89 protein-coding genes, 2 tRNA genes, 2 pseudogenes and 1 other annotated feature (1 of these 94 cut by a window edge) are annotated in these 97,953 nt (G+C 55.3%); of the genes and pseudogenes, 39 read left to right on the plus strand and 54 right to left on the minus strand.

Annotated features, from left to right (window positions below; translation table 11 throughout):
* Window positions 1-69, plus strand: the 3' end of a protein-coding gene (gene osmB, locus ACNQ0W_RS03870) for an osmotically-inducible lipoprotein OsmB (protein WP_003856823.1). The gene continues 150 nt to the left of window position 1, outside the view; 69 of the gene's 219 nt are visible here — the last part of the coding sequence; its start codon lies off the left edge, out of view; it ends in the stop codon at window positions 67-69.
* A gap of 104 nt (window positions 70-173) precedes the next feature.
* Here the strand turns inward: osmB and yciH are convergent, their stop codons facing one another.
* The 5 genes from yciH to pgpB all read right to left on the minus strand — a co-directional run bounded on the left by yciH (window position 174) and on the right by pgpB (window position 3,822).
* Complete coding sequence (yciH, locus tag ACNQ0W_RS03875; RefSeq protein ID WP_062932944.1) at window positions 174-500, minus strand: stress response translation initiation inhibitor YciH; 327 nt, start codon at window positions 498-500, stop codon at window positions 174-176.
* Window positions 500-1,237, minus strand: a complete 738-nt coding sequence (pyrF, locus tag ACNQ0W_RS03880) for an orotidine-5'-phosphate decarboxylase (RefSeq protein ID WP_062932943.1) — start codon at window positions 1,235-1,237, stop codon at window positions 500-502. The genes yciH and pyrF overlap by 1 nt, the downstream gene beginning before the upstream one ends.
* A gap of 184 nt (window positions 1,238-1,421) precedes the next feature.
* Window positions 1,422-2,591 carry a lipopolysaccharide assembly protein LapB gene (gene lapB, locus ACNQ0W_RS03885; protein WP_003856819.1) on the minus strand — a complete coding sequence of 390 codons (1,170 nt, stop codon included), beginning with the start codon at window positions 2,589-2,591 and terminating at the stop codon, window positions 1,422-1,424.
* 6 nt (window positions 2,592-2,597) lie between these two features.
* On the minus strand, window positions 2,598-2,906 hold the full coding sequence (locus ACNQ0W_RS03890; RefSeq protein ID WP_003856817.1) for a LapA family protein: 309 nt from the start codon (window positions 2,904-2,906) through the stop codon (window positions 2,598-2,600).
* 148 nt (window positions 2,907-3,054) lie between these two features.
* Complete coding sequence (gene pgpB / locus ACNQ0W_RS03895; RefSeq protein ID WP_003856815.1) at window positions 3,055-3,822, minus strand: phosphatidylglycerophosphatase B; 768 nt, start codon at window positions 3,820-3,822, stop codon at window positions 3,055-3,057.
* A gap of 197 nt (window positions 3,823-4,019) precedes the next feature.
* Between pgpB and ribA the strand changes: the two genes are divergently transcribed.
* Complete coding sequence (ribA, locus tag ACNQ0W_RS03900; protein WP_003856813.1) at window positions 4,020-4,610, plus strand: GTP cyclohydrolase II; 591 nt, start codon at window positions 4,020-4,022, stop codon at window positions 4,608-4,610.
* Window positions 4,611-4,645: 35 nt separating this feature from the next.
* Here the strand turns inward: ribA and acnA are convergent, their stop codons facing one another.
* The 6 genes from acnA to topA all read right to left on the minus strand — a co-directional run bounded on the left by acnA (window position 4,646) and on the right by topA (window position 12,131).
* Window positions 4,646-7,321 carry an aconitate hydratase AcnA gene (gene acnA, locus ACNQ0W_RS03905; RefSeq protein WP_045911818.1) on the minus strand — a complete coding sequence of 892 codons (2,676 nt, stop codon included), beginning with the start codon at window positions 7,319-7,321 and terminating at the stop codon, window positions 4,646-4,648.
* 165 nt (window positions 7,322-7,486) lie between these two features.
* Window positions 7,487-7,585 (minus strand): small membrane protein YmiC, encoded by a 99-nt coding sequence (gene ymiC / locus ACNQ0W_RS03910; protein WP_032103392.1) that lies wholly within the window; start codon window positions 7,583-7,585, stop codon window positions 7,487-7,489.
* 137 nt (window positions 7,586-7,722) lie between these two features.
* Window positions 7,723-7,893 carry a hypothetical protein gene (locus ACNQ0W_RS03915; RefSeq protein WP_006810843.1) on the minus strand — a complete coding sequence of 57 codons (171 nt, stop codon included), beginning with the start codon at window positions 7,891-7,893 and terminating at the stop codon, window positions 7,723-7,725.
* A gap of 2 nt (window positions 7,894-7,895) precedes the next feature.
* Complete coding sequence (locus ACNQ0W_RS03920; RefSeq protein ID WP_213083754.1) at window positions 7,896-8,036, minus strand: YmiA family putative membrane protein; 141 nt, start codon at window positions 8,034-8,036, stop codon at window positions 7,896-7,898.
* A gap of 336 nt (window positions 8,037-8,372) precedes the next feature.
* On the minus strand, window positions 8,373-9,347 hold the full coding sequence (cysB, locus tag ACNQ0W_RS03925) for an HTH-type transcriptional regulator CysB (RefSeq protein ID WP_006810844.1): 975 nt from the start codon (window positions 9,345-9,347) through the stop codon (window positions 8,373-8,375).
* 186 nt (window positions 9,348-9,533) lie between these two features.
* Window positions 9,534-12,131 (minus strand): type I DNA topoisomerase, encoded by a 2,598-nt coding sequence (gene topA / locus ACNQ0W_RS03930; RefSeq protein WP_003856806.1) that lies wholly within the window; start codon window positions 12,129-12,131, stop codon window positions 9,534-9,536.
* Window positions 12,132-12,529: 398 nt separating this feature from the next.
* Here topA and ACNQ0W_RS03935 point away from each other — a divergent pair, with 398 nt between their 5' ends.
* Complete coding sequence (locus ACNQ0W_RS03935) at window positions 12,530-12,781, plus strand: YciN family protein (RefSeq protein WP_003856804.1); 252 nt, start codon at window positions 12,530-12,532, stop codon at window positions 12,779-12,781.
* Window positions 12,782-12,816: 35 nt separating this feature from the next.
* Here ACNQ0W_RS03935 and sohB read toward each other — a convergent pair whose 3' ends face one another.
* A complete protein-coding gene (sohB, locus tag ACNQ0W_RS03940; protein WP_062932942.1) occupies window positions 12,817-13,863 on the minus strand; it encodes a protease SohB in 1,047 nt (348 codons plus the stop codon).
* A gap of 252 nt (window positions 13,864-14,115) precedes the next feature.
* On the opposite strand from sohB, the gene ACNQ0W_RS03945 reads away from it, so the two are divergent.
* On the plus strand, window positions 14,116-14,877 hold the full coding sequence (locus ACNQ0W_RS03945) for a YciK family oxidoreductase (RefSeq protein ID WP_017384219.1): 762 nt from the start codon (window positions 14,116-14,118) through the stop codon (window positions 14,875-14,877).
* Window positions 14,874-15,464, plus strand: a complete 591-nt coding sequence (cobO, locus tag ACNQ0W_RS03950) for a cob(I)yrinic acid a,c-diamide adenosyltransferase (RefSeq protein ID WP_062932941.1) — start codon at window positions 14,874-14,876, stop codon at window positions 15,462-15,464. The genes ACNQ0W_RS03945 and cobO overlap by 4 nt, the downstream gene beginning before the upstream one ends.
* Before the next feature lie 35 nt (window positions 15,465-15,499).
* Here cobO and rluB read toward each other — a convergent pair whose 3' ends face one another.
* The 3 genes from rluB to rnm form a co-directional block, all read right to left on the minus strand.
* Window positions 15,500-16,375 carry a 23S rRNA pseudouridine(2605) synthase RluB gene (rluB, locus tag ACNQ0W_RS03955; protein WP_003856794.1) on the minus strand — a complete coding sequence of 292 codons (876 nt, stop codon included), beginning with the start codon at window positions 16,373-16,375 and terminating at the stop codon, window positions 15,500-15,502.
* 97 nt (window positions 16,376-16,472) lie between these two features.
* Complete coding sequence (locus tag ACNQ0W_RS03960; RefSeq protein WP_003856793.1) at window positions 16,473-17,093, minus strand: L-threonylcarbamoyladenylate synthase; 621 nt, start codon at window positions 17,091-17,093, stop codon at window positions 16,473-16,475.
* Window positions 17,090-17,983, minus strand: coding sequence for an RNase RNM (gene rnm, locus ACNQ0W_RS03965; RefSeq protein ID WP_169802591.1), 894 nt, complete (start codon window positions 17,981-17,983; stop codon window positions 17,090-17,092). The genes ACNQ0W_RS03960 and rnm overlap by 4 nt, the downstream gene beginning before the upstream one ends.
* A 127-nt stretch (window positions 17,984-18,110) precedes the next feature.
* Here rnm and trpL point away from each other — a divergent pair, with 127 nt between their 5' ends.
* The 8 genes from trpL (at window position 18,111) to yedF (ending at window position 26,398) form a co-directional block, all read left to right on the plus strand.
* Entirely contained in the window at window positions 18,111-18,155 is a 45-nt protein-coding gene (gene trpL, locus ACNQ0W_RS03970) for a trp operon leader peptide (protein ID WP_071524153.1), read from the plus strand.
* Window positions 18,132-18,226: a sequence feature (Trp leader region), on the plus strand. (Overlaps the previous gene by 24 nt.)
* 23 nt (window positions 18,227-18,249) lie before the next feature.
* Window positions 18,250-19,812 carry an anthranilate synthase component 1 gene (locus ACNQ0W_RS03975; RefSeq protein ID WP_062932939.1) on the plus strand — a complete coding sequence of 521 codons (1,563 nt, stop codon included), beginning with the start codon at window positions 18,250-18,252 and terminating at the stop codon, window positions 19,810-19,812.
* Window positions 19,812-21,407: a bifunctional anthranilate synthase glutamate amidotransferase component TrpG/anthranilate phosphoribosyltransferase TrpD gene (gene trpD / locus ACNQ0W_RS03980; RefSeq protein ID WP_062932938.1), complete on the plus strand. Its 1,596-nt coding sequence runs from the start codon at window positions 19,812-19,814 to the stop codon at window positions 21,405-21,407. The genes ACNQ0W_RS03975 and trpD overlap by 1 nt, the downstream gene beginning before the upstream one ends.
* Window positions 21,408-21,410: 3 nt before the next feature.
* Window positions 21,411-22,769 carry a bifunctional indole-3-glycerol-phosphate synthase TrpC/phosphoribosylanthranilate isomerase TrpF gene (trpCF, locus tag ACNQ0W_RS03985; protein WP_062932937.1) on the plus strand — a complete coding sequence of 453 codons (1,359 nt, stop codon included), beginning with the start codon at window positions 21,411-21,413 and terminating at the stop codon, window positions 22,767-22,769.
* 10 nt (window positions 22,770-22,779) lie between these two features.
* Window positions 22,780-23,973: a tryptophan synthase subunit beta gene (gene trpB, locus ACNQ0W_RS03990; protein ID WP_003856780.1), complete on the plus strand. Its 1,194-nt coding sequence runs from the start codon at window positions 22,780-22,782 to the stop codon at window positions 23,971-23,973.
* Window positions 23,973-24,782, plus strand: a complete 810-nt coding sequence (trpA, locus tag ACNQ0W_RS03995; protein ID WP_062932936.1) for a tryptophan synthase subunit alpha — start codon at window positions 23,973-23,975, stop codon at window positions 24,780-24,782. Before trpB ends, trpA begins: the two co-directional genes overlap by 1 nt.
* Before the next feature lie 174 nt (window positions 24,783-24,956).
* Window positions 24,957-26,168, plus strand: a complete 1,212-nt coding sequence (gene yedE, locus ACNQ0W_RS04000; protein ID WP_062932935.1) for a selenium metabolism membrane protein YedE/FdhT — start codon at window positions 24,957-24,959, stop codon at window positions 26,166-26,168.
* Complete coding sequence (gene yedF, locus ACNQ0W_RS04005; protein ID WP_003856774.1) at window positions 26,165-26,398, plus strand: sulfurtransferase-like selenium metabolism protein YedF; 234 nt, start codon at window positions 26,165-26,167, stop codon at window positions 26,396-26,398. The genes yedE and yedF overlap by 4 nt, the downstream gene beginning before the upstream one ends.
* Before the next feature lie 286 nt (window positions 26,399-26,684).
* Here the strand turns inward: yedF and ompW are convergent, their stop codons facing one another.
* Window positions 26,685-27,317: an outer membrane protein OmpW gene (gene ompW / locus ACNQ0W_RS04010; RefSeq protein ID WP_003856769.1), complete on the minus strand. Its 633-nt coding sequence runs from the start codon at window positions 27,315-27,317 to the stop codon at window positions 26,685-26,687.
* A 282-nt stretch (window positions 27,318-27,599) separates the two neighbouring features.
* On the opposite strand from ompW, the gene ACNQ0W_RS04015 reads away from it, so the two are divergent.
* The 5 genes from ACNQ0W_RS04015 (at window position 27,600) to yciA (ending at window position 32,187) form a co-directional block, all read left to right on the plus strand.
* On the plus strand, window positions 27,600-28,004 hold the full coding sequence (locus ACNQ0W_RS04015) for a YkgJ family cysteine cluster protein (RefSeq protein WP_003856766.1): 405 nt from the start codon (window positions 27,600-27,602) through the stop codon (window positions 28,002-28,004).
* A 25-nt stretch (window positions 28,005-28,029) separates the two neighbouring features.
* Window positions 28,030-28,773, plus strand: coding sequence for a YciC family protein (locus ACNQ0W_RS04020; protein ID WP_003856765.1), 744 nt, complete (start codon window positions 28,030-28,032; stop codon window positions 28,771-28,773).
* Window positions 28,774-28,786: 13 nt separating this feature from the next.
* Entirely contained in the window at window positions 28,787-29,326 is a 540-nt protein-coding gene (locus ACNQ0W_RS04025; RefSeq protein WP_062932934.1) for a septation protein A, read from the plus strand.
* Window positions 29,327-29,506: 180 nt separating this feature from the next.
* Window positions 29,507-31,693 carry a TonB-dependent siderophore receptor gene (locus ACNQ0W_RS04030; protein ID WP_062932933.1) on the plus strand — a complete coding sequence of 729 codons (2,187 nt, stop codon included), beginning with the start codon at window positions 29,507-29,509 and terminating at the stop codon, window positions 31,691-31,693.
* Between the two features lie 98 nt (window positions 31,694-31,791).
* Complete coding sequence (yciA, locus tag ACNQ0W_RS04035; protein ID WP_003856759.1) at window positions 31,792-32,187, plus strand: acyl-CoA thioester hydrolase YciA; 396 nt, start codon at window positions 31,792-31,794, stop codon at window positions 32,185-32,187.
* 38 nt (window positions 32,188-32,225) lie between these two features.
* Here the strand turns inward: yciA and tonB are convergent, their stop codons facing one another.
* Window positions 32,226-32,954, minus strand: a complete 729-nt coding sequence (gene tonB / locus ACNQ0W_RS04040; RefSeq protein ID WP_047747161.1) for a TonB system transport protein TonB — start codon at window positions 32,952-32,954, stop codon at window positions 32,226-32,228.
* Window positions 32,955-33,175: 221 nt separating this feature from the next.
* On the opposite strand from tonB, the gene ACNQ0W_RS04045 reads away from it, so the two are divergent.
* On the plus strand, window positions 33,176-33,472 hold the full coding sequence (locus ACNQ0W_RS04045) for a YciI family protein (protein ID WP_003856755.1): 297 nt from the start codon (window positions 33,176-33,178) through the stop codon (window positions 33,470-33,472).
* A 33-nt stretch (window positions 33,473-33,505) separates the two neighbouring features.
* On the opposite strand, the gene leuE is transcribed toward ACNQ0W_RS04045, so the two are convergent.
* The 4 genes from leuE to ACNQ0W_RS04065 form a co-directional block, all read right to left on the minus strand.
* Window positions 33,506-34,141: a leucine efflux protein LeuE gene (gene leuE, locus ACNQ0W_RS04050; RefSeq protein ID WP_045349658.1), complete on the minus strand. Its 636-nt coding sequence runs from the start codon at window positions 34,139-34,141 to the stop codon at window positions 33,506-33,508.
* Window positions 34,142-34,208: 67 nt separating this feature from the next.
* The gene (locus tag ACNQ0W_RS04055) at window positions 34,209-34,619 is read right to left on the minus strand and encodes an Exc2 family lipoprotein (protein ID WP_032609416.1); all 411 of its coding nucleotides are present in this window, start codon (window positions 34,617-34,619) and stop codon (window positions 34,209-34,211) included.
* A gap of 11 nt (window positions 34,620-34,630) precedes the next feature.
* Complete coding sequence (locus tag ACNQ0W_RS04060; protein WP_208985927.1) at window positions 34,631-34,759, minus strand: KPN_01571 family protein; 129 nt, start codon at window positions 34,757-34,759, stop codon at window positions 34,631-34,633.
* A 118-nt stretch (window positions 34,760-34,877) separates the two neighbouring features.
* Window positions 34,878-35,051 carry a YciY family protein gene (locus ACNQ0W_RS04065; protein ID WP_017384232.1) on the minus strand — a complete coding sequence of 58 codons (174 nt, stop codon included), beginning with the start codon at window positions 35,049-35,051 and terminating at the stop codon, window positions 34,878-34,880.
* A 143-nt stretch (window positions 35,052-35,194) separates the two neighbouring features.
* Here ACNQ0W_RS04065 and cls point away from each other — a divergent pair, with 143 nt between their 5' ends.
* Complete coding sequence (gene cls, locus ACNQ0W_RS04070; RefSeq protein ID WP_003856750.1) at window positions 35,195-36,655, plus strand: cardiolipin synthase; 1,461 nt, start codon at window positions 35,195-35,197, stop codon at window positions 36,653-36,655.
* 33 nt (window positions 36,656-36,688) lie between these two features.
* Window positions 36,689-37,018: an HI1450 family dsDNA-mimic protein gene (locus ACNQ0W_RS04075; protein WP_006810881.1), complete on the plus strand. Its 330-nt coding sequence runs from the start codon at window positions 36,689-36,691 to the stop codon at window positions 37,016-37,018.
* 31 nt (window positions 37,019-37,049) lie between these two features.
* Here the strand turns inward: ACNQ0W_RS04075 and ACNQ0W_RS04080 are convergent.
* The 7 genes and pseudogenes from ACNQ0W_RS04080 to ACNQ0W_RS04110 form a co-directional block, all read right to left on the minus strand.
* Window positions 37,050-37,917: pseudogene (locus ACNQ0W_RS04080) on the minus strand (ion transporter).
* 14 nt (window positions 37,918-37,931) lie between these two features.
* Complete coding sequence (oppF, locus tag ACNQ0W_RS04085; protein ID WP_059288163.1) at window positions 37,932-38,936, minus strand: murein tripeptide/oligopeptide ABC transporter ATP binding protein OppF; 1,005 nt, start codon at window positions 38,934-38,936, stop codon at window positions 37,932-37,934.
* Window positions 38,933-39,946 carry an ABC transporter ATP-binding protein gene (locus ACNQ0W_RS04090; RefSeq protein ID WP_017384234.1) on the minus strand — a complete coding sequence of 338 codons (1,014 nt, stop codon included), beginning with the start codon at window positions 39,944-39,946 and terminating at the stop codon, window positions 38,933-38,935. The genes oppF and ACNQ0W_RS04090 overlap by 4 nt, the downstream gene beginning before the upstream one ends.
* A gap of 11 nt (window positions 39,947-39,957) precedes the next feature.
* Complete coding sequence (oppC, locus tag ACNQ0W_RS04095; RefSeq protein WP_015570372.1) at window positions 39,958-40,866, minus strand: oligopeptide ABC transporter permease OppC; 909 nt, start codon at window positions 40,864-40,866, stop codon at window positions 39,958-39,960.
* Between the two features lie 12 nt (window positions 40,867-40,878).
* Complete coding sequence (gene oppB, locus ACNQ0W_RS04100) at window positions 40,879-41,799, minus strand: oligopeptide ABC transporter permease OppB (RefSeq protein ID WP_003856738.1); 921 nt, start codon at window positions 41,797-41,799, stop codon at window positions 40,879-40,881.
* An 82-nt stretch (window positions 41,800-41,881) separates the two neighbouring features.
* Complete coding sequence (gene oppA, locus ACNQ0W_RS04105; protein WP_003856736.1) at window positions 41,882-43,513, minus strand: oligopeptide ABC transporter substrate-binding protein OppA; 1,632 nt, start codon at window positions 43,511-43,513, stop codon at window positions 41,882-41,884.
* Window positions 43,514-44,281: 768 nt separating this feature from the next.
* Window positions 44,282-44,929, minus strand: coding sequence for a YchE family NAAT transporter (locus tag ACNQ0W_RS04110; protein ID WP_017384236.1), 648 nt, complete (start codon window positions 44,927-44,929; stop codon window positions 44,282-44,284).
* A 480-nt stretch (window positions 44,930-45,409) separates the two neighbouring features.
* Here ACNQ0W_RS04110 and adhE point away from each other — a divergent pair, with 480 nt between their 5' ends.
* Complete coding sequence (adhE, locus tag ACNQ0W_RS04115) at window positions 45,410-48,091, plus strand: bifunctional acetaldehyde-CoA/alcohol dehydrogenase (protein ID WP_003856730.1); 2,682 nt, start codon at window positions 45,410-45,412, stop codon at window positions 48,089-48,091.
* Between the two features lie 70 nt (window positions 48,092-48,161).
* Here the strand turns inward: adhE and tdk are convergent, their stop codons facing one another.
* The gene (gene tdk / locus ACNQ0W_RS04120) at window positions 48,162-48,776 is read right to left on the minus strand and encodes a thymidine kinase (RefSeq protein ID WP_003856726.1); all 615 of its coding nucleotides are present in this window, start codon (window positions 48,774-48,776) and stop codon (window positions 48,162-48,164) included.
* A 550-nt stretch (window positions 48,777-49,326) separates the two neighbouring features.
* Here tdk and hns point away from each other — a divergent pair.
* Entirely contained in the window at window positions 49,327-49,740 is a 414-nt protein-coding gene (gene hns, locus ACNQ0W_RS04125) for a histone-like nucleoid-structuring protein H-NS (protein WP_003856724.1), read from the plus strand.
* A 202-nt stretch (window positions 49,741-49,942) separates the two neighbouring features.
* Here the strand turns inward: hns and galU are convergent, their stop codons facing one another.
* From galU to rssA, 3 genes and pseudogenes are all read right to left on the minus strand, one after another.
* A complete protein-coding gene (galU, locus tag ACNQ0W_RS04130) occupies window positions 49,943-50,848 on the minus strand; it encodes a UTP--glucose-1-phosphate uridylyltransferase GalU (RefSeq protein ID WP_039270602.1) in 906 nt (301 codons plus the stop codon).
* Window positions 50,849-51,047: 199 nt separating this feature from the next.
* Window positions 51,048-52,061 (minus strand): two-component system response regulator RssB, encoded by a 1,014-nt coding sequence (gene rssB, locus ACNQ0W_RS04135; RefSeq protein WP_003856721.1) that lies wholly within the window; start codon window positions 52,059-52,061, stop codon window positions 51,048-51,050.
* Window positions 52,062-52,150: 89 nt separating this feature from the next.
* Window positions 52,151-53,053: pseudogene (gene rssA / locus ACNQ0W_RS04140) on the minus strand (patatin-like phospholipase RssA).
* Window positions 53,054-53,166: 113 nt separating this feature from the next.
* On the opposite strand from rssA, the gene ACNQ0W_RS04145 reads away from it, so the two are divergent.
* From ACNQ0W_RS04145 to ACNQ0W_RS04160, 4 genes are all read left to right on the plus strand, one after another.
* Entirely contained in the window at window positions 53,167-53,631 is a 465-nt protein-coding gene (locus ACNQ0W_RS04145; RefSeq protein ID WP_032673872.1) for a YchJ family protein, read from the plus strand.
* 41 nt (window positions 53,632-53,672) lie between these two features.
* A complete protein-coding gene (gene purU / locus ACNQ0W_RS04150) occupies window positions 53,673-54,515 on the plus strand; it encodes a formyltetrahydrofolate deformylase (RefSeq protein WP_032653833.1) in 843 nt (280 codons plus the stop codon).
* A gap of 157 nt (window positions 54,516-54,672) precedes the next feature.
* Window positions 54,673-54,757: transfer RNA gene (locus ACNQ0W_RS04155), tRNA-Tyr, on the plus strand.
* A 34-nt stretch (window positions 54,758-54,791) separates the two neighbouring features.
* Window positions 54,792-54,876: transfer RNA gene (locus ACNQ0W_RS04160), tRNA-Tyr, on the plus strand.
* Window positions 54,877-55,086: 210 nt separating this feature from the next.
* Here the strand turns inward: ACNQ0W_RS04160 and narI are convergent.
* From narI to ACNQ0W_RS04185, 5 genes are all read right to left on the minus strand, one after another.
* Window positions 55,087-55,764 carry a respiratory nitrate reductase subunit gamma gene (narI, locus tag ACNQ0W_RS04165; protein ID WP_047051574.1) on the minus strand — a complete coding sequence of 226 codons (678 nt, stop codon included), beginning with the start codon at window positions 55,762-55,764 and terminating at the stop codon, window positions 55,087-55,089.
* Window positions 55,764-56,474: a nitrate reductase molybdenum cofactor assembly chaperone gene (gene narJ / locus ACNQ0W_RS04170; protein ID WP_022651366.1), complete on the minus strand. Its 711-nt coding sequence runs from the start codon at window positions 56,472-56,474 to the stop codon at window positions 55,764-55,766. The genes narI and narJ overlap by 1 nt, the downstream gene beginning before the upstream one ends.
* On the minus strand, window positions 56,471-58,006 hold the full coding sequence (gene narH, locus ACNQ0W_RS04175) for a nitrate reductase subunit beta (RefSeq protein WP_047051577.1): 1,536 nt from the start codon (window positions 58,004-58,006) through the stop codon (window positions 56,471-56,473). Before narH ends, narJ begins: the two co-directional genes overlap by 4 nt.
* On the minus strand, window positions 58,003-61,746 hold the full coding sequence (locus ACNQ0W_RS04180; protein WP_032653838.1) for a nitrate reductase subunit alpha: 3,744 nt from the start codon (window positions 61,744-61,746) through the stop codon (window positions 58,003-58,005). Before ACNQ0W_RS04180 ends, narH begins: the two co-directional genes overlap by 4 nt.
* A 381-nt stretch (window positions 61,747-62,127) precedes the next feature.
* Window positions 62,128-63,525 (minus strand): NarK family nitrate/nitrite MFS transporter, encoded by a 1,398-nt coding sequence (locus ACNQ0W_RS04185; RefSeq protein WP_017384245.1) that lies wholly within the window; start codon window positions 63,523-63,525, stop codon window positions 62,128-62,130.
* A 309-nt stretch (window positions 63,526-63,834) separates the two neighbouring features.
* Here ACNQ0W_RS04185 and narX point away from each other — a divergent pair, with 309 nt between their 5' ends.
* Together narX and narL are read left to right on the plus strand one after the other, a co-directional pair.
* The gene (narX, locus tag ACNQ0W_RS04190; RefSeq protein ID WP_033486844.1) at window positions 63,835-65,631 is read left to right on the plus strand and encodes a nitrate/nitrite two-component system sensor histidine kinase NarX; all 1,797 of its coding nucleotides are present in this window, start codon (window positions 63,835-63,837) and stop codon (window positions 65,629-65,631) included.
* Complete coding sequence (gene narL, locus ACNQ0W_RS04195; RefSeq protein ID WP_003856701.1) at window positions 65,624-66,274, plus strand: two-component system response regulator NarL; 651 nt, start codon at window positions 65,624-65,626, stop codon at window positions 66,272-66,274. Before narX ends, narL begins: the two co-directional genes overlap by 8 nt.
* Before the next feature lies 1 nt (window position 66,275).
* Here narL and ACNQ0W_RS04200 read toward each other — a convergent pair whose 3' ends face one another.
* The 7 genes from ACNQ0W_RS04200 to nasR form a co-directional block, all read right to left on the minus strand.
* Complete coding sequence (locus tag ACNQ0W_RS04200) at window positions 66,276-67,694, minus strand: YchO/YchP family invasin (RefSeq protein WP_062932930.1); 1,419 nt, start codon at window positions 67,692-67,694, stop codon at window positions 66,276-66,278.
* A 171-nt stretch (window positions 67,695-67,865) separates the two neighbouring features.
* The gene (locus tag ACNQ0W_RS04205) at window positions 67,866-70,343 is read right to left on the minus strand and encodes a nitrate reductase (protein WP_062932929.1); all 2,478 of its coding nucleotides are present in this window, start codon (window positions 70,341-70,343) and stop codon (window positions 67,866-67,868) included.
* Window positions 70,340-74,326, minus strand: a complete 3,987-nt coding sequence (gene nirB / locus ACNQ0W_RS04210) for a nitrite reductase large subunit NirB (protein ID WP_074135704.1) — start codon at window positions 74,324-74,326, stop codon at window positions 70,340-70,342. Before nirB ends, ACNQ0W_RS04205 begins: the two co-directional genes overlap by 4 nt.
* A gap of 12 nt (window positions 74,327-74,338) precedes the next feature.
* The gene (locus tag ACNQ0W_RS04215; protein ID WP_015570359.1) at window positions 74,339-75,127 is read right to left on the minus strand and encodes an ABC transporter ATP-binding protein; all 789 of its coding nucleotides are present in this window, start codon (window positions 75,125-75,127) and stop codon (window positions 74,339-74,341) included.
* Window positions 75,128-75,135: 8 nt separating this feature from the next.
* Entirely contained in the window at window positions 75,136-76,014 is an 879-nt protein-coding gene (gene ntrB, locus ACNQ0W_RS04220) for a nitrate ABC transporter permease (RefSeq protein WP_062932928.1), read from the minus strand.
* A 2-nt stretch (window positions 76,015-76,016) separates the two neighbouring features.
* On the minus strand, window positions 76,017-77,264 hold the full coding sequence (locus ACNQ0W_RS04225; RefSeq protein WP_023296759.1) for a CmpA/NrtA family ABC transporter substrate-binding protein: 1,248 nt from the start codon (window positions 77,262-77,264) through the stop codon (window positions 76,017-76,019).
* 227 nt (window positions 77,265-77,491) lie between these two features.
* Window positions 77,492-78,664, minus strand: a complete 1,173-nt coding sequence (gene nasR, locus ACNQ0W_RS04230; protein ID WP_062932927.1) for a nitrate regulatory protein NasR — start codon at window positions 78,662-78,664, stop codon at window positions 77,492-77,494.
* A 73-nt stretch (window positions 78,665-78,737) separates the two neighbouring features.
* Here nasR and ACNQ0W_RS04235 point away from each other — a divergent pair, with 73 nt between their 5' ends.
* From ACNQ0W_RS04235 to ACNQ0W_RS04245, 3 genes are all read left to right on the plus strand, one after another.
* Window positions 78,738-79,091 carry a DsrE/DsrF/TusD sulfur relay family protein gene (locus ACNQ0W_RS04235; protein ID WP_015570354.1) on the plus strand — a complete coding sequence of 118 codons (354 nt, stop codon included), beginning with the start codon at window positions 78,738-78,740 and terminating at the stop codon, window positions 79,089-79,091.
* A 106-nt stretch (window positions 79,092-79,197) separates the two neighbouring features.
* Window positions 79,198-80,982 carry a methyl-accepting chemotaxis protein gene (locus ACNQ0W_RS04240; RefSeq protein ID WP_062932926.1) on the plus strand — a complete coding sequence of 595 codons (1,785 nt, stop codon included), beginning with the start codon at window positions 79,198-79,200 and terminating at the stop codon, window positions 80,980-80,982.
* A gap of 194 nt (window positions 80,983-81,176) precedes the next feature.
* Complete coding sequence (locus ACNQ0W_RS04245) at window positions 81,177-81,416, plus strand: hypothetical protein (protein WP_015570352.1); 240 nt, start codon at window positions 81,177-81,179, stop codon at window positions 81,414-81,416.
* A gap of 30 nt (window positions 81,417-81,446) precedes the next feature.
* Here the strand turns inward: ACNQ0W_RS04245 and ACNQ0W_RS04250 are convergent, their stop codons facing one another.
* On the minus strand, window positions 81,447-82,142 hold the full coding sequence (locus ACNQ0W_RS04250; protein ID WP_062932925.1) for a gamma-glutamylcyclotransferase: 696 nt from the start codon (window positions 82,140-82,142) through the stop codon (window positions 81,447-81,449).
* A 177-nt stretch (window positions 82,143-82,319) separates the two neighbouring features.
* Window positions 82,320-82,550 (minus strand): putative cation transport regulator ChaB, encoded by a 231-nt coding sequence (gene chaB / locus ACNQ0W_RS04255; protein ID WP_003856674.1) that lies wholly within the window; start codon window positions 82,548-82,550, stop codon window positions 82,320-82,322.
* 268 nt (window positions 82,551-82,818) lie between these two features.
* Here chaB and chaA point away from each other — a divergent pair, with 268 nt between their 5' ends.
* Window positions 82,819-83,919 carry a sodium-potassium/proton antiporter ChaA gene (gene chaA / locus ACNQ0W_RS04260; RefSeq protein ID WP_003856672.1) on the plus strand — a complete coding sequence of 367 codons (1,101 nt, stop codon included), beginning with the start codon at window positions 82,819-82,821 and terminating at the stop codon, window positions 83,917-83,919.
* Window positions 83,920-84,034: 115 nt separating this feature from the next.
* On the opposite strand, the gene kdsA is transcribed toward chaA, so the two are convergent.
* The 6 genes from kdsA to hemA are packed head-to-tail and all read right to left on the minus strand — an operon-like array spanning window position 84,035 to window position 89,338.
* Window positions 84,035-84,889, minus strand: coding sequence for a 3-deoxy-8-phosphooctulonate synthase (gene kdsA / locus ACNQ0W_RS04265; RefSeq protein WP_032653866.1), 855 nt, complete (start codon window positions 84,887-84,889; stop codon window positions 84,035-84,037).
* Window positions 84,890-84,925: 36 nt separating this feature from the next.
* Window positions 84,926-85,735: an invasion regulator SirB1 gene (gene sirB1 / locus ACNQ0W_RS04270; RefSeq protein WP_006810913.1), complete on the minus strand. Its 810-nt coding sequence runs from the start codon at window positions 85,733-85,735 to the stop codon at window positions 84,926-84,928.
* A gap of 3 nt (window positions 85,736-85,738) precedes the next feature.
* Window positions 85,739-86,131, minus strand: a complete 393-nt coding sequence (sirB2, locus tag ACNQ0W_RS04275; RefSeq protein WP_017384257.1) for an invasion regulator SirB2 — start codon at window positions 86,129-86,131, stop codon at window positions 85,739-85,741.
* Window positions 86,128-86,958, minus strand: a complete 831-nt coding sequence (gene prmC, locus ACNQ0W_RS04280; protein WP_062932924.1) for a peptide chain release factor N(5)-glutamine methyltransferase — start codon at window positions 86,956-86,958, stop codon at window positions 86,128-86,130. Before prmC ends, sirB2 begins: the two co-directional genes overlap by 4 nt.
* Window positions 86,958-88,040, minus strand: a complete 1,083-nt coding sequence (prfA, locus tag ACNQ0W_RS04285) for a peptide chain release factor 1 (protein WP_023296764.1) — start codon at window positions 88,038-88,040, stop codon at window positions 86,958-86,960. The genes prmC and prfA overlap by 1 nt, the downstream gene beginning before the upstream one ends.
* A 41-nt stretch (window positions 88,041-88,081) precedes the next feature.
* Window positions 88,082-89,338 carry a glutamyl-tRNA reductase gene (hemA, locus tag ACNQ0W_RS04290; protein ID WP_003856666.1) on the minus strand — a complete coding sequence of 419 codons (1,257 nt, stop codon included), beginning with the start codon at window positions 89,336-89,338 and terminating at the stop codon, window positions 88,082-88,084.
* A gap of 201 nt (window positions 89,339-89,539) precedes the next feature.
* Between hemA and lolB the strand changes: the two genes are divergently transcribed.
* From lolB to dauA, 4 genes are all read left to right on the plus strand, one after another.
* A complete protein-coding gene (gene lolB / locus ACNQ0W_RS04295) occupies window positions 89,540-90,151 on the plus strand; it encodes a lipoprotein insertase outer membrane protein LolB (RefSeq protein ID WP_062932923.1) in 612 nt (203 codons plus the stop codon).
* Entirely contained in the window at window positions 90,148-91,017 is an 870-nt protein-coding gene (ispE, locus tag ACNQ0W_RS04300; protein ID WP_062932922.1) for a 4-(cytidine 5'-diphospho)-2-C-methyl-D-erythritol kinase, read from the plus strand. Before lolB ends, ispE begins: the two co-directional genes overlap by 4 nt.
* A 125-nt stretch (window positions 91,018-91,142) precedes the next feature.
* Window positions 91,143-92,090, plus strand: coding sequence for a ribose-phosphate diphosphokinase (gene prs / locus ACNQ0W_RS04305; protein WP_003856663.1), 948 nt, complete (start codon window positions 91,143-91,145; stop codon window positions 92,088-92,090).
* A 124-nt stretch (window positions 92,091-92,214) separates the two neighbouring features.
* Window positions 92,215-93,894 (plus strand): C4-dicarboxylic acid transporter DauA, encoded by a 1,680-nt coding sequence (gene dauA, locus ACNQ0W_RS04310; RefSeq protein WP_058685770.1) that lies wholly within the window; start codon window positions 92,215-92,217, stop codon window positions 93,892-93,894.
* Here dauA and ACNQ0W_RS04315 read toward each other — a convergent pair.
* Both ACNQ0W_RS04315 and ychH read right to left on the minus strand, forming a co-directional pair.
* Window positions 93,880-94,938, minus strand: coding sequence for a MerR family transcriptional regulator (locus tag ACNQ0W_RS04315; protein WP_062932921.1), 1,059 nt, complete (start codon window positions 94,936-94,938; stop codon window positions 93,880-93,882). The two genes, dauA and ACNQ0W_RS04315, sit on opposite strands and share 15 nt — an antisense overlap.
* 120 nt (window positions 94,939-95,058) lie before the next feature.
* Window positions 95,059-95,334: a stress-induced protein YchH gene (gene ychH, locus ACNQ0W_RS04320; protein WP_003856655.1), complete on the minus strand. Its 276-nt coding sequence runs from the start codon at window positions 95,332-95,334 to the stop codon at window positions 95,059-95,061.
* Window positions 95,335-95,608: 274 nt separating this feature from the next.
* Here ychH and pth point away from each other — a divergent pair, with 274 nt between their 5' ends.
* Together pth and ychF are read left to right on the plus strand one after the other, a co-directional pair.
* Window positions 95,609-96,193, plus strand: a complete 585-nt coding sequence (gene pth, locus ACNQ0W_RS04325) for an aminoacyl-tRNA hydrolase (protein WP_062932920.1) — start codon at window positions 95,609-95,611, stop codon at window positions 96,191-96,193.
* A gap of 126 nt (window positions 96,194-96,319) precedes the next feature.
* The gene (gene ychF, locus ACNQ0W_RS04330; RefSeq protein ID WP_003856650.1) at window positions 96,320-97,414 is read left to right on the plus strand and encodes a redox-regulated ATPase YchF; all 1,095 of its coding nucleotides are present in this window, start codon (window positions 96,320-96,322) and stop codon (window positions 97,412-97,414) included.
* Window positions 97,415-97,953: the final 539 nt, after the last annotated feature.

The following is a 97,953-nucleotide window of genomic DNA, read 5'->3' on the forward strand; positions in this document are numbered from 1 at the left end:
GGTAGTACGCTGGGTACATTAGGTGGTGCTGCCGTAGGTGGTATTATCGGTCACCAGGTGGGCAAATAATCACCATAACGGCTCTCACCGGTATAATAATATATTAAGTATTTTCAGATCTGACTTACGCACGTAAAAAAAAGAGCCACGGCAATGTCCGTGGCTCATTTATTTTAGCCGCCCGCCAGTTTTACTTTCATACCTTTGGCTTCCAGCAGCGTTTTAATTAAATCTCTTTTATCGCCCTGAATCTCAATAATGCCGTCTTTTACTGCCCCACCGCAGCCGCACTTCTTTTTAAGCTCAGCGGCGAGCTTTGCCAGGTCTGCATCATCCAGGTCAATGCCGGTGACAAGGCAAACGCCTTTCCCTTTTCTGCCGCTGGTCTGGCGCTGAATTCGCACGATACCATCGCCTTTTGGACGTTCAGCTTTCTCTTTTGGCTCTTCAATGCGCCCGGTATCCGTTGAATAGACCAGACGACTGTTGGCGTCACGCATTATGCCCCCTTTTTCAGTGATGCATTAATCGCTTTCAGGGTCTCTGCCGGATGAGCGGATTGCGTCACCGGGCGACCAATCACCATATAGTCTACACCCGCGCTCAGCGCCTGCTCTGGCGTCATGATGCGTCGCTGATCCCCAGACTCGCTGCCTGCCGGACGGATACCTGGCGTCACCAGTTTAAAGTCGCGGCCTAGCTCAGATTTGAAGCGAACCGCCTCCTGAGCCGAACAGACCACGCCATCGAGCCCACACTGTTGCGTGAGGCGCGCCAGACGTTCCGCGTGTTCGGCAGGTGACAATGTCACACCCAGGTCGCGCAGGTCGGATTCATCCATACTGGTCAGCACGGTGACGGCGATCAGAAGCGGAGCGTCATTGCCAAACGGCACCAGCGCTTCGCGCGCAGCCGTCATCATGCGTGCCCCGCCCGATGCATGAACGTTAACCATCCACACACCCAGGTCAGCCGCCGCAGCAACGGCGTGCGCAGTGGTATTTGGAATATCGTGGAATTTCAGGTCGAGGAAAACGTCGAAGCCACGCTGGTGCAGATCGCGGACGATTGACGGGCCGAACAGCGTAAACATCTCTTTGCCTACTTTCAGACGGCAATCGCGGGGATCAATGCCATCAACAAAGGCCAGTGCGGCGTCACGGTTATTGTAATCCAGAGCAACAACTACGGGAGAATCGGTAACTACGCGGGAAGTGGAGGATGTAACAGACGTCATGACCAGCCCTTTTCGTCTATGGGCGCGCAGCGGCGCGGAACAGATAAACGGCGTGCATTCTACCTGCCCTCGGGGTAAATGAACAGAATCGAATGCTTTTCCTGCTGGACCCCAGACCGCACGGTGCTGACGAAATTACTGCACTCATTAGTATGTTGTAACTAAAATGCGGCGTTTTAAAAAATCACTGCCCGTCCAGACCTCGGATTGGCTTAATGGTGGACCACGCCCGGCAGGAAGGGCAATGCCAGTAGAGCGAATAGGCGGTGAAGCCGCATTTCTGGCAGCGATAGCGCGGTTTGCTGCGCACCTGTTCACCCACCATGTCTCGCAGCACCATCAGGCTCTCTTTAGCGCGCCCTTCTTCTGCGTCATTAAGGTGGTAATCCATCAGCTTATGGAAGACGCGCATGGTAGGATGACGCTGCAACTGGCGGGTAATGTATACCTGGGCGGTATCACTCCCTTCGTGCTCTTCGACGACATCCGACAGCATCAGCTCGGCTGTGGCACCGGTGTTTTCTTCAACGCAGCGACGCAGAAACGCAACCCACTCGTCCTGCTTACCTAACTGCTGATAGCAGGTTTGCAGCATTTCCAGCGTTTCGCTGACCAGCTCTTTGTCCTGATCGATAACGCGAAGCAGGCTCTCCACGGCTTTGGCGTAATCACCGTTAGCCATAAAGACCCGCCCCATCATGATCGAAATGCGCGCGCTGTTGCGATCGGCCGCGGCGCCTTTCTTTAACAATGCCATGGCTTTATCCATGTCATCGCTACCCATCTGCTGGAGAGCCAGCTCGCAATAGAAGTGGGCAATTTCGACGCGCTGTTTGTCTTTGCCGAGTTTGACCAGCCGTTCAGCGGTATCAATCGCTTTTTGCCAGTCGCTGGTGGCCTGATAGATTTGCAGAAGCTGCTGAAGCGCACCGATACGGAAGTCCGTCTCATCCACCAGCTGAGAGAACATATCCTCGGCGCGATCGTAAAGCCCCGCGGCCATGTAATCCCGCCCAAGCTGCTGCACGGCCAGCAACCGTTGCTCATAGGTCAACGAAGCGCTTTCCATCAGGGTCTGGTGGATACGAATGGCACGGTCAACCTCTCCGCGCGAGCGGAACAGGTTTCCCAGGGTGAGATGCGCCTCTACGGTGCCGGTATCCTCTTTAAGCATGTCGAGGAACAGATCCACCGCTTTATCCTGCTGATTGCTCAGCAGGAAGTTCACCCCCGCAACGTAGTCACGGGAGAGTCGGTTTGCTTCATCCTGTTTTGTTTGTTGCGCGCTTCTGCGGCCCATATACCAGCCATAGGCTGCGGCGACAGGCAAAAGCAGAAACAACAACTCCAGCATATTCGATTATTCCTTGACTACCGGCACACCAGAGCTCGCCGGAATGTCAGACGCAGGCGTAAGTTGATGTTCAAGTCGTTTAATTTTACGTTCAGCGCGAACAAGAGAAACACGAACCTTAAGCCAGAACAGGCCGCATACAAGCCAGCCGATGACAAAACCCGCCGCGAATAACACAGCCAGCAGGCTCGACACCCGGTACTCGCCTTGCGCCAGCAGATAGTTGAAACTTACCTGTTGATCGTTTTGCGCGCCCAATGTGACTGAAATGACAAAAATCGCCAACACCAGTAAGAAAATGAGTAAATATTTCACATGACTTCCCGTTATGTGGTTCGAGCGTATAAAGCGTGTTCAACTCACTGCAATCAGCCTTATAAGCTACCATTTTAGTGGCGGGCGCGAAATGGAAAAAGTAACGCGCCCTACATGGATTTATGGTCAAAATGCGGAATATCAACCTTCAGGTTCCGCCAGACTCCCTTTCGGCTATTTCTTCCTTCTCTTCCGGCGGCGGCGTCAGGGGTCCACAAAAACGTTGTGCAAGCCAGGTCGCCAGCGTCACCAGTACCCACGAGATCAGCGTTGCCACCACCAAATCACGCGGCCAGTGCATCCCCAGCAGCATCCGGCTGCCCATTACGCCTGTCGCCCAGACCAGCAAAATCGCAATCGTGAGGGTACGCCGACGCGGCCACAGCAGTCCCACGCCAAGTAGCGCCCAGCTGGCAGCAAACATCGTATGCCCGGAAGGAAACGCAAAGCCGGTCTCTTTTTGCCAGTGTTTGCGTAAAAAGGTCGGGATATCCTGCTGTTCCGCAAGCTGCTCCTTTACCAGCGCACCGCGATCTTTACGCTTTAAATTGTAGAACTCATCCACCGGAACATGGTGCGTTTTTTCCAGCCAGACGACGAAAGGACGGGGTTCCTGCACGCGATCTTTCACCCACGACTTCACCCCCTGCCCGATAAGTATGGCCCCGCCGAGAATAGCAAACAGTACCAGCGCCGCGCGAAGGCGAAAGCGCAGGCACCACAGGAACCAGCCACAGAGCAGCACGTGCGTAATAATCCCCCACGGCTGGGTGACCGTCTCGGTTATCCAGTATAAGGCTTTCAGCCACGTCTCGTTTTGTCCGGGCTGCCACATCCAGCCGGAGAACCAAACGACCAGGGGGATAACGAGCAATACGGCGGCGCCTGCGGCCGTTCGTCTGGCAATTGAAAGCATGTCCTCTCCTTTTTCACTAAGCACCACAATCATAACTGAATTTCATCATTCAGGTGGATATGTCGGATTGTGCGTTTAACGTTTGTAAAGCGTGGTGGTGATTAGGTGAAGTTGCCGGGCTTGTGGCAAAATAGTCCAATACAGAAAGCATAATGGGGCAAAGGCACGAAACGTGTCAGCCTGGTCTGGAGAATCACATGCAGCTTAAACGTGTGGCAGAAGCCAAACTGCCAACCCCATGGGGCGATTTCCTGATGGTGGGTTTTGAAGAACTGGCAACCGGGCAAGATCACGTCGCCCTGGTATTCGGCGACATTTCGGGGCAAACGCCGGTGCTGTCCCGCGTTCATTCAGAGTGTCTGACCGGTGACGCGCTGTTCAGCCTGCGCTGCGACTGCGGTTTCCAGCTTGAAGCCGCCCTTTCTCATATCGCAGAGGAAGGACGTGGCGTTCTGCTGTATCACCGTCAGGAAGGACGCAATATCGGCCTGCTGAATAAAATCCGCGCCTACGCGTTGCAGGATCAGGGCTACGATACCGTCGAAGCGAACCATCAGCTCGGCTTTGCTGCTGACGAGCGCGATTTCACCCTGTGCGCAGATATGTTCAAGCTGCTGGGCGTGGACGAAGTGCGTCTGTTGACCAATAACCCGAAAAAAGTGGAAATCCTCACTGAAGCGGGCATCAATATCGTGGAACGCGTGCCGCTGATTGTCGGCCGCAACCCGAAAAACGCGCATTACCTCGATACCAAAGCCGCCAAAATGGGGCACCTGCTGAGCGAGTAAACGCAAAACGCCCGGCACATGTGCCGGGCGATTTTTCAGTCCAGCATCTTACGAATCACATAATGTAAAATGCCGTCGTTCTGGTAATAGGTCAGCTCTGTTGCCGTATCAATACGACACCGGCAATCCAGTACTTCTGTCGTTCCATCTGCGCGCGTTAACTTCACCGGAACGGTTTTACCCGGTTGCAGATTTTGCAGACCACTGATATCAATCTGCTCTTCCCCGGTCAGACCCAGCGTTTTACGCGTCACGCCCTGCGGGAACTCCAGCGGCAGGATCCCCATGCCGATCAGGTTTGAGCGGTGGATACGTTCAAAGGATTCGGCAATCACCACGCGAACCCCGAGCAGACGCGGACCTTTTGCCGCCCAGTCGCGACTGGAACCGGAGCCGTACTCTTTCCCGGCAATAACGGCCAGCGGCGTCCCCTCCTGCTGATACTTCATGGCTGCGTCATAAATTGAAATGACTTCTGTATCCGGCAGGTGGCGCGTCATGCCCCCTTCCACGCCCGGGACCATTTCATTGCGAATGCGGATGTTGGCAAAGGTCCCGCGCATCATCACTTCGTGGTTACCGCGGCGCGAACCGTAGGAGTTGAAATCGCGACGTTCCACGCCACGACTTTGCAGATACCGCCCTGCCGGACTGTCCGCCTTGATGCTCCCCGCAGGGGAGATATGGTCGGTGGTGACGGAATCGCCCAGCATCGCCAGGATGCGCGCGCCGTGAATATCTTTCAGCGGTGCAGGCTCCGCCAGCATTTCATCGAAGAATGGCGACAGGCGAATATAGGTGGAATCATCCTGCCAGTCATAGGTATCGGAACCCACCACGTCGATCGCTTTCCACTCCGCTGTGCCTTCGAACACTTCCGCATACTCTTTGCGGAACATCTCGGTGGAAACTTTTTCTACCGCGCGCGCAATTTCGCGCGATGATGGCCAGATGTCTTTCAGATAGACCGGTTCATTTTTGCGGTCGTGACCAATCGGATCGGTCGCCAGGTTAATGTTCATGTTTCCGGCCAGCGCATAGGCTACAACCAGCGGCGGCGAGGCCAGCCAGTTGGTTTTCACCAGCGGATGAATACGCCCTTCAAAGTTTCGGTTACCGGAAAGTACCGCGCCAACGGTCAAATCACCCTGCTTGATCGCCATTTCAATAGGTTCAGGCAGTGGACCAGAGTTACCGATGCAGGTCGTACAGCCATAGCCCACCAGGTTGAAGCCCAGCTCGTCGAGGTAAGGCGTGAGTCTGGCCTGCGCCAGATAATCGGAAACCACTTTCGAACCAGGCGCCAGGGAGGCTTTAACCCACGGCTGTGGCTTGAGCCCCAGCTCTACCGCTTTTTTTGCCAGCAGCCCGGCAGCCATTAACACGCTTGGGTTGGACGTGTTAGTACAGGAGGTGATAGCGGCGATCACCACGGCGCCGTCAGGGAGCTGATACTGATGCCCGTTCAGAACATAGTCCACCGGACGGTGATCTTTTTGCGCGGCGTTAACTTCCAGCTCATTGCTGGCGGCAAAGGCTTTCGGAACGTTGCTCAGGGCGACGCGGTCCTGCGGACGTTTTGGCCCTGCGAGGCTTGCCTCAACGGTGCCCATATCCAGCTCCAGCGTACTGGTAAATACCGGCTCGTCACCCGGGTTACGCCACATGCCCTGCGCTTTGGTGTAGGCCTCAACGAGAGCCACCTGCTCCTCGCTGCGACCACTGAGGCGCATATACTCCAGCGTAACGCTATCAATCGGGAAAAAGCCGCAGGTCGCGCCATATTCCGGCGCCATGTTGGCGATGGTGGCCCGGTCCGCCAGCGGCAGTGAATCCAGACCATCGCCATAAAACTCAACGAATTTGCCCACCACGCCATGCTTACGCAGCATCTGGGTGACCGTCAGAACCAGATCCGTGGCGGTAATGCCTTCGGACAATTTACCGGTCAGCTTAAAGCCCACCACATCGGGAATGAGCATTGATACCGGCTGGCCGAGCATGGCCGCTTCCGCTTCAATACCACCGACGCCCCAGCCCAGAACGCCAAGGCCATTAATCATAGTGGTGTGTGAATCGGTGCCCACCAGCGTATCCGGGTAAGCCACCCACTCTTTATCCTGCAATTCACTCCAGACGGCTTTGCCAAGATATTCCAGGTTGACCTGGTGACAAATGCCGGTGCCCGGTGGAACAACGCTGAAGCGGCTGAACGCCTGCTGACCCCATTTCAGAAATACGTAGCGTTCATGGTTACGTTCCATCTCCAGACGGACGTTTTCGCCGAAAGCATCGTCGTCACCAAAGTGATCGACGGTGACGGAGTGGTCGATGACGAGGTCTACCGGGGACAGGGGATTAACCTTAGCAGTATCGCCCCCGAGACGCTTAACGGCTTCACGCATGGCAGCCAAATCCACAACCGCAGGCACGCCGGTGAAATCCTGCATCAGCACCCTGGCCGGGCGGTAGGCAATTTCTCTGTCTGCATGAGCATTTTTAAGCCACCCTGCCAGAGCCTGGATATCCTCCTCGGTAACCGAGTCGCCATCCTGCCAGCGCAAGAGGTTTTCCAGTAAGACTTTCAACGACTTGGGTAACCGCGAAATGTCCCCAAGCGTTCTGGCAGCCAGCGGTAAGCTGTAGTAGCGCCAGGTTTTATTTTCCGCCTGTAATGTGTCCTTACTGGCTTCGCGTAGGGTTAACGACATAAGCTCCTCCTTAAAAACAGGGATGTCCTGACAATCATCAGGGCTGTAATTAAAGATAACACAAAGATGTCGTAACGTTTTGATAACAACCCAAATTGATAAATTTAGGAATGGTCCAACGCGAGGGATAAAACAAAAAACCCCGCCGTGGCGAGGTTTTACGATTTAGTGCAAGGCCAGCCAGAGGAGCTGACACCAGAAGAGGATCGACGCTGAGAATACGCCGAGCCATGACCAGTATTTTACGGTTGTCATGTTATTCATCATAGGGACACCAGACTTTAATTATTTAAGGTTGCGAGGTCTGCCCTCGTTCTATATTGCTGATGTGTATTTATTAAGGAGTACAAAAGTGCATAGTCTTTATTCAGACTATTTGCATCATTACGCAAAAATCAAAATTATTGTTTTTTGGGTTCGTCTTCCGCGAACACATCAATAAAGGCCTGCTGTTGTGGCGTCAGTTTCCAGGAAGCTGGCACGCTGGTTGCTGGCGCCTTACGGGCTTTGTGAGCATTGTCACGAAGCTGACACATCTCTTTTCTCGCTTCTGTACGCACCGTCATGACCATAATCAACCCCAGTAATTCCAGACAAGAAGAGCAACCACCACCCAGAACAGGGCAGAGCCAAGAAAGACCGCCAGCCAGGCTTTACGCTTAAGCGCGGGATCCCTTTGCGGTTCTTCACTTCCTGACGGCATTGCTAACCTCATACAATCGATATCGCTTATCATTTAGAGACCAAACAATTGGCACAAGTAATCATCTGATGAGATAAATCCTAAAGAAACTTTAGCCGAAAAGCCAGTGAATTTACGTATCTGGGCCTGGGAAAATTCAATCTTTTGACCCGAAATAAATAATTGAAAAGAATAATTTGCACACCTGTAAATTAGTTTCTACTTTTGTCGCAAATTTGCGACAGTAAAACCATAGTCATTAAATGGGTTATGACGATATATGACAGTGGGCGTAGATGATGATAATTCTAATTCAGGTTTAAAGGGGAATGACGGTATCTTTCCGTACCAGAAAGATACCGGGTGTGATTATTTGGCGGGAAGTTTAATGTCTTTAAACATCTCTTCGATGTCTTCATTGGAGCGTAACGCCACAGCTGTATCCACCACGTCGCGCGTTAAATGTGGCGCGAAGCGTTGAATAAAATCATACATATAGCTGCGCAGGAACGTGCTGCGACGAAAACCTATCTTGGTGGTGCTGTGGCTGAAAATATCATGCGCATCCAGACGCACCAGATCCGGGTCTGAGACAGGATCCACCGCCATGCTGGCAATAACCCCAACGCCCAGGCCCAGACGCACATACGTTTTTATGACGTCCGCATCCGTCGCCGTAAAGACAATCCGTGGCGTTAATCCGGCGCGGTTAAACGCGGTGTCCAGTTCAGACCGGCCCGTAAAGCCGAACGTATAGGTCACCAGCGGGTATTGCGCCAGTTCTTCGATTGTCACTTCGCCCTTCCCCGCCAGCGGGTGATCCGGGGTCACAACAATAGAGCGGTTCCAGTGGTAGCACGGGAGCATGACCAGATCATCGTACAGATGGAGCGCTTCCGTCGCGATAGCGAAGTCTGCATTACCTTTAGACACGGCCTCTGCGATTTGCGTCGGTGAGCCCTGATGCATATGCAGGGAAACGCGGGGATAGCGTTCGATAAAACCTTTGATCACCCCGGGAAGCGCATAACGCGCCTGTGTATGCGTGGTGGCAATATACAGAGAACCTTTATCGGGCCAGGTATGTTCCCCGGCGACGGATTTAATGGCGTCAACTTTGGAGAGCACTTCCCGTGCGATGCGTATGATTTCCTGTCCAGCCGGCGTGACCTGCGTCAGGTGCTTACCGCTGCGGGCAAATATCTGAATACCTAACTCATCCTCCAGCATACGCACCTGCTTACTGATGCCGGGCTGAGAGGTATAAAGACCTTCTGCGGTGGAAGAGACATTGAGGTTATGATTGACGACCTCAACGATATAGCGAAGCTGCTGTAATTTCATGCCAGACCATCCGATTTAGCGCATGCGTCAATCGCTTAAGACGATTTGATAATAAGAAACGGGTTAACTATAACCACTATATCATTTATAGCCAGGCTGTATAGTACGGAACAAAAAATAATAACTACGTAATAAAAAAGGGCCGGAAGTCCGGCCCTTTCACAGGTAAGTTACGGTAAGGAAAGATTATTTCTTACCTTCAACCCATTTCCCGTCGACGAAGAAGGCTGACCATCCGGTCGCTTTGCCCTCTTTCTCTGCCGCCACGTACTGCTGCTTCGTTTTACGGCTGAAGCGCACTACGGTTTTGTTGCCTTCCGGATCCTGCTGTGGCGCATCGGCCAGGTAACGCAGTTTCTCCGGCAGACGGTCGCGGAAGCGGTACAGCTCTTCTACCAGCGGCGCGCGGGTTTCGCGCGATTTCGGGAAGGTGTTGGCCGCCAGGAATACCCCGGCAGCGCCGTCACGCAGCACGAAATACGCGTCTGACTTCTCGCACGGCAGCTCAGGAAGCGGAACCGGATCTTCCTTCGGCGGCGCAACTTCACCGTTACGCAGGATCTTACGCGTGTTTTTACAGTCGTCGTTGGTGCATGCCATGTACTTACCGAAGCGTCCCATTTTCAGGTGCATTTCGGAACCACATTTTTCACACTCAACGATTGGACCGTCATAGCCCTTAATGCGGAACTCACCTTCTTCGATCTCATAACCATCGCAGGTCGGGTTATTGCCACAAACGTGCAGTTTGCGTTTTGGATCGATCAGGTAGCTGTCCATCGCCGTGCCGCATTTCTTACAGCGGCGTTTGGCGCGCAGTGCGTTGGTCTCCGCATCGTCACCTTCCAGCACGTTGAGAACTTCGTTCTCCGGCACGAGGTTGATGGTGGTTTTGCAACGCTCTTTCGGCGACAGCGCATAACCAGAGCAACCGAGGAATACGCCCGTGGTCGCGGTACGGATCCCCATTTTACGGCCACAGGTTGGGCAGTCGATGCTGGTCAGTACCATCTGGTTAGGCAGCATGCCGCCCTCTTCAGGATCTTTCTCGGCTTTCTCAAGCTGATTGGTAAAATCGCTGAAGAAGCTGTCGAGAACTTTCTTCCACTCTGCCTTATGGCTGGCAACCTCATCGAGGCTGTCTTCCATCTGAGCGGTGAAGTCATAGTTCATCAGCTCGCGGAAGTTCGCTTCCAGACGGTCGGTGACAATCTCACCCATTTTTTCAGCATAGAAACGACGGTTCTCAACGCGAACGTATCCACGATCCTGAATGGTCGAAATGATTGACGCATAGGTGGACGGGCGACCGATGCCGCGTTTTTCCAGCTCTTTCACCAGCGATGCTTCGCTGAAGCGCGCAGGCGGCTTGGTGAAATGCTGAGCCGGGACCAGATCAACCAGCGACAGCTCGTCACCTTTGTTGACTGAAGGCAGCGTTCTGTCTTCATCACCTTTACGCAGCGCAGGCATCACTTTTGTCCAGCCGTCGAAGCGCAGAATACGGCCGCGCGCTTTCAGGCGGAAATCACCCGCGCCGACGGTCAGCGTGGTGGAGTCGTATTTCGCTGGCGTCATCTGGCAGGCGACGAACTGGCGCCAGATCAGCTGATACAGCTTCTGGGCGTCCGCTTCCATATCTTTCAGCGATTCAGCCAGAACGGAAACGTCAGAAGGACGAATCGCTTCGTGCGCTTCCTGAGAATTCTCTTTGCTGGCGTACTGATTAGGGCTGTCCGGCAGGTATTTCTTACCGAAGTTGTCCTCGATATAGCCGCGCACCATGTTGACAGCGTCCTGGCTCAGGTTGGTGGAGTCAGTACGCATGTAGGTGATGTAACCCGCTTCATACAAACGCTGGGCCATCATCATGGTTTTCTTCACGCCGTAACCCAGACGCGTACTCGCCGCCTGCTGGAGAGTTGACGTGATAAACGGTGCGCCAGGCTTGCTGCTGGTCGGTTTGTCTTCACGATCCAGAACCTGATAACGCGCTTTTTCCAGCAGCGCCACGGCGGCCATGGTTTGATCGCGATTTTCAGGACGGAACGGTTTGTCGTTGTGGTGGCTCACCTGCAACGGCAGCGCATCGCCGCCCGGCGTGGTGACATTCGCATCCACTTCCCAGAACTCTTCCGGGACGAACGCTTTGATCTCGCGTTCACGCTCTACAACAAGACGAACAGCCACAGACTGAACACGCCCCGCAGACAGGCCGCGAGCGACCTTTTTCCACAGCAACGGCGAGACCATGTAGCCTACAACGCGGTCCATAAAGCGACGCGCCTGCTGAGCGTTAACACGGTCGATATTCAGTTCACCCGGCTTTTCAAACGCCTGACGAATCGCATTCTTTGTAATTTCGTTGAACACTACACGGCTGTAGCGTTTGTCATCACCCCCGATCACTTCCCGCAGGTGCCATGCGATGGCCTCCCCTTCGCGGTCAAGGTCGGTTGCGAGATAAATGTGGTCTGCTTTTTCAGCAAGCTGTTTCAGCTCGTTAACGACTTTTTCTTTGCCTGGCAGCACTTCGTAATGTGCATCCCAGTTGTGCCATGGGTTAACACCCATGCGGTTGACAAGCGCGCTACGTTCATCCTTTTTAGGCTTTTTAGCCCCTTTGGTGGAGGTAGAGTCTGCGCTCTTTTTGCTGGCTGAGCCACTGGTCGGCAAATCGCGAATGTGACCAACGCTGGACTTAACCACGTAGTCATTGCCCAGATATTTATTGATCGTTTTGGCTTTTGCCGGGGACTCAACGATGACGAGAGCTTTACCCATATTCACCTTTACCTAATTTAATTCTTCCAGGAATACGCCGCACGTTGATTTCCCTTCCGCTGACGACGAGCCATTGATATTGCGACGTCGTCAGGGGATATCAACCCCTATGTGTTACCGAACGTCAGAATGGCGACATCCAGGTCATTGAGTTTTCGGGTATTTTTCTCACATCAAAGTTCATTCGTGACGAATTCCCGGTCGAATGTCAAGCAATTCTGTTGCCAGAATGACGAAAGCGCACACTGTACCTGATAAAATTCGTTACGCAACTTTATTAGCATGCAAAAGCAAATCCCGCCAGCCAGCCCCTGTTCCTTATCCCCTCGGATAACAGGGAAAATTTGCCCCCGAAGCGACCCAGGCGTAGACTATTGTCACTGTTTAAGGAGTGGAATATGCAGAATACGACTCAACCCATTGACCGAGCTTCACTGCTTATCGAAGCAAACAAACTCATTCGCGACCATGAAGACACCCTGGCGGGGATTGAAGCGACTGGCGTGGAACAGCGTAATGGCGTGCTGGTGTTCAGCGGTGAATACTTCCTTGATGAACAAGGGTTACCCACCCCAAAAAGCACCGCCGTGTTTAACATGTTTAAATACCTGGCGCATACCCTCTCAGAGAAGTACCACCTGGTCGATTAAAACGAAAACGCGAGGCATCTGCCTCGCGTTTGTCTTTACAGCAGCGGCTTTTGTCCGCGCTGCAACCAGCGTAGCAGCAGGCGATCTGCGCTTTCTGCCGCGCTATTAGTAAAACGGTCGAGCAGGCGCTTACGTCGGGTGAAGCGCACCCCCACCAGCTCACGGCCTTCCATCAGGTTGAGCAGGAGGTCGTCGCTGGTACCCACTTCATCCACCAGCCCTTTCTCCTGCGCCTGCGTGCCGTACCAGTGTTCGCCCGTAGCCACCTGCTCAATGTCCAGCGTTGGACGCATGCGGTGCACGAAATCCTTGAACAGATGGTGGGTTTCGTTCAGATCTTCCCGGAACTTCTGCCGTCCCTCTTCGGTATTTTCGCCGAGCAGCGTCAGCGTACGTTTGTACTGACCCGCCGTATGCAGTTCGATGTCGATCTCTTTATTTTTCAGGAAACGATTGAAGTTAGGGATCTGCGCGACCACCCCAATCGAGCCGATAATGGAGAACGGTGCCGCGACGATTTTATCCGCCACGCACGCCATCATATAGCCGCCACTCGCCGCGACCTTATCTACCGCCACGGTGAGCGGGATCTGTTTATCCCGCAGACGTTGTAACTGCGAAGCCGCCAGTCCATACCCATGCACTACGCCGCCCGGGCTTTCAAGGCGTACCACCACCTGATCCTGGGCTGTCGCCACGGCCAGCACCGCCGTCACTTCTTCACGCAGAGAGGAGACCTCATGCGCATCCATGCTACCTTTAAAATCGAGCACATATACGCGCGGTTTTGCGTCAGCCTGTGGCGTGGCGAGCTTAGCTTTCACCTTCGCAGCTTTGGCGTCCTGCTTATGTTTTTTCTTCTGGGCTTTTAGCCACAGCTTCTGTTGATGATCGTCAAGCAGCGCCAGAGACATCTCCTCCTGCATCTCTTTATACTGCTCGCTCAGGCGGGTAATGCGTAACTCACCACGCTGACGCTTACGCTGCGTCAGGTTGACAATCAGGACGGCAATCACCGCGACAGCAATAACCACCGTCGCGATTTTGGCCAAAAACAACCCATACTGAGAAAGTAATTCCACGCGTTCCACCTTGATTTAACCACGAATCTTTCACGCCAGTGTACAACAGCCCTGTGCAGGCGTCTCGCTCTGGACATTACCTCTGCGAGGCGGCTTCAGGAATCCCCCGTTTCTGGTTTAAATCTTTGCAAATTGTTAATTTCCCAGCGATCTGTCCTGTAGACTGATTGAATTCTGACGCTGTTTCGGGCATAAAGCCGAAAAGTCATAAATAAAGGTGCAAGTCACGCCCAATGCGCCTGAGGAGCCACCGTGCATTATCAGCCACAAAAAAACCTTCTACAGAACCGCATCATTCTGGTTACCGGTGCCAGCGACGGGATTGGTCGCGAAGCGGCGCTGACCTATTCTGAATACGGTGCGAGCCTTATTCTGCTGGGACGTAATGAAGAAAAGCTTAAGGCCGTCGCCCGTGAAATCGAAAACGCCGGCGGTACCCCCACACCCTGGTATACGCTCGATCTGCTGACCTGCACGCCCGCGTCATGTCAGGCTCTTGCCCAGCGTATCAGCACGCATTATCCGCGTCTGGACGGCGTACTGCACAATGCGGGGTTACTGGGCGAAGTGCGCCCGATGGATGAACAGGATCCGGAGATTTGGCAGCAGGTGATGCAGGTTAACGTCAACGGGACGTTTTTCCTGACCCAGGCCTTGCTTCCTTTATTACTCAACTCCGATTCCGGCTCGCTGGTCTTTACCTCCTCCAGCGTGGGGCGTCAGGGGCGTGCGAACTGGGGGGCTTACGCCGTCTCAAAATTTGCCACCGAAGGAATGATGCAGGTGCTGGCCGAAGAGTACCAAAGCCGCCACCTGCGGGTTAACTGTATTAACCCGGGCGGTACGCGCACCAAAATGCGCGCCAGCGCCTTCCCGACAGAAGATCCGCAGAAGCTTAAAACCCCGGCCGATATCATGCCCCTTTACCTGTGGCTGATGGGTGACGACAGCCGTCGCAAAACCGGAATGACCTTCGATGCCCAGCCAGGCCGCAAACCGGGGATATCGCAATGAGTGAAAATCGTCATCAGCAGCGCCAGCAGCGTCTAAAAGAACAGGTTAATGCACGCGTGGCGGCCGCTCAGGACGAGCGCGGGATCCTCATCGTGTTCACCGGCAACGGTAAAGGCAAAACCACCGCCGCATTTGGTACCGCCACCCGCGCAGTCGGGCATGGGCAGAAAGTGGGCGTGATCCAGTTTATCAAGGGTGAATGGCCCAACGGCGAGCGTAATCTGCTCGAGCCGCATGGCGTTGAGTTTCAGGTGATGGCGACCGGTTTTACCTGGGATACCCAGAACCGGGAAACCGATACCGCAGCCTGCCTCGCCGTCTGGGAGCACGCCAAAAGAATGCTTTCAGACCCGTCGCTGAACATGGTGTTGCTGGATGAGATCACCTATATGGTCGCCTACGACTATCTGCCTCTGGAGGCCGTGCTGGCTGCCCTGAAAAACCGCCCAGCGCATCAGACGGTTATCGTCACGGGGCGCGGGTGTCATCGGGATATTCTGGAGCTGGCCGATACCGTCAGCGAGCTGCGTCCGGTTAAGCATGCATTCGATGCGGGTATCAAAGCGCAAATGGGGATTGATTACTGAAGAAAAAAGCCCGGTATATTCACCGGGCTTTTCGATTAACCGTTGTTATTACGGCTGCCAGAGCGGCGATTGCTGCTAACCTGGCTGTGACGCTTCACCGCACGGCGGATCTGATTCGCCTTCATGCGACGACGATCTTTCTCTACCGCTACTTTCGACGTGGTTTCTGGCGTCAGGCCAACCAGATCGCGCAGGTAGTTGGTTTGCGTCAGATCCAGTTCGGTATAGCCGCCACGTGGCAGGCCTTTCGGCAGCAGAATGTCGCCATAGCGGACGCGAATCAAACGGCTCACCTGGACACCGACCGCTTCCCACAGACGACGCACCTCGCGGTTACGTCCCTCTGTCAGGGTAACGTTGTACCACTGGTTAATGCCTTCACCACCGGTAAACTTGATGGTTTTGAACGCCGCAGGGCCGTCCTCCAGCTGAACGCCACGCGACAGGTCGCGCAGTTTATTCTCATCAACCTGGCCAAACACACGAACGGCGTATTCACGTTCCACTTCACGACTCGGGTGCATCAGACGGTTTGCCAGTTCACCATCGGTGGTGAACAGCAGCAGGCCGCAGGTGTTCACGTCCAGACGCCCTACGGCAATCCAGCGGGCGCCACGCAATTTTGGCAGGCGGTCAAACACCGTCGGGCGGCCTTCCGGATCGTTGCGGGTACACAGTTCGCCTTCCGGCTTGTAGTAAGCCAGCACGCGGCAGATCTGTTCAGCAGACTCTTTCACGGAGATAAGATGGCCGTCAATGCGGATCTTCAGCCCCGGTACGATTTCAACGCGGTCACCGAGCGTGGCGATTTTACCGTCCACACTCACGCGGCCTGCTTCAATAATGGCTTCGATTTCACGGCGCGAACCGTGGCCGGCGCGCGCCAGCACTTTCTGTAACTTCTCGCTCATTGAGCTTCCTCAGGTGTCGCCTTCACAGGCGTCGAATCAGGTCAAAAACAGGGCAGCGCCCTGCTTTGATGGCCGCGTAGTATATCTGCTTACACCGTTACAAGAAAGGCTTAACATCGCCCACGCCTTCACGAATCACTTCTGGCGCGTCTTCGGTGAGATCCACCACGGTGGTCGGCTGCTGGCCAAGATAGCCGCCATGAATAATCAGCTCCACCACCTTCTCCAGACGATCTTTAATCTCTTCCGGGTCGGACTCGGTAAACTCACTGCCCGGCAGCATCAGCGATGTGGAGAGCATCGGCTCGCCGAGGGTTTCCAGCAGCGCCTGGGCAATCGGGTTCGACGGCACGCGCATGCCGATGGTTTTACGTTTTTCCTGCAACAGACGACGCGGCACCTCTTTTGTCCCTTTCAGAATGAAGGTGTAGTTACCGGGCGTGTTGTTCTTAATCAGGCGAAACGCCACGTTATCAACATAAGCATAGGTCGACAGCTCAGAGAGATCGCGACACATCAGGGTGAAGTTGTGGCCGTCCGGCAGCTGGCGGATGCGACAGATGCGCTCCATCGCCCCTTTGTCCTCGATTTTACAGCCCAGCGCATAGCCAGAATCGGTTGGGTAGACAATAACGCCGCCTTTGCGGACGATCTCCACGGCCTGATTAATCAGACGTGGCTGGGGGTTATCCGGATGGATATAGAAAAACTGACTCATACTTCCCTCTCTTCAATTTGCTGTGGCTGTTCCCAGAGCTGCCAGACAGGCTCAACGCCCGCGGGTAACCAGAGCTTGCGCCCCAGTTCAATCCACGCGCAGGGCTGATGGAAATCTGAACCCTGTGACCCAAGCAGACCAAACTGACGGGCGTAGGTCGCAAGCTGCGAACGCTCATTGGGTGCCTGCTGACACTGGGCAACTTCCATTGCCTCACCGCCGCATTCGGCAAAGTGCGCCAGCAGTCTTTTCAGCCATTTAGCAGAAAGATTATACCGCCCCGGATGGGCCAGCACGGCCTTACCGCCAGAATGATGAATCACATCAATAGCTTGTTTTATTGTACACCACTGTGGGGGAACGTATCCGGTTTTCCCGCGCGCCAGATACTTTTTAAAGACATTCGCCATGGTCGTCGCCTTACCGGCATCCACCAGAAAACGGGCGAAATGGCCGCGCGTCACCGCCCCACCGTTCGCCAGCTTTTGTGCGCCTTCCAGCGCACCGGGAATATGCGCTTTTTCCAGACGTTCGCCAATCATCTCCGCGCGTTGATTGCGGCGTGTTTTTTGTTCCTGCAAAAAAGCACGCATGGCCGGATGTTCCGTATCGATGTTCAGGCCAACGATATGAATTTCGTGGTTTTCCCAGACCGTCGAGATCTCGACCCCGGCCACCAGATCCAGCGCCAGTCCGCTGCGGGCAATCTCGGCGCGCGCGGCGGGAATGCCGTCAGTGGTATCGTGATCGGTTATTGCCAGCGTGCCGACACGCATTTCAACGGCGCGATGGACCAGGGCTTCGGGTGTCAGCAGGCCATCTGAAGCCTGCGTATGGCTGTGTAAATCATAAATTACGGCGTAGGTGGTATCGCTCAAAGCACTTCCCATAACAGGTTGGAGACATCCGAAGCCCCTATGATACCGACTAACCGTGAAATACTGAAATCAGGGGTTGACAACACGCCACCGAACTAGTTAACTAGTACGCAAGTTCACACGAGAAAGGTATCTGAAAATGACAGCACATTTCGCTCTGCACGGTTGGTGGCGTACTTCCTGATCTTCGGGCAGTGTTACGCGTCTGCGATAAGCAAACAGATACCCGGCCCGCTACCCAGCGGGCTTTTTTTTGAACAGAATATGAGAACAACAACATGCAAACAGCCAAACCCCACCTCGAACTGCTGACCTGCGAGGCGGCCTATCGCCATAACCCTACCGCGCTGTTTCATCAGGTGTGCGGCGCACGTCCCGCGACACTGCTGCTGGAATCTGCTGACATTGACAGCAAGGACGATCTTAAAAGCCTGCTGCTGGTTGACAGCGCGCTGCGCATTACCGCGTCGGGTGACACCGTCACCATTAAGGCGCTCTCTGATAATGGCGCATCGCTGCTGCCGCTGCTGGATGCGGCTCTGCCTTCAGGTATTGAAAATGAGCGTCATCCGGACCTGCGAATTCTGCATTTCCCACCGGTAAGCCAGCTGCTGGATGAGGATGCCCGCCTCTGCTCGCTCTCCGTTTTTGACGCCTTCCGTCTGCTGCAAAATCTGGTGGCCATGCCGGAAGATGAGCGCGAAGCGATGTTCTTTGGCGGGCTGTTTGCTTACGACCTGGTTGCTGGCTTTGAAGATTTACCGGAAACCGAGCAGGGTAACCGCTGCCCGGACTACTGCTTCTACCTGGCCGAAACCCTGCTGGTGATCGACCATCAGAAAAAATACACCCGCATCCAGGCCAGCCTGTTCACGCCGTCTGTGTCTGAGAAAAATCGCCTCGCGCAGCGCATAGCCCAACTGCAACAGCAGATGTCGGAAGCACCGCCCGCGCTGCCGGTGCAGCGTGTTGAAAAGATGACCTGCGAGGTGAGTCAGACCGACGATCAGTACGGCGCGGTGGTGCGTCAGATGCAAAAAGCGATTCGTGCCGGGGAGATTTTCCAGGTGGTGCCGTCCCGTCGCTTTTCACTGCCCTGCCCGTCGCCGCTGGCGGCTTACGATGTGCTGAAAAAGAGCAACCCAAGCCCGTACATGTTCTTTATGCAGGACAATGATTTCACTCTGTTTGGCGCGTCGCCGGAAAGCTCCCTCAAGTACGACGCTACCAGCCGCCAGATTGAGATCTACCCGATAGCGGGAACCCGTCCACGTGGCCGTCGTGCCGATGGCTCCCTGGACCGCGATCTCGACAGCCGCATCGAACTGGAAATGCGTACCGACCATAAAGAGCTCTCCGAACACCTGATGCTGGTTGACCTGGCGCGTAACGATCTGGCACGCATTTGCACGCCAGGCAGCCGCTACGTGGCGGACCTGACCAAAGTCGACCGCTACTCCTTCGTCATGCACCTGGTCTCCCGCGTGGTGGGTGAACTGCGCCACGACCTCGACGTTCTGCACGCCTACCGCGCCTGCATGAACATGGGCACCCTGAGCGGCGCGCCGAAAGTCCGCGCCATGCAGCTGATCGCCGAAGCGGAAGGACGCCGTCGCGGCAGCTACGGTGGTGCGGTGGGCTATTTCACCGCTCACGGTGACCTCGATACCTGCATCGTGATCCGCTCCGCCTACGTTGAGGACGGCATTGCTACCGTCCAGGCCGGGGCCGGGATTGTGCTGGATTCTGTTCCGCAGTCGGAAGCCGACGAGACCCGCAGTAAAGCGCGCGCGGTACTGCGCGCCATTGCTACCGCACACCATGCACAGGAGATTTTCTGATGGCTGACATTCTGCTGCTCGATAATATCGACTCCTTTACCTACAACCTGGCAGATCAGCTGCGTGCGAATGGTCACAACGTCGTTATCTATCGCAACCACGTTCCGGCCCAGACGCTGATTGACCGTCTGGCGACCATGCAAAACCCGGTGCTGATGCTCTCCCCGGGACCAGGCGCGCCGAGCGAAGCGGGCTGTATGCCTGAGCTGTTGACCCGTATGCGCGGCAAGCTGCCGATTATCGGCATCTGCCTCGGCCATCAGGCGATTGTCGAAGCCTACGGCGGCTACGTGGGTCAGGCGGGGGAGATCCTGCATGGTAAAGCGTCAAGTATTGAACATGACGGTCAGGCGATGTTTGCCGGGCTGCCGAACCCGCTTCCGGTAGCGCGTTACCACTCGCTGGTCGGCAGCAATATTCCGGCCGGGCTGACCATTAACGCCTCGTTTGAAGGGATGGTGATGGCGGTGCGTCACGATGCGGATCGCGTCTGCGGAATGCAGTTCCACCCGGAATCTATCCTGACGTCCAACGGCGCGCGCCTGCTGGAGCAAACGCTCGACTGGGCGCTGCAAAAGCTGGAGCAGACCAACACCCTGCAACCGATTCTGGAAAAACTGTATCAGGCCCAGACCCTGAGCCAGCAGGAGAGTCACCAGCTGTTCTCCGCCGTCGTGCGCGGCGAGCTGAAGCCTGAGCAGCTGGCCGCTGCGCTGGTGAGCATGAAGGTACGCGGCGAAAGCCCGCAGGAGATCGCCGGCGCGGCAACCGCACTGCTGGAAAATGCCGCCCCGTTCCCGCGCCCGGACTATCCGTTTGCCGATATTGTCGGGACCGGTGGCGACGGCAGTAACAGTATCAATATTTCCACCGCCAGCGCCTTTGTGGCCGCGGCATGCGGTCTGAAAGTGGCGAAACACGGCAACCGCAGCGTGTCCAGCCGTTCCGGATCGTCCGACCTGCTGGCGGCTTTCGGTATCAACCTGGACATGAACGCCGAGCGTTCCCGTGAAGCGCTGGATGATCTGGGCGTCTGTTTCCTGTTCGCGCCGAAGTATCACACCGGTTTCCGCCACGCGATGCCGGTTCGCCAGCAGCTTAAAACCCGCACGCTGTTTAACGTGCTCGGTCCACTCATTAACCCGGCGCACCCGCCGCTGGCGCTGATTGGCGTTTACAGCCCGGAGCTGGTCCTGCCGATTGCGGAGACGCTGCGCGTCCTCGGTTACCAACGCGCCGCCGTGGTACACAGCGGCGGGATGGATGAAGTTTCCCTGCATGCGCCCACGCTGGTGGCGGAACTGAATAACGGCGAAGTGCTGAACTATCAGCTTGAGGCCGCTGACTTCGGGTTGACCCCGTACCATCAGGACGCCCTGGCGGGCGGCACGCCGGAAGAAAACCGTGACATTCTCGCGCGCTTATTACAAGGTAAAGGTGAGGCCGCCCATGAGGCCGCCGTGGCGGCCAACGTAGCCATGCTGATGCGTTTACATGGCGAGGAAGATCTGAAAGCCAACGCCCAAAAAGTTCTGGACGTACTGCGCTCCGGTGCAGCTTACGATCGCGTTACCGCACTTGCGGCAAGAGGGTAAATAATGCAGACCGTTTTAGCGAAAATCGTCGCCGATAAGGCCATCTGGGTGGAAGCCCGTAAGCAACAGCAGCCGCTCGCCAGTTTTCAGAATGACGTCGTTCCGAGCAGCCGTCGTTTTTATGATGCCCTCCAGGGCGCGCGTACCGCGTTTATTCTGGAGTGTAAAAAAGCGTCTCCGTCCAAAGGCGTGATCCGCGACGATTTCGACCCGGCGCGTATTGCCGGTATTTACAAGCATCATGCGTCTGCCATTTCTGTGCTGACGGATGAGAAATATTTCCAGGGCAGCTTCGATTTTCTGCCCGTTGTCAGCGGCATCGCGCCGCAGCCGATTCTGTGCAAAGACTTTATTATCGACCCGTATCAGATCTGGCTGGCGCGCTTTTACCAGGCCGATGCCTGCCTGCTGATGCTCTCCGTGCTGGATGACGAGCAGTATCGCCAGCTCTCCGCCGTCGCGCACAGCCTGAATATGGGCGTGCTGACCGAAGTAAGCAACGAAGAGGAGCTGGAGCGCGCCATCGCGCTGGAAGCCAAAGTGGTCGGCATTAACAACCGCGACCTGCGCGACCTGTCGATTGACCTCAACCGTACGCGCCAGCTTGCGCCGCGTCTGGGCGCGGGCGTCACGGTGATCAGCGAATCCGGGATTAACAGCTACGCTCAGGTGCGCGAACTCAGCCACTTTGCCAACGGTTTCCTGATCGGTTCCGCAATGATGGAACACGAAGACCTTAACGCGGCCGTGCGCCGCGTGCTGTTGGGTGAGAACAAAGTCTGCGGCCTGACCCGTGAACAGGATGCGCAGGCCGCATATGAAGCGGGCGCAATCTATGGTGGTCTGATCTTTGTTGAGTCCTCTCCTCGCGCCGTTAATGAGGAAAAGGCGCACAAGGTGATCGCGGCTGCGCCACTGAGCTACGTGGGCGTGTTCCGCAATGCGGATATTAACGACGTTGCGGCAAAAGCGGACGCGTTATCCCTGAGCGCGGTTCAGCTGCACGGCGATGAAGATCAGGCGTACATCGATGCTCTGCGACATGTTCTGGCGCCTCAGGTTCAGATCTGGAAAGCGCAAAGCGTTGGCGCCACCCTGCCCGCGCGTAACCTGAAGCATGTTGATAAATACGTGCTCGACAACGGCCAGGGCGGCACCGGGCAGCGTTTCGACTGGTCACTGCTGCGTGGCGAAGTGCTGGACAATGTCCTGCTGGCGGGGGGATTAAGCCCCGATAACTGTGTGGAAGCGGCCAAAACCGGCTGCGCCGGCCTCGATTTCAATTCAGGCGTAGAGTCCCAACCGGGCATAAAAGACGCCAGCAAGCTGGCATCGGTATTTAAAACTCTGCGTGCATATTAAGGAAGAGAAGATGACGACATTACTTAACCCGTATTTTGGTGAGTTCGGTGGGATGTATGTCCCACAAATCCTGATGCCCGCGCTGCGCCAGCTGGAAGAAGCGTTTGTGAGCGCACAGAAAGATCCGGCGTTTCAGGCGGAGTTTACTGACCTGCTGAAAAACTACGCCGGTCGTCCGACGGCGCTGACCAAATGCCGCAACCTGACCGAAGGCACCAAAACCACGCTGTATCTTAAGCGTGAAGATCTGCTGCACGGTGGCGCGCATAAAACTAACCAGGTGCTTGGCCAGGCACTGCTCGCGAAGCGGATGGGTAAAACCGAAATCATCGCCGAAACCGGCGCGGGGCAGCACGGTGTGGCCTCAGCGCTCGCCAGCGCCCTGCTCGGTCTGAAATGCCGCATTTACATGGGGGCGAAGGACGTTGAGCGCCAGTCGCCAAACGTGTTCCGTATGCGTCTGATGGGGGCGGAAGTGATCCCTGTGCACAGCGGTTCTGCCACGCTGAAAGATGCCTGTAATGAAGCGCTTCGCGACTGGTCTGGCAGCTACGAAACCGCCCACTACATGCTCGGTACCGCGGCGGGCCCGCACCCGTTCCCGACCATCGTGCGGGAATTCCAGCGCATGATCGGCGAAGAGACTAAAGCGCAAATCCTCGAAAAAGAGGGTCGCCTGCCGGATGCGGTGATTGCCTGCGTTGGCGGCGGATCTAACGCCATCGGCATGTTTGCCGATTTTATCGACGAAACCAGCGTTGGGCTGATTGGCGTTGAGCCTGCCGGCCACGGCATTGAAACGGGCGAGCACGGAGCGCCGCTGAAGCATGGCCGCGTGGGCATCTACTTCGGCATGAAGGCCCCGATGATGCAGACTGATGAAGGGCAGATTGAGGAGTCTTACTCAATCTCTGCCGGGCTGGATTTCCCGTCCGTAGGGCCGCAGCACGCGTTCCTCAACAGCACCGGTCGCGCGGATTATGTCTCCATCACCGATGACGAAGCGCTGGAGGCCTTCAAAACGCTGTGCCGCAATGAAGGGATCATCCCGGCGCTGGAGTCTTCCCACGCGCTGGCGCACGCGCTGAAAATGATGAAGGAAAACCCGGAAAAAGAGCAGCTGCTGGTGGTAAACCTTTCCGGTCGCGGTGACAAAGATATCTTCACCGTTCACGATATTCTGAAAGCACGAGGGGAAATCTGATGGAACGCTACGACAACGCATTTGCACAACTAAAAGCTCGCCAGGAAGGCGCCTTCGTTCCCTTCGTGACGCTGGGCGACCCCGGCCCGGAGCAGTCGCTGAAGATTATCGACACCCTGATTGATGCCGGTGCCGACGCGCTGGAGCTCGGTATTCCGTTCTCCGATCCGCTGGCGGATGGCCCGACCATTCAGAACGCAACGCTACGCGCGTTTGCCGCGGGCGTGACGCCGAGCCAGTGCTTTGAAATGCTGGCGGCGATCCGTCAGAAGCATCCGACCATTCCGATCGGCCTGCTGATGTACGCCAACCTGGTGTTCAGCCGCGGTATTGATGCGTTTTACGCCGATTGCGCCCGCGTGGGCGTTGACTCCGTGCTGGTGGCTGACGTGCCTGTTGAAGAATCCGCGCCGTTCCGTCAGGCGGCGATGCGCCACAACGTCGCGCCGATTTTCATCTGTCCGCCGAATGCCGATGACGATCTGTTGCGCCAGATTGCCTCTTACGGACGAGGTTACACCTACCTGCTCTCCCGTGCGGGCGTCACCGGTGCGGAAAACAAAGCCGCGCTGCCGCTGCATCATCTGGTGGAGAAGCTGGCAGAATACCATGCTGCACCGCCGCTTCAGGGCTTTGGCATTTCCTCACCGGATCAGGTTACTGCGGCGATTGACGCGAAAGCCGCCGGAGCCATTTCGGGTTCGGCTATCGTGAAAATCATCGAGAAGAACGTGGATAAGCCAGAGCAGATGCTGACTGAGTTACACGCATTCGTCACATCCATGAAAGCGGCCACGCGCAAGGCGTAACCGTTAACACCGTCTGGCCCCGGCGTCAGGCGGTTTTCCCTTCTCTCTTCCTGAAAGAAGCAGGTCAAAATTGATCCTGTCGATATTTTCGGTGTGAATGACTTTCCAAACTTTCGCGTAAGCGTATGATCTGGGCTCTTTTTAGCGTTACCCTTCTGAGTTCAGAGGTTATTCATGTCATGGCATTCCTTCAAACAGACTTACCTGGTTAAGTTCTGGTCACCTGTTCCGGCCGTTATCGCGGCAGGCATTCTCTCTACTTATTATTTCGGTATTACCGGCACCTTCTGGGCTGTTACGGGCGAGTTTACCCGCTGGGGTGGGCAGCTATTACAGCTGGCAGGTGTCCATGCCGAAGAGTGGGGATACTTCAAACTGATCCATCTTGAGGGCACACCGCTGACCCGCATCGACGGGATGATGATCATTGGCATGTTCGGCGGCTGTTTTGCGGCCGCGCTGTGGGCCAATAACGTTAAGTTGCGCATGCCGAAAAGCCGCATTCGCATTGTGCAGGCCGTGGCGGGCGGTATCATTGCCGGGTTTGGCGCTCGTCTGGCGATGGGCTGTAACCTTGCCGCGTTCTTCACCGGTATTCCGCAGTTCTCGCTGCATGCCTGGTTCTTTGCCGTCGCCACCGCCATCGGCTCGTACTTCGGTGCTAAATTCACCCTGCTGCCGCTGTTCCGCATTCCGGTGAAAATGACGAAAGTTAGCGCTGCCTCTCCGTTAACGCAAAAACCCGATCAGGCGCGTCGTCGCTTCCGCCTCGGTATGCTGGTCTTTTTTGCCATGGTTGCCTGGGCGATTTGCACCGCAATGAATCAGCCCAAACTCGGTCTGGCCATGCTGTTCGGCGTCGGTTTTGGTCTGCTGATTGAACGCGCGCAGATCTGCTTTACCTCCGCGTTTCGCGATATGTGGATCACCGGACGCACCATGATGGCGAAAGCCATTATTGCCGGCATGGCCGTGAGCGCGATCGGCATCTTCAGCTATGTTCAGCTCGGCGTGGAACCGAAAATCATGTGGGCAGGCCCAAATGCCGTCATTGGCGGGCTGCTGTTTGGTTTTGGCATCGTGCTGGCGGGCGGGTGTGAAACCGGCTGGATGTATCGCGCTGTGGAAGGCCAGGTGCATTACTGGTGGGTGGGTCTGGGTAACGTGATTGGCTCTACCCTTCTGGCCTGCTACTGGGATGACGTCTCTCCGGTACTGGCAACAAACTGGGACAAGGTCAACCTGCTGAATACCTTTGGTCCACTCGGGGGACTCCTGGTGACCTATGCCCTGCTGCTTATCGCCTTCTTACTGGTTGTTGCACAAGAGAAGCGCTTCTTCCGACGCGCCACCGCCAAAACTGAAACTCAGGAGAATGCCGCATGAAAGAGATCGTGCCTGACTATCGTCTCGATATGGTGGGTGAACCTTGCCCTTACCCGGCCGTCGCCACGCTTGAAGCGCTACCGCAGCTAAAGAAAGGTGAAATTCTGGAAGTGGTGAGCGATTGCCCCCAGTCGATCAATAACATTCCGCTTGATGCCAAAAATCACGGCTATACCGTGCTGGATATCCAGCAGGACGGACCAACCATTCGTTATTTAATTCAGAAGTGATTGCACGATCGAAAAAGGCCTCTCAGAGGCCTTTTCTAGTTTACTGGCTTTGGCCACCGTCGTCGTCTGAGCTTCGGCAGGCATGAATGAATGGTGAGACGTGTTCCGCAAACGGAACAGATAGCACCGTGAGGTAGGCTATGTGCTGGGCTGAACGTCGTGAACTGAAACTGTTTACCTGCACAAACCGGACACTCAAATTTGATGTTGGGGATATCCCCTCCAGCCAGGTGTGTGGAACAACCACCATACAGCAATCACCGGCTGACAGGGGATATATCTTCTGTCAGAAACGATAGCCTGCTGAGAACATAAATACCCACGGATCCAGACGAGTATTGATACTTTGCTGCTGGCCGCCCGCTTTAAAGCGCACGTCCGTATCAATGTCCATATACCAGACCGAGGCGTTGATAAGCCAGTCACGGTTAATCAGATAATCCAGACCAACCTGTCCCGCCATGCCCCACGAGTCTTTCAGGCTGAGATCGGAGAGCCCGGCCTCTTTACCGGTATCGTTAAATTTCTCATCAAAAAAGGTGGTGTAGTTAACGCCTGCACCAATATAAGGGCGCACCTTGCTGCTGGAATCGCCGAAGTACCACTGCGCCATCAGCGTGGGTGGTAAATGGTGCACCGTGGCAATGTCCCCGGTCGGTCCTAAACCGACGCGGTGACGGAATGGCGTGGCGGCTAAAAGCTCGACGCCAATGTTATCCGTTGCCATATACGTAAACGTCAGGCCTAACTGGGTGTTATTGCTGACGTTAAACCCGCCCATACCCAGTACATTGTCTGACCCTTCTGTTGGACGCACCGTTGCCGAACCGGCACGAATAAAGAATTCGCCTGCTTCATGCGCGTACGCGCCGCCAGAGAGACTGCTTAAGATAAGGGCTGCCACCGCTAATTTTTTCATATCCGCTCCATCGTTGTGGTTTTAATTGCGGAGGAGAATATACTCACAAATGAGTAATAAGTGATCTACCACAGATCACATTAAAACCAGTAAGTTAACATTCATTGATCTAGGTTAATTTTTGGTGACGCCTCATAAAACAATAAGTTGTTACCGCGTCAATTTTTGGCATTGCATGGTAACAAAATTTTCTGTTTTCCCTCTCTTGCGCTTCCTGTAGCGGCTGGATAATTTATCGCTCTCACAATGTGATTTGATGCGTTCTACTTTTGCAGGTGTGCCATGAGTGATCATAACCCGTGCATGACGTGCGGAGCCTGTTGTGCGTATTTTCGAGTCTCTTTCTACTGGGCTGAAGCCAGCGATGGCGGCGGCACCGTTCCGGTTGATCTCACGGAACCCTTGACCCCTTTTCTGCGCTGTATGCGCGGCACCAACCAAAAACAGAGCCGCTGTGTGGCACTGGAAGGTGAACCTGGGGTATCCACACGCTGCTCCATTTACGCGGATCGCCCCAGCCCGTGTCGCACTTTCGCGATGTCGGGAGAGGATGGGCAGGTCAATGAGGCATGCAATCGCGCCCGCGCCCGCTATGGATTACCGCCGCTTTACAAAGATATGCTTTTCCATACAAGCCTTGATGCTGCCACCAGCGTGTTATCCGGTGTACAATTGCCGGCTAATTAACACCTGCAATACTCAAGGAGAGTGCATGTCTATCACGGCGAAGTCTGTCTACCGTGACACGGGAAATTTTTTCCGCAATCAGTTCATTACCTTTTTACTGATCGCGTTGTTGTGCGCCTTTATTACGGTGGTGCTGGGTCATGCGTTCTCACCCAGTGATGAACAGATTGCCACGCTGAGCCAGGGGGATCATCTTGCAGGCAGCGCAGGGTTGTTTGACCTTGTGCAGAATATGACGCCAGAGCAACAGCAAATCTTGCTGCGCGCATCTGCGGCATCGACCTTCTCGGGCCTGATTGGCAACGCCATTCTGGCGGGTGGCGTGTTGCTGATGATCCAGCTGGTGTCTGCCGGCCAACGCGTCAGCGCGTTACGTGCAATCGGGGCCAGCGCTCCGGTGCTGCCAAAACTGTTCATCCTCATCTTCCTGACCACGCTGCTGGTCCAGATGGGGATCATGTTGGTTGTCGTTCCGGGCGTGCTGCTGGCTATCGTGCTTTCATTCGCGCCAGTAATGGTTGTACAGGACAAACTGGGCATTTTCACCGCCATGCGCAGCAGCATCAGGCTCGCGTGGGCCAATATGCGACTGGTCGCCCCGGCCGTTATCAGCTGGTTGCTGGCCAAGACTCTGCTGCTGCTGTTTGCGCCGAATTTTGCGGTGTTAACGCCAAACGTCGGAGCGGTTGTAGCCAATACGCTGAGCAATCTGATTTCAGCCGTGCTGCTGGTCTATTTGTTCCGCCTGTACATGTTAATTCGTCAGTAACTGGGATCGCAGAATGAAGCAGTTTCTTGATTTTTTACCGCTGATCGTATTTTTCGCTTTTTATAAGCTGTACGACATTTATGCCGGCACGCTGGCGCTGATTGTGGCAACGGCTGTGGTGCTGATTTACAGCTGGGTTCGCTATCGCAAAGTTGAAAAGATGGCGCTCATCACCTTCCTGATGGTGGCGATGTTTGGTGGCCTGACGTTGTTCTTCCACAATGATGAATTTATCAAATGGAAGGTCACGGTGATTTACGGCCTGTTTGCGGGCGCGCTGCTCATCAGCCAGTGGGTGATGAAGAAGCCGCTGATCCAGCGCATGCTGGGGAAAGAACTGACCCTGCCGCAGGCTGTGTGGGGGCGTCTGAATATCGCCTGGGCGCTATTTTTTATTCTGTGTGGTCTGGCGAATATCTATATCGCATTCTGGCTGCCACAGAATATCTGGGTCAACTTCAAGGTGTTTGGCCTGACGGCGCTGACCCTTATCTTCACCCTGCTTAGCGGCGTTTATATTTATCGCCACATGCCGCAGGATGACAAGCACTGATCCTTCTGGCCAGATCGCCGCGCGGTCTGGCCTCTTTTCCCGCCTTCTCTTATCTCTACATCCTTCCTGCGAAAATGTCTGAATCATGAAGATTTTATGGAGATTGCTGTCATTTGATTGTAATGAGAATGACTATCATTAATATTCGTCATCGCATTTTTAACAAATGGAAATGAGTTGATGAATAACATAATAAGATTTGCCCCGGCTACACTTACGCTCGCCATTCTTTCAACGCTATACCAGAGCGCGCACGCAGCGGAAGATCCTCTCGCCGATGGTGAAACAATGGTTGTTCAGGCCACCGCTGAAGAGGCGCTGAAGCAACAGCCGGGGGTTTCCATCATCACGGCAAAGGACATAGAAAAGGATCCACCGGTTAACGATCTTTCAGAAATTATTCGCAAAATGCCCGGGGTTAACCTCACCGGAAACAGCGCGACAGGCAGCCGCGGCAACAACCGCCAGATCGACATCCGCGGTATGGGGCCGGAGAACACGCTGATTCTGATTGACGGTGTGCCGGTGACGTCACGTAACTCGGTGCGCTACAGCTGGCGCGGGGAGCGCGACACCCGCGGGGATACCAACTGGGTTCCGCCAGAGATGGTTGAGCGCATTGAAGTGCTCCGGGGACCTGCTGCCGCCCGCTATGGTTCGGGGGCGGCCGGCGGCGTCGTCAACATCATTACCAAACGCCCGACCAACGACTGGCACGGTTCGCTCTCCCTGTACACTAACCAGCCTGAAAATGATAAAGAGGGAGCGACGAAACGCGCTAATTTTGATCTGAGCGGCCCCCTCGCGGGCGATGCGTTAACGATGCGCCTGTACGGGAATATCAATAAAACCGACGCAGATGCTCAGGACATCAACACCGCGCAAAACGGTTCTTACGCCGCCGGACGTGAAGGCGTGCGCAACAAGGACATCAATGCCCTGCTCTCCTGGAAACTCACACCACAGCAGATTATCGATTTCGACTACAGCTACAGCCGCCAGGGCAATATCTACGCGGGTGATACTCAATACAGCAACAGCAACGTCAGCCCTGACGGTCTGGTGTCGTCCCTGTATGGACACGAAACGAACCGAATGTACCGCCAGTCTTATGGCATTACGCACAACGGCATCTGGGACTGGGGTCAGTCAAAGTTCGGTGTTTATTATGAAAAGACCAACAACACCCGCCTGGAAGAAGGCTCTACGGGCAAAGTTGAAGGGATGATCAATAGCGATAAATACGATACCAGCCGGCTGGAGTCATACCGTTCAACGGGTGAACTGAACATTCCTTTCTTCTGGCTGGTCGAACAGACGCTAACCGTTGGAGCAGAATGGAACCGTGATGAACTGAACGATCCGGCCTCAATGCAGGCGACAAATGTGTCGGGAGAAGTGATTAACGGCGTTCCCGGCACGGCTTCTGAGCGCAACAGCAAAAACAGCGCTGACCTCACTGGCATCTATCTTGAGGACAATATTGAAGCGCGTCAGGGCACCAACCTGATCCCAGGGCTCCGCTTTGATTATCACAATCAGTTTGGCAGCAACTGGAGCCCGAGCCTGAACCTCTCTCAGGATTTGGGTGACATGTTCAAGGTTAAAGCGGGTATCGCTCGGGTATTTAAAGCGCCAAACCTGTATCAATCCAGCGAAGGCTATCTGCTTTCCACCCGCGGCAATGGCTGCCCGAATAACGTTTCCGAAGGAAGCTGTTACCTGTTAGGTAACCCGGATCTGGATCCTGAAATCAGCGTGAACAAAGAGATTGGCCTGGCCTTTGCGCTGGAAGGCTACGAGGCTGGCATAACCTGGTTCCGCAACGATTACAAAAACAAGATCGTTTCAGGAACGGATGTGCTGGGCCAGACAAGCAGCGGCGCAAATATCCTTCAGTGGCAGAACGGAGGAAAGGCTGTTGTTGAGGGGCTGGAAGGCAACCTCACCGTCCCGGTTATCCGCGACACGCTCACCTGGCGTACCAATGCGACGTATATGATTCAGTCTGAAAGTAAGGACACCGGCAACCCTCTGTCGATTATCCCAAAATATACCGTCAACACGATGCTCGACTGGCAGGTAAGCAGCAAACTTTCAGCGAACCTTAGCTGGACAATGTATGGCCGCCAGAAGCCAAGAGAAAATGCTGAAATCCGCAAAGAGCAGAATGCGATGTCAGATAAAGAGATTGGCGCCTATTCCATCGTTGGGATCGGTAGTAACTATCAACTGACAAAAGACCTCCACCTGAATGCCGGGATCAGCAACCTCTTTGATAAGCAGATTTACCGAGAAAATGACGGTGCATCGACCTATAACGAACCAGGCCGTGCGTATTACGCTGGCGTGACCCTGTCCTTCTGACCCTAAGGCGCCTGCTCTGCGGGCGCTAACCCTATTCTCTCCAGCCAGAAATCATAGTAGCATCCCGCCTGAAGTCTTCAGTTACGAGTTTAAAAACAATGACAACAAATGACGCCCCTCAGGGCGAACTGGTTTTACGCACACTGGCAATGCCTGCGGATACGAATGCCAATGGCGATATTTTTGGCGGCTGGTTGATGTCGCAGATGGATATGGGCGGTGCAATCCTGGCAAAAGAGATTGCACACGGGCGCGTGGTAACCGTCCGGGTCGATGGCATGACCTTTCTGCGCCCTGTCGCGGTGGGGGACGTGGTGTGCTGTTATGCACGCTGCGTAAAACGCGGCAATACGTCTGTCTCCATCAACATTGAAGTATGGGTGAAAAAAGTCTCTTCTGAACCGATTGGTCAGCGCTATAAGGCGACGGAGGCATTATTCATCTACGTGGCGGTGGATAGCGACGGTAAGCCCCGCCAGCTCCCACGGAGCTGAACCTCAGGTAAAAAAAAGCCTCCTTGCGGAGGCTTCTTTTATTCCATCTGTGCCCCGCCGTTCAGGCGGAAGACAATGTTCACAATCAACCCATTGCCGGGTTTACCGGCTTCATAGCGCCACCTGCGCATGGCCGATTTAACTTCGCGTTCAAACATATTCGCCGGCTGTGCGGACAGGATTTCCACGTTATCCACACGTCCATCAGCCGTAACGTCGAATTTCACCCGTACACGCCCTTCAATACGTAACGCCTGAGCACGTGCCGGGTACTGCGGCTGGTTACGGCTCAGCGCGCGCGGGCCTGCTGGCGCCGTTACCGTCGGTTTTGTCGCGGTCGTGGTGTTATTCATCAGCGGACGTGACGGGGCGGCATTTTCAACCGGCTGCGTGGCGCGTGGCTCAACCGGACGCACTTCGCGTTTCGGACGCTCTTCCACCTTTTTGACCGGCTTGGGTTTTGGCTTCGGCTTAGGTTTCGGCTCCGGCTTATGGATCACCACCGGCGCTTCTTTCGGCGGTTCAGGAACCGGCTCGGGCTCTGGCTCCGGCTCGGGTTCAGCAACGGGCTGTGGCGGCGGCGGCGCAACCTGCGGCGGCTCAAGATCCGCAGGCGATACCATGGTCACAGAAATTGGCTGCGCAGGCGCTGGCATTTCAATAACCTGATGAACCGAGGTATAGAGCAGACCCGCCACGACAGCACCGTGAATAACGACGGAAAGCAACGTCGGCCATGGAAAGCGGCGAGGTAAATCAAGGGTCATCGAAGTCATAATCATCAACGTTAAAAAACCGAACCTCGATTTTAAATGCAAATAGCAATCATATTCAATAAGACACTTTGTCCTGGCGCAATTTAAGCGTACATGAGGGCAAAAAAGGGGCATCCAGATCAGGGTTTTAACATTGTTATTATCTTTACATTGCAGTCATTTGTGCTTTCACATAACGTAATTGTCACTTTTACCGGTTAAGGAGCTTTGCCGTGCTTTACGTGATTTACGCTGAAGATGTACCTGATTCTCTGGAAAAACGTCTTTCCGTTCGCCCTGCCCATCTGGCGCGTTTACAGTTGCTACAGGATGAAGGTCGGTTGCTGACCGCAGGCCCGATGCCTGCCGTTGACAGCAACGATCCGGGCGCGGCGGGTTTTACCGGCTCAACGGTGATTGCCGAGTTTGAATCTCTGGAAGCCGCACAGGCCTGGGCAGAAGCAGACCCGTACGTCGCAGCCGGCGTTTACGAGAAAGTCACGGTTCGCCCGTATAAAAAAGTGTTCTGAAACGAAAGGCTCCCTCGGGAGCCTTTTCTTCATTCAGTGCAGCGACGCCAGCCTCGCCGCAAATCCGACAAACAGCAGCCCTATCAACCCGTTCCCCAGCTTCGCCAGTTTCTTTTTGGTTTTCAGGTAACGCGTGACAAACGCGCCTGAGAAAATCAGGAAGCTCATGTACATGAAGCTGATCAGCTCAAGCGTTGTGGCGAGGATCAGGAACGACGTGCCGGTATTCTTCGCATTGACATCAATGAACTGCACGAAGAACGACACGTAAAAGAGAATCGCTTTCGGGTTCGTCAGGCTCAGCACCAGCGAACGCTTAAGGATTGCGCTTGCCGGTTCGGCGCTACTTTCGTGCGCATTTTTTTGACGCGTTATAACGGACCAAAGCATTTTCCCGCCCAGCCACAGCAGATAAAACGCGCCCAGATAGCGGACAATATTAAATAATACCGGAGTGGTCTGGATCAACGCGGCGACGCCCGCCCAGGCCAGAAACATCAGCACGGCATCACCAATAAACACACCGGTGGCTGCCAGATAGCCTTTCTTAACGCCGTGGCCAATCCCTGTTTTCAGCACAAACAAGGTGTTCGGTCCCGGAACCAGCACGATAAAAAATGCGCCGACAACATAGGTCCAGAAATTCAGTACACCAAACTCCGCAAACACGTCTTACTCCTTTCGCTCAAAAACAGTGGGGATACCGGTAATTACGGTATCCCCTGAATCAGTTGCGCTATTGTACGCCGTTATAGCCATCAAGATAAGTCGCGGCCAGTTCGTTACCAAATAACAGGGCGTCTTTACTGTCCATGTCCGAAGACCATTTATCCTTCGCGTTGCCTGCGAACAATTCCTGCGACTTCGCATTTTCTTTTAGCTGATCGCGAATGCTTTGCGCGTATTCACTGGCTTCAGCCTGAGTCCGCCCTTCCGCGCGGTCAGCTTTGCCCCGGGCATAAAGCTCGCGGAACTGCGCCACGTTCAGCTGATAATTTTTCTGCACGCTGGAGGTGTAATTGCCGCCAGTAAAGCTGGACTGATGCGACACGAAATAAAACGCGTGCCGCTCGGGTGAGGTTTTGCTGCTGGCACAACCGCTTAATATCGCAATCCCAAAGAGTGCTGCCATTACTTTTCCGTTCATCCTTTTTTCCTTTAATAAAGCCAATGTATTCCCCATGCGAAAACATAATCTGCCAATGAGGAAAATGACGAAAGTCCTAAATCTTCCCTGAGCGCATCCAGCGCCAAAAGTACAATAAAAATCCAGAGATAAGGATTCATCTTTTAATATCATGACGTTATGGGGACTTAGTATATCGCGGAAAGCAGATGGGAAGAGACTGCAAAAATTGATAGCCTGGATGTTTAATGGGCACCTTTACGGTGCCCTTCATGCTTTTCAGATGTCCTGGACCGCGAACAACAGCGCGTTACGGTGTCTGTTCAGGCCACATTTTCTGATGGCGTGGATACGCATATTGCGGCGGGATTGTGCTTCCAGCCAACGAGCCTTACGACGACTCACCTGTCGCAACATGCGCCAGCGCCCAACTTCAGTTCTACTGCGCTTCATGTCTACAACTCTTTCTCTAACAGAAATGCCATTATATGCCTAAGCAGGCGGCAAACCAGCGCTTTTATCTGCCGTTTTTATTTGCCAGATGAATCCTGATGCGTAAACTCATAACAATACGCTTTCAAAAGGATTTTTTATTTATGACAACCTTCTACACCGTGGTGAGTTGGCTGGTCATTTTAGGATACTGGCTGTTAATTGCCGGGGTGACGTTGCGCATTCTGATGAAACGCAGAGCGGTACCTTCCGCCATGGCCTGGCTTCTGATTATCTACATTCTGCCGCTGGTGGGCATCATCGCCTATCTCTCTTTCGGTGAACTTCATCTGGGTAAACGCCGCGCCGAACGCGCCCGCGCCATGTGGCCCTCCACGGCGAAATGGCTTGCCGACCTTAAAGCCTGCAAGCATATCTTCGCTGAAGAGAACAGTAGCGTGGCCGCATCTCTGTTCAAGCTGTGCGAACGCCGCCAGGGGATTGCTGGGGTAAAAGGCAATCAGCTGCAACTGATGACCTCTTCTGATGATGTGATGCAGGCGCTGATCCGTGATATCCAGCTCGCCCGGCATAATATCGAGATGGTGTTTTATATCTGGCAGCCGGGCGGCATGGCGGACCAGGTCGCCGAATCGCTAATGGCCGCTGCACGTCGCGGTATCCACTGCCGCCTGATGCTGGACTCCGCTGGCAGCGTGGCCTTTTTCCGTAGCCCGTGGGCAGGCATGATGCGCAACGCCGGTATCGAGGTGGTCGAGGCGCTAAAAGTGAATCTTTTCCGCGTCTTTCTGCGCCGCATGGATCTCCGCCAGCACCGGAAAATGGTTCTGATCGATAACTACATCGCCTACACCGGCAGCATGAACATGGTTGACCCCCGCTTCTTCAAGCAGGATTCCGGCGTGGGGCAATGGATCGATCTGATGGCGCGGATGGAGGGACCGATCGCGACCTCAATGGGCATCGTCTACTCCTGCGACTGGGAAATTGAAACCGGTAAACGCATTCTTCCCCCGCCGCCGGATGGCAATATCATGCCGTTTGAGGAAGCCAGCGGGCACACTATCCACACTATCGCCTCCGGTCCTGGCTTCCCGGAAGATCTGATCCATCAGGCACTGCTTACCGCCGCGTACTCCGCGCGGGAATATCTGATCATGACCACGCCCTATTTCGTTCCCAGCGACGACCTTCTGCATGCCATCTGTACAGCGGCACAGCGCGGAGTGGATGTGAGCATTATTATGCCGCGCAAGAACGATTCGCTGCTGGTGGGATGGGCAAGCCGCGCGTTCTTTAGTGAGCTGCTGGCCGCAGGCGTTAAAATTTATCAGTTCGAAGGCGGGCTGTTACACACCAAGAGCGTGCTGGTGGACGGAGAGCTGAGCCTGGTGGGTACCGTCAACCTCGATATGCGCAGCCTATGGCTGAATTTTGAAATTACGCTGGTCATTGATGACGCCGGGTTCGGTGGCGATCTGGCGGCGGTTCAGGACGATTATATCTCCCGCTCACGCCTGCTGGACGCCAGACTGTGGGCGAAACGTCCGCTGTGGCAGCGAATTGCCGAACGACTGTTTTACTTCTTTAGTCCGTTGCTGTAAAACGTGCCCAACGATGTTTAACAGGTAGTCATCATGGAAATGGATCTGAACAATCGCCTGACCGAAGACGAAACGCTCGAACAGGCCTACGATATTTTTCTCGAGCTGGCGGTCGATAATCTCGACCCTGCTGACGTCATTCTTTTCAACCTGCAATTTGAAGAGCGTGGCGGTGCTGAGCTGTTCGATCCGTCTGAAGACTGGGCCGAACATGTCGATTTTGATCTCAACCCGGACTTCTTCGCCGAGGTGGTGATTGGCCTGGCAGATGAAGACGGCGGAGAAATTAACGACATCTTTGCCCGCGTCCTGCTGTGCCGCGAGAAAGATCACAAACTGTGCCATATTCTCTGGCGCGAATAATAAAAAAGGCTGCCCACGCAGCCTTTTTTATTTAATCCGGTAAGGCATTTCCACAGCGGTGACAAAACCGCGCGCCGGGTTCATGATTCCCCTGCTGACAATTCGGACATTTGCGTTGCTGCTTGCTGTTCTGGAAGGCGCTGCTCATATGGGTGGTAATTAGGCCCGTCGGAATCGCTATCACCGAATAGCCGATCAGGATAAGAACCGATGCCACAATACGTCCGAGCGGCGTATGCGGGGTAATATCACCATAGCCCACGGTGGTCACCGTGACGATAGCCCAGTAAACAGACGCATTAAGCGTGGTAAACCCGTATTTCGGCCCTTCGATTAAATACATCAGGGAGCCAAAAACGATCATCACGATAGCAATAAACGAATAGAAGAGAATCAGCTGGTGGCGGGCGCTGACAATGGCAACCCAAAAAACCCGCAGCGACGGCATAAAGCGCAGCAGTTTGAGAATCCGTAACACACGAATCGCCCGCATTGCACGCCAGGCAAACACATAATTCAGGCTGATCTCAGGCCACAGCCACATGACATACAGCGGCAGGATGGTGGCTAAATCAATAAATCCCCAGAAGCTGAAAACGTATTTCGCCGGATTCGGCCAGCTAATGACCCTCAGCACATATTCCGCAGTAAACACCAGCGTGACAATCAATTCCAGCCAGACGAAAACGTGCCACTCCTCATACGTCATGTGGTACTGCGTTCCGGCGCCGGATTCGATAAAGATAATAATGACGCTAATCAGCGCAAATAAACCACACAGACCTTCGAAGCGGCGACCGGAAACCGTTTCAGGATCAAATAAAAGGTGATACAGCCGCTGACGGGCCGACGTGAATAATCGCGACACATTAACCTCGAAAAATAAGGGCTGACATCATGTCAGCCCTTGCGATTATAACGGGTCTACTTTCAGGCAGGAAACCGCATGTCGGAAACTGCCCTCCAGAACCGGCCGTGTTTTTGCACATTCCGGCCCGGCTATTGGGCATCGAGTACGGAATACGCAGCCTGAAGGCGGGTTGATTGGCGAAGGCAGTTCACCTTCCAGAAGCTGAATGGTTTTATTTTTTTCCAGATCGGGGTCCGGAACGGGAACCGCAGACATCAGCGCTTTGGTATAAGGGTGCAGCGGATTGTGGTACACCTCATCATACGTGCCCAGCTCCACGGCGTGGCCCAGATACATGACCAGCACACGGTCCGAAATGTGTTTTACCACCGCCAGATCGTGGGCAATGAAGATCAGCGACAGCCCCATTTCCCGTTGCAGTTTCTGTAGCAGGTTAACCACCTGGGCCTGGATGGAGACGTCCAGCGCTGAAACCGGCTCATCACAGATAATCAGCTTTGGTTCAAGGATCAACGCGCGTGCGATACCGATACGCTGGCACTGACCGCCGGAAAACTCATGTGGGTAGCGGTTGATGAGGTTAGGCAGCAGACCCACCTTCAGCATCATCGCTTTCACCCGGTCGCGAACTTCCTGGCGCGGCATCTTCGGATGATAGGTGCGCAGCGACATCCAGATGATTTTCCAGGATCCGCTGGCGTCCCTGAATCCGCGTATGACCATTGGCGAAATCATTGCCGAGCCGCTGCGCACGTCGCGCCATTCATCCGGCTTCATCCCCAGCAGATCTTTGCCAAGCCAGGCCACTTTTCCGTCGGTGGCTTTCACCAGGCCGATGATCGCCCGCGCAAATGTCGATTTGCCGCAGCCGGATTCGCCCACCACGCCCAGGGTCTCCCCTTCGTACAGGCGTAGCGTGACGCCATCCACCGCTTTCAGGGTTTTGGCAGGCTGCCAGAACCACTGTTTACCGTCTTTGATATCGAAATGGACCTTCAGGTCAGCGATTTCAAGCAGCACATTTCTTTTTTCGTCGATTGCGTTCATACCAGCTCCTCCAGCGGCTTAAAGCAGGCGCGCAGACGGCCTGGGGCAAACGCTTCCAGCGGCGGTGCGCTGTTACAGATTTCCATCGCATGCGGACAACGCGGCTGGAACGGGCAGCCTTTTGGCAGACGCAGCAGGTTTGGCGGGTTGCCCGGGATAGTCAGCAGCGACTCCCCTTCCGCATCAAGACGCGGTACGGCATTCAGCAGCCCGATAGAGTACGGATGGGCTGGCTGGTAAAACACATCGCGAGCATTACCGTATTCCATCGTGCGGCCTGCATACATGACTAACACTTTGTCGCAGATCCCGGCAACGACGCCTAAATCGTGGGTGATCATAATGATGGCGGTGTTGAACTCGCGCTTCAGCTCGTTCAGCAACGTCATGATCTGCGCCTGGACGGTTACATCCAGGGCGGTGGTCGGTTCATCAGCGATCAGCAGTTTTGGCCGACAAAGCAATGCCATCGCGATCATGACGCGCTGGCGCATACCGCCGGAGAACTCGTGCGGATACATGCGCATGCGCTTGCGTGCTTCAGGCATTTTCACCGCATCCAGCATTTTGACGGACTCTTCAAACGCTTCGGCTTTACCCAGCCCCTTGTGGAGCATCAGCACTTCCATCAGCTGTTCACCCACCCGCATATAGGGGTTCAGGGACGTCATCGGATCCTGGAAAATCATTGAAATCTGCTCGGCGCGCAGCTTGTTCAGCTCATGTTCCGGCAAATTCAGGATCTCTTTCCCGTTAAACGTCGCCGAACCACCGATCACGCCGTTTGACGCCAGCAGGCCCATCAGCGCGAATGCGGTCTGGGATTTACCGGAACCGGATTCGCCCACAATGCCCAGCGTTTCACCGGCACGCAGGTCGAAGTTGAGATCGTTAACGGCAGTAACATCACCGTCGGGGGTTTTAAACGTCACGCGGAGGTCTTTAACGTCCAGCAGTGCGCTGGTCCGCTGTTGCGCCTGTGGCGCGGTTGCCGTTTCAATAATGGTCATGACGGCGCTCCTTAACGGTCTTTCGGGTCGAGGGCATCACGCAGGCCATCGCCGATAAAGTTGAAACAGAACAGGGTGACGACCAGGAAGCCCGCCGGATACAGCAGTAACCACGGTGACACTTCCATGGAGTTTGCGCCATCACTTAACAGAGCGCCCCAGCTACTCAACGGCTCCTGCGTACCTAATCCCAGGAAGCTCAGGAAAGATTCAAACAGGATCATACTTGGCACCAGCAGGGAGGCGTATACCACCACCACGCCCAGCACGTTAGGAACGATATGACGCACCACAATATTGGCGGTAGAAACGCCCCCAACCTGTGCGGCTTCGATAAACTCCTTACGTTTGAGGCTCAGCGTCTGGCCGCGCACAATACGCGCCATATCCAGCCAGGACACCATCCCGATCGCCACGAAGATCAGCAGGATATTTTGACCAAAGAAGGTCACCAGCAGAATGACGAAGAACATGAACGGGAAGGAGTTCAGGATTTCAAGCATACGCATCATCACGGAGTCCACTTTCCCGCCGAGGTAACCGGAAAGCGAACCGTAAAGCGTGCCGACAATCACCGCCACCAGCGCCGCTGCGATGCCAACCATCAGGGAGATACGGCCGCCAATCGCCACACGCACCAGCAAATCACGCCCGGAAGAGTCGGTACCGAAATAGTGCCCGGATTCCATATCCGGCGCGCTGGACATCATGCCCCAGTCCGTATCGAAATAGGTGAACTGAGAGAGCATTGGCGCCAGGGTTACAAACAGCGCGATAAGCACCAGCACGACCAGGCTGGCAACGGCGGCACGGTTATGCATAAAACGACGGCGGGCGTCCTGCCAAAGGCTACGACCTTCGACCTCCAGCTTTTCACTGAAGTTTTCCAGCGCCTCGCTGTTTTTCTTACTCAACATCATGGCGTGCTCCAGTTAGTAACGGATTTTCGGGTCGATAACGGCATACAGCACATCGACAACGGCATTAAACAGAATGGTCAGCGCGCCCACGAGGATCGTCAGGCTCAGCACCAGCGAATAGTCACGGTTAAGCGCCCCGTTAACAAACAGCTGCCCGATACCTGGCAGGCCATAAATGGTTTCAATCACCATTGAGCCGGTGATAATGCCGACGAAAGCCGGACCCATATAGGAGAGTACCGGTAACAGTGCAGGCTTGAGGGCATGACGGAAAATAATCCGGCGCATCGGCAGCCCTTTCGCACGGGCGGTACGGATGAAGTTCGAGTGCAGGACTTCAATCATTGAACCGCGGGTAATACGGGCGATGCTGGCGATGTAGGCCAGAGATAATGCCACCATCGGCAATATCATGAACTTCAGCGCCCCGCCGTTCCAGCCGCCCCCGGGAAGCCATTTCAGGGTTATGGCGAATATCATGACCAGCAACGGCGCGACAACGAAGCTGGGGATAACCACCCCGGTCATTGCGACCCCCATTACGGCGTAATCCCATCGGGTATTTTGTTTTAGCGCAGCGATAACGCCCGCAGTGACACCGAGAACAACGGCCAGGATAAATGCAGCAGCCCCTAATTTAGCCGATACCGGGAAGCTGGACGCCACCAGGTCGTTAACGGAGTAGTCTTTATATTTAAATGACGGACCAAAATCACCGTGGGCAAGTTGCTTCAGATAGTTGAAGTACTGCGTGGTGATAGGATCGTTTAAATGGTATTTCGCTTCGATGTTGGCCATAACTTCTGGCGGAAGCGTGCGTTCACCGGTAAAAGGACTGCCCGGCGCAAGACGCATCATGAAGAAGGAAATTGTAATTAGAATAAATAACGTTGGAATCGCTTCAAGACAGCGACGCAGGATAAATTTCAACATTGCCCGTACCTTCTGGCGTGTGCCTGATGAATGTTACAAAATAGACACAGTGGGGCAAGCTCGCTCGCCCCACGTATTGCCATTAATGCTTGATAATATAAAGATTCTTAACGGAAATATTATCCAACGGGTCTTTACCGGTATAACCCCCTACCCATGGTTTCACCAGGCGGGCATTAACGTAGTAGTAAACCGGAACGATCGCAGAGTCTTTATCGAGCTGTTGTTCTGATTTGGCGTACAGATCGGCGCGCTGGGCGTCATCTGCCACCTTCAGGGTTTCGCCAATCAGCTTATCAAACGCCGGGCTCTTATAGTGTGCGGTGTTGTTCGAACTGTCGCTCAGCATGGTGTTCAGGAATGAAGTCGGTTCGTTATAGTCCGCACACCATCCTGCACGTGCCACGTCAAAGGTTCCCTGATGGCGCGTATCGAGGAAGGTTTTCCATTCCTGGTTTTCCAGCTTCACGTTCACGCCGAGGTTTTTCTTCCAGATTGACGCGACGGCAATAGCCAGTTTTTTATGCAGATCGGAGGTGTTATACAGCAGGCTAAAGGTCAGCGGCTTGTCGGCGGTATAGCCAGCTTCTGCCAGCAGTTTTTTCGCTTCTTCGTTACGTTTTTCCTGGGACCATTTGAACCATTCAGGTTCAACCAGTTTCATACCGTCGGTGTAAGGCGGGGTGTAGCTGTAAGCCGGCAGGTCGCCCTGATTCTTCACTTTATTCACGATAATGTCGCGATCCAGCGCCAGCTTCAGTGCGGTACGAACACGTACGTCGGTGAACGGTGCTTTCTGGTTGTTAATTTCGTAATAGTAGGTGCACAGATACGGATCGACGTGAACTTCTTTCGGGATCTCTTTTTTCAGTTTCTGGAACAGTTCAATCGGCATGTTGTTATAGGTCATGTCGATTTCACCGCTGCGGTAGCGGTTTACGTCCGTCACTTCAGAAGAGATTGGCAGGTAGGTGACCTGATTGATAACGGTCTTCGCATTATCCCAATACTGCGGGTTACGCTCCAGCACCATACGTTCGTTAACGACCCAGTCCTTCAGCTTATATGCACCGTTGGTCACGATATTCGCAGGCTGCGTCCATTTTTCACCAAATTTTTCTACTGCGGATTTTGGTACCGGGGAGACGGACGGGTGAACCAGCAGCTTATAGAAGTACGGAACAGGTTCGCTCAACGTCACTTCAAAGGTGTTGGCATCGATGGCTTTTACGCCCAGGTCGGTTACGGGCTTTTTACCCGTGATGATGTCATCGATATTGGCAATATGGCCATACTGGAGGTAACTCGCATACGGGGAGGCGGTATTTGGATCCGCCAGACGCTGCCAGCTATAGACGAAATCTTCGGCGGTAACCGGCGTACCGTCGGACCATTTGGCATCTTTACGCAGATGGAAGGTCCAGACTTTAAAATCTTTGTTGTCCCATTTTTCCGCCACGCCCGGAGCCGGGTGGCCGTCTACGTCAGTCACCAGCAGACCTTCAAACAGATCGCGGTTGACGTTAGACTCTGGAACACCTTCAATTTTGTGCGGATCAAGAGACTGCACTTCCGCACCGTTATTACGTACCAGCGTTTGCTTCTCAGCCAGCTGAACACCAGCAGGAACGTCCGCAGCCATTGCAGCGTTGCCCGCGATTAGCGCAGTTAAAATCCCCGCCGCTACCAGACTTTTTTTTGTGATGATGGACATTGTGTTGATACTCCACTCATTATAATGACCAGCCTTCGCCAGTTGTGTAATCCCCTGTTGGGGCCTGTACAGCGCAGGAGTTTTTTTTGCTACTGTCAGGTTCTTTTTTTACTTCTTGCTATCACCGACTTCATTATTACTGACCGCTCGTTCGGCGGTCTTGCGTCGATTCTTTACACCTCTCCCCTGTCAGAGAGATGCGTTGGATATCTTATGTGAGGGCTATATGAAAATAGTTCTCATCAACTTGTTTAATGCTGCAAAATATAAGGCCGGAAAGTACCAAATGGTGCCAACTCTCGCCAATACATTTTGCAAATTTGTTAAGCATTTCTCTTTTACGATGACTGGCATAACTATGGCGCCAACCCTGGCTTACGCCGAAATCAACAAAAAGACATGTAATTCATACAGATAAGAAATTTTGTTGCTCCAAACGCGACGACATAGCTTAGCTGAACGATTTTTCACGATAATTTAACAATTGATTATTATTTAGCACATTCGTCTGAGTCAGCGTCGAAATTACTAATATCATTTCGGTTATCTGTCAGCAAGCCCCAGAGTATCATGTGAGTAAAATAACAGAGGGTTTGAGGAATTTATGCGCGGCAAGGGGAAATGAAAATAAACAACCTCTTGAAAAACAACAAAAGAGAGTTATTAGTAGAACTTATTATGACTGGCGCCTATTTCAACTTTATTTATATGATTTGCAGATAATCACGTAAAAAACGGAGCCGCTGGCTCCGCTCTTTCAAATGAAAGTCAGTGTACTAACCCGGGGAATATACTTTTTATACCGGTAACGATAAATTCGATGCCCAACGCCATTAACAACAGACCCATGATACGGGTAATCACGTTGATGCCCGTTTGTCCCAGCAAGCGAACCAGCCATGGCGCCATACGAAATACGCCCCAGCAGCACAGTGCGAACAGCGCAATAGCGACGGAAAAGCCAATCAGGTGCATCAGGCTGTGGTAGCGCGTTCCCCAGACGATTGTGGAACTGATCGCCCCCGGGCCCGCCATCAGCGGCAGTGCCAGTGGCACGACCCCGATGCTCTCGCGGATAGCTGTCTCTGATTTTTCCTGCTTGTTCTGTTTATCCTCCCCCAGCTTGCCGCTGATCATCGACATGGCAATCGTCACCACCAGGATCCCGCCTGCTATACGGAACGAATCAATCGAGATGCCGAAGACCTGAAGAATGGCGTCCCCGAGATAAAGAGAAGTAAGCAAGATGATGGCCACCGACAGGTTTGCCGTCAGGTTGGTTTTATTTCGTGCCGCAGCCGTCTGATAGCTGGTCATACTGATGAAGACAGGGATGATCCCTACCGGGTTAACCAGAGCAAACAAGCCGATAAAAAACTTGAAATATGTAGGGAAATCAAAGAGCGTTTGAATCACATTAAGCTCCGCAATTGAGCATGGCCAGGGAGAAACTGCGTGTCATGATAAATCCGCGCTGAAGATACGCTTTTTAGCCGCACACTTCACCAGAAATCTGTTCTTAAACGTTATCAATTCATGATGTTAAACATTTGTGTAATCAATGATATCGCCGCTTCCAATAGTTACTTAATTATTTAACAGTAGAATAATTAGCACAAAATAACCCTGCTGAAAGGTATCAGCTTAGGACAAAATTGATCTCGATCATAATTTTCGTACTCAGAAGTGAGTAATCTTGGTTACGCCGCCAGGGAGATCACCTATCAAAAAGGTATGATGCTAAGGTAAGGCTCTTTTAGTAAATTAGTGAGCTGGAGCAGTGAGTAATCCTTTGTTTTACTGTGTGTTACGCAAGTGGGATCGGCTCTGACTATACTGTCAGACGTATCGAGCGCTGGTTTACTAAAAGAGTTTAAACATTATCAGGAGAGCATTATGGCTGTTACCAATATCGCTGAACTGAACGCCCTCGTCGAGCGCGTGAAAAAAGCCCAGCGTGAATATGCCAATTTCACCCAAGAACAGGTTGATAAAATCTTCCGCGCGGCCGCTCTGGCTGCTGCTGATGCTCGAATCCCTCTCGCTAAAATGGCCGTTGCCGAATCCGGCATGGGTATCGTTGAAGATAAAGTGATCAAAAACCACTTTGCTTCAGAGTATATCTACAACGCCTATAAAGATGAGAAAACCTGCGGTGTGCTGTCAGAAGACGATACTTTCGGCACCATCACCATTGCAGAACCGATCGGCATCATTTGCGGTATCGTTCCAACCACTAACCCAACCTCTACCGCCATCTTCAAATCTCTCATCAGCCTGAAGACACGTAACGCAATCATTTTCTCCCCGCATCCACGTGCGAAGGACGCCACCAACAAAGCAGCAGATATCGTGCTTCAGGCTGCAATTGCGGCGGGTGCGCCAAAAGATCTCATCGGCTGGATCGACCAACCTTCCGTTGAACTGTCCAACGCCCTGATGCATCACCCGGACATTAACCTGATTCTGGCGACCGGTGGTCCTGGTATGGTTAAAGCAGCATACAGCTCCGGTAAACCAGCCATCGGCGTAGGCGCAGGTAATACCCCTGTTGTGATCGACGAAACGGCAGATATCAAGCGTGCAGTTGCTTCTGTGCTGATGTCTAAAACCTTCGATAACGGCGTTATCTGCGCATCTGAACAGTCAGTTGTCGTGGTTGATTCGGTATACGACGCCGTTCGTGAACGTTTCGCCAGCCACGGCGGCTACCTGTTGCAAGGTAAAGAACTGAAAGCTGTTCAGGACGTAATTCTGAAAAATGGCGCGTTGAACGCGGCTATCGTAGGTCAGCCAGCGTATAAAATCGCTGAACTCGCTGGCTTTAGCGTCCCTGCTACCACCAAGATTCTGATTGGTGAAGTGAAAGTCGTTGATGAAAGTGAGCCGTTTGCTCACGAGAAACTCTCCCCGACGCTGGCAATGTACCGTGCGAAAGATTTCGATGACGCGGTAGAAAAAGCAGAGAAACTGGTGGCGATGGGCGGTATCGGCCACACCTCTTGCCTGTACACCGACCAGGATAACCAGCCTGAGCGTGTTGCTTACTTCGGTCAGAAGATGAAGACAGCACGTATCCTGATCAACACCCCTGCTTCTCAGGGTGGTATCGGTGACCTGTACAACTTCAAACTCGCACCTTCCCTGACTCTGGGTTGTGGTTCCTGGGGTGGTAACTCCATCTCTGAAAACGTTGGTCCAAAACACCTGATCAACAAGAAAACCGTTGCTAAGCGAGCTGAAAACATGTTGTGGCACAAACTTCCGAAATCTATCTACTTCCGCCGCGGCTCTCTGCCAATCGCGCTGGATGAAGTGATTACTGATGGCCACAAACGTGCGCTCATCGTGACTGACCGTTTCCTGTTCAACAATGGCTATGCAGACCAGATCACCTCTGTTCTGAAAGCGGCTGGCGTCGAAACTGAAGTCTTCTTTGAAGTTGAAGCTGACCCAACCCTGAGCGTTGTACGTAAAGGCGCTGAACTGGCGAACTCCTTCAAACCTGATGTGATCATCGCGCTGGGTGGCGGTTCCCCAATGGACGCCGCGAAAATTATGTGGGTGATGTACGAGCATCCGGAAACTCACTTCGAAGAACTGGCGCTGCGCTTTATGGATATCCGTAAACGTATCTACAAGTTCCCGAAAATGGGCGTGAAAGCGAAAATGATCGCCGTCACCACCACTTCCGGTACTGGTTCAGAAGTGACGCCATTTGCCGTTGTGACTGATGACGCAACCGGTCAGAAATACCCGCTGGCTGACTACGCACTGACGCCAGATATGGCTATCGTTGACGCTAACCTGGTCATGGAAATGCCGAAATCACTGTGTGCGTTCGGTGGTCTGGATGCGGTAACTCACGCTCTGGAAGCTTACGTTTCCGTACTGGCTTCTGAGTTCTCTGACGGTCAGGCTTTGCAGGCACTGAAACTGCTGAAAGAAAACCTGCCAGCTTCTTACAACGAAGGTTCGAAAAACCCTGTAGCGCGTGAACGTGTACACAGTGCGGCAACCATCGCGGGCATCGCGTTTGCTAACGCCTTCCTGGGTGTTTGTCACTCCATGGCGCACAAGCTGGGTTCACAGTTCCACATTCCTCACGGTCTGGCGAACGCCCTGTTGATCAGCAACGTTATCCGCTATAACGCCAACGACAACCCAACCAAGCAGACTGCCTTCAGCCAGTACGACCGTCCACAGGCACGCCGTCGTTATGCTGAAATCGCAGATCACCTGGGTCTGAGCGCACCGGGCGACCGTACTGCCGCGAAGATCGAGAAATTGCTGGCATGGCTGGAAAGTCTGAAGGCTGAACTGGGTATTCCTAAATCTATCCGCGAAGCAGGCGTTCAGGAAGCTGACTTCCTCGCTCACGTAGATAAACTGTCTGAAGATGCATTCGATGACCAGTGTACTGGTGCTAACCCGCGCTACCCACTGATTTCCGAACTGAAACAGATCCTGCTGGATACTTATTACGGTCGTAACTTCACTGAAAGCGATGTCGCAGCCGTAAAAGTTGAAATCCCCGCAGTTGTAAAGGCTGACAAGAAAGCGAAAAAAAACGCTTGATTGACAGTGTGACAAAAAACCCCGCCGTTGGCGGGGTTTTTTATATCTGAGGATACGTGAAACATTCTTATTATTTTCGATTGTCGCCCTGTAACGCCGTCAGCGAGCCTACAGCCAGCGCCTCTTTATAATGCTTGCGGCAGACCGAGACATAACGTTCATTGCCTCCTATCACCACCTGCTCGCCATCAGCATAGGGTTTACCCGACTGGTCCAGGCGAAGAACCATACTTGCCTTGCGGCCACAAAAGCAGATCGTTTTCAGCTCAACCAGCTTATCCGACCAGGCGAGCAGATACTGACTGCCGGCAAATAACTCCCCACGAAAATCGGTACGTAATCCATAGCAAAGAACGGGAATATCCAGCTCATCAACGACCTCTGAAAGCGCATGGACCTGCTCGCGGGTCAGGAACTGGCTTTCATCTACCAGCACGCAATGGACAGGCTTAGAGGCATGCTCGGCACGAATGTCCTCCAGCAGGTCCGTTTCAGGGTTAAACAGCCTTGCAGGCGACGAGAGCCCTATTCTTGAGCTTACCTTCCCTGCCCCAAAGCGATCGTCGATTTCGGCGGTATAAACAACGGTACGCATCCCCCGCTCCTGATAATTGTATGAGGATTGCAGTAACGCCGTCGATTTCCCTGCATTCATTGCCGAATAGTAGAAATAAAGTTGTGCCATTGGCCGAAGAACCCTAATCAATGTGTAATATTCCCGATGGATCATTGTACCATATTTTGTACCGTCATCAGCGGCGCGGTGCACACTCCAGCCTGTCATGCCCCCGTAAACCCTTCGCAAATAGCGCAAAATAATGCGTTAAAACAGGCAGTAATGGCATTAAACACTGACAATAAGGTGAGCCCGCAACCAGAGATAACACTTCTTTTTATAGTGTCTTCTTCGTTCATTAAAATTCACTATTTATTAACTATTCCTGGCTTCGCTGCGCTTACTCGGGGTAATACAAAAGGCTGATATTTATCAACCGCAACTATAATTCCTGAGGTAAAAGTCACAAAACAAACATGCAAATGACGCGTTTTTGCCGTTTGAAACGATATCTCGCAGACCCAACAAACAATGAAATTTAAGTTAGCGTAATTAATAATAGCGTCGTTTATTTTGTATTTTTTGAATTCCTTACATTCCCACCTATTGCACAAGTGAAATTAAGGCTCTATTATTAGGACAACAAACCCACCCCCATTATAAGTTTGAGATTACTACAATGAGCGAAGCACTTAAAATTCTGAACAACATCCGTACTCTTCGTGCGCAGGCAAGAGAATGTACCCTTGAGACGCTTGAAGAAATGCTCGAAAAATTAGAAGTTGTAGTTAACGAACGTCGTGAAGAAGAAAGCGCAGCTGCGGCTGAAATCGAAGAACGTACACGTAAACTGCAACAGTATCGCGAAATGCTGATTGCCGATGGTATCGATCCAAACGAATTGCTGAACAGCATGGCTGCGGCTAAAACCGGTACCAAAGCAAAACGCGCGGCACGTCCTGCTAAATATAGCTACATCGATGAGAACGGCGAAGAGAAAACCTGGACCGGCCAGGGTCGTACTCCTGCTGTAATCAAGAAAGCAATGGACGAACAAGGTAAACAACTGGATGACTTCCTGATCAAGGATTAATCTGGAAAGATTCTGAAAAATCCCGCCCTGTGCGGGATTTTTTATGCCTGTAATATTTGCCCGAACATCTCCTTACATTCTGTCATATTGCGAGGCTTACTATTTAACGTCCTTGACAATCCCCCGCCAATTACAGAGTGACAGGCATAAAAAAACCGGTGGGCAACGCCACACCGGTCTTGTTCACAGGCTGGTGAGTTTATTACTTAATACCCACGCTACCTTTGAGCCAGGTTTTAAATTCTTCACCCAGGCTGTTATGGCGAATACCATATTCGACGAATGCCTGCATATAACCGAGCTTATTCCCGCAGTCATGGCTCTTACCTTTCATATGGTAGGCTTCCACGGTCTCTTTCTCGATCAGCATATCGATAGCATCTGTCAGCTGGATTTCATCGCCCGCACCCGGAGGCGTTTTCGCCAGCAGCGCCCAAATTTCAGCGCTCAGTACGTAACGGCCAACGACAGCAAGGTTAGACGGCGCGACGTCCGCTTTAGGTTTTTCAACCACGCCAACCATCGGTACGCTTTCGCCAGGTTGCAGGTCAACGCCTTTGCAGTCAACCACACCGTAAGCGGTCACGTCGTCGACTGGCTCAACCATAATCTGGCTGCTGCCGGTTTCGTCGAAGCGTTTAATCATTTCCGCCAGGTTTTCCTGGGAAAGATCGGACTCGTACTCATCAAGAATAACGTCAGGCAGAATAACCGCGACCGGCTCATCACCTACTACCGGATGTGCACACAATACTGCGTGTCCCAGGCCTTTCGCCAGGCCCTGACGAACCTGCATAATGGTAACGTGTGGAGGGCAAATAGACTGCACTTCCTCCAGCAGCTGGCGCTTAACGCGTTTTTCCAGCATTGCTTCCAGTTCGAAACTGGTATCGAAATGGTTTTCGATAGAGTTTTTAGATGAATGCGTCACCAGCACAATTTCGGTGATACCTGCTGCAATACATTCATTCACGACATACTGGATTAATGGCTTATCAACCAGAGGCAGCATCTCTTTTGGGATTGCCTTCGTCGCTGGCAACATCCTGGTACCCAATCCCGCCACCGGGATAACGGCCTTTCTGACTTTCGAATTAAGGGCAGCCATTGAAATTCTCCTGAACTGTTCAAGTTTTGAACTTTTATGCATTGAATAACGCGTTGAGTATACCGTCTCAGCCACTAATACGGGTCTGAAAAGAACGCGTTGCCGATCAATTAAGACAAATACGCATGAAACTTGCAGCGATAGTAGCACTGCCAGCAAAAACACAGGTAAAGCAATCTGAAAAATAAAATCTGACTGCTTACTCCGTGGACAACATTAAGCGTAACCGCCCTCCGGCACCCCAAATTTGGCACTGCCAGGAGGTGCAGCGATGGCTAATTTGATTAAGGTAAGTATTTCCCAGCGTACCCAACGGCACGCCATTACTCACCTGAATATGGTGTTCGCCAGTATTCAGTGTGGCATTTAAACCCGCAGATACCAGAATAAGGTTATTCAACCCGCTGTGATAATAGCCAACCAGAAGCGGGAACTGCCCCGGCAAATTGGCCTGGCGAAAAAGTTGGTTGACCTGTTTTAGTAAACTGCCTAACTCAGGAAGTCGTTGCCCCTGATGGGATAATTGTTCCTGTAGCAATCCATTAAACAGCGCCCGGAGTAATAAGGCCGCCAGAACGCCGTTATCTCCCGCTCGGGTAACATCCAGGCAATAAAAAGCGAGGTCGGAATCCGAGAGCGGCGCAATATCCAGCACCAGTCCTGGCTGGTCAGCCGCTACCAGCTGGCGATAATTTACTCTGCAATGAGAGATATTTTGCTGCACCGGCGGCTGAAGTTCCTGAAGCAGCTTCGCGGCCGCGAGCGGATTACTGACTAAAGCATCCCAGTCCTGGAAAAGACGTTCTTCTTCTTCCACCCGGGAATTAAACATATTGGGATACAGGCAGGCCAACACCGTTTCACGCAGTCGGTTCAAATCTTTAACCGGTTTGAGCAGGATATCCTGCACTCCTAAACGCAACGCCTTAGCAATATCCGCCATATTTTCGGTGGCCGAGATCACCAGTATCGGTGTCTGATAACCTTCATTACGCAGGTTTTCCACCAGCATTAATCCGTCCATGCGCGGCATCTCGAGATCGCAGATCATCAGATCCGGCGCCATGCTGGCCATTTTTTCCAGTGCCTCGACGCCATCTTCGGCGAGGGACGTGGTTGCACCCAGTGAGGATAACCACGAATCCAGTAGCGATCGGAAAACGGGCTCGTCTTCTACTATCAAAATATGTTTTCCGGCCAATGGCTGTGTCATGGTTCCTCCCCTGGCTGACAGTTACTCAATAGTGGCATGCTATTGGTACTATCGCCTGTCAGATTTTGCTGAAGTAATCAAAAAAGTGCTCAACGTGCTGTACGCACAAAAGGCAACAGTTCATCTATTTTCTTTTCGACGGCTAACGAGCCCGCTGCTATGGCGGCCTCAGCCCGGTGGAAATCAAGGGTAGAGATTTGTGGACAATAGGGTTGAATAAGAATATCCGGAGGATCGCCAGCCATACGGTTTCGCTTCAGGCGATTCTCAAGAATTTGAATAGAGGTCGTCATGATTTCAATGGCGTTCGGCGCGGTCACCGCGCGACGAGCGGTCAGGCGCCCTATTCTGCCGCGTAAACGCGCATGCCAGGCAAGTTTCTCTTCTTCCGCGTCATCGCTCTGAAGATTAACCGGCATCAAATCTTGCTGCATAAGGTGTGCATCGTGCTGTAAATCCACGGCAATAACGATATCCGCCCCCATGGCGCGCGTCAGAGAGACAGGGACAGGATTCACTACGCCCCCATCAACGAGCCATTAGCCGTTGTGAGGCACAGGCGCCATTAACCCCGGCATGCTACAGGATGCACGAACGGCGAGATGAATATCCCCTTCAGTGAGCCATAACTCCCTGCCCGTACTGAGGTTGGTTGCAACGGCCCCGAAAGGCATTTGGCAGTGGCTGAAGTCAGCGAGGGGCATTATCTTGCGAAACTGATTGAACACGCGTTCGCCGCGCAGCAGGCCGCCACGCTGCCAGGAGAGATCCATCAAGCGCAGCACATCCCAGTAACTGAAGGAGCGCACCCAGCTTTCAAGCTCAGGGAGCTTACCGCAGGCGTACGCGGATCCGACCAGCGACCCGATAGAACATCCTGCGACAATATCAACGTCAATCCCCATCTGGTTTAAGGTATTGATAACGCCAATATGTGACCAACCCCGGGCTGCACCTGAGCCCAACGCCAGTCCAATTTTTACCTTTCTCATTAGCCCTGTTTTACTTCCCCTGGATTCCCGACATAGCGTCAACGCACCTGCTCAGTTAACATATTGCTACCTTAAGCGTTTAACGCCTTATTTTTTGTTCCAGGAAGAGAATCGTGTCTCAACTCTGCCCCTGTGGTAGCGCTCTGGAGTATAGCCTATGTTGCCAGCGATATCTTTCTGGCGAGCAGGTTGCACCAGACCCGTCACACCTTATGCGCTCGCGGTATACTGCTTTTGTGATCAAAAACGCAGACTACCTGATTAAAACCTGGCATCCATCCTGCCATGCTGCCGATTTTCGGCAAGAGATTGAAGCCGGATTTGCCAACACCGTCTGGCTGGGCCTCACCGTCTTTGAAGCCGCTCCCGGCCGCGATGCCAACGAGGGCTATGTCAGTTTTGTCGCCCGCTTTAGCGAACAAAACAAACCCGGTGCCATCATTGAACGCTCACGGTTCTTAAAGGAGAGCGGGCAATGGTATTATATTGACGGCACACGTCCGCAATTCGGTCGTAACGATCCCTGCCCCTGTGGTTCAGGAAAAAAATTTAAAAAGTGTTGCGGCAGTAATGCCTGACAACTCAGACTTCGCAAATACATAAACAGGATTTCCCGGCGATGCAATCATTACAACGTAAAGTTCTGCGCACTATCTGTCCCGATCAAAAAGGGCTGATCGCACGAATTACCAACATTTGCTACAAGCATGAACTGAATATCGTGCAGAACAACGAGTTCGTTGACCACCGTACCGGTCGCTTCTTTATGCGTACCGAACTGGAAGGCATTTTCAACGACACAACCCTGCTTGCCGATCTGGACAGCGCCCTGCCGGAAGGCTCGGTGCGCGAGCTGAACCCGGCGGGCCGTCGCCGCATTGTCATTCTGGTCACCAAAGAGGCACACTGCCTGGGCGATCTGCTGATGAAAGCCAACTACGGTGGCCTGGACGTCGAAATTGCCGCCGTCATTGGCAACCACGAGACGCTGCGTACGCTGGTTGAACGTTTTGACATTCCGTTTGAACTGGTCAGTCACGAAGGCCATACCCGTGAAGAGCACGACAACCTGATGTCTGCTGCGATTGAAGCGCATAACCCGGACTACGTGGTGCTGGCGAAATATATGCGCGTGCTGACGCCATCCTTCGTGGCGCGTTTCCCGAACAAGATTATCAACATCCACCACTCCTTCCTGCCAGCCTTTATTGGCGCGCGTCCGTATCACCAGGCATACGAGCGTGGGGTGAAGATCATTGGCGCAACCGCGCACTACGTGAATGACAATCTGGACGAAGGTCCAATCATCATGCAGGACGTGATTCACGTGGATCACACCTACACGGCAGAAGATATGATGCGTGCTGGTCGTGACGTTGAGAAGAACGTACTGAGCCGTGCGCTGTATCAGGTACTTGCCCAGCGCGTCTTTGTGTACGGCAACAGAACGATTATTCTTTAATCCTTCGGAAAATGAATTGATTAGCTTTACGCCTTTACGGATAAAAAGCAGGCAAACAGCTTCATTTCCCTAAAGGAATGCTTTACAGGGGCGTCTCATTTGATATGATGCGCCCCGCTTCCAACAGGAAGCAGGCCAGTTAAAAGCATTACCCCGTGGTGGGGTTCCCGAGCGGCCAAAGGGAGCAGACTGTAAATCTGCCGTCATCGACTTCGAAGGTTCGAATCCTTCCCCCACCACCATCTCCAGCTTTACCTCAAAATATGAATTACCCCTGGTGGGGTTCCCGAGCGGCCAAAGGGAGCAGACTGTAAATCTGCCGTCATCGACTTCGAAGGTTCGAATCCTTCCCCCACCACCATCACTCCCAGATTCTTTAGCACTCTCCAAAAGCACAATGCCCCATGGTTCTCCCATGCTGGGAAGGATAAGAAGCTTCGACCAAGGTTCGATTCGAGCATAGTGAATTCTGTAGGCCGGGTAAGGCGCAGCCGCCACCCGGCATCCGCACGCCCCCTGGATCGGGGACAAAAAAAACCCCGCAAATGCGGGGTTGTATTAATACAGCGAATCAGCGACGAGCACGCACAATCTGATATTTGCGCGTCAGGTACTCCACCGGCGCACTCCAGATGTGCACCAGGCGAGAGAACGGGAACAGCACAAACAGGGTCATACCCAGCACCAGGTGAACGCGGAAGATGAACGCCACGCCGTCCAGATGCTCAGAAGCGCCTCCGCGGAAGGTCACGACAGACTGCGCCCATCCAACCAGCTTCATCATCTCGCTGCCGTCCATATGCTGCGCAGAGAATGGAATGGTCAGCAGACCAAGCGCACACTGCACCATCAGCAGGGAGAGGATCAGGATGTCCGCTCCGGTCGTGGTAGCCCGCACGCGTGGGCTGAACAGACGGCGTTTCAGCAGCAACAGACCACCCACCAGGGTCATCACGCCACAGGCGCCGCCGGCAATCATCGCCATCTTCTGCTTCACGTCAATCGGCAGCCACGCTTCGTACATCCAGTGCGGGGTCAGCATCCCCAGGAAGTGACCGGCGAAAATCCCCAAAATCCCGATGTGGAACAGGTTTGACGCCAGGTTCATCCCTTTACGATCCAGCATCTGGCTGGAGGCAGCACGCCAGGTGTACTGGCCATAGTCATAACGCAGCCAGCTTCCCACCAGGAACACGGTGCCCGCGATATACGGGTAAATGTCAAAGAAGAACATATTCAGGAAGTGCATTAGTGCTGTCCTCCGTTAGAGATATTCAAATATTGCGGAGCCACCGCTCCGGCAAAACGACGCTGATGCGCGGAGATTTCAGATTCGCCACAGCTCTGGTCAGCAAAGAATTTCACTTGCTCCTCTTCCCAGACGGCATCCAGTGCTTGTGGGGTATCGTCACGGGCTTCATCCGCGATTTTTTCCGCCACTTTTTGACTGTCAACCGAGGCGTTAGCCAGTTTCACCAGCAGATCGAACAGGACTGCATAGCTGCTCTCACGTTGCTGGAGACGCGCGCCGAGCAACGCCAGAATGGGAGCAATGTCCTGTAACCCGCCCAGCGCTTCCTCTTTCGGCAACTGTGCCAGATATTCCAGATACAGCGGCAGGTGATCCGGCAGCTCGCGGCTGTCGAGTTGCAAACCGTGCTGCTCGTACTGGGCCATCAGATCCACCATCGCCTGACCACGGTCGCGGGATTCACCGTGAACGTGTTCGAACAGCAGCAGAGACGTTGCACGGCCGCGATCAAACAGCTGGCTGTAGTCCGCCTGCGCATCAAGAAGATCGCGCGCCAGCAGGTCGCGGAGGAAAACGCCCAGCTTCTGGGCATCCTCTTTATCCAGGTTTTCAGATGACGCGAGTGCATCAAAGAGTTCCTGTTGATGCTGCACAAGCGCAGCATCAGGGTACTCGAGCAGACGCGAAACAATGACGAGTTCAATCATTGGTGCGGCTCCGTTTTGCTGGTCACATCCATCGCGTCAATGCGGCGGCTGTTGAACAGGTTGAATTTGCTGTCTGACCCGTGGCAACCGTCGCCAAAGGTAAAGCCACACCCACTTTTCTCCGGGAAGGCCTCGCGAGCCAGTTCACGGTGGCTGCTCGGCACCACGAAACGATCTTCGTAGTTAGCGATTGCCAGATAGCGGTACATCTCCTGCGCCTGCGCTTCGGTCAGACCAACCTCTTCCAGCGCGCGGGTATCGTTAACGCCGTCAACGGTTTCCGCACGTTTGAAGTGACGCATCGCCAGCATACGTTTCAGCGCCAGCAGTACCGGCTGGGTATCCCCAGCGGTGAGCAGGTTGGCCAGATACTGAACCGGGATGCGCAGGCTTTCCACATCCGGCAGAATGCCGTTGCTGCCAAGTTCACCCGCGTCCGCCGCAGACTGAATCGGAGACAGCGGCGGCACGTACCAGACCATCGGCAGCGTGCGGTATTCCGGGTGCAGCGGCAGGGCCAGCTTCCAGTCCATCGCCATCTTGTACACCGGAGACTGCTGTGCGGCGTCAATCACGCTCTGCGGAATACCGTCTTTCAGCGCCTGCTCGATAACCTTCGGATCGTTCGGATCGAGGAAGACGTCCAGCTGACGCTGATACAGATCTTTCTCGTGCTCGGTGCTGGCGGCATTTTCAATCGCGTCCGCGTCGTACAGCAGCACGCCGAGGTAGCGGATACGACCTACGCAGCTCTCTGAGCAGACGGTCGGCATACCGGCTTCGATACGCGGATAGCAGAAGATGCACTTCTCAGACTTACCGCTCTTCCAGTTGAAGTAGATTTTTTTGTACGGGCAGCCGGTGATGCACATACGCCAGCCGCGGCACTTGTCCTGGTCGATCAGCACAATGCCATCTTCTTCACGCTTGTAGATGGCGCCGCTTGGGCAGGTCGCCACGCACGCCGGGTTAAGGCAGTGTTCGCACAGGCGCGGCAGATACATCATGAAGGTGTTTTCGAACTGGCCGTACATCGCCTTCTGCATGTTCTCGAAGTTCTGGTCTTTGGCGCGTTTTTCGAATTCGCCGCCCAGAATTTCTTCCCAGTTTGGACCGCTGGTAATTTTGTCCATGCGCTGACCGGTGATCAGCGAGCGAGGACGGGCGATCGGCTGGTGTTTGCTTTCCGGCGCGTTGTGCAGGTTCTGATAGTCGTAATCAAACGGCTCGTAGTAATCATCAATGCCCGGCAGATGCGGGTTAGCGAAGATTTTACCCAGCAGCATGGCACGGTTACCCATGCGCGGTTGCAGTTTGCCGTTGATTTTACGGATCCAGCCGCCCTTCCACTTCTCCTGGTTTTCCCAGTCGGTCGGGAAGCCAGTGCCCGGCTTGCTTTCCACGTTGTTGAACCAGGCGTACTCCATACCTTCACGGCTGGTCCAGACGTTTTTACAGGTGACTGAGCAGGTATGACAGCCGATGCATTTATCCAGATTCAGCACCATGCCGACTTGTGAACGAATTTTCATTTTACGCTCTCCTGTACCTGGTCATTACCTTCACCATCTAACCAGTTAATATTCTTCATCTTACGTACCACCACGAACTCATCGCGGTTCGATCCTACGGTGCCGTAGTAGTTAAAGCCGTAGGCCAGCTGGGCATAACCACCGATCATGTGGGTCGGCTTCGGCGTAATACGGGTCACGGAGTTGTGAATGCCGCCGCGCTGCTCGGTGATCTCAGACCCCGGCAGGTTAACGATACGTTCCTGCGCGTGGTACATCATGGTCATCCCGGCAGGTACACGCTGGCTCACCACCGCACGTGCCGTCAGGGCGCCGTTGCTGTTGAACACTTCGATCCAGTCGTTATCTTCGATACCCAGATCTTTGGCGTCCGCTTCGCTCATCCAGACAATCGGACCACCGCGCGACAGCGTCAGCATCAGCAGGTTGTCGCTATAGGTGGAGTGGATACCCCACTTCTGGTGCGGCGTCAGGAAGTTCAGCGCCTTCTCAGGGTTACCGTTCGATTTCGCGCCCATCACCGCTTTCACGGAGCGGGTATCGATTGGCGGACGGTAAACCAGCAGGCTTTCACCGAAGTCACGCATCCACTGGTGATCCTGATAGAGCGACTGACGGCCAGAAAGCGTGCGCCATGGGATCAGCTCGTGAACGTTGGTGTATCCGGCGTTATAGGACACGTGTTCATCTTCAAGGCCTGACCAGGTCGGGCTGGAGATGATTTTGCGCGGCTGGGCCTGAATATCGCGGAAGCGGATTTTCTCTTCCTCTTTATTCTTCGCCAGGTGCGTGTGGTCACGACCGGTAAACTCGCTCAGGGCCGCCCACGCTTTCACCGCCACGTGGCCGTTGGTTTCCGGGGCCAGGGTCAGGATCATCTCTGCCGCATCAATTGCCGTGTTCAGCATCGGCTGGCCTTTCGCCGGGCCGTCTGCTTTGGTGTAATTGAGCTTGCGCAGCAGATCCATTTCGCTCTGGGTGTTCCAGGCGATGCCTTTACCGCCGTTACCGATCTTCTCCATCAGCGGGCCGATAGAGGTAAAGCGTTCGTAGGTTGCCGGGTAATCGCGTTCAACCGGAATAATGTGCGGCGCGGTCACGCCCGGGATCAGGTCGCACTCGCCTTTTTTCCAGTCCTTCACGTCCAGCGGCTGCGCCAGTTCGGCAGCGGAGTCGTGCTGGATGGGCAGCGTCACCACGTCGGTCTCTTTGCCCAGGTGCCCTACACAGACTTCGGAGAATTTCTTCGCGATGTCTTTGTAGATTTCCCAGTCGCTTTTTGATTCCCATGCCGGGTCAACGGCCGCAGATAGCGGATGAATAAACGGATGCATATCCGACGTATTCATGTCGTCTTTTTCGTACCAGGTGGCAGTAGGCAGCACGATGTCGGAGTACAGGCAGGTACTGGACAGACGGAAGTCCAGCGTTACCACCAGATCCAGCTTGCCGTCCAGACCGTTGTCTTTCCACTCCACCTCTTCCGGCTTCACGCCGCCCTGCTTGCCGAGATCTTTACCCTGAATACCGTTTTCGGTACCGAGCAGGTATTTCAGCATGTACTCGTGACCTTTACCGGACGAACCCAGCAGGTTAGAGCGCCAGATAAACAGGTTACGCGGATGGTTTTTACCGTTCTCCGGCTGTTCTGCCGCGAAGCGGATTGAGCCGTCTTTAAGGGATTTAACGGTGTAGTCCACCGGCGACATGCCCGCTTGCTTCGCCGCTTCCGCAATGCGCAGCGGGTTCGTGCCCAGCTGCGGCGCAGACGGCAGCCAGCCCATACGCTCAGCGCGGACGTTGAAGTCAATCAGGTGGCCGCTGTAGCGGGATTTATCCGCCATCGGCGACAGCAGCTCCTGGGCGGTGACCGTCTCGTAGCGCCACTGGCTGGAGTGGTTATAGAAGTAGGAGGTGCTGTTCATGTGACGAGCCGGACGCTGCCAGTCAAGAGCAAACGCCAGCGGTTGCCAGCCGGTCTGCGGACGCAGTTTTTCCTGGCCCACGTAGTGCGCCCAGCCGCCGCCGCTCTGCCCGACGCAGCCGCAGAAGATCAGCATGTTGATCAGGCCGCGATAGTTCATATCGAGGTGATACCAGTGGTTCAGACCGGCACCGACGATGATCATGGAGCGACCGTGGGTTTTGTCGGCGTTTTCCGCAAATTCGCGGGCGATACGGGTGATCTGGGCGCGTGGCACACCGGTGATCTGCTCCGCCCAGGCTGGGGTATAAGCCTTCACGTCGTCATAGCTGGTCGCGCAGTTTTCGTCGTTCAGGCCGCGCTCCAGACCGTAGTTCGCCATGGTCAGATCGTAGACGGTAGTGACCAGAGCAGTAGAACCGTCCGCCAGTTGCAGGCGCTTCACCGGCAGCTTGTGCATCAGAACGTTTTGCAACTCAACCTTGTTGAAGTGCTCGGAACCTTCACCACCAAAGTACGGGAAGCCGACATCGGCGATCTCATCCTGGCTGCCCAGCATGCTGAGACGCAGCTCCGTCTCTTCACCCGTGGTGCCGTTACGCTGCTCCAGGTTCCATTTGCCTTTTTCGCCCCAGCGGAAGCCGATAGAACCGTTTGGCGCCACCAGCTCGCCGTTGCTGTTGCAGGCGACCGTTTTCCACTCCGGGTTGTTTTCCTGACCCAGCGCATCCACCAGATCCGCGGCACGCAGCATACGGCCTGCGGCGTAATAGCCGTCACGCTCTTCGAGCATCACCAGCATTGGCATGTCGGTATAGCGACGCACGTAATCGGTGAAATACTGGCTTGGCTTGTCGAGGTGGAATTCACGCAGCATGACGTGGCCCATCGCCAGCGCCATTGCGGCATCGGTACCCTGTTTCGGCGCCAGCCACAGGTCGCACAGTTTGGCGATTTCGGCGTAGTCCGGGGTCACGGCGACGGTTTTGGTCCCTTTGTAACGTACTTCGGTAAAGAAGTGCGCATCCGGGGTACGGGTCTGCGGAACGTTAGAGCCCCAGGCGATGATGTAGCTGGAGTTGTACCAGTCAGCGGACTCCGGCACGTCGGTCTGCTCGCCCCAGGTCTGAGGCGACGCTGGCGGCAGGTCGCAGTACCAGTCATAGAAGCTCAGGCAGGTACCACCGATGAGTGACAGGTAGCGCGCGCCGGAGGCGTAAGAGACCATCGACATCGCCGGGATTGGCGAGAAGCCTGCCACACGGTCAGGACCGTAGGTTTTCACTGTGTAGACGTTGGAAGCCGCAATCAGCTCGTTCACCTCTTTCCAGGAAGAACGAACGAAACCACCGCGACCACGCGCCTGCTTGAAGCTTTTCGCTTTGTCGGCATCTTCAATGATGGAGGCCCAGGCATCAACCGGATCGCTGTGCTGCGCTTTCGCTTCACGCCACATTTTCATCAGGCGTTTACGCATCAGCGGGTATTTCAGACGGTTGGCGCTGTAGAGATACCAGGAGTAGCTGGCCCCACGCGGGCAGCCGCGCGGTTCGTGGTTCGGCATATCCGGACGGGTACGCGGATAGTCGGTCTGCTGCATTTCCCAGGTCACCAGACCGTTTTTAACGAAAATCTTCCAGCTACATGAGCCAGTGCAGTTTACGCCGTGGGTAGAACGGACAACTTTGTCATGCTGCCAGCGTTGACGGTAACCGTCTTCCCAGTCCCGGTTGGTATCCAGAACCTGGCCGTGCCCATCGGCAAAAGTTTCACCCTTCTGTTTGAAGTAGCGAAACCGGTCCAAAAATTTGCTCATCGGGTATCTCCTGTGTGGAGCCTGTGGCTCTCTAAATCGACATTGCTGATTTGCAGCGAAGGTAACGCTATGAAAGATGGTGAGAATTGATAACGATCAAGACGAAGGGGGACTCTGAAGGGGGGTATTAGATCAAATACCACCAAAGCGGTAGCCGTAAATGTTTTTTAACTTTATGATTTATATAGATATATTTTATTTATCGTACAATAGTCGAGGCAAAATTTAACATCTTAGGTATTAAGGGGTAGACACACCTGTAAAGCGATGGCGATCACAGCGTTACCTGCGTGTGACCACGGGTAACGTCTATAGTATGTTGTAACTATTCAGTGTTTAAAAAAAGCGCGGCACTCAGGCCGCGCAAACGGATAATCAAGCTTACTTGTTTTTCTTGGTATTACGGCCATATACCAGCCACGTGATGACCACGCAGGCGATATAGAAAACGAGGAATACCTTCATCGCACCCGCCGGAGAGCCGGTCAGATCCAGTGAGATACCGAACGCTTTTGGAATAAAGAAGCCGCCAATCGCGCCAATCGCAGAGATAAACCCAAGCGCCGCAGCGGTATCGGTGGCGGCTTCACGCATTGCCTGCTCGTCGCTCCCACCCTGCGCTTTCACGCGGTCCATGGTCAGCTTGCGGAAGATGACAGAGATCATCTGGAAAGTAGACGCACTGCCCAGCCCGGCGGTCAGGAACAGCACCATGAAGACGCCGAAGAAGGCAAAGAAGTTACCCCCCTCACCACCCGCAGGCAGCGTCAGGAACAGCAGCGCACAGAAGATGGCCATCACAACAAAGTTCACCAGCGTAACGCGCGTTCCGCCCAGACGGTCGGAGATCATCCCGCCCAGCGAACGTGCCAGCGCGCCAATAAACGGACCGAAGAAGGCAAACTGAAGGATCTGCACGTCCGGGAACTGGGTTTTAGACAGCATGGCAAAGCCTGCGGAGAAACCGATGAACGAGCCGAAGGTTGCCAGATACAGCAGCGCCATCACCCACAGGTGGCCACGCTTCAGCACCGGCAGCTGCTCGCTCAGTGACGCTTTGGACGCGGACAGATCGTTCATGAAGAACCACGCCGCCAGGGTAAAGACCACCAGGAACGGTACCCAAATCCAGGAGGCGTTTTGCAGGAACAGCACGGAACCGTCGGGCTGCGTCACACCGCCGCCGCCAAAGGCCGCAAAGATGGAGACAGAGATCGCCAGCGGGGCAATCAGCTGCATCACGCTCACGCCCATGTTACCCAGGCCGCCGTTAATGCCCAGCGCACCGCCCTGCTTCGCTTTCGGGAAGAAGAAGCTGATGTTTGCCATACTGGACGCAAAGTTCGCCCCCGCAAAACCGCACAGCAGAGAGATAATCACGAACACGCTAAACGGTGTGGAGGTATCCTGCACCGCAAAACCGAGCCACACGCACGGTACGATCATGATCCCGGTACTGAAAGCCGTCCAGCGACGACCACCAAAGACCGGCACCATAAACGCATAAGGAACGCGCAGCAGTGCGCCTGAAAGCGACGGCAACGCAGTCAACATAAACAGCTGATCGGTGGTAAAGGTAAAGCCCACTTTTGGCAGGTTAACCGCAACCGCACTGAACAACATCCAGACGCAAAACGCCAGTAACAGACATGGAACGGAAATCCACAGATTACGACTTGCTACACGGTGGCCGCGCTGTTGCCAGAACGCCGGATCCTCTGGACGCCAGTCTGTAATAACGGCACCAGTTTCCCTTTCGGGAGCGGAAGAGTGACTCATAGACACCTCTGATTCTCGAATGATGCTGCAAACATTAGGGCTTTAGGGCGGCGGTAAGTTGATATAAATCAAAGGAAAAGTGGGAGGTTTTGCGGCGAAAAAAAAGCCATCACTCTTAATGAGTAGGTGCAAAACGTAAAAAAGGTGTGGTTTTTCACGGTGCTGACGCATCCCTGCTTCGTCCACCCACTAACCGTTACCCCTCTGGCAATTTAGAGGTAATCCTTTATTGGTATGGGTATACTCCAGGGTATGCACCAGAATAGCGCCATTCCTGCAATCAGGACACGTCAGGAGCCCGGCAACTCTATGTTAAAAAGATGTTTATCTCCGCTGACGCTGGTTAACCAGCTGGCGCTTATTGTTCTGCTGTCCACCGCTATCGGCGTGACCGGCATGGCTATTTCTGGCTGGCTGGTACAGGGTGTACAGGGTAACGCGCATGCCATCAACGAGGCAGGCTCGCTACGTATGCAGAGTTACCGGCTGCTGGCGTCGGTGCCGCTGACGCAGGCTGACCAGCCGCTTATCGACGAAATGGAGCGTACCGCATTCAGCCCTGAACTGGAAAGAGCCGCCATCCGTGACGGTCAGCAATCTCAGCTTAAGGCGCTTCAGGGCTACTGGCATACCCAGCTGGAGCCAGGATTAAAGCGGGCGGAAGACCGGGAAACGGTCGCCCGGGATGTCGCCGGGTTTGTATCACGCATCGATCATCTTGTCTCCTCATTCGATCGCACCACGGAGTTACGCATTGACCGTGTGGTGATGGTTCACCGCGCAATGGCGCTGTTTATGGGTTTGCTGTTGATTTTCACGGTTATCTGGCTGCGCGCGCGGTTGCTAAACCCCTGGAAACAGCTCCTGGCGATGGCCCGCGCCGTCACACAGCGCGATTTTACCCAGCGCACGCACATCAGCGGGCGCAACGAAATGGCGATGCTCGGCGAGGCGCTCAACACCATGTCGGCAGAGTTATCAGAAAGCTACGCGGTACTGGAACAACGCGTCCAGGAGAAAACCGCCGGGCTTGAGCAAAAAAACGAGATCCTCTCTTTCCTCTGGCAGGCGAACCGTCGCCTGCATATGCAGGTCCCGCTTTGCGAACGTCTCTCGCCGGTACTGAACGGCCTGCAAAATCTGACTCTGCTCCGCGATCTTGAGCTTCGGGTTTACGACGTTGAAGATGAGGAAAACCATCAGGAATTTACCTGTCAGTCGGACATCTCCTGCGACGATAAAGGGTGTCATCTGTGCCCGCGCGGCTTGCCGCCGCTTACCACCAGCGGCACGACCCTCAAGTGGCGGCTGATGGACAGCCATACCCAGTACGGTATTTTGTTGGCCACCCTGCCCGCCGGACGTCACCTGAGCCACGACCAGCAGCAGCTGGTCGATACGCTTGTTGAGCAGCTCACGGCCACGCTGGCGCTCGACCGCCACCAGGAGAAACAGCAGCAGCTGATCGTGATGGAGGAGCGTGCCACCATCGCCCGCGAGCTGCACGACTCCATCGCCCAGTCCCTCTCCTGCATGAAGATGCAGGTGAGCTGCCTGCAAATGCAGGACGAAGGCATGCCCGAGAGCAGCAAACAGCTGCTCAGCCAGATCCGCAACGAGCTTAACACCTCGTGGGTTCAGCTTCGCGAGCTGCTGACCACCTTCCGTTTGCAGCTCACCGAGCCGGGGCTGCGCCCTGCGCTGGAGTCCAGCTGTCAGGAGTTTAGTGCCCGGCTGGGCTTCCCGGTGAAACTGGATTACCAGTTGCCACCGCGTTTTGTGCCCTCTCACCAGGCGATCCATTTGCTGCAAATTGCCCGTGAAGCCCTGAGCAATGTGCTCAAGCATGCCGAGGCGACGGCCGTTACGGTCACCGTCAGTTGCCAGGATAATCAGGTGAAGCTCAGGGTTCAGGATAACGGCCGCGGCGTGCCGGAAAATGCCGAACGAACGAACCATTATGGTTTAATTATCATGCGAGACCGCGCGCAAAGCCTGCGCGGTGATTGCCAGGTTCGCCGGGGAGAGTCAGGTGGCACCGAAGTAGTGGTCACCTTTATACCCGAAAAGCCCCTCATAACTGCTCAAGGAGAAAACCATGACTAATCAGGAACCGGCATCTATCCTGTTGATTGACGATCATCCGATGCTGCGCACTGGCGTTAAACAGCTTGTCAGCATGGCGCCAGATATCACCGTCGTCGGGGAAGCCAGCAACGGCGAACAGGGTATTGAACTTGCCGAATCGCTCGATCCTGATTTGATCTTGCTCGATCTCAACATGCCGGGCATGAATGGCCTGGAAACCCTCGACAAGCTGCGGGAGAAATCCCTCTCTGGCCGGGTGGTGGTCTTCAGCGTCTCAAACCATGAAGAAGACGTGGTCACCGCGCTTAAGCGAGGGGCAGACGGCTATCTGCTGAAAGATATGGAGCCGGAAGATCTGCTCAAGGCGCTGCAACAGGCTGCCGCAGGCGAGATGGTGCTGAGTGAAGCGTTAACGCCGGTACTGGCCGCCAGCCTGCGTGCGAACCGCGCCACGTCTGACCGCGACGTCAGTCAGTTGACCCCGCGCGAGCGTGACATTCTGAAGCTAATTGCCCAGGGGCTGCCGAACAAAATGATCGCCCGCCGTCTGGACATCACCGAGAGCACGGTCAAAGTGCATGTCAAACACATGCTGAAAAAAATGAAGTTAAAATCCCGCGTCGAAGCCGCCGTCTGGGTGCATCAGGAGCGCATTTTTTAACTTACTCATCCGGCAGCAACTTCCACCGTGGATCGTCGGCAGGCATTGCGACGAGCGGTTGCACCACGGAAAGCGTGATCTCATTGGAGGAGACACGCTGCCCATCCTTATCTTCCACCACGGCCGTAAGCCGCCATGCGTTTTTCGCCCCTTCCGAATCATCCCATGCAGGCATGATCACACTCCAGCCATCGCTGCTGTTGCCGTTTGCCGGTGAGGTCAGGCTGAGCGCCTGGGTATCACCCAGCCAGTGGATCTGCCGGATACCGTGCTTGCTGCGAATTTGCAGCTTAAGCATCACCGTTTCGCCTGGCTTAAGATCCCACGGCGGCGTAGCAAGATATACCGAGAGGGTTTTGCGCTGACGAAATTCCATCACGGGCAGATTATCGCGCTCAGGTGAATCATAGCGGCTGCCCCGCAGCGAGCGCGTCGCCGCCACCTCCCCGGCGGAAAGCTGTTTCGCCAGCGGCACGCCAAAACGATAGTTGAGCTTCAGCCCGAGGTTATTCTGGCTAACGCCGCTCTCCCCCTGCTTATGGGCAGCCGTCAGGGTAACCAGCGGAACGGGGGTATAGTTCAGCCCCAGGTTGACCGCAACCGGGTTGTGATACCCCGTACCGCTGTTGAACAGATCGACGTTATCGCCAAAATACTGTTCAAAGCTGACGCTGGTGTTCAGGTGATGAAACCAGGGAAGCCAGGCTTTGGCCGTTACGTCGTATCCGCGCGCCATGCGCTGCTCGCGGATGTCGGAACGCGGCTGCCAGCCAGCGAACGGCTGGTAGTAATTGGCCGACAGGCGCAGGTTTTCACCCCACGCCTCTGCGCCCAGCCCGGCACGTTGCAGGTTGTCTTCCAGCAGGTTGTCGTAAAAGGTGTTGTAGCCCAGCAGCCAGTTTCCGGCAACCCAGCGCTGCCCGATCCCGACGTTACTCACCAGCCCGTCTGTCTGCTGCGTCAGACCAAGCTGGCTCCAGCTCAGATAACGGGTGTTGTCGTTCCAGGGGATAAACCAGCTTCCGCTGCTGCCGTTAAAGTTGCCGTCGTCATCCACCAGCACATTGACGTTGGCGTTTCCCCAGGGTGAAAGCCAGGATTCAATCTGCTCGTTGACTTCCCCGCTGACGGCATCCCGCACCTTGCCAAACGCGAACTGTCGCGCCTGCTGCCCGGCCGTCAGGCCGTTATCGGTCATACTGGCTTCACCGAAGGCCTTTGCCATTTCAGCCAGATGCTTTTCGCCTTCGCTGGTCGGTTGCGCCATACCGAGGTCCGGCAGACTATCGCCGTTGTTATCAAACGGATTTTGCGCCTGCTGCACGAAGGATTTCGGCGCACCATGAACGGCTCCAGCCGTAAAAAGGGGGAGTAACAGCAAAAAACGGATGCGGGACGATACAGCCTTCAACGTCGTCAATCAGAACCTGTGTTTATGAACAAACACTTATTATGTTAACGCCATAAACCCTGAAAACCAGTCTTAACAGAAATTTCAGGAATATCCTGAAAAGCGCTGTCGGGTGGCGGCTTCCCCTTACCCGACCTACAAATTCGTACCGGTGCGAAGCCGCCACCCGACGCCCTTACACTATCCCAACAGCCCTTTCAGCTCCGGCACGCAGGAGCCGCAGTTCGTACCGCAACGCAGCTTCACGCCCAGCGCTGCGGCAGAATCACAGCCTCCGGCTATCGCCTTACGTATCGTATTTTCACCCACGCTGAAGCAGCTACAGATAATTCGCCCGTGATCGGCATCTTCGCCCGGCCGTTGTCCGTGCAGCAGTGCATGGCGTTCAGCGAGTTGTACGGGCGCAGCAGCAAAGGCTTCTTCAATAAACGCATGCGCCAGCGCTGGCAGCGTATGGCCCTCCCAGTAGCCCAGCATCAGCTCGCCGTGATGCCAGGCGAGCACGCTGCTGCGTTCTCCCGTCTGTGCCACCTGTAACTGCCAGCCCCGACCGCTGGCGTACGCCATGACCCACGACAGCAACGGCTGCTCCCCCGCCACCGTCAGACGTGAGGCTTTACGCCACCAGCAGACCGACGGCGGCAGCGCTGGCAACTCGCGGGCATACAGTTCCCCCTGCCAGGCCGGTAGCCAGGGCAGAATCCTCACCGCGGTTTGTTTACTCTCCGGCTGGCCGGAACCGGCATCAACCCGCCCTTCTACCAGCGCATTGACCTTACCCTGCCGGGCAAATTGCGCGTTCCAGTGCATCGGCGCAAACAGCTCGCCCGCACGCTGCGCGGTGGAGATACGTACTCTGGCAACCATCACTCCGCGCGGGGAGCTTACCCGCGCCAGCTGGCCGTCAGTCAGCCCGGCGCGCGCCGCATCGGTTGCGTTCATCTCAACAAAAGGCTCATCGATATGCTGCATCAGGCGCGGAACATACCCCGTGCGCGTCATGGTGTGCCACTGATCGCGGATCCGCCCGGTGTTCAGTATCAAGGGGTACAATTCGTCGACGCTGGCCCCATGCGGGGACGGGTCAACCGGAACAAGCGTTCGTTGCGGGAAATCACCGGCATGCCACTGATACGGCGCCAGCGCGTCCCACGCCTCTCGCGTCAGCGACGCCAGTTCGCGCAGGTTTAGCGCCCGTTGGCCGTTATTTTCAAACGCCGTCAGCGCCGCATGTTCACAAAATATCTCCTGAGGGTGTTCCCAGGCGAAGGCATCGCCATAACCGAGCTGGTCTGCGATCCGGGCGATGATCCACCAGTCCGGTCTGGCCTCGCCCGGCGCAGGCATAAAGGCGCGCTGGCGGGAGATACGGCGTTCAGAATTGGTCACCGTGCCGTTTTTCTCGCCCCAGCCCAGAGCGGGAAAACGGATATGGGCAAACCGGCTGGTGTCCGTCTCCTGCATCACTTCAGATACCATGACCAGCGGGCAGGCCGCCAGAGCCTGGCACACCGCGTGGCTGTCGGGAAGTGACACGGCAGGGTTGGTGCCCATGATCCACACCGCCTTCACCTCGCCGCGGGCAATGGCGTCAAACAGTTCCACCGCCATCAGGCCCGGGGTCTGCGCCAGCCGTTCCGTTCCCCAGAAACGCGCCACGCGCGAAAGATCGTCCGGCTCGAAGTTCATGTGCGCCGCCAGCTGGTTCGCCAGCCCGCCCACTTCCCGCCCGCCCATGGCATTTGGCTGTCCGGTCAGCGAAAACGGGCCGCAGCCAGGACGGTTGAACTTCCCGCTGGCAAGATGCACGTTAATGATGGCGTTGCACTTGTCGCTGCCGCTGGAGGACTGGTTGATCCCCATGGTGTAGAGCGTGATCGCGCGTGGCGCGGTGACAAACCAGTCGTAGAAGGTGCCAATCTCGTCTGAAGGCAGATCGCAAAACGCCGCCACGCGAGGGATCGGCCACTCGCCGCGCCCCTGGATCAGATTGAGCAACCCCACAAACAGCCCGGCGTCGCTGCCGGGTCTGAGCGCGAGGTGGAGATCGGCGATATCACAGGTGGCGGTTTTACGCGGATCGATCACGACCACTTTCATCTGCGGATTGTTGTGTTTTGCCTGCACCAGCCGCTGATACAGCACCGGATGCGTCCAGGCCGCGTTCGAGCCAACGAGTACCACCAGATCGCTGTTTTCCACGTCCTCGTAGCTGCACGGCACCACGTCTTCACCGAAGGCGCGTTTGTAGCCCACCACCGCCGATGACATGCACAGCCGCGAGTTGGTATCAATGTTCGCCGCCCCGATAAAGCCTTTCATCAGCTTGTTGGCGGCATAGTAATCCTCTGTCAACAGCTGGCCGGAGGCATAAAACGCCACCGCCTGCGGCCCCCATTCGTTGATGATGTTCCGCAGCCGCTCGCCCGCTTCGCCCAGCGCCTGCGGCCATGCCACCTCCCGGCCATCGACAACCGGGCGCAGCAGGCGTCCCTGTAGCCCCGTGGTTTCCCCAAGGGCAGATCCTTTTACGCACAGACGACCGAAATTCGCCGGATGAGTTTCATCCCCCCGAATGCTCACCTTTTCACCGTCTGGGCTGGCGACCACGCCGCAGCCCACCCCGCAGTAAGGGCACGTTGTCCGGGTTTCCGTCATGAGGCCTCCGCACGCATCACCAGCTCTTCATTTCCAACCCACACCTTGCCGTTTTCAATTTTTACCGGCCAGGCACGCACCGCAGGCGCCCCGCTCTCAGCCTGACACCCGTCGCGCAGACGAATACGTTGCTTGTAGAGCGGCGAGATCACCACCGGTTCCCCCGCCGCATCGCCGAGGATGCCGCGTGAAAGCACGTTCGCGCGGCTGCCCGGCTCCCGATCGTCGAGGGCATAAACGGTGTTGCCAAAGCGGAACAGCGCAATCGGTTTGCGCCCAAGATGCGCGCCAATGCCCGCCTGCTCCGGGATCTCGTCGATATTGCAAATTTCCTGCCAGCGCTTGTTCTCCTCCCCGGCGGGGACGTTCACCGCGGTGCGGAACAGCGCCAGGCGGTCAGGATCGTTAAGGGTGGTTTGCCATTCGCACTGGTAGGTCTCCACCACCCGGGCCATCTCCTGCTCCAGCTCGTGGACGATCCCCAGGCTGTCGTTGAGGATCACCTCGCGCAGATAGTCGAGGCCGCCTTCCAGGTTATCCATCCAGGTACTGGTGCGTTGCAGACGATCTGCCGTGCGAATGTAGAACATCAGGAAACGGTCAACGGTGCGGATCAGCGTTTCGTCGTCCAGATCGCTGGCGAAGAGATCCGCGTGGCGCGGCTTCATCCCGCCGTTGCCGCACAGATAGAGGTTCCAGCCTTTGTCCGTGGCAATCACCCCCACGTCTTTGCTCTGCGCCTCTGCGCACTCACGGGTACAGCCGGAGACCGCCATTTTGATTTTGTGCGGCGCGCGCAGGCCCTTGTAGCGGTGTTCCAGCCTGACCGCGAGGCCGGTGGAATCCTGCACGCCGTAGCGGCACCAGGTCGACCCGACGCAGGATTTCACCGTGCGCAGGGATTTCCCGTAAGCATGTCCGGTCTCAAACCCGGCCTCCACCAGCGCCTGCCAGATTTCCGGCAACTGTTCTAGCGTGGCGCCAAACAGGTCAATACGCTGCCCGCCGGTAATTTTGCTGTAAAGGCTATAGCGTTTCGCGATCTGGCCGATGGCGATCAGCCCGTCGGCGGTCACTTCACCCGCAGGCATCCGCGGGACGATGGAGTAGGTTCCGTCTTTCTGAATATTGGCGAAATAGCGGTCGTTGGTGTCCTGCAACGGCAGATGTGCCGGTTTCAGCAGATACTCGTTCCAGCAGGATGCCAATACCGATCCCACCAGCGGTTTACAGATCTCGCACCCGTGCCCCTGACCGTAGCGGCTGATAAGCTGGTCGAAGGTGCGGATATGGTTGACGCGCACCAGGTGGTAAATCTCCTGACGCGAGTACGGGAAGTGTTCGCAGATATCCTTTTTCACCTCCACGCCCTGCGCCGCAAGCTGGTACTCCATCACCTGCTTCACCAGCGCGCTACAGCCTCCGCAGCCGGTCGCGGCTTTGGTGCACTGCTTAATGGCGCCGATATCCGTCGCACCCGCGCTTACCGCCTGGCAGATATCCCCTTTGCTGACGTTATGACACGAACAGATCTGCGCGCTTTCCGGCAGCACCGCCACGCCCAGCGCTTTCGGCGCGCTGCCTGACGACGCGGGTAAGATCAGCGTTTCCGGCTCTTTTGGCAGGCTGATGCCGTTGAGCATCATCTGCACCAGCGTGGCGTATTCGCTGGCATCGCCCACCAGCACGCCACCCAGCAGGGTTTTGCTGTCGTGGCTGACCACAATTTTTTTGTAGATTTGCTGCGGCCCGTGCGTCCACTGGTAGCTCAGCGCCCCCGGCGTGCGCCCGTGGGCATCGCCAAACGACGCCACATCCACCCCCAGCAACTTGAGTTTGGTACTCATATCCGCGCCGGTGAAGCGCTTCGCCTCACCCGCCAGCACAGCGGCGGCCACACGCGCCATCTGGTAGCCCGGTGCCACCAGGCCAAAGATTTTCCCCTCCCACAGCGCGCATTCCCCGATGGCAAGCACGTCCTGATCGGAAGTCCGGCAGCCGTCGTCAATGCAGATCCCGCCGCGCTCGCCGACAGCCAGCCCGCTGCTGCGCGCCAGCGCGTCCTGCGGCCGAATACCGGCAGAGAAGACCACCATGTCCGTTCCCAGCTGTTCACCATCGGCAAAACGCAGCACCAGCCCGTCGTCTGCGGTGGCAATCTCCGTCGTCGATTTACTGGTGTGTACTCCTACGCCCAGCGCCTCAATTTTCTTGCGCAGCATTGCCGCGCCGTCGCTGTCGAGCTGCACCGCCATCAGGTTCGGCGCAAACTCCACCACGTGAGTTTCCAGCCCGAGCTGCTTAAGCGCATTCGCCGCCTCCAGCCCCAGCAGGCCGCCGCCAATCACCACACCGCGGCGAGAGCCTGCCGCATGGGCCGCAATGTTGTCCAGATCGTCAAGGGTGCGGTAGACAAAACACCCCGGCAGATCGTTGCCCGGAACGGGCGGTACGAACGGGTACGAGCCGGTCGCCAGCACCAGCTTGTCCCAGTGAGTCTCATGGCCACTGGCGGTACGCACTACGTGTGCATCACGATCGATAGCGACGATCTGCTGCGAGAGGCGCAGCTCAATGCCGTTATCGGCAAAGAACTCCCCCGCCACCAGCGAGAGCGAGTCCGCGCTGCGTCCGCCAAAATATTCCGACAGATGCACGCGGTCATAGGCGGCATAGCGCTCTTCGCCAAAAACAATAATCTGATACTGCTGATGCAAATTGCGGTTAACGCAGTCTTCGAGGAAATGATGGCCGACCATACCGTGCCCAACCACCACCAGAGTAGGTTTTGTCATAGCGTTCTGTCCTGCAACCTGCGGTTGCGTTGTGAAACGATCGAACAGCCAGTCCGCGTGGGCGGGCGCAGCCGTTGCCAGTAAATCGGTAAAGGTTGCCGCACTGCGGCAGTCACCCAGCAGCAGCACGCCAGCCAGCGCCCCCTGATGGATCAGTAAACGTCGATAGTGACGGGTCAGCGGATCCCATGAACTCCAGACCACATCGTCCGCCTGCGCCGTCGCGCGTCCAAGGCTGAACAGCTCCACGCCGGTCACCTTAAGGCGCACGCCGTTGTCGGTCAGGGTAAACGGCGCGGTGACCTCCCCGGCCAGCCGCGCGGCAAGAATATCCGCCTGCGCCAGACAGGGGGCGACCAGACCAAACGTCTGGCCGTCAATTTCGCAGCACTCGCCGATGGCGTAGATATCCGGCACGGAGGTTTGCATCTGCTGATCCACCACGATGCCGCGCGCGCAGCGAATGCCGCTGGCTTTTGCCAGCGCAACGTTGGGCTGCACGCCCGTGGCCAGCACTACGCGCGTGGCGGCGATGCGGCGTCCGTCGAGCAACGTCACGGCATCGTCAGCGATGGCGGTGATGCCGGAGGCGAGTTCACAGCTAACGCCCCGCGCCGCCAGCGCCTCTTCCAGCAACAGCCCTGCCTGCTGATCCAGCTGCTGTTCCATCAGCCACGGACCGCGATGCACGAGCGTGACGTTGTCACCGTGTCGCGCCAGCGCTGCCGCGTCCTCCACGCCGAGTACGCCGCCGCCCAGCACTACCGCCGGTCCGGAGATATTCTGGATGGCGCGGGTCTCTGCCAGGGTGCGAAAGGTAAACACATGCGGCGCATCGCCGCCGGGGATCGGCGGCACTACAGGGGTAGACCCGGTGGCAAACACCAGCGCATCCCAGCCCAGCGTGCGAGCAGAGGTATGCACTTCACGCGCGTTGACGTCTACTGCGAGCGCCTTTTCTCCTCGCAGCACCGTCACGCCTCGAGCCGTGTACCAGTCTTCATCGTGCAGACAGATGTGCTCCGCCTGCTTTTCGCCACCCAGCACCGGTGAAAGCTGGATGCGGTTGTACGCCTGCTCAGGCTCGTCACCGATGACGGTGATAGCGAAACGACCGGGAACACGCCCGGTGAGCGACGCAATCAGCCGGGTTGCCGCCATACCATTACCGATAATGACCAGTCGCATCGTGCCCCCTCATTACGCCGCTTTCGGCTGTTTTTCGTAGAGGAAATGGAGGATCTGCTGGCGCATGTGGTGATAGCGGCTGTCGTCCGCCAGCTGCACCCTGTTGCGCGGGCGCGGCAGATCTACGCGCAGGATCTCACCCACGGTGGCTGCCGGGCCATTGGTCATCATCAGTACGCGGTCAGAGAGCAGTACCGCCTCGTCCACGTCGTGGGTAATGAGCACGATGGTGGTGTTCAGCGCCTGCTGGATCTGCATCACCGAGTCCTGAAGATGGGCGCGCGTCAGCGCATCGAGCGCGCCAAACGGCTCATCCATCAGCAGCACTTTCGGCTTCATTGCCAGCGCCCGGGCAATCCCGACGCGCTGCTTCATGCCGCCGGAGATCTCCCCTGGGCGCTTATGCAGCGCGTGGCCCATCTGCACCCGGTCGAGGTTGTGTTCAATCCACGCTTTGCGCTCGGCCTTACTCATGGTGTGACGGAAGACCTGATCCACCGCCAGCGCCACGTTGTCGAAGCAGGTCAGCCACGGCAGCAGCGAATGGTTCTGGAACACCACCGCGCGCTCGGGCCCCGGCCCGGCGATTTCGCGGTTGTCGCAAATCAGCCCGCCTTCCGTCGGCAGCGTGATCCCGGCGATCAGGTTTAACAGCGTCGACTTGCCGCAGCCGGAGTGACCAATCAGGCTGACGGTTTCGCCCTCGTGGATATCAAAAGAGACGTTTTGCAGCGCCAGAAACTCGCCGCTGGCGGTGGAAAAACGCTGGCTCACGGCCTGGACCTGAATTAACGGTTTCATGTTCGCTCCTAATTTTCCTGCCAGCTAAAGCGACGGGCGATCAGCATCAGCCCCTGCTCCAGCAGCAACCCGACCACGCCAATGATGACGATGGCGATGAGAATGTTTTCGACATTGAGGTTGTTCCACTCATTCCAGATCCAGAAGCCAATGCCTAAACCTCCGGTGAGCATCTCGGCGGCGACAATCACCAGCCAGGCAATGCCAATGGAAAGACGTACCCCGGTCAGTACCGCAGGCAGCACGGCGGGGAAAAGAATGCGGCGCATGATGGTCCACTCGGAGAGTTGCAGCACGCGGGCCACGTTGAGGTAGTCCTGCGGAATACGGCGCACCCCTTCGGCGGTGTTTATGACCATTGGCCAGATGGAGCAGATAAAAATGGTCCAGCTCGATGCCGGCTCCGCCTTCTGGAACAGCAGCAGGCCGATGGGCAGCCAGGCCAGCGGGCTGACAGGACGCAGGAGCGCGATCAGCGGGTTGAACATGCGGGAGAAAAAGGTGAAGCGGCCAATCAAAAAGCCCAGCGGAATGCCCGCCAGCGCCGCCAGACCGAAGCCGATGGCGACGCGCTGCAACGACGCCAGCACGTTCCAGCCAATGCCCATATCGTTTGGCCCGTCGCGATAAAACGGATCGGCAAACAGGGTCATGGCCGAATCGAGCGTGCTGAGCGGCGTCGGAAAGCCTTTACTCTTTATCGCTGCCAGCTGCCAGAGCAGCACCAGCAGGCCGAGACCGAGCAGCGCCGGGATGACGCGCTGTAAAAAGTCATTCATCCGGCGCGTAAAGGCTGGCGCACGACGGCGAACCTGTAGCGGAGGCAGGACAATCACTTCCCCGCTCTCTGACGTCTCTTGTGGTTTTGTATTTTGCAGATGCTGCATACTCAGGCCCCTTTACGGTGAATGGCGAAGCGGTTGGCGTACCCTTCCGGATCGGTGCCGTTCCAGACGGTGCCGTCCATCAGGGTGCTGCTGCGATACGGTGATGACGGTGTGGACATACCGCCCACGGCGGTCGCGGCATCCTGCCAGACCGCGGTCTGGTTAATGCGCTGTGCAATGCCCGCGTAATCCGGCGCGGCGTTGAGCAAGCCCCAGCGGCGGAACTGGGTTAAGAACCACATCCCGTCGGAGAGATACGGGTAGCTCACGGCACCCTCGTTGAAGAAACGGATCGGGTGCGCATCCTGCCAGCGCTGACCGACCCCGTTGTCGTACTCGCCGAGCATGCGTCCGGTGAGATACTGTTCCTTGCAGTTGAGCCAGGCGCGGCGCGAGAGGATCTGCGCGGTTTCGCGTTTGTTTTCCGCTGACGCCTCGATCCAGCGCGCGGCTTCCATCACGGCGCTCACCAGCGCCCGTGCGGTGTGCGGGTTTTTCGCCACCCAGTCGCGTCGGGTGCCGAGGATCTTTTCCGGGTGATCGGCCCAGATGGACTGCGACGTGGCGGCGGTAAACCCGATGCGGTCGTTAATCGCCCGCGCGTTCCACGGCTCGCCAACGCAAAACCCGACCATGTTGCCAATGCGCATGTTCATCACCATCTGCGGCGGCGGCACCACCACGGTGCGCACGTCGTCAAACGGGTTAATCCCCGCGCTGGCCAGCCAGTAGTAGAGCCACATGGCGTGCGTTCCCGTCGGGAAGGTATGCGCGAAGGTGTAGGTTCCCGGCGCCTGCTGCGCAATCAGCTTTTTCAGCCCGTCGAGGTCACGAACGCCCTTCTCCGCCAGATCGCTGGAGAGCGTAATGGCCTGTCCGTTCTGATTGAGGGTCATCAGGTTCGCCATCTGCTGTGGCTTGCCCGCGATCCCCAGCTCCAGACCGTACAGCAGGCCGTAAAGAATGTGTGCGGCGTCCAGTTCGCCCGCCACCAGCTTGTCGCGCACCGCCGCCCAGCTCGCCTCTTTGGTCGGCACAATGGTAATACCGTGTTTTTTATCGAACCCCTTCAGGGCCGCGATAACCACGGGCGCGCAATCGGTCAGAGGTATAAACCCGATACGCACGGTATCCTGCTCCGGCTTATCTGACCCCGCCGCCCATGCGGCCTGCATGACACCCGGCAACAGCATCGCACCACTCGCCAGCATGCTGGCCTGCAATAACCGCCGTCTCGACAAATCCGCCATAATTGCTCCTGAAAAAAGGCAAAAAAAAGCGCCCGACGGTGCTGAAGCACCGCTGGACGCCTTTATCCCGAAGACGCATGCACCGCCGTTGGCGCATCGTCGAAAATGGTTAATCTGTTAATGCAAAGGTAATGCCAGCTTTTCATCCCCGGCGTTACGGGGTTTCTGCAAGAAGAGCGCTGTTTTACGCACCTCAATCAGGCACAAAATGCCCACTGACTGTGCAACTACTCCCCAGGGGGTATCTTCCACAGATTTTTCACCGTAAGCAGCGCACGGGCGATATCCACCATGCGTTGGTTTTTATCCATCGCCATTTTGCGCAGGGCGGTCCACGCCTGCTCCTCGCTCATGTTCTGGTGCGTCATCAGCACGCTTTTGGCTTTGTCGATGGTCTTACGCTCCTCCAGCGTGTCGCGCAGGGAAGCAAGCTGACGGGAGAGTTGCTCAATTTCACGCGCCTGCTGGCGCACCAGCGGCAGCAGCGGTCTGTCAGGAAATCGCGCCAGGATATCGTCGTGCTCATCGTCTGCGTGCAGGTTTTCGCTATAGCGACGCTCCTCAACTGCCGTCATCAGATCGGCAATTGCCACCTCTTCCAGCGTGCGCAGGTGCTCAAGGCGCGCGGTTTGCAGGGCAAACCATTTGAGGGCGGTATCACCGTTATCTGCCGGAGGCTGACGGGTGCACGCTTCACGCCTGAGTTTTTCAGTCTCCAGACCCGGCAGGCAGTTGAGGGTAAATGACTCCTGCACGTCTGGAGTGCAATGGGAGATAAAAACCTCGAAGCAGGCCTGCTGGCCATCAATGCGATCCACCAGCCGCTGGCGGGTTTCATCGTCAAAGAATCCCTGGGTGAAACCAATAGCCCCCAGCGCCCGCTCCTGTCCCACAAGTTCTTTGCCCTGCATCAGGCTGTAAAGGGCCACAAATCGGCCCGCGATGTGCGGATCGTCAATGCTGTCGCTGAGTTGAGGTACGATACTGAGCAGATGACGCAGTATGCGGCTGTAGTGTTCCATCGCCTGCGGCGCGGTGACGCGTTGACCTGTAACGCCATCACGCAGCACCGTCAGCGTCTCAAGGCCGTGCAGTGCGCTGGCAATGCGTTCGCAGAGGGCGCTGCCCGGCAGCGGTTCGTTAAACTGAAGGTGCAATACAGCAAGGTTTTCATCCACCAGGGCCCTGCTGGCCTTGCATTCAGGCGCGTACAATTTGCCCTGCGAGCAGAGCCAGACATTTGACGCACCGCGCTCGCACTGTAGCATATGCACCAGTCGACTGATGCCGTTCACCAGTGCGCCCAGCTGCGCCAGTCTGCCGAGCTGTTCCTCACGCAACATTTTCGCACGCTGGAACCATTCGGTTGCGCCAGGGGAACTGCCAGCCACTATCGTCATCGTTTCTCTCCCCGATACGTATTCTTCGGTACGAGAAGCAATATTCGTGCCTTTTCAAAGAACAGGAGTCAACATGCAGAAGATTGTGATCGTCGCCAACGGTGCGGCCTACGGCAGTGAATCCCTTTTTAACAGCCTGCGCCTGGCAATCGCGCTGCGCGATAAGGAGAGTGAGCTGGAGCTGCGCCTCTTTTTGATGTCCGACGCCGTCACGGCCGGGCTGAAGGGGCAGAAACCCGCAGAGGGCTACAACATTCAACAAATGCTGGAGATCCTGACCGCGCAAAACGTTCCGGTCAAACTGTGCAAAACCTGTACCGACGGGCGCGGCATTACCGGGCTGCCGCTAATTGATGGCGTGGAAATTGGCACGCTGGTCGAGCTGGCTGAATGGACGCTTTCCGCCGATAAAGTATTAACTTTTTAATAATAACCCGCCAAAAATATTATTTTCTTATGGACGCGGTTTCAGCATCAAGTTTACCTGCGCCGTTGCCGATAGGCATGGAAACAACACAGCAGGTATCACACTTATGTTCAGATCCATTCGCGCCCGCATCATTGCCGCGACGACAGGCTGTCTGGTCGTCGCCCTTCTTCTTAATACCATTATTAACTTTCAGGTCACGCGCCAGGATAACCAGCAGTCGCAGCGCGATATTCTGACCAGCACCAGCGCCAGCCACAACATGGCGATTGCCGACTGGGTGAACAGCAAAATGACCGTCATCACCTCGGCGCAGCCAGTCGCGCTCAGCGACGATCCGGTTCCGGTGTTTAAACAGCTTGCGCTGGCGGGTGGATTCACCAACGTCTACGTGGGTTATGCCAGCAAAACGGCTAAATTTTCTGACCCAACCGGGGTACCCGCTGATTACGATCCCACCCTTCGCCCGTGGTATCAGCAGGCTGTCAGCGCTGATGGTCCGGTAGTGACTGCACCCTATGTGGACGCGGGCACCGGGAAACTGGTGGTGACGTTCGCGGTACCCGTTAAAGAGCAAGGCGCCCTGAAAGCAGTGGTGGCGGGCGATGTGGCGATGGACAGCGTGGTGGCTAACGTGCGCGGTATTCACCCGACTCCGGCCAGCAGCGGACTGCTTCTGGACAGCAACGGCACCGTTATTGCCGGCAGCGATCCTGCGCTGACGCTTAAGCCTTTTACGGAGACGATCAAAGGGACCGATTTTGCCGCCCTGAAAAGCGGCAACCTGGTTGACGGAACGTTTAACGGACGTGAAAAAACGTTCCTGGCCACCGCCGTACCGGGGACGCACTGGCTGCTGGTTGTGGCGCTTGATAATGGCGATGCCACCGCCGGGATGCGGTCATTGCTTAAAGCATCTGCACTGTCTCTGGCGATCCTCGCCCTGCTGAGCGGTGCCCTCATGCATCTCCTGATTGCCCGCCTGCTTAAGCGGCTGTCCGGTATCCGTGACGCGATGAACAGCATTGCCAACGGTACTAACGATCTGTCGCAGCGTCTGCCGGATAAGGGGGGCGATGAAGTGGCGCAAATCGCGCAGGCATTTAACGCCTTCAGCGATAAGCTTTCTGTGGTGATGATCCAGCTGCGTGATGCCAGCGCCTCAGTGAAAAACGCCGCGCATGAGATTGCGGCAGGTAATCAGGATCTTTCCGGGCGTACCGAGCAGGCGGCATCAAGCCTTCGCGAAACCGCCAGCGCCGTGGAAGAGATCACGGCCTCCGTCACGCAGTCAAACGAGTCGGCAGCAGAAGCGAACGAACAGGCGAGCAAGGCCTCTGCCGCCGCATCCCGTGGAGGCGACGTCGTCGCTCAGGCCATCAGCACCATGCAGTCCATCGAACTGGCTTCCGCGAAAATCGGCGATATCACCAGCGTCATTGACGGCATCGCCTTCCAGACCAATATCCTGGCGCTTAACGCCTCGGTGGAAGCGGCGCGTGCCGGGGAACAAGGCCGTGGGTTCGCGGTCGTTGCGGGGGAAGTACGTAACCTGGCCAGCCGCAGCGCTCAGGCAGCGAAAGAGATCAAATCCCTTATTGACTCCACTACCGAAAGCGTTGCAACCGGCTCCCGGTTTGTGCACCTTGCGGGCGACAGCATGGATGAGATCCGCGCCAGCGTCGGGAGCGTGTCTGGCATTATGCGTGAAATGTCCATTGCCACCCGGGAGCAGATGAAAGGGATCCATGAGATTAACCACGCGGTGACGCATCTGGATCGCATGGTGCAGCAGAACGCCGAGCTTGTTGTACAGTCTGCTGCGGCAGCCAGCGCCCTGCAAAGCCAGGCGGGCGACCTTGCTGAGACCGCAGGCCATTTCCGCATATAATTTTTCCCGGACGCGCGTTAAGCAGGGAAAACGCGCGTCCGCTGAAAGGTTTCAGGGATTTTGTCATTTTTGTTTAATCGTTGCGCCATTTTTTGATCGAAATCAGCATCCCACCCCTGCCCCTTTGGTGTTATGAAACGAGTAAATTGTGAACAACATCACGCTCGGGATGGGCAAAAACGACGGGGTATAAAATGGCACGAGTTAAAACAAGTCTGAAACTGTTTGGCGGGGATACGGTAGTGGTGCGTTGCTCAGAGCGTTGCCGCATCCATCTGATGAGTACAAAAGGACAGAAGCAATCGCAGGCAGATATCCTTACCGTCCAGGACGATAAGGCCTGGCTGACGGTGCCTTACACCGGTACCTGGGATGTGCTGATCGACAGCCACAGTCAGTCGCTCGAACATTCCGTCAGTTACGTGGCGGCATAACAGTAAACGCCCGGTCGGCCGGGCGTATTATCAGGCAAAACCCGGTCGCAGCGTATTGCTGAGCGGGTTCCCTTCCAGCAGCGCTTTCACCTTCACCACCAGCTCACTCAGACAGTCGTCCTGCATACCGAGAAGCGTCAGCTCCTGATCGAGCGAGAAAAGGTACTGGGCGTTAGTGCCCAGCGGTCCACTGGCGGCGGCAATCAGCGGGGCAATCACCTGGGTTCGGGTGTCGGCTTCATACAGCGGATGGCGCGGATCCATAATGAACACCAGCGCGTTGACGGTGCGCCCGTCATCCAGTTCCAGCTTGCACCAGCTGGGCATATAGCAGCCGGTGATCATCTCGCGCTTCCACAGCAGCGTCAGCTCATCTTCCAGCGTGGTATCCGGCAGCCGGTATGCCACGCCCGTGGTGCGCCCGCCCTCTTTTAGTGCAAGCATGCGTCCAGGCTGGCACGCGCTGCCGCGTCCGGCGGTCAGGCGCAAACAGAAGGCGCGGTGCCAGCCAGGCAGCGTTCCGGTTGCCGATTCAACAAATTCTAGCGCCGGGTTCCACATCAGCGAGCCGTAACCAAAGATCCAGACCGGGCCATCATCCGGGCGGCAGGCCAGCGTTGCCGCAAGCGACGCCGCACGTTGTTCAGCCGACCACAGAAGCGATTCCTCAATAGCACCAAATGCCGTCTTACAATCTGCCTTCATCAAGAAATCACGCGTTAACACATTCCACCTCCGCCACTGCATGCTTCCTTGCGACATCTTTAATGCGCCTTCCCGGCATTCTGTGCTGTTCATTTTAACAGCAGTTGAGCAACGATAAGCAATTCGCGGGCCAGATGCAATACAGCGGCAGGTCAACCGCCTGAAATGTCAAAATGGAGGTAGCGTATTATTCGGCGGCTATTTCTTTTTGTGCCATTTATCATCGTCCCCTTTCTCATAGTCATTTTTCACGGCGGCCCAGGCCACCTTATGCGCCGTCTCTTCACGGCTGGCATCGTCCCGGCGATCTTCTTTATCTTTGTACTGATCCCAGGCGCTGTTAAAGGCTTCTTTGTAGATATCCTGGGCGTGAGCAGGCAATACGTTTTGCACGTTATCCGGTAATTCGCTTTTCGATTTGTATGGCATCGTTAACCTCTCTTTTGGCTAAAAGATAAGTGTGGACGACGATACGCCAGCGTGCCACCCGACAGGGATAAGTGAACAATTTAAAAATACAACGCATTGTTATTAAACAATTATTTTATGGAGATAAGTCATTATAAGCCTCAGGAATAAAAATTATCACAAATGGTAAAATTAAGTAAAAAATACAGGGTATTTAACAGATTTCTGTTAAATTAATACCCTCAAAATCTATCTATAATTACAAGCACCTGCACTGTTGGAGAAACACATGACAGCAACACACGAGGCGGTAAAAACCCGCCACAAGGAGACCTCTCTCATTTTCCCGGTTCTGGCACTGGCTGTGCTGCTCTTCTGGGGAAGCAGTCAGTCATTGCCAGTGGTTGTGGGGATCAATATTCTGGCTCTGGTGGGTATTTTAACCAGTGCATTTAGCGTGGTACGCCATGCGGATGTTTTAGCCCACCGTCTTGGCGAGCCGTATGGGTCATTAATTTTAAGCCTTTCGGTTGTGATTCTTGAGGTCAGTCTCATTTCCGCATTAATGGCCACCGGCGACGCCGCGCCAACGCTAATGCGCGATACGCTCTACTCCATCATTATGATTGTCACCGGCGGCCTGGTCGGTTTTTCACTTTTATTAGGTGGTCGCAAATTTGCCACCCAGTACATGAACCTCTTTGGCATTAAACAGTACCTCATCGCCCTGTTCCCGCTGGCGATTATTGTGCTGGTGTTCCCGATGGCGCTGCCGGGCGCCAATTTCACCACCGGCCAGGCGCTGCTGGTGGCGCTGATTTCCGCGGCGATGTACGGCGTGTTCTTGCTGATCCAGACCAAAACGCACCAGAGCCTGTTTGTTTACGAGCATGAAGACGACGGCGACGACGATGACCCGCATCACGGTAAGCCGTCGGCCCACAGCAGCGCGTGGCATACGGTTTGGCTGATCGTGCATCTGATTGCCGTTATTGCGGTCACCAAGATGAATGCGAACCCGCTGGAGGCGCTGTTAACTGAACTGAACGCGCCGGTCGCCTTTACCGGTTTCCTGGTGGCCCTGTTGATCCTGTCGCCAGAAGGCCTGGGAGCGCTGAAAGCGGTGCTCAATAATCAGGTGCAGCGGGCGATGAATCTGTTCTTCGGCTCCGTTCTGGCGACCATCTCTCTTACCGTTCCGGTGGTGACGCTGATTGCCTTTATGACGGGGAATGAATTGCAGTTTGCGCTGGGTGCGCCAGAGATGATTGTGATGGTGGCATCCTTGCTGCTGTGCCAGATTTCCTTCTCCACCGGCCGCACCAATGTGCTGAACGGCGCGGCGCATATGGCGCTGTTTATTGCGTATCTGATGACGATATTTGCGTAGCCTTTTTGCCCAGCGGCGCTTCGCTTGCAGGGCCTACGGGTTTTGTAGGCCGGGTAAGCGCAGCGCCACCCGGCAATATGCCCCATAAAAAAACCCGCCGAAGCGGGTTTTTTTATTAGTTGCTGGTATCCAGCTCGTCGAAGCTCTTCACCAGATCGTCAATCGCTTTGATCTGTTTCAGGAACGGCTCCAGCTTATCCAGCGGCAGCGCGGATGGACCGTCGCATTTCGCGTTAGCCGGATCCGGGTGCGCTTCAATGAACAGACCCGCCAGGCCGGTTGCCATACCGGCGCGGGCCAGTTCGGTCACCTGCGCACGACGCCCGCCAGATGCGGCGCCAAACGGGTCGCGGCATTGCAGGGAGTGGGTCACGTCGAAAATCACCGGAGACTGGTTAGAGACGTTCTTCATCACGGTGAAGCCCAGCATATCCACAACCAGGTTGTCATAACCGAAGTTTGAACCACGGTCGCACAGGATCACCTGGTCGTTACCGCCTTCGATAAACTTGTCAACGATGTTACCCATCTGGCCTGGGCTCACGAACTGCGGTTTTTTCACGTTAATCACGGCACCGGTTTTCGCCATCGCTTCTACCAGGTCAGTCTGGCGAGCGAGGAACGCCGGAAGCTGAATCACGTCTACCACATCAGCCACGGGCTGTGCCTGAGACGCTTCGTGCACGTCGGTGATCACTTTCACGCCAAACGTCTGTTTCAGCTCCTGGAAAATCTTCATCCCCTCTTCCAGGCCCGGGCCACGGTAGGAGTGAATGGAGGAGCGGTTGGCTTTGTCAAAAGAGGCTTTAAACACGTACGGGATGCCCAGCTTTTGGGTCACGGTCACGTAGTGTTCGCAGATGCGCATAGCGAGATCGCGGGATTCCAGCACGTTCATACCGCCAAACAGCACGAACGGCAGGTCGTTTGCCACGTTGATATCACCAATGCTAACCACTTTTTGTTTCATAGGATCGCCTTATTCAGGTGTGAATCGGAATTAAGATTAATGCAGTGTAATGTGTTTATGCGCGATCGCGTTGATCTGCGCGCGGATCATCTCGCTGATCGGGTCTTCCGGACATTGCTCGACGAAATAATTCAAATCATTCAGCGCCACGTGCTCGCAGTCGAGCTGCGCATAAATCAGGCCGCGGTCGCGGATTTCGTACGGATCTTCCGGATTGAACTGCAACAGCACTTCGCTTGCGCGCAGGGCCAGCTCCATCTGACGCTCTTCCATCAGCGCAGACTTCAGCGTATCCAGGAGCTTGCGGATCACTTCGGCGTTATCGGCTTCATCAAGATCTTCATTGAACAGCTCAGCTATCGGGCTGATGTTGCCTTTCAGCCAGACGTCCAGCGTATGCTCATCCAGCGTGTCGCCGTTAAACGGATTGATTAACCACATCTCACCGTCCAGCCACTCCGCCCGCAAAATCATCTGCGTCGGGAAAATGACCGGCACCAGTGGAATATCCAGCTCGTGCGCAACCCACAGTAAAATGGCGCCCAACGCGACGGCGCTGCCCTGACGATTTTTCAACACCTGGTCCAGCCACAGTGCGTCAGACAGGCGGTACACGCCTCGCGTGTCGCAGAAACCCCATTCGCCGTAGAAAAGCTCAATTAGCTTCTCTAATTGCCAGTCCTGCGGACGTGCCTGATTGATCTCTTCGCGCGCCAGGCTGACCAGATTCTCCAGTTCAGCGTAAACGTACTGTGACGTAAAATCGTCGCGGATCATCTCTGAAATCAGGATCATACCATCGCAGAGCGGCACTTTGTTAAATTCGAAATCGGCTAAGGACCTCATGACTTACCCCAGTAACGGTATTCTTGTGGTGGCGAGTTTAATGATGATGTACAGCACCACCAGACCCAGCAAAAAGGCGATAAACCCTGTCTGCTGGCTGCGCGGACGATGACGCCCAAGCGCGATAAAACCCAAAACGATGTAGATGATAACGCCAAACAGCTTTTCAGTCAGCCATGCGCCTTTATCAGTAAATGGCAGATAGCCGGTTTTCCACATTAACCCGGCTCCGGAAAGGAACAGCACCGTGTCGATACAGTGCGGGGCGATGCGTACCCAGCGGGCGTTAATCAGCGGATTGTTGCTGTAGCGCCACCAGTAGCGGGCAATGAAAAAGCCGATGGTCAGGGCAACGGAAACCAGGTGAACGGAGATCAGCAGCGTAAACAGGCTCATGACCACTGCCCCAGCGTCAGACGTTCATTGCCGCCGTAATCCCGGCAGGTTTCCACGGCAGCGTATCCGGCACGCGTAAACAGCGCTCGCACCGCCTCTCCCTGCGTCCAGCCATGTTCCACCAGCAGCCAGCCACCGGGAAGCAAATGTTGCCGTGACGTTGTCACAATGTGATCGAGATCCGCAAGTCCCTGATTCGCAGCGACCAGCGCGGTCAACGGTTCAAAACGCACGTCGCCCTGCGCGAGATGCGGATCGTCTTCGTCGATGTAGGGCGGATTGCTGACAATCATTTCGAACATGCGGCTTTCAAGCGCGGCAAACCAGCTGCTTTGCAGAACGGAAACATTGTTCAGCCCCAGCCGTTCAACGTTGCGCCGCGCGAGGGCGACCGCATCCGGCATCACGTCTACCGCCGTCACGGTGCAGTCTGGCCGCTCGCTGGCAAGCGCCAGCGCAATCGCGCCGGTACCGGTACCGAGATCGAGGATCTGACATGGTTTCACCGGTAACCGCGCCAGCGCCTGCTCCACCAGACACTCGGTGTCCGGGCGCGGGATCAGCGTGGCCGCTGAAACGTACAGCGGAAGTGACCAGAACTCGCGTTCGCCAACCAGATGCGCCACCGGCTCGCCGGTTTTACGGCGGGCAAGCAGCGCCTCCAGCTGCGATTGCTGTTCAGCGGTCAGCGCGGTTTCGCCGAAAGCCAGCAGATACGTGCGGGCTTTACCCGTCACATGCTCAAGCAGAATTTCGGCGTCGCGCTTCGGGCTTTCACTTGCAGAAAGCTCACTGGCGGCATGGCGTAACCAGCGCTGAAAATCCATTAATCCTGCTCGGACAGTGCCGCCAGCTGGTCGGCCTGGTATTCCTGCACGATAGGCTCAATCAGCATATCGAGCTTGCCTTCCATCGCCTCATCCAGACGGTAGAGCGTCAGGTTGATGCGATGGTCGGTTACGCGACCCTGCGGGAAGTTATAGGTCCGGTTACGGTCGCTACGATCGCCGCTGCCCAGCAGGTTACGGCGGGTAGAGGCTTCCGCCTGCTGGCGTTTCGCCATTTCCGCCGCGTGGATGCGGGCGCCCAGCACGGATAACGCTTTAGCCTTGTTCTTGTGCTGGGAACGTTCATCCTGACACTCAACCACAATCCCGGTGGGCAGGTGAGTAATACGGATAGCGGAGTCGGTGGTGTTAACGTGCTGACCACCTGCCCCTGAAGAGCGGAAGGTGTCGATGCGCAGATCCGCCGGGTTGATATCCGGCAGTTCCGCTTCCGGCAGCTCCGGCATCACCGCCACCGTACAGGCTGACGTATGAATGCGTCCCTGAGATTCTGTCGCAGGCACGCGCTGCACGCGGTGACCGCCGGATTCAAATTTCAGTCGACCGTACACGCCGTCACCGCTGATTTTGGCGATAACCTCTTTGTAGCCGCCATGCTCGCCTTCGTTGGCGCTCATGATCTCCACGCGCCAGCGACGGGATTCGGCATACCGGCTGTACATACGGAACAGATCCCCGGCGAACAGCGCCGCTTCGTCGCCGCCGGTACCGGCGCGGACTTCCACAAAGGCGTTACGCTCATCATCCGGATCTTTCGGCAGCAGAAGCACCTGAAGCTGCTGCTCCATCTCTTCTGAACGCGCTTTCGCGTCCTGCAACTCTTCCTGCGCCATCTCGCGCATCTCAGGATCGTCGAGCATCATCTGCGCGGTTTCGATATCTTCCTGGACCTGTCGCCAGTCGGTAAAGCATTTTGAAACATCACTTAACTGCGCGTATTCACGCGACAGCGCGCGAAAACGTTCCTGGTCGGCAATGATCCCGGCATCGCCGAGCAGCGCCTGGACTTCTTCATGGCGCTCGTGCAGAGCTTCCAGTTTAGCGACGATAGAAGGCTTCATAGGCGTAAATGCACCTTGTCTTAGAAAATGGGTATAGGGCGCTATTCCAGCCCGAGGCTGTTGCGCAGAATTGTCAGGCGTTCATCGTCCCCGTCACGGGCAGCCTGCTGAAGAGATTTGGTTGGGGCATGGATCAGGCGGTTGGTCAGTTTCCAGGCCAGATCCTGCATAATCGCCTGCGCGTCACCGCCCTGTTCAAGGGCCGCTAACGCTTTGGCCGTCAGGTCATCACGCACCTGCTCCGCCTGACCGCGGTATTCGCGGATGGTCTCGCTGACGCTTTGCGCGCGCAGCCAGGCCATAAATTCGCTGGTTTCCTGTTCAACGATGGTTTCCGCCTGCACAGCCGCCGCCTTACGCTGGGCAAGGTTGTGCGAAATGATGCTTTGCAGGTCATCCACGCTGTACAGGTAGGCGTTCGCCAGTTTGCCCACTTCCGGTTCGACATCACGCGGAACGGCGATATCCACCAGCAGCATCGGCTGATTGCGGCGGGATTTCAGCGCACGCTCGACCATCCCTTTCCCGATAATCGGCAGCGGGCTGGCGGTAGAACTGATAATAATGTCCGCCTCTTTCAGACGTTCATCGATGTCGCTCAGCGCAATCACCTCAGCGCCCACTTCATCTGCCAGCACCTGCGCACGTTCGCGGGTGCGGTTGGCGATGATCATCTTCTTCACCTTGTGTTCGCGAAGATGGCGCGCCACCAGCTCGATGGTTTCGCCCGCCCCCACCAGCAGTACGGTGACGGTCGACAGGGATTCAAAAATTTGACGGGCAAGAGTACAGGCCGCGAAAGCAACCGAAACCGCACTGGCGCCAATGTCGGTTTCGGTTCGCACACGCTTCGCCACGGAGAATGACTTCTGGAACATTCGCTCCAGTTCGCTGGCTTTCAGATGCCCTTTCTGGGAATCCGCGAAGGCTTTTTTCACCTGGCCGAGGATCTGCGGCTCGCCCAGCACCAGCGAATCCAGACCGCTGGCCACGCGCATCAGATGGCTGACCGCATCGTTATCCTGATGCCAGTACAGACTGTTGCGCAGCTCTTCTTCGTTGAGGTTGTGGTAGTCACATAGCCAGCGGATCAGCGCCTCGTGCAGGTTGTCCTGCTCTTCTACGCTCAAATACAGCTCGGTACGGTTGCACGTCGACAGCACCACGCCACCCTGCACCATCGGCTGTGCAAGCAGGCTGTCCAGCGCCAGGTCGAGCGTATCCGGCGAAAACGTAACGCGTTCTCGCAGTGAAACCGGGGCCGTTTTGTGGTTAATACCGAGTGCTAATAGGGTCATGTTGAGCGGGAGTAGTACCAGCGTTAATAAGGTTAGCAGGACGCATCATACAGGATGCGCGAGATCAATAAAAGAGACTGCCCCCTTTCGGAGTAATAGCTTACGCCACGCTTTGAGATAATTTGAACGTAGACGGTGGCACCCTTCAACGCTAGCATTAACAGTTATAACTGCAACGTATCTCAAGGATTTGTCATCATTATGACCCGAATGATTCGCCTGCTGCCTCTGGCGGCCCTGGTTCTGACCGCCTGTTCCGTTCATCAGCCGAAAGGCCCGGGCAAAAGCCCTGACTCACCGCAGTGGCGTCAGCACCAGCAGGACGTGCTGAAATTAAGCCAGTACCAGACCCGCGGTGCATTTGCTTATCTCTCTGACGAACAAAAAGTTTATGCTCGCTTCTTCTGGCAGCAAACGGGTCAGGACAACTATCGCCTGCTGCTGCTGAACCCGCTGGGCAGCACCGAGCTGGAGCTTAACGCGAAGCCTGGCGAAGCGCAGATCACCGATAACAAAGGCCAGCACTACACGGCAACCGACGCCGAAGAGATGATTGGCAAGCTGACCGGAATGCCGATTCCGCTCAATAGTCTGCGCCAGTGGATCCTCGGCCTGCCGGGTGACGCAACCGACTATACGCTCGACGATCAATACCGTCTGAGCCAGGTGAACTACACCCAGGGCGGTAAAACCTGGAAAGTGGTGTACAGCACGTATGACAGCAAGACGCAACCGGCGCTGCCGTCCAATATGGAGCTGACGCAGGGTAGCCAGCGTATCAAGCTGAAAATGGACAACTGGATCGTTAAATGATGACCCACTGGCCCTCTCCCGCAAAACTGAACCTGTTTCTCTACATTACCGGGCAGCGCGCTGACGGCTATCACACCCTGCAAACGCTGTTTCAGTTTGTCGATTACGGCGACACCATCTCCATCGAACCGCGTCAGGACGGGCAGATTTGCCTGCTGACGCCGGTCGACGGCGTGGCGCATGACGATAACCTGATCGTGCGCGCTGCCCGCCTGCTGATGAAAACGGCGTCGACGTCGGGTCGTCTGCCAGCGGGAAGCGGTGCGGATATCCGTATCGACAAACGCCTGCCGATGGGCGGCGGTCTTGGCGGCGGTTCATCAAACGCCGCGACTGTACTGGTGGCGCTTAACCACCTCTGGGGCTGCGGTCTGACGACGGACGAACTGGCAGCGTTAGGGTTGACGCTGGGCGCCGATGTACCGGTGTTTGTGCGCGGCCACGCGGCGTTCGCTGAAGGGGTGGGTGAAATCCTCACGCCGGTCAATCCGCCGGAAAAATGGTATCTGATCGTTCACCCTGGCGTGAGCATTCCTACCCCGGTCATCTTTAAAGATCCTGACCTGAAAAGAAATACCCCGGTACGGTCAATAAAAACGTTATTAAATTGTGAATTCAGCAACGATTGCGAGGATATCGCAAGAAAACGTTTTCGCGAGGTTGATGCGGTGCTTTCCTGGCTGTTAGAATACGCGCCGTCGCGCCTGACCGGTACAGGGGCCTGTGTCTTTGCTGAATTTGACACCGAAACCGCCGCCCGTCAGGTGCTTGAGCAAGCGCCGGTTTGGCTGCATGGTTTTGTAGCACGCGGGATGAACACCTCCCCCCTACAGCAGGCCATTCTGGCGCAGACTGAGTTTCGGTGACAACGTCACCCTGTTCCAGACGTTGCATCGCGCTCTTTAATACACCGCCTGGATAGCGTTTGCTTAGGCCCCGCAGTTTGCGGCGAACGCTATCCACCACTGGACGCATGCCTGAGGTTCTTCTCGTGCCTGATATGAAGCTTTTTGCTGGTAACGCCACCCCGGAACTAGCACAACGTATTGCCAACCGCCTGTACACTTCCCTCGGCGACGCCGCTGTAGGTCGCTTTAGCGACGGCGAAGTCAGCGTACAAATTAATGAAAATGTACGCGGTGGTGATATTTTCATCATCCAGTCCACCTGTGCTCCAACGAATGACAACCTGATGGAATTGGTTGTTATGGTCGACGCGCTGCGTCGTGCTTCTGCTGGCCGTATCACTGCTGTTATTCCTTACTTTGGCTATGCACGTCAGGACCGTCGCGTCCGTTCCGCGCGTGTGCCAATCACCGCTAAAGTTGTCGCTGACTTCCTGTCCAGCGTCGGCGTTGACCGCGTACTGACGGTTGACCTGCACGCAGAGCAGATCCAGGGCTTCTTCGACGTGCCGGTTGATAACGTATTCGGCAGCCCAATCCTGCTGGAAGACATGCTGCAACTGAATCTGGACAACCCGATTGTGGTTTCTCCGGATATCGGCGGCGTGGTACGTGCGCGTGCTATCGCGAAGCTGCTGAACGATACCGACATGGCGATCATCGACAAACGCCGTCCGCGCGCTAACGTTTCTCAGGTGATGCACATCATCGGTGACGTGGCTGGCCGCGACTGCGTATTGGTGGACGACATGATCGATACCGGCGGTACGCTGTGTAAAGCCGCTGAAGCGCTGAAAGAGCGTGGTGCGAAACGCGTATTCGCTTACGCCACTCACCCGATCTTCTCCGGCAATGCGGTAAACAACCTCCGTAACTCCGTCATTGACGAAGTTGTGGTCTGCGATACCATTCCACTGAGCGACGAGATCAAAGCGCTGCCAAACGTGCGTACGTTGACTCTGTCCGGGATGCTGGCCGAAGCGATTCGTCGTATCAGCAACGAAGAATCGATCTCTGCAATGTTCGAACACTGATCGAACACGGCCAAAAAACCCGCTACGGCGGGTTTTTTTGTTTATAGTATTTATTTGTATGACTTATGCCTCCTTCACCTGCCATTCATATGACAGATGATGCGCACACGGATGATAGATAATTGTGAAAAACGTAACCTCCTCACATGTTCTGCCCTTTCGCGCCCTCATCGACGCCTGCTGGAAAGAGAAATACACATCGTCACGCTTTGTTCGTGACCTGATAGCCGGGATCACCGTCGGGATTATTGCCATCCCGCTGGCGATGGCGCTGGCGATTGGTAGCGGCGTCGCGCCGCAGTACGGGCTGTACACCTCGGCCGTTGCGGGGATTGTGATTGCGCTGACGGGCGGGTCTCGCTTCAGCGTCTCCGGCCCGACTGCCGCCTTTGTGGTGATCCTCTACCCGGTTTCCCAACAGTTTGGTCTGGCAGGCCTGCTGGTTGCCACCCTGATGTCCGGCATTTTTTTAATTCTGTTTGGTCTGGCCCGCTTTGGTCGCCTGATTGAATATATCCCCCTTTCCGTAACGCTGGGGTTCACCTCGGGGATTGGGATTACCATCGGGACCATGCAGATTAAGGATTTCCTCGGCCTGCAAATGGCCCATGTTCCGGAGCACTATTTACAGAAAGTGGGCGCGCTGTTTATGGCGTTGCCGACGGCCAACCTGGGCGATGCGGCCATTGGCATCGTTACCCTCGGCACACTTATCGTCTGGCCTCGCTTAGGCATTCGTCTCCCGGGGCATCTGCCCGCTCTGCTGCTGGGCTGCGCGGTGATGGGCGTCGTCAATCTGCTCGGTGGACAGGTCGCCACCATTGGCTCCCAGTTCCACTATGTTCTGGCGGACGGTTCACAGGGCAGCGGCATTCCGCAGCTGCTGCCGCAGCTGGTTCTGCCTTGGGACATGCCGGGCTCCAGCTTTACCCTGAGCTGGGATTCCCTTCGCGCTCTGCTGCCCGCCGCATTCTCCATGGCAATGCTGGGCGCGATTGAATCCCTGCTCTGCGCCGTCGTGCTCGACGGCATGACCGGCACTAAGCACAAAGCCAACAGCGAGCTGGTCGGCCAGGGCTTGGGGAACATCGTTGCACCGTTCTTCGGCGGTATTACCGCTACGGCTGCGATTGCCCGCTCCGCCGCGAACGTACGTGCGGGCGCGACATCACCGGTTTCCGCGGTCATTCACTCCCTGCTGGTGATCATGGCGCTGCTGATCCTTGCCCCGCTGCTTTCATGGCTTCCGCTCTCTGCCATGGCTGCGCTGCTGCTGATGGTGGCCTGGAACATGAGTGAGGCGCATAAGGTGGTTAACCTGCTGCGCCGCGCGCCGAAAGACGACATTATCGTGATGCTGATCTGCATGTCGCTGACCGTGCTGTTCGATATGGTTATCGCCATCAGCGTCGGCATTGTGCTGGCCTCGCTGCTGTTTATGCGCCGCATCGCGCAGATGACGCGTCTCTCCCCGGTTAACGTTGAGGTGCCTGACGATGTGCTGGTGCTGCGCGTGATTGGCCCGCTGTTCTTCGCCGCGGCGGAAGGTTTGTTCAGCGATCTGGAATCCCGCATTGCGGGCAAACGGATTGTGGTGCTGAAATGGGATGCCGTCCCGGTGCTGGATGCCGGCGGTCTGGATGCCTTCCAGCGTTTTGTCGCCCGCCTGCCGGAAGGCTGTGAACTGCGGGTGAGTAACCTCGAATTCCAGCCCCTGCGCACCATGGCGCGCGCGGGCGTGCAGCCGATCCCTGGCCGATTGTCCTTCTACCCTAACCGTGAAGCTGCATTAGCGGATCTGTGAGTCATCTGATGCAGAGACGCGTCTTTGCATCATTACCCCGATCGCCTGCTGGAGCCATTCAAGCACGGCAGGCGTCATCCACGTGCCCTTCATCAGATGCGGCTCCTGCTGCATGGCGAGACGAAATTTTTGCTGGGTCTGCGGGTTTGTTCCCGCATAGGACTGGAATAAAACCAGCCAGTTTTCTGCCAGCTTTTGCGCATCGTCAGAAGCGGGACTGAGATTATCCCGCTGCGCCTGATGCAGCTTCGCCACCAGCGGCGGCCACTCCATCATCCGGTCAAAGTAGTGCGCCCGGGTAAAGGCCATCTCTTCGGCAGTGAGATATTTCTCCCAGATGCTGAGCTTTGATTCGGCAAACGCCCGCGTGATGTAATCAGTTATCTCCGGCGTAATGCCGGTTTGCTCCTGCATCTGCGGCTCCACGCTGTGCATCTCGTTCAGACGGGTCAAAAATTCCGGTTTGCCTGCGGTATCCTGCTCCAGGCGTTCCATCCACCGTGAAGCCAAATCGGTCGCCCGCACGTCCGTGACGCTGACGTTCTGTTCCAGCAAGTGTTTAACCTCCGTCACCAGCCCCGACCAGATATCCGCCAGCGCCTCTTTCTCTACCGCAAACGGCAGTTGCTGCAACTCTTCTTTGCTAAACCAGCGATCGTACATATTCATTAACTCCAGAGTCTGTAGCCAGGATTCCAGATCCGGCGTCGCATCGTCGGTCAGCCCGGTACGCAATTCCACCAGCCGGTTGCGCAGCGTATGGATGCTACGCAGTTGCTTGTCCAGCAGAGTGATTTGCCCGTCGAGTAATTCGGCTAATGACAGCGAACGCTGTTCCAGAAAATCCCTGATTTCGGCAAGCTCAAGCCCGGCTTTTGCCAGCGTCTGGATCATATGCAGACGCTGCACATCCGCCAGGTTATAAAGCCGGTAGCCTGCCGCGCTTCTGGCAGAAGGTAACAACAGCCCTGTTTGCTCGTAGTGATGCAAAGTCCGCACGGTGATCCCGGCACGTTTCGCCAGTTCACCCACCTGTATCAACATAACGGCTCCTTTTATTCTGCCAGTTTCGTTACTCTGAAGCCTTACGTTACGTGAGGGTCAATGCGTCATGCAAAAAAAAACGACTTCAGATGAAGTCGTTTCGGTGTTCTTTATGGGGCACTAGCTATGCTTGCGCTGGTCGCGGCGGCATCGTTTATCGTAATGGCGCACCCACCAGTATTTATCGCAGACTTCCTCATGTCCGCTCACGCGCGCCCCGGCGAGCCACAATACCGCACCAAGGAAGATACTCAGCACCGCGCCATGCGCAAAGTATTGTGGGAGGTCAAGCTGCGGTAATTGGTTTAAGATTGAATAACCGACACCGGCGACCATCACGAACAGTCCCAACCCCATTAGCACGTTACCGAGCATTGAAGCGTTTTTGCGTTTCATATGTCACCTCCGGAACTTTGGGTTGTCAGGGGAAAAGCCCCTTCTCCTTGTGTGTAAAGTATAGACAACGCCTCTTATATGAGTTGCGTGAATGATCACATTTACTGATAACTCCCGGACAAAAATTTACAAATAAGACATTGAACAGCTTGAAATTCTAATTGTTCAAAGAGGAAATTATTCGCATTTCGGTGTACCGCAGGCAGAACTTTGTCAAGCGGCGCGCCAGACAGTAAACTACGCGCCAGATCTGGAACCCATTAGGAAGTAAATCGTGACGATTAAACTGATTGTCGGCCTCGCCAATCCGGGCGCAGAGTATGCCGCTACCCGCCATAACGCCGGCGCCTGGTATGTTGATCTGCTGGCGGAGCGTTTGCGCGCACCCCTGCGTGAAGAACCCAAGTTTTACGGGTATACCTCACGCATCAGTCTTGCGGGTGCTGACGTGCGGTTGCTGGTGCCAACCACCTTTATGAACCTGAGCGGCAAAGCCGTGGCGGCCATGGCAACGTTTTATCGCATCAACCCGGATGAGATCCTGGTGGCCCACGACGAACTGGACCTGCCGCCAGGCGTGGCGAAGTTCAAACTGGGCGGCGGTCATGGCGGCCACAATGGTCTGAAAGACATCATCAGCAAACTGGGTAATAACCCTAATTTCCACCGTTTGCGCGTGGGAATCGGCCATCCGGGCGATAAAAACAAAGTTGTTGGTTTCGTACTGGGTAAACCACCGGTTTCTGAGCAGAAGTTGATTGACGAAGCGGTGGACGAAGCGGCCCGCTGCACCGAGATTTGGCTTCAGGATGGCCTGACAAAAGCCACCAATCGACTGCACGCTTTCAAAGCGCAATAATCGGCGCCCCGGGGCTTTTTTACCGCGCGTCGCGCGGGTTACGTGTATAATAGGCGTAGTTATTTACTTTTCTTCAATCGGTTATCGTTAACGGATTGATTATCAAGATATTAAGGTGATTTAGAAATGGGATTCAAATGCGGTATCGTCGGTCTGCCAAACGTGGGCAAATCCACCCTGTTCAACGCGCTCACCAAAGCAGGTATTGAAGCGGCGAACTTCCCGTTCTGTACCATCGAGCCGAACACCGGTGTTGTTCCTATGCCCGATCCGCGTCTGGACCAGCTCGCGGAAATCGTGAAGCCGCAGCGCATTCTGCCAACTACCATGGAGTTCGTGGACATCGCGGGCCTGGTAAAAGGCGCATCCAAAGGTGAAGGCCTGGGCAACCAGTTCCTGACCAACATCCGTGAAACCGAAGCGATCGGCCACGTTGTGCGCTGCTTCGAGAACGACAACATTATCCACGTTAACAATAAAGTGGATCCAGCTGACGACATCGACGTCATCAACACCGAGCTGGCCCTCTCTGACCTCGACACCTGCGAACGCGCCATTCACCGCGTGCAGAAGAAAGCCAAAGGCGGCGACAAAGACGCGAAAGCGGAACTGGCTGCGCTGGAAAAATGTCTGCCACAGCTGGAAAACGCGGGCATGCTGCGCGCGCTGAAAAACCTGACTGACGAAGACAAAGCGGCGATCAAATACCTGAGCTTCCTGACCCTGAAGCCAACCATGTACATCGCCAACGTTAACGAAGACGGTTTCGAGAACAACCCGTATCTGGACAAAGTGCGTGAAATCGCTGCGGCTGAAGGTTCTGTAGTGGTAGCGGTTTGCGCTGCCGTTGAATCTGATATTGCAGAGCTGGACGACGCCGATCGTGAAGAGTTCATGGCCGAGCTGGGTCTGGAAGAGCCGGGCCTGAACCGCGTGATCCGCGCGGGCTATGAGCTGCTGAATCTGCAAACCTACTTCACCGCTGGCGTGAAAGAAGTGCGTGCGTGGACCATCCCTGTGGGAGCGACCGCGCCTCAGGCGGCTGGTAAGATCCACACCGACTTCGAGAAAGGCTTCATTCGTGCGCAGACTATCGCGTTTGAAGACTTTATCACCTACAAGGGTGAGCAAGGCGCGAAAGAAGCTGGCAAGATGCGTGCGGAAGGGAAAGACTACATCGTTAAAGATGGCGATGTGATGAACTTCTTGTTTAACGTTTGATTTGTTTTGAGTGAAAAAATCCACGCCCTGGCGTGGATTTTTTTATAGAGTAACGAACCTATCTCCTTTTGCGCAGATAGTACTCTAGATATTTTTTAGGTCTATCCTGAAACGCACGCTCTTTGCCGTAATTATAAGCATCGTTAAAATATTTATACGCTTCCTCGAATTGATTCAATTCATAACAGACCATGCCGAGATCGATTAAGGGTGCAGTGTCTATATCCGATCCACGTGTCCGTAATGTCGTCTCTCCCCATTTCTTTGCCTCAGAGTAATCCGCGAGATCAAAATATGCGCTGTACATGCAGGCAGAGATCCAGTTGGCGAGCTCCCATTGGAGCTTTGGCTCAGGAAGAGCTTGCCAGGCTTTTTGGTATTGCTCTAAAGCCTCGACGTATTTTTTTTCATCGTGAAACTCGTTTCCTTGTTCAATAGTATATTATTATAGATATTATCATACTTAAGTTCTTGCCCTTTTAAATAAAAAAACCTTGCCTAAGAAACCGCCAAAAATACCATAATACATGGTTAAATTT

Source organism: Enterobacter cloacae complex sp. 6730903, from assembly GCF_048283985.1.
Taxonomy (GTDB): Bacteria; Pseudomonadota; Gammaproteobacteria; order Enterobacterales; family Enterobacteriaceae; genus Enterobacter; species Enterobacter hormaechei_C.

What these genes read in the sequence shown, in the direction of transcription:
- yciH (WP_062932944.1), bottom strand. Translation starts at nt 500, where the DNA reads ATGCGTGACGCCAACAGTCGTCTGGTCTATTCAACGGATACCGGGCGC.
- pyrF (WP_062932943.1), bottom strand. Translation starts at nt 1,237, where the DNA reads ATGACGTCTGTTACATCCTCCACTTCCCGCGTAGTTACCGATTCTCCC.
- lapB (WP_003856819.1), bottom strand. Translation starts at nt 2,591, where the DNA reads ATGCTGGAGTTGTTGTTTCTGCTTTTGCCTGTCGCCGCAGCCTATGGC.
- pgpB (WP_003856815.1), bottom strand. Translation starts at nt 3,822, where the DNA reads ATGCTTTCAATTGCCAGACGAACGGCCGCAGGCGCCGCCGTATTGCTC.
- ribA (WP_003856813.1), top strand. Translation starts at nt 4,020, where the DNA reads ATGCAGCTTAAACGTGTGGCAGAAGCCAAACTGCCAACCCCATGGGGC.
- acnA (WP_045911818.1), bottom strand. Translation starts at nt 7,321, where the DNA reads ATGTCGTTAACCCTACGCGAAGCCAGTAAGGACACATTACAGGCGGAA.
- ymiC (WP_032103392.1), bottom strand. Translation starts at nt 7,585, where the DNA reads ATGAATAACATGACAACCGTAAAATACTGGTCATGGCTCGGCGTATTC.
- ACNQ0W_RS03915 (WP_006810843.1), bottom strand. Translation starts at nt 7,893, where the DNA reads ATGGTCATGACGGTGCGTACAGAAGCGAGAAAAGAGATGTGTCAGCTT.
- ACNQ0W_RS03920 (WP_213083754.1), bottom strand. Translation starts at nt 8,036, where the DNA reads ATGAGGTTAGCAATGCCGTCAGGAAGTGAAGAACCGCAAAGGGATCCC.
- cysB (WP_006810844.1), bottom strand. Translation starts at nt 9,347, where the DNA reads ATGAAATTACAGCAGCTTCGCTATATCGTTGAGGTCGTCAATCATAAC.
- topA (WP_003856806.1), bottom strand. Translation starts at nt 12,131, where the DNA reads ATGGGTAAAGCTCTCGTCATCGTTGAGTCCCCGGCAAAAGCCAAAACG.
- ACNQ0W_RS03935 (WP_003856804.1), top strand. Translation starts at nt 12,530, where the DNA reads ATGCAGAATACGACTCAACCCATTGACCGAGCTTCACTGCTTATCGAA.
- cobO (WP_062932941.1), top strand. Translation starts at nt 14,874, where the DNA reads ATGAGTGAAAATCGTCATCAGCAGCGCCAGCAGCGTCTAAAAGAACAG.
- rluB (WP_003856794.1), bottom strand. Translation starts at nt 16,375, where the DNA reads ATGAGCGAGAAGTTACAGAAAGTGCTGGCGCGCGCCGGCCACGGTTCG.
- ACNQ0W_RS03960 (WP_003856793.1), bottom strand. Translation starts at nt 17,093, where the DNA reads ATGAGTCAGTTTTTCTATATCCATCCGGATAACCCCCAGCCACGTCTG.
- rnm (WP_169802591.1), bottom strand. Translation starts at nt 17,983, where the DNA reads ATGGGAAGTGCTTTGAGCGATACCACCTACGCCGTAATTTATGATTTA.
- ACNQ0W_RS03975 (WP_062932939.1), top strand. Translation starts at nt 18,250, where the DNA reads ATGCAAACAGCCAAACCCCACCTCGAACTGCTGACCTGCGAGGCGGCC.
- trpD (WP_062932938.1), top strand. Translation starts at nt 19,812, where the DNA reads ATGGCTGACATTCTGCTGCTCGATAATATCGACTCCTTTACCTACAAC.
- trpCF (WP_062932937.1), top strand. Translation starts at nt 21,411, where the DNA reads ATGCAGACCGTTTTAGCGAAAATCGTCGCCGATAAGGCCATCTGGGTG.
- trpB (WP_003856780.1), top strand. Translation starts at nt 22,780, where the DNA reads ATGACGACATTACTTAACCCGTATTTTGGTGAGTTCGGTGGGATGTAT.
- trpA (WP_062932936.1), top strand. Translation starts at nt 23,973, where the DNA reads ATGGAACGCTACGACAACGCATTTGCACAACTAAAAGCTCGCCAGGAA.
- yedE (WP_062932935.1), top strand. Translation starts at nt 24,957, where the DNA reads ATGTCATGGCATTCCTTCAAACAGACTTACCTGGTTAAGTTCTGGTCA.
- yedF (WP_003856774.1), top strand. Translation starts at nt 26,165, where the DNA reads ATGAAAGAGATCGTGCCTGACTATCGTCTCGATATGGTGGGTGAACCT.
- ompW (WP_003856769.1), bottom strand. Translation starts at nt 27,317, where the DNA reads ATGAAAAAATTAGCGGTGGCAGCCCTTATCTTAAGCAGTCTCTCTGGC.
- ACNQ0W_RS04015 (WP_003856766.1), top strand. Translation starts at nt 27,600, where the DNA reads ATGAGTGATCATAACCCGTGCATGACGTGCGGAGCCTGTTGTGCGTAT.
- ACNQ0W_RS04020 (WP_003856765.1), top strand. Translation starts at nt 28,030, where the DNA reads ATGTCTATCACGGCGAAGTCTGTCTACCGTGACACGGGAAATTTTTTC.
- ACNQ0W_RS04025 (WP_062932934.1), top strand. Translation starts at nt 28,787, where the DNA reads ATGAAGCAGTTTCTTGATTTTTTACCGCTGATCGTATTTTTCGCTTTT.
- ACNQ0W_RS04030 (WP_062932933.1), top strand. Translation starts at nt 29,507, where the DNA reads ATGAATAACATAATAAGATTTGCCCCGGCTACACTTACGCTCGCCATT.
- yciA (WP_003856759.1), top strand. Translation starts at nt 31,792, where the DNA reads ATGACAACAAATGACGCCCCTCAGGGCGAACTGGTTTTACGCACACTG.
- tonB (WP_047747161.1), bottom strand. Translation starts at nt 32,954, where the DNA reads ATGACCCTTGATTTACCTCGCCGCTTTCCATGGCCGACGTTGCTTTCC.
- ACNQ0W_RS04055 (WP_032609416.1), bottom strand. Translation starts at nt 34,619, where the DNA reads ATGAACGGAAAAGTAATGGCAGCACTCTTTGGGATTGCGATATTAAGC.
- ACNQ0W_RS04060 (WP_208985927.1), bottom strand. Translation starts at nt 34,759, where the DNA reads ATGAATCCTTATCTCTGGATTTTTATTGTACTTTTGGCGCTGGATGCG.
- ACNQ0W_RS04065 (WP_017384232.1), bottom strand. Translation starts at nt 35,051, where the DNA reads ATGAAGCGCAGTAGAACTGAAGTTGGGCGCTGGCGCATGTTGCGACAG.
- cls (WP_003856750.1), top strand. Translation starts at nt 35,195, where the DNA reads ATGACAACCTTCTACACCGTGGTGAGTTGGCTGGTCATTTTAGGATAC.
- ACNQ0W_RS04075 (WP_006810881.1), top strand. Translation starts at nt 36,689, where the DNA reads ATGGAAATGGATCTGAACAATCGCCTGACCGAAGACGAAACGCTCGAA.
- oppF (WP_059288163.1), bottom strand. Translation starts at nt 38,936, where the DNA reads ATGAACGCAATCGACGAAAAAAGAAATGTGCTGCTTGAAATCGCTGAC.
- ACNQ0W_RS04090 (WP_017384234.1), bottom strand. Translation starts at nt 39,946, where the DNA reads ATGACCATTATTGAAACGGCAACCGCGCCACAGGCGCAACAGCGGACC.
- oppC (WP_015570372.1), bottom strand. Translation starts at nt 40,866, where the DNA reads ATGATGTTGAGTAAGAAAAACAGCGAGGCGCTGGAAAACTTCAGTGAA.
- oppB (WP_003856738.1), bottom strand. Translation starts at nt 41,799, where the DNA reads ATGTTGAAATTTATCCTGCGTCGCTGTCTTGAAGCGATTCCAACGTTA.
- oppA (WP_003856736.1), bottom strand. Translation starts at nt 43,513, where the DNA reads ATGTCCATCATCACAAAAAAAAGTCTGGTAGCGGCGGGGATTTTAACT.
- adhE (WP_003856730.1), top strand. Translation starts at nt 45,410, where the DNA reads ATGGCTGTTACCAATATCGCTGAACTGAACGCCCTCGTCGAGCGCGTG.
- tdk (WP_003856726.1), bottom strand. Translation starts at nt 48,776, where the DNA reads ATGGCACAACTTTATTTCTACTATTCGGCAATGAATGCAGGGAAATCG.
- hns (WP_003856724.1), top strand. Translation starts at nt 49,327, where the DNA reads ATGAGCGAAGCACTTAAAATTCTGAACAACATCCGTACTCTTCGTGCG.
- galU (WP_039270602.1), bottom strand. Translation starts at nt 50,848, where the DNA reads ATGGCTGCCCTTAATTCGAAAGTCAGAAAGGCCGTTATCCCGGTGGCG.
- rssB (WP_003856721.1), bottom strand. Translation starts at nt 52,061, where the DNA reads ATGACACAGCCATTGGCCGGAAAACATATTTTGATAGTAGAAGACGAG.
- purU (WP_032653833.1), top strand. Translation starts at nt 53,673, where the DNA reads ATGCAATCATTACAACGTAAAGTTCTGCGCACTATCTGTCCCGATCAA.
- narI (WP_047051574.1), bottom strand. Translation starts at nt 55,764, where the DNA reads ATGCACTTCCTGAATATGTTCTTCTTTGACATTTACCCGTATATCGCG.
- narJ (WP_022651366.1), bottom strand. Translation starts at nt 56,474, where the DNA reads ATGATTGAACTCGTCATTGTTTCGCGTCTGCTCGAGTACCCTGATGCT.
- narH (WP_047051577.1), bottom strand. Translation starts at nt 58,006, where the DNA reads ATGAAAATTCGTTCACAAGTCGGCATGGTGCTGAATCTGGATAAATGC.
- ACNQ0W_RS04180 (WP_032653838.1), bottom strand. Translation starts at nt 61,746, where the DNA reads ATGAGCAAATTTTTGGACCGGTTTCGCTACTTCAAACAGAAGGGTGAA.
- ACNQ0W_RS04185 (WP_017384245.1), bottom strand. Translation starts at nt 63,525, where the DNA reads ATGAGTCACTCTTCCGCTCCCGAAAGGGAAACTGGTGCCGTTATTACA.
- narX (WP_033486844.1), top strand. Translation starts at nt 63,835, where the DNA reads ATGTTAAAAAGATGTTTATCTCCGCTGACGCTGGTTAACCAGCTGGCG.
- narL (WP_003856701.1), top strand. Translation starts at nt 65,624, where the DNA reads ATGACTAATCAGGAACCGGCATCTATCCTGTTGATTGACGATCATCCG.
- ACNQ0W_RS04205 (WP_062932929.1), bottom strand. Translation starts at nt 70,343, where the DNA reads ATGACGGAAACCCGGACAACGTGCCCTTACTGCGGGGTGGGCTGCGGC.
- nirB (WP_074135704.1), bottom strand. Translation starts at nt 74,326, where the DNA reads ATGCGACTGGTCATTATCGGTAATGGTATGGCGGCAACCCGGCTGATT.
- ACNQ0W_RS04215 (WP_015570359.1), bottom strand. Translation starts at nt 75,127, where the DNA reads ATGAAACCGTTAATTCAGGTCCAGGCCGTGAGCCAGCGTTTTTCCACC.
- ntrB (WP_062932928.1), bottom strand. Translation starts at nt 76,014, where the DNA reads ATGCAGCATCTGCAAAATACAAAACCACAAGAGACGTCAGAGAGCGGG.
- ACNQ0W_RS04225 (WP_023296759.1), bottom strand. Translation starts at nt 77,264, where the DNA reads ATGGCGGATTTGTCGAGACGGCGGTTATTGCAGGCCAGCATGCTGGCG.
- nasR (WP_062932927.1), bottom strand. Translation starts at nt 78,664, where the DNA reads ATGACGATAGTGGCTGGCAGTTCCCCTGGCGCAACCGAATGGTTCCAG.
- ACNQ0W_RS04235 (WP_015570354.1), top strand. Translation starts at nt 78,738, where the DNA reads ATGCAGAAGATTGTGATCGTCGCCAACGGTGCGGCCTACGGCAGTGAA.
- ACNQ0W_RS04240 (WP_062932926.1), top strand. Translation starts at nt 79,198, where the DNA reads ATGTTCAGATCCATTCGCGCCCGCATCATTGCCGCGACGACAGGCTGT.
- ACNQ0W_RS04245 (WP_015570352.1), top strand. Translation starts at nt 81,177, where the DNA reads ATGGCACGAGTTAAAACAAGTCTGAAACTGTTTGGCGGGGATACGGTA.
- chaB (WP_003856674.1), bottom strand. Translation starts at nt 82,550, where the DNA reads ATGCCATACAAATCGAAAAGCGAATTACCGGATAACGTGCAAAACGTA.
- chaA (WP_003856672.1), top strand. Translation starts at nt 82,819, where the DNA reads ATGACAGCAACACACGAGGCGGTAAAAACCCGCCACAAGGAGACCTCT.
- kdsA (WP_032653866.1), bottom strand. Translation starts at nt 84,889, where the DNA reads ATGAAACAAAAAGTGGTTAGCATTGGTGATATCAACGTGGCAAACGAC.
- sirB1 (WP_006810913.1), bottom strand. Translation starts at nt 85,735, where the DNA reads ATGAGGTCCTTAGCCGATTTCGAATTTAACAAAGTGCCGCTCTGCGAT.
- sirB2 (WP_017384257.1), bottom strand. Translation starts at nt 86,131, where the DNA reads ATGAGCCTGTTTACGCTGCTGATCTCCGTTCACCTGGTTTCCGTTGCC.
- prmC (WP_062932924.1), bottom strand. Translation starts at nt 86,958, where the DNA reads ATGGATTTTCAGCGCTGGTTACGCCATGCCGCCAGTGAGCTTTCTGCA.
- prfA (WP_023296764.1), bottom strand. Translation starts at nt 88,040, where the DNA reads ATGAAGCCTTCTATCGTCGCTAAACTGGAAGCTCTGCACGAGCGCCAT.
- hemA (WP_003856666.1), bottom strand. Translation starts at nt 89,338, where the DNA reads ATGACCCTATTAGCACTCGGTATTAACCACAAAACGGCCCCGGTTTCA.
- lolB (WP_062932923.1), top strand. Translation starts at nt 89,540, where the DNA reads ATGACCCGAATGATTCGCCTGCTGCCTCTGGCGGCCCTGGTTCTGACC.
- ispE (WP_062932922.1), top strand. Translation starts at nt 90,148, where the DNA reads ATGATGACCCACTGGCCCTCTCCCGCAAAACTGAACCTGTTTCTCTAC.
- ACNQ0W_RS04315 (WP_062932921.1), bottom strand. Translation starts at nt 94,938, where the DNA reads ATGTTGATACAGGTGGGTGAACTGGCGAAACGTGCCGGGATCACCGTG.
- ychH (WP_003856655.1), bottom strand. Translation starts at nt 95,334, where the DNA reads ATGAAACGCAAAAACGCTTCAATGCTCGGTAACGTGCTAATGGGGTTG.
- ychF (WP_003856650.1), top strand. Translation starts at nt 96,320, where the DNA reads ATGGGATTCAAATGCGGTATCGTCGGTCTGCCAAACGTGGGCAAATCC.